Origin of the sequence: Paraglaciecola sp. (genome assembly GCF_039964565.1) — a bacterium.
Lineage (GTDB): Bacteria > Pseudomonadota > Gammaproteobacteria > Enterobacterales > Alteromonadaceae > Paraglaciecola.
The window spans coordinates 173,015-288,357 of sequence record NZ_JBDVXF010000044.1 but is presented as its reverse complement, the minus strand read 5'-3'; the positions used below and the strand labels follow the sequence as shown (position 1 = coordinate 288,357).

The window sequence follows — 115,343 nt, the reverse complement described above, 5'->3', positions numbered from 1 at the left end:
CTCTAGCAATCAAGAGTTGCCAAAAGTTAGTTGCAAGGCCACATGCCGCTGTAGCCAAACTCCAAAACGCGAGACATAGGCTCAGAATACTAATACGATTACCTTTATCAGCTAAACGGGCTAAAGGAATACCCATCAATGCGTAAAAAAGAGCAAAGCCGATGCCACCAACCATGCCGATTTCAGTATCAGTTAGTTGCAAATCCTCTTTGATGGAAACGGCAAGCACCGAAAATATGGCTCTATCAATAAAGTTGAATGCGCCGACCAAGCCCAACATGAATAGAACAAAATATTTATAGTTATGATGTTGACTAGAGCTTGTTATCTTTTGCATTTAATGAAATCTCTTAATGATGTGAAATCACGGTTGTGGGTTGTGTTTAACTTTACGTAATTCAATTTGCACTATTACTGAGTCCTATTCCGACTTTATATTCAGTCCAAAATAACGATTATAGTTTTTTAAAATTTTTTTCTTAAAAGTCGAAGATGAAGAAAAATTCAAGGCGCTAATGCTCAGAGTCAAATCATTCAAACTATCTTTTACTGGGGTCAAGTTTTTATTGCCATCAGGTGTCACCAAAACCGTATCGGAATGACGAAACCCTCCAATGTCCTTTATATAAATACCCGGTTCAATAGTAAAAAGCATGCCCGGTTGTATTTCACGATGAAAACCTCTGGCTAAGAACGGCCCTTCGTGTCCAGTTACACCGATGCTGTGACCTACTCGATGAGCGACATTTTCACCATAGCCATATTTTTTAAAGACTTCTTTAGCTTTGTAATCAACATCATGCATATCTGCGCCAGGAACACAGAGTTCGTAACATAGCGCTCGTACCTCCATCATCACTTCATAGGGTTTGATGGCCTTTTTAGGGACTTTACCTAAGAAAAAGGTTCTTTCGACTTCTGTGCCATAACCATTAATGGTGCCATTAATAATGGAAACATGGGGGCCTCCTGCGGTCATATCCATTTCCATTATATTTGTAAAATTATGCGGGTCGTATGAAACAGAAGGAGGTTGAACAACTGCCGCTACATTAGTCGCCAAGGGGTTAGATTTTGGGTTGTCAGCTAACATCTGCAATAACATTAATTTTGTTATTTTTGAATTTACGGAAAGCAGCGAAACACCTGGGGCCGCCATAGCAAGGAGTTTTTCAAGCCCTTTGCTTGCTATATTACTAGAATAAACAATGCGTCCAATTTCATAGTCAGACTTTATATAGCGAGCCATTTCAACCATTTCTGAACTAATGGTTTTAGTGGTAATTAGGTTAGCAACAAACTGAGGGGCCGTTTCTTCTAAGCCAACATTTGCATACTGACTAATTTCTGCAGTGAACAACAAATCCCAACTTCCCTTGCCGACGTAAGGGAACTCTTCATACATCAAATACTCAATTTGACCTATAACACGCGACTCCGCGTGCATTTTTTCCAACTTTGGGATAATAAAAGACAAACGCCCGCATTTAGAAAGAATGAGTATAAAAGGTCTTTCATGAACATAATTTGCAAAGTTTGTTAGCCAGAAGATATTATCTGGATCTGCTATTACGAAAGCATCCAACTTTGAATTATCCATGAGCTTAAGGAGTTTTTCTTTCCTTGACTTGAGTTCTTCTTCACTTGGGGAGGTGTAAATGGGTAAAATATTCATATAGATACTCTATTATTAATTTGGTTTACAGGGATTTGCCTTTAAAAAGTAACTTTTCCGAACCCCATAATAAAAAACTGCCACGCCATACAAATTAATTCCAATCGCAAAAAGGCAAGAAGAAAGTGAAGAGTATTGTGACAACCCGGAGATAGATACAATGTAGAAGTGTGAGACAACACCGCCTAAAAACAGCATAATTGTCTGAAAAGTACCAAAGTAAAAATACAATGTGTAATGTTTAACAATCCCAGATATGAGCAAAATTACAAACGGAGTTATCATCACCAATGTTTGCTCTGAATTACCATTTTTTAAAGGTGGATAGCCATTTCCAATGTTATATATGCTTATTAAGTTGTAACTAACCGCTAACATTAACCAGACAAATTGCATAGCCAAGCAATGCGTAAACGTTATCTCATTCCGAAAAAACACCTGCACGTCTCCTTAAATTTGGGATTTGATTAATTTTTCCAACGCAACTACAAACACTTCCTTGTTGACTCTTTTTGGAATTTAGTACTAGTAAATATTGGCCTAGGAGCGACACTCCATCGCTACAGTTCAGTAACTTCCCTTTAGAAGTTGTATGAGAACGAAATACCGTAGGTTCTGGGTGTATTTCTGACAGCGCCGGTAAATCCAAAATCAACCAAAATCCCAACAAAATTAGTCAGGTACGCTTCATCGGTAAGATTGTTTCCATATAAGGCAACTTCCCATGTATCGTCTTCACTGATTAACGAAAATTTTGCGTTCAATAGAGAATATGAACTTTGCTCTACCCCAGCGGCGAGCAAATGGTCACCTTTATATGCATAGGTAATAAAAGCTCTCGCGTCCCCAATACCATTAATTGATTTCACGTAGTCCACCGAGAGACTGGCGGATAGTTCAGGAGCGAAAAACAGCGATGTGCCGGATAGGTCTTCACCACTCACCACATAATCCTTAAACTCGGCCTCCATCCACGCTGCGTTGAACATTAGCGCCAGGTCACTGTTTATAGCGTAGCGTCCATCTAATTCTATCCCACTACTTTTTGCTTCACCGGCATTTTCTAATCTTGTTACCCCACCAACGACTTGAAATACTTGTAGATCTTGGTAATCCTGATAGTAGAAAGAACCATTAATGTCTAAATTTCTATTTAAAAGGCTAGATTTGAACCCAAGCTCGTAGTTAATCACCGTTTCGGGCGCTACTGTTTGTCTTGCCTCTGGCGAGACAATCAGTCCGTTAGTTGAATCTGGACTAGGGAAGCTATTAAAAGCACCCGATTTGTAGCCTTTAGTGACACTTGTGTAGAGCAAGTGTGACCCTAATTTGTAATCCAGCACAACCCTAGGAGAAAAATCGCTCCAACTATCTTCGACTTGCGTAGCAGTTGGATCATAAACTCCATTTTCGTCAACGAATTGAAAAGGCGTGGGGAATGATGTACCGAAACCACCCAGCGCGGCAGCTCCATCTTCGTGCAGGCCATTATTGTAACCAAAGTTTTTATCATCTCTTGAAAACCTGGCGCCAACTGTTAGATTCAATTTATCTAAAAGACTGATGGTAGCATCACCAAAGATCGCGTAACTATCGGTTTCAGACGCAGTAATACTGCGCTCGTAGTATGGCGCGCCGCCATTTAGCGCAAAGGTTAAATCTGCCGCACCTAAGGTAAAATCAAGATCGGCGTCTTCGTGATTGTAACTTGCACCTAAAACCCAAAACAAACCGTTAGAATCGTGGGATAGACGGAATTCTTGCCCATAAGATTCACTGGTTTCAATTGACTGGGTATTTTCAGCAAGGAAAAACTCTGTGCCGTCATACTCTCTGGCAGATGTGGCGGTGTACTTGCGGAACGTTGACAATGATGTAAGGGAAAGATCATCGCCCATGTCCCAAGTGACATTAAGCCAGTGTTCCCTGAGAACACGGTCATAAACGGGGATATTGGGAGCTTGGTCATTTGCAGTATTACCGAATGGATCCAATCCTCCCGTAACCGCTTTTTTATCATCCAGAACATCGCTAAGAGGATTTAGTGGGAAAGCCGAGGTAAAGACTTCTACATAGCTAGCGATGTCATTGTAACTGCTCCATGTATTTGAAAAGTTAACTTCTACTGTGTCACTAGGCATCCATGTAAGCTTAAAGCCCCCGTTTACTCTGTCTTCTTGGTAGCCATTAATGCCATTTAGTATATTTTCCTGCCAGCCGTCACTTTTTGTTATGGAACCATAAGTTCGAGCATACAACACATCATCTATTAGCGGAATATTGACTATTGCACTGGCTTTTTTGCTACCAAAATTACCAACACCTAATTTAAATTTACCTTCAAAAATGTCAGATGGTTTATTGGTTATAATGCTAATGGCACCACCAATAGAATTTCTTCCAAACAAAGTACCTTGCGGTCCTTTTAGTATTTCGACCCTCTCAACATCAAGCAACTCGGTTAGCGCCCCACCTAATCTCGCTGCGTAAACACCATCAATATAAACCCCAATGCTTGGATCTGCACCAATACTTGTATCGTTAGTTCCAATCCCTCTAATATAGGTAATAGGGAAAGCATCTGTACCTCCAACAATACTTAATCCAGGTACTACTGATGTCAGGTCTGAAAAATCTTGAGCCCCTATGTTGTCAAGAACCTCTTCTCCAAATGCAGACATAGAGATAGGAACATCTTGTATACTTTGAGCTCGTTTTTGAGCTGTTACTGAGATAACTTCATAACTCGAAGATTCGTCATCAGTTTGTTCTTGTGCGCACACATTTGAAGTGACAAGTAATGAGGCTACGATGCTCAAAGAAAACTTTATTTGATGGTGGTTCATGAACTTTTCCAGTACCTTAGTCTTTTGTTTTTCCAAGGTACTCTAAAGACCACTCTTACTTTGTGCAGTAACACCATAAAATTGTGCACAAAACATCATTATGTTATCAACGTCTTTAGATAAAGGTTATTTATGTGTAAATATTGGAATTCAATTTACGGAAATCATTAATGGAAATTCAAAAAAATCACGTTGAAATTGATCTGTATGACATCAAAAAACTCTTTACTTTACAGAATACTAACGTGGGCATCATTAATGTGCAGAGTCTGGCAACAGATGAATCTGGCTGGGCAGACGGTACTTTCCACATATTTAAATATAAAAACTGTGCCTATCTGGGCATTAAAGATCTGCATATAAGGGAGTCGTTCACGACGAACGCAAAACTTGAAAACATGATTTCGTTTGAATTTATGTTGCGTGGTGGGTCTGATATGCAACTCGGAGGCAAAAGTATATTTAACAATGATATGCCAAGACTATATGTAACTTCACATAGTAAAAATAGTCACCAGACCCGCTATCATCTAGCCAAAGAGAAGTATATTGGGGTAGGGATTTGGGTATCTCCAAAGGCATTAGATAGACTTTTTAAATTGGCCATGGTCGATTTTCCCCCTTCAGTACAGGAAGTATTGACGGCGTCAAAAAACAAAGTCGTTACCTACCCACTTACAGGTACGGTTAGACAGATTATCGAATGCATTTTAGTTAATAGTTTCAAGACAAGTTATTCCAATCAATACCTTGAAGCAAAAACTACAGAACTAATTTGCCATACTTTGGAATGCATGAAATCTCCTGAACTTGCATATAGTAATGACAATAATCTAACTACTGCCAAAACTACCGCAATGAAAAAACTCCTAGATAAGCTAGATAATAACATTGACGCTGAAATACGCTTAGATTCTTTATGTGCAGAATTGGCCATGAGTAAAGGACAGTTAGTGAGGACATTTAAATCGAGTTATGGGATGAACTTATCTGAGTATTTGACGCAAAAGAGAATGGAGCGCTCTCGAATATTAATCATGGAGGGCAGACTGTCTATCATGCATGTTGCCTTAGAAGTAGGCTACAAAAACCAATCAAGTTTTGGGAGGGCATTCAAAAAATATTTTGGATATTCACCGACAAATGACCGAGCACTTTAACCTTTCATCTTGGACTTATCCCCGATTTCACCAATAAAATATACTTTGAATATCTACATCGCCTAGGTCAGCAACGTCGAACCTGCTTACATTAAATGAAATGTCTTGAATGGCCGGTTTGGTGGCAAACGTGATCGTCAAAACCTTTTTTTTTCGAACCACAGCTATGACCGCTTGAACTCACAGCACAAAATTGTCAGATGAGTTCAAGTGCGATACGTAGACTTAGCTGTAACATTAATTCAGCTGACACTGCAATTAACCAGTTTCTCCAGCCGAAAAAAAGGGTCAATAACTATTGACCCTTTAGTATTTTTCAGTAGAAAGAAGCCGTATTTATTAACGCCTCAATCTATCTCAATTAAAACTTATAACGCACCCCAGCTTTTGCTGTTCTACCCCATTCGGCATAACTACCTGGTAAGTTAGTTTGGCCATTATAACCATGCCAGCCTTCATCTAATAAATTATCTAACTGAGCATAAACCTCTAAACCTTCAGCAATGTAAAAAGTGGCGGAAGCAGATGACCATGTAGAGGGGTCAGCCATGCCTTTATAAGTGTCGGTGACACTGCCATCTTCTTGAAAGACATTTAGTGGCGACCAATGGCTGGTGACAAATGCTTCAGTATGATACGCCGATAGGTTTAAGCTCATCTTGTCACTGTTGTACATTAAACTAAGTGAATAAGAGGTGTCGGGTATGTTTTCTAGAACCCCCACCGAAAAGCCACTGACAATTGATTCAGTATCAATGTAGGTATAGTTAGATACTATGCCAAAACCAGAATCAAAGAAGTGTTGCAAAGCAAATTCATAACCTAAGATTTTCGCTTGGTCTAAGTTTCTTGGTCCTGCAACGGTAAATGCTACCTCTTCATACATACCTGAAGGAGCCCAACGTATTGGGTTTTCTACTAAGTAAACGGGTTTGTCTTCAGGTGTATCTTGGTAAATATCAATACCCGATTGTACAAAACCACGGATGTCTTTTTGAAATATTGCCGCACTTACCGAAGAGCCTTCTTTGTAATACCACTCTATCGATAGGTCTGCTTGTTCAGCCGTTACTGGACTTAAGCCTGGATCACCAATTTTGGTAATATACCACTGGTTGTATGTCAGAGAGTCATGGTCGACTTGTGTTGATAACTGGTCGATACCCGGTCTTGACATCACTTCAGCATAAGACAAACGTACAACTAACTCTTCAGAAAACTCGAATTGTAGATTCATCGACGGTAATAACTTGTCGTAGTCATTTTCGATTTCAATCGCAACAGTCGGTCCATAATCAACTACCGATGCCCATATTGTTTGCGGGGCCTCAGACACACTTAAAATAGGTGAGTCATAACCTGACGATGTCACATCAGTTTGCACATACCTTAAGCCAATGTTACCTGAGACATTCACGCTATCTAGTTCCAGGCTAAAATTACTTTGAGCATACAAGGACACCGTTTCTTCCTCGACCGCACCCGACAAATTAGAGTTAAATACCGGAAATAACGCATCCGAATATCCTGCGACATAAGGTTCGCCCGTAAGAGGGTTGATTACATTGGGATTTCCGTCGGCAGACTTAATGGCTTCAAACGCTTTTGCCACATCAAAAACAGTAAATTCGCGAGGAAAATCTCCACTTACGCCATCTAAGAAATTATCAAACGGAAAGGCTTGTACAACATCAGCGTCGACATCATCCCAAGTAAAGGGGGCGCCACTATATAACGACATGTTGGCTCTGTTGTCATATTGTTCACGTTCTTTGGTGCGTTTATTGTAAACCGCTCCGTATTCAACGCTATCTATGATAGCCATATCCAAAAATATTTGGTGGCCTAATGAAGCGCCAATGACTTGATCATCAATATCGATACCTTCTAACCGAGTAAAGTGTGGTCCAAATTGGCCGTTTCCAACAATATCACTCACTTGAGTGATACCACCTTCGTTATCAGCAAAATCCAAAGTGATACTTGGCAATCCGCCATCGGTTAGTTCCATTCTTGCTGTTGTCTCACCAGCAACCACAGGTACAGATACAACAAACCTATCTTTACCACCCGCCTCACGCGTAGCAGTAGACATATAGATATCGCCAGTAAGAACTGAGTTATCACTGACGTTATAAGTAAAGTTTGCTCCCAAATTGACTGTATCGACTACACGATGTTCTTCAAGCGTCACCAACTGAGGCACTAAATTTTGTACCGTCAAACCTGTGACCATTGTACCTAGCGGGTTTAATTCAGTTTTGATGCCGCCATAGGTAGCGTCAGTACCACTGGCGATAACATCTGGGAAGAAATACGATTCTGTGTAACCTTTGCTCGGTGTATCCAATCGTGTCCACAAAGCATCAATGACAATATCAAGGTCACTATTGGGTCGATATTGGAAAGCCGCAGAAATCGCTGTACGCTCTTTGTTTTCTTCACGGGCTGTGTAAGCAATAGTGCCAGGGAAAATAAGCTCATCATCCGCTGGATCATTAGTGAGTCCGTCACCATTGCGGTCCCAAGACCAGTTGGTACTGGTAGAAGGTTCCCACCAGTTATCTGATAATTCGTCAGTTCGTGTTGGTGCTCTGCTATATAAAGCAGACACTAAAATCCCCATAGTATCGTCATTAAAGGTATGACTACCAACACTGGTTAACTTGTAGCCAAACTTGTCAGCCTGTTCACCATATATTCCTTCTGCGCCAAAAGAGCCGTGTGTGCCAGCATTATCGAAGGGGCGTGCGGTTTTAAGATTGATGGCGCCACCAATACTGCCTTCTAATTGAGAGGCGGTGACTGATTTATGTACCCAAGCTTCAGAGATGACTGACGAAGGCAACACATCAAAGGCAAAATCACGGCTTGAAGAGTCAGTTGCCATAATTCGGTTATTAATAGTAACGATACTAAATTCTGGCCCCAAACCACGAATACTCACGCCTTGACCTTCACCACCAGAGGTTCTATCAATTGTGACACCTGTGATGTGTGATAACGAATCAGCTACGTTAGCGTCGGGGAAAACACCGAGCTCAGAAGCCGTAATGCCGTCAACGATAGAATCACTTTGACGTTTAATGTCCAATGCCTTAATTAGACTGCGTTTAGTAGAAGAAACCGTTATCACTTCAAATTCGTCTTCTGAATCAACTTCTGGCTCGACTTGATCTGCCGCATAAATATTTGCCGAACAACAAAGCAAACTGATCGCTAATGTTAATTTTGTTTTATTAAATTTTTCGTTCATGTTCTCACCGCTGGCTTTATTTTATTTTTATGTTGGAACTTTTGTACCAAAAACAAACAATGAAATCAAATGAAATGCACAACTTATTTAAATTAAAGTGAAATAAAATGAAATCAACAAAATTGATTCTTTGTGTTTCTTTAATGTTATTTCGCACGTAAAACATACTTCAAATTTCATTTGAAGCATTAAAATAAAACCACAGAACTAGGCTTGAGTGACTGTCTATAGGCGCTTCAACGTCCTAAAGTGGTTGAGCATTTAAGCAAAATTTAGATGAGTAAGGCGGCGGATTGGTATTTTAAAGCTGATTGTGATCAACCAATAAAAAAGGCCGCAAAAAGCAGCCTTATTAAAAACACCAACGATAAATTGAAGAATTAAACCTCGAAAGGGTGTCGTAAAACAATTGTCTCGTTTCTTTCAGGGCCAGTTGAAATAATATCAATCGGCACTTCTAATAGTTCTTCAAGGCGTTTGATATAATTTTTAGCCGCTTGGGGTAACTCTTGGTATTCAGTCACACCAAATGAGTTTTCACTCCAACCAGGCATGCTTTCATAAACTGGCGTAATCAATTCATATCCATCAGCCGCCATTGGAGGCACATCACTGATATTGCCTTGAGCATCTTTATAACCGGTACAAATACTTAAACTTTCTAAGCCATCCAATACATCTAACTTCGTTAAGCAAAAACCTGTAATAGAATTAATTTGTACTGCTCGCTTCATCGCTACGGCATCAAACCAACCAGTGCGTCGCTTACGGCCTGTAGTGGCACCAAATTCATGTCCTTTTACCCCAAGATGCTGGCCGACTTCGCAGTCTAATTCAGTTGGGAAAGGGCCAGAACCCACGCGGGTGGTATAAGCTTTAACAATACCTAACACATAGTCCAAGTTAAGAGGACCAAATCCAGCACCGGTAGCCACACCACCTACTGTGGTATTAGAGGACGTTACATAAGGGTAAGTACCATGGTCAATATCTAATAGGGTACCTTGAGCACCTTCAAACATAATGGCGTCACCGCGTAAACGCGCTTTGTCTAATACATCAGTAACATCCACAACCATAGCTTTTAAAATATCTGCTACAGCTAGTGCATCAGCCAATACTTTCTCATAACTAACAGGCTCAACTTTGTAGTAGTTGGTAAGCATAAAGTTATGGTATTCAAGAATTTCTTTTAACTTGGCGGCAAAGTCTTGAGGATTAAATAAGTCACCTACGCGTAAACCGCGGCGCGAGACTTTATCTTCATAAGCCGGTCCAATACCGCGACCAGTAGTGCCAATGGCTTTTTTGCCACGGGCTTTTTCTCGCGCCACATCGAGTTCGACATGATAAGGAAGAATAAGTGGGCAAGCTTCGCTAATTCTTAGGCGATCTTTAACGGGAACACCACGAGCTTCTAGCATCGCGGTTTCTTCAAGTAACGCTTCAGGACTTAACACTACACCATTGCCAATTACGCATGTTACGTTTTCACGTAAGATCCCTGAAGGAATAAGGTGTAAGACGGTTTTTTCACCATCTATCACAAGTGTATGACCAGCATTGTGGCCACCTTGATAACGCACTACATAAGTTGCTTGATCTGTGAGTAAATCAACAACCTTACCTTTACCCTCATCACCCCACTGGGTGCCGAGTACAACAACATTTTTAGCCATGAATAAGACGGGAGTCATAAAATTAGGCGGGGATTCTAACAAAAAACAATCTGCATCTAAATAGCAAAATTGCGCAGCTTATAATCAATTTCAAAGCATCGCTAAAAGACGGGCCTAAAATCAAAGCAAATAAATTAAACTGACCACACCAATAGTCACCAACACCCCGCCCATAGTGCGCAATTGATTAACGGGTTGCTGTGAGATTTGCGATAAAAATCTTTGCCACTTATTAGCAAATAACATAGGGCCTAAACCTTCGATAATTAACACTAATGCAAATGCGATTAAAATTGTTTGAGTCATATGCTGATAATATTTTCCTAAAAGACGGCAACAATACTAACATCTGTGACATTATCCTTCACTCTTCATAAAGAGTCGGATTATACCTCTAGATTGACACTTGGCTTTACGGCAAAAATGAGACAGCTGCGTAGCTTTTTGGGGATGGGTAAAGTATCGTGATGATAAAAAATTTCCCGCAGATATTATGTTGCTACTTTTTCATAACTATCGATTAACTTACAAACGTTTGTTTATCAATATTGTATGCTTAGTTTTATACATTTGGCTAACACTCAGCGCTAGCGCTGAACCTGTAGCAGGTAATATCCTAAGCAAGACACATTCAGAATTCAATCTTGAAGCCCTAAACATTACTTCCCATAATCGAATAAGGTTATCTGGAAAGTGGTGTTTTAATTGGCTTGAATTTATTGCCCCTCAAAACCCTTGCCCCACAAACAGTCACCCCATAACGCTACCATCAAAATGGAATAACTTACCTTCGCCACAGCTCAGTTACCCAAGGCAAGGGTATGCCAGTTATAGTACCACCATTATTTTACCTAAAAACTCAGCACCCCTAGGTTTGTATGTCCCGGTTTTTTATCGGGCGGGAGAGTTTTTTATTAATGGGCAATCTATTCTAAAGGTGGGCCATGCGGCTCAGAATAAGGCTGCTGAAATACCACGGGACAAACGTTCAATTATTGCTTTACCTGAAAATGAACTGGTCCTTGATTTAGTGATCCATGTTTCGAGTTTTCATCATTTAGATGGAGGTTTGAACATTCCTCTTGAAATTGCACCACTTTCGCAATTACAAAATGAAGAACGTATTCGATCTTTTACTTCCATTTTCTTAGTAGGGTCATCTCTGAGCTTTGCCGCGTATTTCTTTTTTATCGGGTTAGGGCCTGCCAGCCGAAAAGATTTTGTTTATTTAGCGGGGGCGGCCGCTATCTTTACTTACACCTTACGTATCATCGGAATTGAACAAATTTGGTTGTTTATAGAGCCGACAATGCCAGCCCTTTGGACCTTAAAATTTGAATATTATGGCTTAGTACTTGCGATGCCGGCTTTTCTGTATTTTTTACATTTTTTGTTCCCCGACAACGTCAATAAAAATCTTTGTCGGGGATTGCTATTGCTGGGAATAATTTCCTTTATTTTAATTAGTATCTTACCTACGGAGATCTACGTTTGGTTACGGGACCCTTGGGTAGGTATATACACCTTAAGTATGGCGTATTGTTTGTATTGTATTGTTATGGCCATAAAACAAAAAAGGACCGATTCCTTTTTAGTAGGATTTATTGCAATAGCTGTTATCCTCACAACGTCCAATGACCTTTTTGTTTGGTTTAATATTTTTTCAGGTAGCGACTTAGTCAATCTGACCTACTTGGCATTATTGCTGGGTAACGCAACAATACTAACCACTCGAATGATTAAAAGCGCAAATCGAGAAGTGCTGCTATCCAACAAAATTCGGCAATTGAATATGGGACTGCAACAGACGGTAGAACAGCGTACAGAACAACTGGCGCAAAAAGTAAAAGAACTTGATAAACATAGACATATCGCCGAACAAGCCAACTCAGCTAAGTCAAAGTTTTTAGCCACTGCCAGTCATGATTTAAGGCAGCCACTGCACGCTCTGGGGCTGTTTATTGGTTCATTACGCTTTTCTCACTCAGACATTGAAAAAGTTGAGCTTCAGGATAAATTAGAAACCACTCACAGATCATTGACCGAGTTATTTGATGGCCTTTTAGATATTTCTAAAATTGATGCCGCTACAATCGAAACCGAGATCCAAGCTGTAGCTGTCAAACCGATGCTACAAAAAATATTGTTAGAGTTCGAAGTCAGTGCCGCACAAAAACACCTTCAATTAAGACTTTATGCTAGAAATCTTTATGTTTTGTCTGACCCATTATGGTTAGAAAGAATAATACGAAATCTGCTAAGTAATGCACTTCGATATACACAACAAGGGGGAGTTCTAATAGCTCTTCGGCAACGTAAAGATAAAGTTATTATCCAAGTATGGGACACCGGCATTGGGATCCCTAATACTCAGTTTAGACATATTTTTGAAGAGTTCACGCAACTTAAAAACCAGCACCCATCTGGGACCTTAGGGTTAGGTTTGGGCTTATCTATAGTCAAGAAATTAAGTGTTTTGTTAGGGCATCAAATAACGGTAAAATCAAAACTTGGACAAGGTTCTGTATTTACCCTTGAGGCTCCATTTGCTCAATCTATTCCCGTGCCTTTAGCAACATCACAACTCTTTTTAGACACGAATCCACTAGAAGGTAAATTGATATTTGTGGCCGACGACGATATTCACATTCTAAATGCCATGCGTCTCATGCTAGAAAAATGGGGATGTTTTGTTTTGTGTGCTAAATCATTATCAGAAGTGAAGTCTATTTTAGCGCACCCAGAAAAAATACCCGACCTGTTAATTACCGATTATCGCTTTGCTGACGCCCACAACGGACTAGATATTATTGATTATATAAGTCAAAAGGTTGCGAAAGGTATACCGTCATTAGTGGTCACCGGGGACACATCCCAAGAAAAGGTGAAAAAGTTCAAACATGCTGGAATAAAAGTATTACATAAACCGGTACAGCAAGCCAAAATCCGTCTAATGCTTAATCATATGCTGAAAGAGCAAACGTAATCTATTAATGACTTATTAATCCTCTATTTCTTGCCACTTCTACACATTCAGTTCGATTTGATACGCCCAAAATTTGAAATAATGCTGCGGTATGAGATTTGACCGTATGTTCTGTGCGATGAAGTTGCTTGGCAATGGTTTGATTTGAATAACCTTTCGCCATAAGTATTAACACTGCATATTGTTTAGCACTAATACCCGCATGTTGTGCGTGTGGAGGCAAGGGTATAGGTTTTACTGGTTCGGGCATGCCGCTTAACATTTGCGTAATTCTGTCTGGCAAAAATTGATTCCCTGCAAGTACCGATTGAAAAGCCGATAACATATCAGATGCATTAAGTGATTTTGGCACAAACCCCATCACGTTAGCCTGCAGCGCGCGCCGGATCAAACTCAGTTGCTCTTCAGCTGAGACTACAACAACAGGAATACAAAATTCAGCAGCAGAAAAGCGCTGTAAAAAAGAAAAACCATCCATTCCAGGTAAACTCAAGTCTAATAATATTAAATCAAAGTCACTTTTAGATTCGAGCAGAGTCAGCGCCTCTTCTATAGAATGGGCTTTAAACACCTCAACCTTATCCGCAAGTTGTTTTAATACCTGACTCACTCCGTCCATAAATAACGGGTGATCATCGATTATCAGTAAATTCAATATTAACTTCCTACATGGATGTACATCACTTTATGATAACAGTCGTTTTAAATTCAAGATTCATACTTTTGAGTGAATCTTTTTCATTCGAAATATCTACAATCAACTCTTAACTTGCTGAATTCTTGATGAGTAAAAGCTCGGAGAATTTGTGCATTAACAACATTATCCGGAGATGATTGACGTGATAACGCATAAAAAGTGGATGGAAGATACTTACTTAACCCTATCGCGTCGCAGTAATGAACTTAAAAAAGTAGATGACGCAATACAAAAATACAACACGTGTCCTGGTGACGATGACACCTTCTTTGCGTTATTACATGCTTTTGACGATTGGAAGGCAACAAAAACAGACTGGTCGAAAAGTAAACGTAATCACAAAGGTGCTGTAGTTCAATTGAATAGAGACTTGCAACTTCAGCCTATTTTTCAAATCCATCTAAGTCAAATGGCAGTCGATGAGAAAGGTGCATTAAAGAAACTACTTGCCAATAAGAAACTTATACATAAAACCTCTTATTTGAAGAAAGTCGAAAACGCCGCTAAATCAGCTTATAAAATCATCAAATTCGATAATGAAATCGGACTAATTGGTCAAGGGATTGCTAACCCTCATCAATCCGCTTCTCATATGCAAGGACCTTTGGCTAAACAGTTAATTCGTGCCGCTTTTGGAAATGAAGGCTCTGACGCCGAGATGATGCAAACGGTTACTGGCTCCCTTGGCAGTAATTTTATGAGTGGGTTTGTTCAAGATGTCATGCCGATTGTGGGAACACTTTATTCAGGCTATAAACTAGTCGACTACTGGAAAACTGCGGGTGAACGTGAGTGGAATAAATACCAGTTAGAATGTGGTCGAGGCAGTATTCGTGAAGGCAATGCATCTGCAGCATTGAACGCTGTGAAGGAGAAAATACGACGAGAGCAAAGCGAAAATGCCCGCAAAGCCGTCATGCAAACGGCAACATTTGCCTGTCAGATCGTCGCACCACCTGGCGTTGGCAATATAGCTGGTGCAGTTAACGGTATTGGCCAATTAGGCCAAACTATTTTTCTACTTGGTAGAGATTACCGCGAAAAAAATGCGGCTAATAAAGAATTAAGGGATAATATTGAGTTAGACGCTAAAATATTTAACGTTAATCCGATTATCGGTTGTTATTATTTGGTCAGTTGTACTCGCTCAAACATTCTTAACATACTCTTTACTGATAGTGTATTTGATGGGTGGCAAAGTGAAGTCGAACGAATGAATGAACAAGTTGCGCCTATTATTGCTAGTGCGCGCAACTGCATTAAAAATTCGCGCTACGTTATAGAGGGAATGCCGATGTTTGCAACCGAAGTCATACTTGTTGGAGAAAGTGAAGAAAAAAAACAACAATATTTACAGGCGCATATTAAAGGACGCGAAGCCTCTAAACGCCAGCAAAAATATTATAGTAAAGGCAGTTTATACCGACTGTTACACGACAAACCAAAAAGTTACATGGAAGAGGGGATAAGAAGCGAGCCGATTAAATAACCTCAAACAAAATAACTTACTTATTAAAGGTAGTCATTGCGTTGTAAAATCCATCCATAAATATGGCCAGCGGAAAACCGGCAGCATGAGATGGAACCCTTTAATCTAATTGATGATTACGTCAGATTTAAATGACTCCGCCATTTTGGCGTTCATCGGTTAAAATTCAACTCCCTGAGGGTTAAACTTATACCCCACCCCCCAAACTGTCTGCACAATTTGCGGTGAGGTGGCGTCTTGTTCGATCTTAGCGCGCAACCTATTAATATGAGAGTTTACAGTATGCTCATAACCACTATGATGATAGCCCCACACTGACTCTAGCAATTGGCTACGACTAAAAACTTGGTTGGGATGACTCGCTAAATGATGCAGTAATTCAAATTCTGTGGCGGTCAGTTCAAGTTCACTTTCTTGAAAAACAACTTGATGATTTCTTTGGTTTATATGTAATTCACCAATCACCAAAGCGTTATTGTCATCTGCTATATCGGGAGCATTGGCGGCTTCTAAGACATGCACTTTGCGTAATTGCGAGCGTACTCTGGCTTGTAATTCGCGGACGCTAAAAGGCTTAGTTACGTAGTCGTCTGCACCTAACTCTAGCCCTAAAACTCTGTCGGTTTCAGAATTTTTTGCTGTCAGCATAATGATTGCTTGAGAAGGTTTTTGCTCGCGCACTTGACGGCAAATATCTAGACCACTGACTTCAGGTAGCATCACATCTAAGATGAGTAGTGAATAATCATTCTCAAGGGCCATTTTTAATGCTTTGTTACCTTGATCTTGCACTATGGTTTCCACACCCAACTCAAGTAGATTAACACGAATAAGTTCGGCTATATCTTGATCATCTTCGACCAATAAAACACTATCAGGCATGTTATTTTCCTAGTGAGATTAAAAATAAAAACGCTCAATAAACAGTGTATTGAGCGTTTTAGTGAGCAAACTATGTCATTAAAAATTACTCTATACGTGTGACCATTATACGTACAGCTGGGTTGTCGAACTTATGTTGCACTGTTAACACTGAACTACTTAAACCATCATCACCAGTGACAACCCCAGGGTGCATTGCAACATAACCTGTATCTGTTCTGGTAGCATTGAACCCTTCACCACCATCAGCAGGACCAGGCATTGTGCCAGCGGCTTCAGAATTCACTTCTGTACCCGCATCATACACTCCAGCGGTAGTCGTCCAGCTGTCTCCCACCGCAAATGTACTTAAGTCTAATGCATCAAGACCGCTAAAAGCGTCATTTGTATTCACTAACATAGTAGTCACCGACAATTTTGCATCAGTCACATCTTGAATAGTGACACTAATGGTTTCACTACCACCGGGACCAATGGCTCCAGCCCCTGAAGCCGAAGCCATTCCGAGAGCCAATAAACCGCCATTCATCCCTCCCTCTGCCATTTGCTCTAATGCAACTGAAGGCACTTCACCTACCGAGAACAAATGTCCGTCAGCATGTAAAACAATAGCAGCCGGAGACAAAGGTTGTGAATTGGTCAGGTTAGTCACTGTCACTTCATAACTCACATCAACCGGAACAGGGTCTGGTGCAGGCACTTCAACTATCACTTCGACTTCTTTGATAACTTCAACTTCGTCGTCACTACAAGCACTTAATAGAACAGGTAACCCCACTAAAAAAGCAATGCGTTGCTTATTAAATTTTAAACGTGAAATCATGACAGTCTCCTTAGTTAACGGTCACTGTGACTTTGGCGACAGGGTTTAACCAGCGATGTATAGAGTTAGTTACGTCACTTGTGCCACCAGCTAAATCATCATCACCAATATTACCCGGATGAATATGTATATTTGTATTAGTGCTATCCGCTGTTACGCCACTGCCGCCAGTACCTAGTGTTAGGAAAGGTGGAGCAGGCATACCTGGTGTGCCTGGTGCACCGCCACCCACTAATTCATCATTGGCTTCGGTACCCGCATCGTAAGCATTGAGATAAACGGTGTAAGTACCTGCTTCTGTGGGAATACTCCAATTATCGAGTCCAATAAAGCCGTCATTTGAAGGTAAAATCATGGCAACAACAGACAGGACAGTATTGCCATCAGCGGTCATGAAAGAGCCTGATACTGATTCTGTTGGACCTAAAGGCCCCGCAGTAGGTTCAGCTAATACATCAGCACTGATTGATGTCGCAATGGTTGTGAGTCCGGCTAAACTGCCGCCCTCTGCCATTTCTTGTATCTCAGGGCTAGCCTCTTCACCGACTTCAAAAAGGCTAGCATCTGGCGTATGAGCTACGGCAGCGATAGGTGTGAAGTACAGACCTTGAGTAAGATTTTGAATTGAAATGGTGACGTCTGCTGCTAAAGTTTGACTAGAAGCAAAAACCAATGCGCTAGCAGCGCAAATTTTTGTAAGCTTGTTCATATTATTTCTCGCGATTAATTAAGTTTGTTGACGTTGCGAGATAGAGTTTGCAAGGAAAATATCGCGAAAGTATCACAAAAAGAATACGAATTTATAAAGGTCGATATTTATGCCTCAATTACCTTTTACCAATCCGTATTGATAGCTTATTTAACAGCCATAAAAAAGGGCATAACAGCTGTTATGCCCAAGACCTTACACACATGAAAATAGTCTTATTAGTAGCGCCTTAAATGAATAGTGGCTAGATACTGGTTTGTAAACATGAAGAGGCTAATTTTTGCAAAGCCTGACTTTGCATCCTATTACCTGACAAACTACAGGCATACAGAGCGGCGCCAATAACAGGAGTATAAACGGGTGCAGCAACCACATAGTTAGATGAATAATGCTGCAAAGCATCAATAAAGGGGTCGAGAATAAGTGCTTTTGAACGAAAAACCCCTCCTGAATAGGACACATTAACAGGCTCATCTTGGTTGAATTTTAAACTTTCCTTAGTACTATTAACGATTCTCGCCAACTCATAACCTGCTTCCTGCATAATCTCTTTAGCAAGCATGTCTCCTTGCTCGGCTGCTTTAGATACAAGCTTCGATAACGCCGCAATTTTGTTGCGCTCTCCTCGCCATTCAGTTAGGACTACTGCGCTAATATCCAAATCGACATCAATATTAAAATCTTGTTTTACAATCTTGTACAAAGGCCCTTTGGGTAAACGACCATCGGCCATTTGAGAAAACCTATTTAAACACTTTATTCCTATCCAATAGGCAGAACCTTCATCGCTAAACAACTCCCCCCAACCACCACATCGAGCACCTAGTTTTTGCCTTTCTCCGTATGCAATTGAGCCGGTACCCGCGACAATATTGATTCCGTCTCCACCGCCTGAAGCAGCAGCCCAGCCATTGACCATATCATTGTCACAACGATAAATATCTTTCGGTAAAATGCCAGCAGGGATCTGCTCTACAATTTTATCGACTTTGCTATCCTCACCAAAAGCGGGCAACCCCAAAAAAGCAAAAGTGAGATCTTCAACCTCTCTATTTGCTTGTTTCAGAGTACTAAGAATTCCTTCATGAAGCACTTTGTGCGCCCCATCAACACCTACCTGAATATGATAACAAGTCGACTCTTGATGTTCTGCGAGTATATTTCCATGTTGGTCGATGAGTACAAAAGCTGTTTTTGTACCACCACCATCAACCCCTAAGTACATGCCACTTACCTTTCAAAAGTTTGTCTTGCTTACAAAGCGTGAATTTTCACACCCTGAACCACACGGTTAATCGTACCTGAAGAACTAGGATTATCAGGTGTGTTACCTATAGCTAATGAGTGTTGTAACGCATACATTTGCGCACATACAATGAAAGGAAATAACAAAAAGGTGTCGCTCACATTAGCGACGCCATCCAACATGATACATTCCCCTTGTTTAAAAACAGGATCATCATTAGCAGTAATAGACAAAATTTGTCCTACCTCTTGGTCATTTTGTAACTCTGCCAACAACTCTAAGTCATACTGACGGGTATAAGGATCGTTTGATATAAAGATGACGACTAACGTGTCACTGTTTACTACCGCTTTAGGACCATGACGGAAACCAAGGGGAGAATCATAACTTGATAAGGCTTGACCATCTGTTAGTTCTAGCAATTTCAATGCACTTTCTTGGGCAAGTCCCTTAGATACGCCGCTCCCCAAATATACCACCCGAGTAAACTTCTTCATCGCCACACTTTTCAACATCAAATTGTAGCTTTTCAATAATGCTGACGTGGCATTAATAGACATAGCCAAATCTTGGCTAAAGCTATCTGATGGACAGAATACATTTAGAGCGGTTAACAACATGCAACTAAAGCTTGACGTCATGGCGAAGCTTTTGTCGTTTGTTTCTTCAGGCATCAACAACGCCAACTTGTTATTGCCTTCACAACACTTGTACAGTGCACCTTGGTCATTACATGTGATTGCAAGCTGCGAGCAGTCGTTGAGCAATTTTTCAGCACATTCAAATGCTGCGACACTTTCAGGGCTGTTGCCTGAACGCGCAAAAGACACTAATAATGTAGGCACATCTGCTTGAAAATACTCATGAGGATTAGAGACTAAATCAGTAGTCGGAATGGCTTCCACTCTCGCCCCTAAATGTTTCATGATTGCAGGAGCAATACTTGTGCCTACAAAAGCGGATGTTCCAGCACCCGTTAAAATTATGCGGATACCTTCTTTGGCTAATATAGGTTGTAGAAAAGCGTCAATTTGAGCCTTGTTTTCTAGCAACATCTGAAACGTTTTTGCCCAGGTTTCTGGTTGCTGCTGTATTTCCTTTGCAGTCCAATAAGCATCCGTTTCCCGTAGTGTTGATTCTGAATAATCTAAGTAGGTCATTATTTTTAATTTTCCTTCGAAATGCGTATTAGTTGCCGTAACAAGCAGCTGAATATTGTGTCAATACTTCAGAGATTTTATGAAAAATCAATTCTTTAGTATCCCTACCGATTTCACCGTTAACAATGGCACAGTATTGGTTAGGCATATATTGACTAATTAAAGTAAGTGGTGGTTGGCTATCGTCCAAGTTTTTAAGCAATTTCTCTAAAGTTGCCGTTACTTCTGGTTGCGGCCAATAATAACGAATGCGATCGCTCAAACTATATTGACAATCGAGTGCCTGAGCTTTGGCCTCTTTTGAATAGTACTTTTCCCAGTAAACAGGGTTTTCTCCCATGACTCGTAATAAAGTTTGCTTCAAATTCGCACGGTTATCTTTTTCAATCCACTCTTGCTCAATTAAGTCTAGCGCCCAACAGGCTTCACGCAAGGCGTAGGTTAGCCAAGGACCTACTTTCAAAATTGCAAAATGGCCTTTAACCAAGTCAGACAAATGTTGTGCAGTTTGATAATCGGTTGAATGAGCTTCGTACACCATCAAAGGATCATGTTCAATGTATTGACTCAATGGCATTGCAAGCTCAGGTTTGAATGCCATTACTTTATGGTGGTCAAACTCCACGCCAGGTTGAACAACTAAGCCAATGATTCTAGGCCAAGTATCTTCTAAACCAGCTTTCAAAAATTCACTTTTATGGATGAAAATAGTTTGTGTCGCCGCTTCAACAGAAGTAGGAGTCAATTCATCAAGTCCTTCATGGGCCCCACCGGGAACAGGTACTTCAGTTCCAATAATATAGACCGGGGCCTCTCCACCACTAGCTTTCCAAGCATTTTCAGCGACCTTACATAATCTTGCTGCACGTTGAGCAACAAGATCATCTCCTAAAGGTACAGGATCATCAGCACATGACATGGAGCAATCTAAATGAATTTTTCTGAATCCGGCTTTAACGTAATCAGCGATTAACACGTCTGATTTAGCCATGGCTTCTTCTGAAGTCAGATTTTGCCAACAATTAGGACCTAAATGATCACCGCCAAGAATAACTTGTTGGCGAGGTAATCCTACTTTATCTGCAATAGAGTAAACAAGGGCACAAAAATCTACGGGCAATAACCCTGTGTATCCACCAAATTGGTTTACTTGGTTAGAAGTTGCTTCTAACACCAAGCATTCTTTATTCTGTAACGAATGCAACATTGCGGCTTCAATTACCAGCGGGTGAGAGGAACATACCGAGTATACACCTGTGACATCTCCACTTTTATGTTGCTGAACCATATCTAACAACGCTTTCAAATGAATCCCCTTAAGTCTAAATCATAATTCGTAACGCTTGAGGGTATCGTAACGCAAATAAATACAAAACGAAACATAATTATCCTTAAAAAGACAACTTGAAACACAAAAAATCAATAAAAACCCTCCAAACAGCTACAAAAAGTAAAGCTTAAATCTATTTTACTTCATTTTATTATCCAACCACCTTGACAGTAGTTTCAGTTAGCTTCATTATCAATCGCAATACGGGACACAGCTTATTATTTATAACTCACAACAAAGCATAATAAATGAGAGGGTAATCGTTATGATTGGAAAACTAGAGAACAAGTTTAGAAAAACCGCCATTACAAGCGCTTTAATAGCAACTTTTAGCGCGACTATTACTGTTGCACAAGAAACTGACGAGTCAGAAGTCATTGTAATTACAGGGGTAAGAAGTAGCTTAGCTGAATCACTAGCCAATAAGAAAGATGCGAAATCTCTGGTTGATTCAATTGCCGCAGAAGAACTTGGACGCTTTCCCGACGATAACGTTGCCGATTCCCTGTCTCATATTGCAGGTATTACCGTCAGCAGAACCCGAGGAGGTGAGGCTCAATATGTAAACATTCGTGGCCTGGGGCCTGAGTTTAGTATTGTTACCCTCAATAATCGTATTTTAGCTACCGATGACGGCGGGCGTAACTTTGCCTTTGACGTTATTCCATCGGAAATGATCAGTGGCGCGGATGTGTGGAAAACTGTGCAAGCCAAAAATATCGAGGGAAGTATTGGTGGAGCAGTTAATCTCAAGTCGGCTCGCGCTTTTGATAACCCCGGAATGCAAGGCATAGTATCGGTGACCGGGGATTACAATGACTTGTCAGAAGAAGTAGGTAAAAAATTCAATGGCGTCTTTAGTAATACTTTTGCAGATGACACGGTAGGACTAATTATAGGTTTAAGCTCTTCTTCGGGTACCGAAAGAGCTGATGAAATGTTTGATAATTATGTGTTTGGCGTTGATGACGGAATTAACTATGACGTTAATAAAGACGGTGTAATTAGCTCAAACGAAGAAAATTTAGTGGTGCCTGGTTCCTACGCTTTAGGCTCTTATGCGACAGATTTTAGTCGTACTGGCCTTACCTCTTCTTTGCAGTGGCGTCCAAATAGCCGTCTAGAGATAACCGCAGATGTCATGCTAACTAAATTAGAAGCCGATGCTACCGGATTTACCCAATCCTTTTATATGGTGGATGAAAGCGAGTCACAAAATCGCTTATCTAATATAGTGTTAGACGGCAACGTCATCACACAAATGGACATTGCCGATGTCAGTATGGAGGTGGTCACACTTGACGATCATCGTACCGTAGATACCAGCATGTATGCAGTTACAGCAGAATATATGCTGACCGACGATTTAACTCTTAAAGGTGACATTTATCAGTCAAACTCAGAGCGAGATTCTGGTGGTAAAAATACTTACGTCGTAGCTGGCAACCCAGGAACTCATACAGGTACTTATAAGCTAAACGAGGGTGGATTACCCGATTATATTCCCAACTGGACGGAAGGGCGTTCGTCCGATGATTTTGGCAACGATGATTTTTCGCCACACTGGGCGGCCCGTGATGGCAGCGATATAAAGGATGAAGTCACGGGGTATACATTAGATGGCGATTGGCAATTTGATCACGAATTTTTAGTGAATGTGGATTTTGGGATCGCCTATACTAGCCGTAACAAAACCAATACCGCCTACGATAACTACACAGACGGTGCCTGTAATTATTGTGGTTATCCTTTCACTTTTGGCGAAGTGGGTGCTGAGGTTGTATTACCTTTCCCTTATGACAATTTATTTGATGGTGAATCTGGCAATATTCCCCGCTCATTTCCCATATTTAGTATCCCAGCCTATGCCTCTGGACTAGCAGCAGCTGATGGCTTAACCCTCACGGATTATAACGGCAATACTCGTACTTTTGGTGCCAATGAATCAGCGCTATGGGAACCCGTATATAATCCTGTCAATTCTTACGATATTACAGAAGACACCACTGCACTTTATTTTCAGGCTAATTTAGAAGGCGAAAATTGGTATGCCAATATGGGAGCTAGATGGATTGACACACAAGTGAGCGCTTCTTATTCATATAATAGTATTTTGTCTATAGAAATAGTCGACCCTAACTCCTCTAATCCATCATGGGATGTTGTTTACTCAGACAGTTCTGACCAAGCAGCAAAAGGTAGTTATAGCAAACTATTACCAGCTATTAATGCTGGTTACTATATAAAAGAAGACTTGTTACTGAGAGTCGCCGCCGCACAATCGTTATCTCGTCCAACACTTGACCAATTAGCACCTTTGACTACCGACAACGCACAATCTGGCTTATTTACTATGGATATCAGTGGTAATCCAGCCATTGAGCCTGTTTTTTCAGATCAATATGATTTGGCGCTAGAATGGTATTTTGCTGAAAACAGCTTAATTGGTGCGTCGATATTCCGAAAAGATTTAGAAGGTTTTATCACCTCGAATACCACCAATATCGAAATTGCAGGTGAAATCTTTACTGTTACACAACCTATAAATGGGGATTCTGCCGAAGTAACAGGTTTTGAGTTAGTACTACAAAAATTCTTTGAAAACGGATTTGGCGTTACGGCTAGTTATGCCTATACCGACTCAAGCACTATCGTAGATGGAGAGGATGCTGGTGCGTTAACAGGTGTCGCGGATAATTCGTACTCTTTATCACTTATCTATGAAAAAGACAAAATCAGCGCTCAGGTTGCGCTAGATTATACCGGCGAATTAGTATCTGACCCTTTTAGTCCTTTAGGTGATAGCTACCAGAGTACTATGGAAGAAGTATCTATGGTCAGTGCTTCAGTCAACTATAGCTTGACTGATAATGCACAGTTATTTATCGAAGGTAATAACTTATTGGGAGAGTCAAACCGTATCTTCCAAGGACGTAGCGATTTACCTGGAAATATCCAGATATATGGCAGAACCATTAAATTTGGTGCCCGTTACAACTTCTAGAAGTAGATTTATCAAGGAGCTCAACAGACACTGTTGGGCTCCTTACTTTTATGTCTAGACTTTGTTACGCGGCACAAAAAAGAGGTGGTCAGTTGCTTAACCAAAGTTGCTAACCAGAAGCAATTGATGACTTAGCTGTGCAACACTTACTAATAAGAACAAGAGAGAAACCGAATATGCAATCTAAAAAATGGCTAATTTTCGCAGTAGTAACTACCCTAGCTTGGGGGCTTTGGGGGGCACTCACCGGTATATTCGCTGACGAAAGTATTCCGTCAACCATGGTGTATGCCATTTGGGCACTAACGATGATCCCACCTTGTATTGTTGCCCTCAAATTAATTGGCTGGAAATTAGAACTTGATCGCCGTTCAATTTTACTGGGTTGTACTATTGGTCTATTAGGCTCTGGTGGCCAAATGTTACTATTCCAAGCGGTGAATGTTGGTCCCGCCTACTTAATTTTTCCCATTATTTCTCTATCCCCCATTATTACAATTGCCTTATCTTTTGGTCTTCTCAAAGAGCGCACGGGTAAGTTAGGAGCAATTGGCATAGTGCTGGCTCTTGTCGCCTTACCACTATTTGAGTATTCACCAAGCGATGGTCAACAAACTGAAGGGGTCTTGTGGTTTGTTTTGGCACTCATAGTCATGGCGGCTTGGGGCTTACAAGCTTACTTTATGAAGTTTTCAAACGAAACCATGAGCGCTGAAAGTATCTATTTCTATATGACAATAACCGCGATTGCGTTAATTCCTGTGGCATACGCCATGACCGATTTTCAACAAGACATAAACTTCAGCGCATCGGTTATATCTACAACCGCTGGGATTCAAGTCCTTAATTCTATTGGCGCCTTGTGTTTGGTTTACGCCTTTAGGTACGGCAAAGCCATAGTAGTATCGCCACTGACCAATGCAGGCGCTCCTCTTATATCTGCAGTTTTAGCGATTATTTTGATGGGAGTTATACCCACAGATGTCAAAATTATGGGGATCGCCTTAGCTATTATCGCCGCCATTATTTTAGCCATCGAACCTGAAGAAAAGACCACCGTAAATCAAAAAATCGATTGATCAGCAAACATGGTGCAGCTCGTTAAACGAAACAAAACGATACACGTAAGCCTTGGATTAGCAGCCATTATACTTTTGGCTGCTTGTTCTGACGCTCATTCGCCTAGTGCGCCCGAGCAACAATCCGACCATTACACTATGTTAGATTATGCCAAATTGGCAAAAATAGATGCTCATGTACATGCCAACTCCAGTGACCGCAGTTTTTTAGAACAAGCGAAATTAGATAATTTCACTTTATTGTCTATTAATGTTGATTACCCTGATTTTCCCAGTATTGCCGAGCAACGTAAGGTTGCACTGCAACTTAAGCAACTAGACGAGGAACAATTCCAATTTGCCTCCACATTTTCAATGGACAATTGGCAACACGAAAACTGGCAGGAAACAGTCATTGAGGATATTGATTTAGCGATTAAACAAGGAGCAAAAGCAGTTAAAGTCTGGAAAAATATTGGTATGAGTCACAGAGATGCTAAAGGTGACTTAGTCATGATTGACCACCCGAGCTTTGCTCCTATCTTCGAACATATGAAAAACAACAATTTGCCACTAGTAGGCCACCAAGGTGAACCTAAAAATTGTTGGTTACCTTTGGAAGAAATGACAGTTAACAATGACCGGCAGTACTTTGCTGCTCATCCCGAATACCATATGTATCTGCATCCAGAATTTCCAAGCTATGAAGATCAAATGCAAGCTCGAGACACTATGTTAGTCAAAAATCCACAGCTGCGCTTTATGGGCGCACATATGGCCAGTTTAGAATGGAGTGTTGATGAATTAGCTGAGTTTTTTGAGCGTAATCCTCTCGCTGTAGCTGATATGGCAGCACGCTCTGGTCAAATTCAATATCAATCAGTACTAGATCGCTACAAAGTACGTGAGTTTTTCATTAAATATCAAGACCGTATTTTATACGCGACTGATCTCACTCATAACCCTGGGCGTGATCCAGAAGCATTCAAGCAAGAAGTTAGGAATAAATGGCATCAAGATTGGAAATACCTGAGCACTTCAGAGGTGTTGCAAGTGCCAGAAGTTGACGGAGTGATTAAAGGATTGGCATTACCCAAATCAGTCATCAACAAAATCTATCGTAGAAATGCACAACGATTTTTTGATTTAACAACTCACTAACCCCTCTATTCATATATCAATTATTGTTTTTTATGGAGTTATAATGAAAATTACATTTCGAAACAAGCTAGTACTGGCTTTCTGTGCCGTTGGGCTAGTCATTAGTGTGGCTGGCTGTAGCCAAACTACGAACCCAGCCATAGTGCCAGATGCAGCACAATCTGAAGCAGTTTATTCGGTTAAGAATACACAAATAACGATTGAGTTCGATCACAACCTACATAGCCGGGTTGTCTCTAATCTAAATGCAGACTCTAAAACACTTGGCGCATTTCAAGCTAGTGAGTATGTTTTATTGCAAAGCGGTGAAACTGTGGCAGATTTTGCTTTTGTTAGTGCTAACGAAACTAAAATCGAAACCGATTTAGGTGCCGGCAGTCAATCTGTAATTGTTGGTCAATCAGACGCAGGCTTACAAAAAATCGCTTCGATTAGCCGATTTGACCGCTACCCATCAATGTTGTTCTTTAAAGTTAAATACAGCAATACAACTGAACAACCCATCAAAATCACTAAATGGATAAATAACCATTACACAATAAACAAAGGTCCAGCGGCCAACTCTCAACAAGCCGCATTTTGGTCTTATCAAGGCGCCTCTTTTGCAGACAGACGGGATTGGGTGATGCCTTTAGAACCTGGCTTTTATCAACAAAATTATATGGGTATGAATGCCTCAGACTACGGTAGTGGAACGGCCATCTCAGACGTGTGGACAACCACAGGAGGGATCGCTGTAGGTCACAGTGAAGTGGATCCTAAATTAGTGGCAATACCGGTGAGTTTTCCTGAAAACGAAGGTGCTGCGCAACTTCATATCGAACTGGAAAAAACACGGTCGTTAGAGCCTGGTGAATCAACTAGCACCTTAGAAACCTTTGTTAATGTGCATCAAGGCGATTACTACGCCACTCTTAAAAATTACCGCAATACTATGGCCGATAAAGGCCTAAAAATAGACGAAATCCCTGATTCGGCCTATGAATCAATCTGGTGTGCGTGGGGTTATGAACGTGATTTTAGTGTAGATGAAGTGCTTGCCACCTTGCCTAAAGCCAAGGAAATGGGACTGAAATGGGCAGTACTAGACGATGGTTGGCAAACCGCTGAAGGAGATTGGTATTTGCATCCAGACAAATTTCCAAACGGCGATGCCGATATGCAAGCCTTCGTAAAAGAAATCAACGATCAAGGTTTAAAAGCCAAACTTTGGTGGGCGCCTTTAGCGGTGGATCCGGGTACCGATTTATTACATGAGCACTCAGACATGTTATTACTCGATGAATGGGGCGCGGTGCATGATGTCACCTGGTGGAATAGTTTTTACTTATGTCCCGCTTATGAAGGCACCATCGAATACACCAAAGAATTAGTCAAAAAGATGATGGGCACTTGGGGTTACTCTGGATTAAAAATTGATGGCCAGCACTTGAATGGTGTCCCCCCGTGTTACAACCCTAAACATAATCACAAGTCCCCTCAAGAATCGGTAGAGAAACTCGCCGAGTTCTGGAAGATGGTCTACGACACTGCCCGTGAAATAGATAATGAAGCCGTTGTCGAAATATGCCCCTGTGGTACTTCCTATGCATTTCATAACTTACCCTATATGAACCAAACTGTAAGTTCAGATCCTCTGTCATCTTGGCAAGTACGTTTAAAAGGAAAAACCCTAAAAGGGTTGATGGGAGAATCCGCACCCTACTACGGTGACCACGTCGAACTCAGCGACAATGCCAGCGATTTCGCTTCATCTATGGGCATAGGAGCAGTAGTAGGCACTAAGTTCACTATTCCTTCTGAGAACAAAGCGGCAGAAGCCTTCTTATTAAATGCAGAACAAGAAAAAGAGTGGACTAAATGGATAGGCTTGTATAACAAGAAAATGTTGCCCAAAGGAGAATATTTAGGAGAGTTATACGACATTGGTTTTGATTTACCAGAAGCTCACGCTATCGCAAAAGAAGACCGTTTGTATTATGGCTTTTATGCCAAAGCGTGGAACAAAGACCTAGAACTAAGGGGCTTACAAGCAGGCCAATATCAGGTATTTGACTACATTAATAATAAAAATTTAGGCACGGTTACCGGTCCAATTGCCAAATTACCTGCCAAGTTTAACGACTATCTACTATTGGAGCTCATACCTATTGCAAACGCTGAATAAAATTATGAAGTCAGCAAAACAGCTAATTAGTTTACTCGTATTAGTCAGTTGTGGCCTGTGTGTTGAATACGCACAGGCAGTGGCTATTAATGAACCCGCGCCTCCATTTACAATTGAATCCTTACAAGACAAACAACCCATTACTTTGTCGCAGTTTGAAGGCAAAGTGGTGTATTTAGATTTTTGGGCTTCGTGGTGTGGTCCGTGTCGGCAGTCCTTCCCATTCCTCGCAGAATTAAAAAAAGAGTATCAGCAATATGGTTTTGAAGTACTGTCGGTTAATTTGGATGAAAATCCTCAACTAGCAACACACTTTCTTAAGCAGTTTCCGGTTAACTTCGTCCATTTGAAAGGTTTTAATTCTGACATAGCCGAAAAATACAAAATTGAGGCGATGCCCACCGCTTTTTTTATTGACGCCTTAGGACGAGTAAGGCTTATTCATAAAGGTTTCAATCCTGATCACAGAACTTTTTTAAGAGCGGTTTTAGAGAAATTGATTGCTGAAAATCAAGAGTAATAGACGACAAAGTGAAACCAATAGTTGTTTAAATGTTTCATTGTGACTATTATCTGCAGCAATCGACTCAGACTGAAAGTTAAGAAAAAGGATCACGAATGCGCGATACCAGCCAAAGACGAGTAGAAATTTCTCGAATGCTCAAAGAAAAAGGCAGTGTCCAAGTACCAAGTCTGTCTGAGATGTTCAAGGTTTCTACAGTTACAATCAGAAAGGACTTAAGGTTTCTAGAAAAACAAGGTCTTGTGGCACGTTAAGACGTAAAAGCCAGTCATTTTTCGGAAGTTTGGCAGAAAATACTTTGAAAGAACTTCATGTAGACAAACTATTTTTAGGTGTGGATGGTTTTCATATGGAGCGGGGTATTACTACCCATTTTGAAGCAGAAGCATTACTTAATAAGTTAATGTGCAAAGTGGCAAGTGAAGTCATAGTGGTGACGGATTCATCCAAATTTGGCCATGTTTGTTTACACAAAATATTGGAGCCAAGTGGAGTAAGAAAAATTGTCACCGATCAAAATATTCCCAAAGACTATCATGAAGGTCTGCAAAGATTGGGCATAGAAGTCATTATCGTTGAAATATAATATCAATCAGCGTAACCGCTACCTAAGGCTCTAAAAGGCAACTCTAACCCCAATTCAGGTACTTGTAATCCAACCCATTGCGGAAAAGTGTTGCTATTGGGGCCCGGAAACAAAGTGTATTCGTTGGCCCAAGGGTAGCGAGCAACGGCTTCAGATATCTCTGGGATCAACTGCTTGGCTTTATCACCTTGTAACGATAAGAGTTTTTGTGGCTTAGCTCCATACCAATAACGATCGGGCGTTGCGGTTTGATAAATACGCAACGCTGGCAATCCACTCTTTACGCGCCAACCAACGACTTCGTAGACAGTATACTCTGCTGCATCTTGCGGCTTAACTGCAATCCAAGTATGAACAGCAAACCAACCTCTCCAGCTGAACGCATCGGCTGCGTAGACTTCTATAACAGCGCGTTTTTCTTTAGTGGGATCAACAGCTATACCGGCAGGCTCTCGACTGGCGTCACGCCAATCAGTATTGCTACAGCTCACAAGTAACCCTATGAATAATATAAACACAATGCCTTTATTCAACATTCACCTCAACTGATTGCGTAAACTTATAGCCAATATCAGAGCCTCTTTCACACCATATGTTAAACCGTAATTGAGTCTTTCACCGCTACTTTTGACCATAAATGAGAGCAATTTTCGACAAAAGCCTGATGGATAGGGTGTGCTTGATATTCACTTTGGCCGGCTAAATCATCGAACATCATTAATTCTGATACCTGAAAACTGTTATCAACCACATCACGTTTTTCAGTGGTAGCGGGCAAACCTATATGTAACACTTTTACAGTTGGGACTTGTCTAAGGGTTTGCAGTCCGGCGATTAGTTGATCGCGGTCAGCTATAGAATCTGGGTTTTTCAACCAAAAATATGCGGTATGAATCAATTGTGTTTTTGTTTCCATTAATTGTTCTCCTTTTACCGAACCCGCAACAAGACTTGCTCCGGTTATAGCCATAAATTGTCTTCTAGTTATTTTACTCATTTTAACTGGTCTCTTTATTTTTACTCGAAAGTCATCATTATTGCTTTTCGTGTTTAGTAGTCAAACTTTTTGCAAACGTTTACAAATAAAAAAACTATTCACTATATTTTCGTATCACGGCAACTTTACCATCTTCAATTTCTAGGACTTCAACTGTGTCATAAGATAAAGTGATGACTTCCCCACTTTGTGGATGTGTGCCCCTTGATTGAGTGTGATACTTAATAATGACCACCTTGTATCCGGTGACCACGCTTTTGAGGGTAGCAGTGTACTGGTTATGAGTTCCTAAATAATAAAGCATTCCTTGCAACATTTTGTGTTTGCCGTCGGGCTCCCTAGTCGCATCAGGATCATAAGGTAAATGCTGATGTCCAACATCATCTTTAAGTAAACTGAGGTAGTCCTGAATGTCGCTTTCCACGGCATGTGGGGATTGTGTCGCTTTCCAAGCATCGAAATACTCTTGGGCGAATTGTTCTGCATCGAATTCACTAGAACTTGCTGTGGCGGCCCCCGTGAAAAGTAACCAAGCTATCAATACAACAACTTTTCTCATTCTAAGGTCCTTTATTCTAATTGGAAACAAGAAGTGCGCTCATTGTAGTTAGTCATCCACTTCAACTTTTATCCATTGCTGCTGATGCTTTATCACTTCAAATCTTGCCCATTGATGAAACTCTGAGCGTAAACAAATATTGGTTTCGTAGCTGCCATCACCAGCCAGCACTTTATATATCACTTTATCACGATACGACGGGCTGTTGTTTGGCGCAGCATCAACGACTTGCCGAATACTCCACAAACTGCCAATTTTACCATTGCTGTAAATGTGACCCGCGATAATTTCCGCCGGGTGTGTGATATTTTTCTCAGCATGTTGTTTGGCTAATTCTAACAAGTCAGCTAGACCTTCTGGGGTAATATCTACGTAGGAGTCTAACTCCTGCATCGCAGCGGCAAAATCTTCATGAGTCAATTCAAATTGCCTGTCCTTGGGTTTTGTAACTACGGCTTTTCTAAATATATGGGCTAAATGAGCAGGATATCTACGCCAAGTAAAGAATGCGTTGTAAGCAATTCCGAGCAATAAAATCACAACAAGGTTTATGCCAACTGGCACTAATAAGTAATGATATCCAAGGTCAGTGATGACTGAGCCACCCACCACCACGGTTAACGCGGTAGCGCCACCAGGGGGATGAATACAATGTAAATAATACATAGCCCCAATTGCTAGACCGACCGCCAACCCGGCGATAATAAAAGCATTGCCAAATAATTTAAAACAAGTCACGCCAATGACACCCGAAATAAGGTGCCCGCCAATAACAGCCCAAGGTTGCGATAAAGCGCCATGGGGTACAGCAAAAAGTAACACTGCACTGGCTCCCATAGAAGAAATGACCAGAATGCCACTGTTGGAATCTAAAGTACCTACTTCTATAAGGATGCTTGTTAACCAGATAATTCCAGATATGCTAATTAAACCGCCAAAGGCTGAAATAATTTTTTCTGTGTGGCTAGTAGAATTGGCTGTCAAACCAATCAGTAACGTCATCTCGTTGACTAAGTGTTTAAACGTCATTTTTGAATCATTTCGCACCAAATTGGTGCTGGATACTAAAAGGTAAATAGGGCTTTTTGCAAGCCATTTCCTATATAGATTGCACAAAATAAGTGCGATTTTTTATTTGAAAACACCTGTAATCTTGATATTTCAACATCCATTGTTAAGTAAGGTTCGGCCGGAACATATCTCCGGCGACCAATTAGAGCATCTTGTTGGCTAAGTTAATTGCATCCACAACCGTCTTTGAAAATTGTACCTCTTCGCGACTATTATTAATGCCAACCCGGTGTAATTTAGCAGCCATTCTTTGTTGCAAACCACTAATAATTAGACGTATGTGTTGTTTAGAGAGACTCTCCGTTATGGACTCCATTGCTACAATAGCACTCATATCAAGCATATTGACTTCAGTCATATCGAGTATCACAACACGAAGGTTGGGTGTGACTGTAGAAATGGCTTGCAGTGCCTTTTGCGCAGAGCCAAAGAACAACGAACCATTAATGTCATATATAGCAACGCTATCAGGCAAATCACCATAGTCTTCATGGTTTTTCTCAACCTTAGTTGTGCTGGTTATTGTAATACTTTTGCGAATAAACAACATAGATGCCAATCCTATGCCTACCGCGACAGCAATAGTCATATCGAATAAGACAGTGAGCAAGAAACATAAAATAAGAACAATTACATCATCTCTGGGGGCTATTTTGATCGTCCTGACGAAATGTTTGGGTTCGCTCATATTCCATGCAACCACTAACAATAGTGCCGCCATAGATGCCATAGGTATATAAGCTAGTAATGGCGTCAACGCCAATATCGCTCCAAGAATAAACAAACCGTGTATTACCGAAGCAAGTGGCGAACTACTGCCTGCTTTAATACTGGCGGCGGTTCTGGCAATCGCTGCCGTAGCGGGTATTCCACCAAATAGTGGAGCGACAATATTCCCCAACCCCTGTCCAATAAGTTCGTCATTAGAATTGTGTTTTTTACCCGTCATTCCATCCGCAACCACCGCACATAATAGTGATTCAAGCGCCCCTAATATTGCTATTGTGATGGCAGATGGCAATATCAATTTGATAAGCTCGAAACTTAAACCTATAGGTGTACCGTCAGCACCCGGTAAGTTCCATGGCCACTCGAAACTAGGCAATATTGCAGGAATGCCGTTACCTGTTATGCCATTTAATTCATAGTGAAACCGACTCCCAATTGTAGCTATTGAAAAGTCCTGGCTGAATTGGCTAAGTAACCATGCAGTCAATGAGCCTAAAAGGAGCGCAATCAAGTGGCCAGGGATTTTAGAGCGTATTCGTGGCCACAGTAGTAGTGTAGTGATTGTTAAGCCACCGATAAGTAGTTCTTGCCAGTCAACTGTTGGCAACGAATTCATTATCAACAAAAGTTTATCGAGATAGTCCCCATCCATTGATTCGATATCAAGACCTAAAAAATCCTTTATTTGAAAGGTGCCAATCACCACACCTATACCCGCAGTAAACCCGATAATGACTGGGTAGGGAACAATTTCAATAAGCTTGCCGAACTTACCTATGCCCATCAATATCAAAATCAAACCCGCCATAAACCCACTTACCAGTAATCCGCCTATTCCAAACTTCTGAACAATGGGCAATAGCACAACAACAAACGCGGCGGTAGGGCCTGAAATATTCACTTTTGAGCCACCACCAATGGCGATAACAATGCCAGCAATAATAGCTGTGTACAAACCATGTTGTGGAGGGACGCCACTTGCAATGGCGAGCGCCATAGAAAGAGGCAGTGCGATAACCCCAACAGTTAAACCAGCAAGAACGTTAGCTTGAATTTCCGAAATTTTCATTCCGCTAACTAAAGATTTCCTTAATGCTGAAAACAACTTGTACTCCTTTAATATGATCTACCAAAAAATTAAATTTGATTCCTTTTGTCTTGCCGTAAAATACTTGAGAATAACGGCACACATAGAAAACGTTTATGTATACAAGAACGAGTGAAAACAGTTATCAGTGTGATGTTGTCGATACTTTTAAAAAGTAGCGGTAGCAGATAAAGCCAGGTCGATTGAACATTAACGCCAAGTTTTCAATGAATACAAAACTATAAGGCGTAGTTAGTACCAACTAACTTTTTTATTCGAAGTCGATGGATCGACTCACATGTCTTCTAAACTGTAAAAACACATTCACTAGTTAGATATAAGTTACCATGCCGCCGGTTAAATTCTTAATACCCAATAGTTCTTTTATACTTTTAGCGACTCAATTTTGACCAAAAATAAAGAGCGGATGGTGAGCTGATTCACAATAGACTACCAGACGTTGTTGTAGATTATCTATCGAGGTAATGTTTCTATCGTTACATAGCGCATACACTGTGTTAACTGTAACAAAAAGTCCTAGAACAAGAGCCTTTGCCTATCACAACATTTGCTATGAGTCTTATCATCAAGCTTCATCCGAGTTTAGGACTGCGGCCTCTTTTTTAAGTTTTTTAGCGTTGATCCTATCGGTTTTTTCGATTCGCTTTTGCTTTTTGCGCTGGTTTTTATCCGCTATGATCTTGATGGCCTCTGGTTGCGACAAGTGAGGATGTTTGGCGAGTAACTCTGCAACCTTTCCATTAATTTTGGTCATGGTTTTACCTTGTGGTTAGTATGTTATAGATAATTATATGCTGTCGAACTCAAGAAACACATAGATCTTTACTTAACCTGAGCTCGGGTTACTTAGTACCAATCCGTAATGATAACTGCTCACTCAGCGAGATTCTAAAGTGCCTTAATCAAGGCGTTTGAAAAAGGCCTAGGGTGCTAAGTCGAGTTCGGACAACACAGACTAAGGTGCTTTAGAATTCGCCCAAAGGGAATGCGCTAGGCGAGCAGCGATAATCACTTCGATGCGTTTGCAAGCGCTAAGCCTCATCTTCACTCAATCAATGAAAGCCAGCTTTCGTCACGCTCTTAATCATCTTTTGGATACTTTTAGTTAAAACCCTACAGTTCGTTGATTTATGCCACAACCCGTAAATGTTAGTTTGATACATCGCTTGCAAAGAATAACCATCAAACAATGTAGCTAAATTTTCGAGGTGTATTGAGATTGTTTCGAAACTTTATTTAAATCTAGCCATGCATTCTAATTTTTTGGTAAATAGCGATGGGTTTCTTGTTATTGTTTACTCAATTATTAGAGAAATAAGCTTAGATGATAAGGAATGAAAGTATGAAAAAGTCTATGTTAGCTGGTTTGTGCTGCATATTATTAGGCACGGGGTGCGCTTCTACGCCACCACCATTAGGTGTTAAAAACGGGCAACTGACCCCATGTCCTGACAAACCCAATTGTGTGAATAGTTATACGTCAGATAAAGCGCAATATGTGGCACCCATTCAATTGACAGGAACCACACAATCAATAAAAAACAATATTTTAACCGCTCTTAAAGAAATGCCTAACTCAACCGTCACAGCAACTCAAGTCAACTATGTAAGGGTAGAATTTACCTCTAGTATTTTTAGATTTGTAGATGATGTAGAGTTTTATTTTCCTGACACCAATACGACCGAAACCACAGTCCACCTTCGTTCAGCATCTAGAGTTGGCTATTCAGATTTTGGTGTGAACCGAAAGCGCATTCAAAACATCCGCGACCAGTTTGTAACTCTTAGTGAATAAAAGTTCTGCTTAGGTTACTTAGCTTAAACAGGCCTTTTAAAGATACCAATAGTGATTTTCTAGTACTCAACTATTGGTATTTCCCAACGCCCCTATTTTCTTAGTGCTTCCCTTACTCACCATTTTCGCTTCATTTTTTTAACAATTTACTTACGTTTTTAGATTTTAAACACATTTGCAGCATTTGAATCAAAAATTGTCCCAGTTCATATCGTACACTGCTAACAATTAAATTTTATGTCCGTTGCTGATCAGCAAACGTAGTTCTAATTTTGGGAGAAAATGGTGATGAATTTGAAAAAAATGTGTTGTGCGCTAGGGCTACTCCCAGCATTGCTAATTGCACAGACTACAGTAACAGTTGATACCAACAATCCCGGAAGCCAAATTAATAAGAACATTTACGGCCAGTTTATGGAGCATCTAGGACGTGGAATTTACGAAGGTGTTTGGGTTGATGACGACAGCAACATTCCTAACACTAATGGTTATCGTAACGATGTAGTGCAAGCCTTACGAGAACTTAAGGTACCTTTGCTACGTTGGCCGGGAGGCTGTTTTGCTGATCAATACCATTGGCAAGATGGTATTGGTCCTCGTGATCAGCGACCTAAAGGAGTCAATACAACTTGGGGGGGGGTAATTGAACCCAATAGTTTTGGTACCCATGAGTTTCTAAATTTTGCGGAAATGCTGGATGCCGAGGTGTATGTTAACGGCAATTTAGGAACCGGCAGTCCAAAAGAAATGGCACAATGGTTGGAGTACATGACCTCCGAAAGTGACTCAACCTTAGCCAATATGCGCCGCCAAAATGGCAGAGATAAGCCTTGGCGTGTTCATTACTTCGCCATCGGTAACGAGTCTTGGGGCTGTGGCGGCAGTATGAGTCCAGAATATTATGGTAACTTATATAAACATTTTGCTACCTTCCTTAAAACCCCAGCGAATAATAGGCCAGTGTTGATTGCCAGTGGCGGGTATGATCATCACCTTGATTGGACCGAACATCTATCTTCTTTAGAGCAAAACTTTGCATATCGCTTAGAAGCTATTGGACATCATTACTACACCCTGCCGACTGGAGATTGGGACAAAAAAGGCAGTGCCACAGCGTTTCCAGAAAGGGAGTGGATTTCTACTCTTTCTCGCACCTTAGCTATGAAAGATATTCTCGAGCAAAACCTCGCCATATTGGAAAAGAATGATCCACAAAACAAAATTGGCTTCTATGTTGACGAATGGGGAACATGGTACGATGTAAGTCAAGGTGATCCAGGATTTTTGTATCAACAAAATAGTATTCGCGATGCTTTAGTTGCCGCATTAAACTTGAATTTATTTCATCAACATGCGGAGCGTGTGCAGATGAGCAATATTGCTCAAATGGTGAATGTGCTTCAGGCGATGATCCTTACCGACCAAGAAAAAATGCTGCTAACCCCCACCTATCATGTGTTCCGAATGCACAATGTCTTTCAAGATGCGACCTATTTACCGGTGTCTTTAACTGGCAATCCTGAGTATACATTAGAAGAATATTCGATACCCAAAGTCAGTGCTAGTGCCGCGAGAGATAACAGCGGCAAGGTATGGGTTACCGTAGTCAACACTCACCCTAGAGAATCTGAAACAGTTGAAATGGCAGGCAAATACAGCTCTTTAGTCGGTGAAGTACTTAGTGCCGATAAAATGGATGCGCACAATTCCTTTGGAGCACCAAACGCAGTTGCACCAGTGGAGTTTAAATCGACGGCCAGCGGTGGCAAATTACGTTTCAAATTACCTGCTAAATCAGTGCTTGTTGCAGAGTTAAAATAAATCTTTATAGCTATATTTGAGTGTTACTTACCTTAATAAGGTTTCTGGCGTTCAATTGGCTTTTCTATGAGTTGTTCGACCTATAAATTTACAACAGTCAATTTATAGGTCTTCGCTACTGCCAACTTTGCGTTTAACTGCGCGCTTTTTGCCATACTTTTTTCCATACTTTCTCTTTCTATTCCACCACAAATAGCCACCCGTAACGACCAGTACCAAAGGCGTCAGCCCAGCAATACACCATAATATTTTTGGAATAACGCCAGCAAAACTACCAAAATGTAAACGTCTGATACTATCGTCGAATTTGCGCAAAATGTTGCCCTGCCTGATGTCGTCAATGCTCAATAATTTGCCATTGTTTTTATCAAAGCCAACCCAACTATTGTAATCACTGTACAAGGGATTATGGGTAGTGACATGTCCAAACACAGTAAAATGACTGACCGCATCAAATGGAAAAAGTAGGTAAGTGGGGGTAAACCCCGGCAATTGCTTTTGGCTGTCATCTAATAGTTTATCTATCGAAATATCATCACTATATAAACGCTCGGTTAACACCCATGTCTCTTCTTCTGCGGTATGACTGATTTCATGGATAAACTCTTTGGCATTCCAATAGACACCTGTCAGTCCAATCACAAGTAAGATGGGCGATGCGAGCGTGCCAAACATTTTATGAATGTCGCTAAACAACACTAACTTTACGGCCTTGTAGCGCAGTGTAAACAGCCTTGCATAAAATTTTCGATAGATGATAAGCCCACTGATCCCTAAAAACACTAACACCAGGCCAAAAATAAACACGATAAAAATACCGCTACCATGCAACAAAAAGCTGTAATGTAACTCAACCAGCCAATCTGTTAGGTCTGAGCCTGTTCGCACCGGAGCACTCAATATTTGCTCGGTGTACGGATTTAAATAAACCTTGTACCAATCTTGGGTATGACGCTTTAGCAAGTAAACCGCATCGGCTCGGTACTGGTTATCAAATATTTCCCAGCTGCCAATTTCATAATCAGGTAACGCATTATTTATTTGCAGGGCGAGTTGGTCCATGCTGATACGCGTGTCGGCGCTCTCAATCAAAACCGTTTTATCCTTCATTAGCAACGCATCGATTTCTACTTTAAATACTAGCAGCCCACCGGTAACACAAATCACAAGCAAGGGAGCAAAGCAGGTAATTGCCAACCAAGAATGCAGTTTAAATAGCTTTTTACGCATACCTACTGTAACCCTTCAAAATATACAGCCACCTGAAAAATAGTAATAAATAGGCTTAAGTGTGATTGATAAACAATAACATTTAAGCCTTAATTAACAGTACCTAGTTAGATCACCAATAAACGCAGCTCGTTAATAACGCCAAGCAATAGTCGCTTGTACTTGACGAGGGGCCGCATAATAACTTTGAGTCCAGTACAAGCTAGTAAGATATTTTTTATCCAATAGATTCGAAACATTAAGAGCTAAATCAATGTTGCTGTTTAATTGGTAGCGAGCAAAAGCATCAACCGTTGAATAGGCTTTTTGATCAACCCGTACTGCACCGGCGGCGTTGTAAATATCATCTTGCCAACGATAACTGGCACCTACAGATAAAGCAGGTATGTAATCGAAATAATACGAGGTGGCCACCTTTACTGTTTTAAGTGGAATATAAGTACGAATAGCCGTGCCATTGTCGTCTTCTATATGAAAAAGATAGGTTGCGCCAGCACTAACATTTAAGTTGTTAGTGACTGCCCCTATTAGCTCTAGTTCAAGACCTTCAGTGTCGTATGTCACACCGTCGTATATGTTAACTCCATCAATCACTTCACCAAATTCGGCCAAGTTATCCAGTTCTGAGCGAAACATAGCAAAAGACGCGCTGGATAACTTATCATCAAACGCATATTTAACGCCCAGCTCAGTATTACTGCCTTGGGCTACACCAATAGATTTGTAATCTCTGCCTATGAAGTTTTGTGGGGTAAACACTTCACTATAGCTACCGTAGGCAGAAATATTGTCAGAAAAGTGATACACCAAACCAGCATATGGCACGGTTTCTTCGGTTTCACTTTCGTTGACCACACCATAATTGTAACCCTCTTGGGTGATCTTCATATGCCTTGCGCCAAACAAAATAGAAAAGTTATCTAACACATTTAAGCGAGTGGCAAAGTAAACAGAGTTGTGCTCTTGCTCATCTTTGTGACCGGTTGAAAACACATCGAAATCAGGAAATTCCATCGCCGCGCTAGAACCGTCAGCCCAGTTGGCACCTAACACTGGATAGCCGTCTGTGTAGTTATAAAGCGATAAACCAAACAAGTCTATTTGCGCATAGTTGTAACCCACTATTAGCTCATGCTTACGTCCAAATGCATCAATAGCACCACTTACGAAAACATCAGCAATGTCTTGTTTTTCGTCCATGTTATAGCCATAAGCATACCCTAACAGGCCAATCTCAGTGTCTTTATCTGGGAGCTCGTAGGTATAAAATAATTCTGACTCCATTGCTATTTTGTTGCGGCTATATTGGGCATTTAAGCTCCAATTTTTAGAAAGGCCTTGTTTAAGTTCTATAAACGTACTGTTTCTATCTGTATCTCTAAATGCCCAGTCGGTGGCTGTGTTAGTAGACACCGGGTAATCAGTCATAGAACCATCGGTGTAATGCAAAGGTAAGGCGCCAGACATACTGCCTTTAACGTTATTAGCGTTGTAACTATGACCAACAGTTAGTAAAGTGGAATCGCTCAAGTCTGCTTCAACTATGCCATAAAATACATTGTTATCATCAGAATAGCGGTCAAGATAACTGTCTCCTTGGTCTTTTACTGCCACCAATCGCCCTCTCACAGAATCGGTAATCTCACCAGATAAGTCACCCTCTAATCGACCTCTAGCGTTTTCACCTAAAGACAACGCCACACTCGCACTGGTGTCTTGGGTAGGTCGTTTACGAATATAATTCACCGTGGCAGAGGGGTTGGCTAACCCGGTAATTAACCCGGCCGCACCTTTCACCACTTCAACTTGTTCAAATATTGCCGAATCTTGATGACCATCGGCTAAACCCGACGAAAAAGGTACTCCAACCGAATCAAATTGAAAGTTAACAATATCGAATCCCCTAGCGGTGTAATACGTTCTGTCGGTTTCTATATTTTCAACGGTTACCCCTGGGGTAAAGGCTAAAACATCATTAATGCTAGTAAGTGAAAAATCCTCTATGTGAGGTCGAGACACCACTGTCACAGTTTGTGGTGTATCAGCCATAGATAAGCCCAACCTAGTAGCCGAGTTACTTAGCCCTTGTTCACCATAAACACGGATACGCTCTACTGAAGTTTCTTCATTATCAGTTTTGTTACTCGCTTCATCAGCGATAGCGCCGCTTAACGTTAAGGTAGCCAATACCCCTAAAGTTGTTTTACTAAATAAATACCGCAAGAGAGTCTCCACTTAATTTTTGTGTTGTTCTTAAAATTGCGGGGAGAATACCAGCGCCCAAATGGTAATGCAAACTATTATCATTTGGGGTAGATAAAGTTAAGTTTTCGTGCTTACCGGTCTAGGTTAAGTGCGACAACATCCAATTAAGATTTAATTTTTACAATAAAAAGCCGACTTTCGCCGGCTTCTTATTGAATACTTAAGGTGAGTAAGGACTAGTACAACAATCCGTATATTTTGCGCCTAAATGTTGACTTAAGCGGATCGCCATCCGGTAGGGCATTAATCATATCTAACGTTAACTTTTTGGCTTCGCCAAAGTTTAAGTCTTTATATAATACCGACATAATAAGCCCTAAGGCTTCTTCGGTTTGATTTGCTTGGTGTAATTGCACCGCTAGTTTTACTTTAACGTCTAAATCATCTGGCTTTGCCGCTAACTCAGCTTGCAAGGCTTTAATTTCCGGCGACTCCGCGGCTTGTTCGGCTAATTCAATTTTGCCTAAGATACTTTTATATAACGCATCTTGATCTACTAAACCAATAGTACTCAACAACTCTTTGGCCTGTTTAATTTGTCCAACTTCGACTTGGCAATCGGCTAACAACAACTTAATATCGGCTCGCTGTGCGTTCAAATCATGGGCTTGTTTTAACAAAGAATAAGCTTGTTGATAATCGCCTGCGCTGACAAGCTCAACGGCTTGTTCATATAGGGCATCCTCTGGCTTAGGCAGGTGTTTTTCAAAACTAGCAATAATTTCTGCTTCAGTCTGCACACCAGCAAAACCGTCTATGGGTTGACCTTCTTTTACCAAAATAACTGTAGGTAAGTTTTGCACACCAAATTGCGCGGCAATTTCTTGTTGTTGCTGGCAATCCACTCTTGCATGTAGCAAGTTACCACTAAACTTAGCCGCGACATTGGCAATAATGGGCGCTAATTGTTGACTAGGTTCGTAACCTTCAGCCCAAAACTCTACCATCACGACCTGAGTTTGCGAGTCTTGCAAAATGACTTGTTGGAAATTTTCTGGGGTAATATCAACCACGTTATTCATAATAGAGTCCGTAAACTTTTGTGTGAGCTTTGGATGGGGTCAAATCAATGAAACTCAAGGCGTTGTTCGATTTTCACGTGCACCAAGTTACCTGTCTTAAATGTCGCCTAGTAGACATTTACTCTTAAATCGCTATGCTAAATTTAGGATTCAATAGCAAATTAAAAGTAAATCGCCATGAGCCAAGAAACACCGCAGCAATTTAACACTTTTGCAGAATTTTATCCGTATTACCTATCTGAGCACCAAAATATGACTTGCCGACGTTTGCATTTTGTTGGTTCAACTTTGATTTTATTATTAATCGCTTATGTAGCCATGACAGAGCAATGGGTATTGTTGTGGTTGTTGCCGGTTTTAGGTTATGGCTTTGCCTGGGTAGGCCATTTCTTTTTTGAACACAACAAGCCGGCCACCTTCAAATACCCACTTTATAGCTTGCTAGGTGATTGGGTGATGTATAAAGATATGTTACTGGGCAATATCAAACGTTAGTGTTTTTCAGTTAGACAAATTTACATAAATCTAACGATTTCCCTACGATTTTCCCTTCACTACTGGTTAACCAGTTTCAAACTGCGACATTTTTGTAATGTCAATATGGTTTGCTTAAAAAAAGTACAAATTTGTTTGATTTATAGCCTTTCCAAGCCAACAAAAAACCCTTAAACTTGCGCCCCTTTTTAGAGCCCGGTCGATTTTTGCACAATTAAGTGTGGAGGATATTCATTCTATATTATGCAAATTGGTCCATATACTTTAGAAAACAATTTGATGCTAGCTCCCATGGCGGGAGTGACCGACCGACCTTTCAGACAATTATGTAAACGTCTCGGGGCTGGTTTAGTAGTGTCAGAAATGCTCTCGTCCAACCCTAGGGTGTGGAATTCAGATAAATCCAAACAACGGATGGATCATGAAGGTGAAGAGGGTGTGCGTTCTGTGCAAATTGCTGGGTCTGACCCTGAATTAATGGCACAAGCTGCACAGTTTAATGTAGGTAACGGCGCACAGATTGTTGATATCAATATGGGTTGCCCGGCTAAAAAAGTGAATAAAAAGTTAGCAGGCTCAGCATTGCTGCAAGACCCGGCACTGGTTGAAAAAATCATCCAAGCGGTAGTCAAAGCAGTCGATGTACCTGTTACCTTAAAAATACGCACAGGTTGGAATGTTGAAAATCGCAATGGTGTATCAATCGCCAAAATTGCACAAGACAACGGCATTCAGTCATTAGCGGTGCATGGTCGCACCAAAGCCTGTATGTACAAAGGCAATGCAGAATACGACACCATTAAGGCAATTAAACAAGCCGTGTCTATCCCTGTTGTTGCCAACGGTGATATAACCAGCGCGCAAAAAGCAAAGCACGTTTTGGAATATACCGAAGCAGATGCGCTAATGATCGGTCGCGGAGCTCAAGGTCACCCTTGGATATTCCGTGAGATCTTGCACTATCTGCAAACGGGTCAAATATTAGCTGCGCCTAGCATTGATGAAGTGAGTAGCGTTTTGCTTGAACACGTCGCCAATGTACACCAATTTTATGGTGATTTTATGGGATGCAGAATTGCCCGCAAACATGTGGGTTGGTATTTGGCCGAACACGACCAGCAAAGGCTGTTCCGTGCAAAGTTCAACATCATTGAAGATGCAAGGCAGCAACTTGATGCGTTAACTATGTACTTTGATAAATTGGCAGGCGAACCAGTACCTTCATCGGTGTCTGAAAACGTTTCACCTGCTGCTTAATATGACTAACTAAAGAGCTCGATTGTATATGTTCGAACAAAATGTAACTTCTCCATTTACCACTACGGTAACCACTCCTTCGCAAACACAGGCTCAAAAACCTCTTCGTGATTCTGTTAAACAAGCTGTAAACAAGTATTTAAAACAGCTTGATAATACCAACATCGAAAACTTATATGAGCTAGTCATGGCCGAAGTAGAAGCGCCAATGTTAGAAGAAATAATGACTTTCACACGTGGTAACCAAACAAAGGCTTCAACTATGTTAGGTATCAACCGCGGCACTTTGCGTAAAAAACTTAAACAATACGGCATGAACTAAGGTTTTATTGCCTAATTTTAAGAGCACCTTTAGGTGCTCTTTTTGTTTGTGACAAGCATGACCAAATAGTCAACAAACACCTCGATTAATCCGCCGAAACCTTTGTCTTTATAGTGGAACAAACATGCAACAAGACTCTCCAGCAACTCCTATTCGTCGCGCCCTGTTAAGCGTATCTGATAAAACCGGCTTACTAGAGTTTGCCCAATTCTTAGCCAGCCAAGGTGTCGAGCTATTATCAACGGGTGGCACCGCAAAATTACTTAGTGACAATGGCCTAACCGTCATAGAAGCATCTGATTACACAGGTCACCCAGAAATTATGGATGGCAGAGTGAAAACTTTGCACCCTAAAATTCATGGTGGCATTCTGGCACGTCGCGGACAAGACGAACAAGTCATGGCAGACAACAATATTCAGCCAATCGATCTTGTAGTAGTAAACTTGTATCCTTTCGCGGCAACGGTTGCCAACGACGATTGCAGCTTAGAAGACGCAATTGAAAATATCGATATTGGTGGACCGACTATGGTGCGCGCCGCAGCTAAAAATAACAAAGATGTGACTATAGTAGTGAACGCTAAAGACTACGCTAGAGTGACTAAAGAAATGCAAGCAAATAGCAATGCGGTAACCCAAGCAACACGTTTTGATTTAGCGATAGCTGCCTTTGAGCATACTGCTGAATACGATGGCATGATAGCTAACTACTTTGGCACCATGATAGAAGATAAAACATGTGAAACAGGCTGCTGCGAACTTGAGCAAAGTCAGTTTCCACGTACCTACAATATGCAATTCACTAAAAAACAAGATTTGCGTTACGGTGAAAACAGTCATCAAAGTGCCGCTTTTTATGTTGAAAATAACATTCAAGAAGCATCGGTTGCCACAGCCACTCAGTTGCAAGGTAAAGAGTTGTCTTTTAACAATATCGCCGATACTGACGCTGCCCTTGAATGTGTTAAAGAATTTGACGTACCGGCTTGTGTCATTGTTAAACACGCTAATCCATGTGGTGTAGCCCTAGGTGACGACATCTTAAGTGCCTACAACCGCGCTTATCAAACCGACCCAACATCAGCCTTTGGTGGCATTATCGCCTTTAACCGCGAACTTGATGCCGCTACAGCGCAAGCCATTGTTGATCGTCAATTTGTTGAAGTGATTATCGCTCCGACAATTAGTGATGAAGCCGTTAAAGTGGTGTCTGCCAAGAAAAACGTACGTTTGTTAGCTTGTGGCGATTGGCAAGGTCAGTTAACTGAAGGCCATGATTTCAAACGTGTTAATGGCGGTTTGTTAGTACAAGACCGTGATTTTGGCATGGTTGAAGAAGACGAACTTCAAGTGGTGACTAAAGTTAAACCTAGCGAACAACAATTAAAAGATTTGATGTTTACTTGGAAAGTCGCCAAATACGTTAAATCAAACGCTATTGTTTACTGCAATGACAGCATGACTATAGGCGTAGGTGCAGGTCAAATGAGCCGTGTTTACTCCGCTAAAATCGCGGGTATAAAAGCGGCTGATGAAGGCTTGCAAGTTGAAGGTTCGGTCATGGCATCTGATGCCTTCTTCCCATTCCGTGATGGTATCGACGCGGCTGCAGCTGCAGGTATCAGTGCTATTATTCAACCTGGTGGTTCGATGCGGGATCAAGAAGTAATTGATGCTGCAGATGAACATGGTATTGCCATGGTATTCACTGGTATGCGTCACTTTAAGCACTAAACGTTCGAACCAATAAACTGAGCCAATACATTTTGGCTCGGTTTTTTGTTACCTCTAGAGTATTTTGTCGATACAATCTATTTAATTCTAATCTGAATAAAAGAGAGAATATTATGTTTAAACATGTACTGAAAGTTGCAGTTTCTTTATCACTACTAAGCTCAGCGCCGGTATTTGCAGATGCCATTATTGATGCCGTCAGCAGCGAAAACCGCTCTGTTGAACAAAAACTTCGCGATGAATACCGTAATCCACAACAAACTCTGCGCTTCTTTGATGTTCAAGCAGATATGGCGGTAGCAGAAATTTCGCCAGGTGGCGGCTGGTACAGCAATATTCTCGCTCCTTTACTGAAAGATAAGGGGCAGTACTATGCAGCACATTTTTATCTTTATGAAGGTGCACCAGGTTACTACAAACGTCTCTTAGACGGATTCAAACAAAAAGTAGCGACTCAAGCAGATTACGCGAATACTAAAATTACCGCTTTTCATCATCTTAAGGCACAAGATTTTGCCCCAGCAGGCTCGTTAGATCGCGTTTTAACTTTTCGCAATGTACATAATTGGTATATGGACGCAGGGCAAGAGGGCATTGAACAAGCCTTTAAGAGCTTTGCTAAGGCCCTTAAAAAAGGCGGTATAGTGGGTGTAGTAGATCACAAACTTCCCGAATCCGCTTCAGATGATATGCAGAAAAAATCAGGTTATATGAAACAATCCGTAGTGGTAGCCGCAGCGCAAAAAGCAGGCTTAACCTTAGTTGCTGAAAGTGATATTAATCTTAATCCATTAGATTCATCTATCCATGACAGAGGTGTTTGGACACTTCCGCCAACCTTAGCTCTTGGTGAAAAAGACCAAGCCAAATATTTGGCCATTGGTGAAAGTACTCGAATGACGCTTAAATTTGTTAAGCCTTAATTTTTAAGACTCAAAGAAGAACAACACTCCCTATGAAAGTATTGATTATTGGCGGCGGTGGTCGCGAACATGCGTTAGCTTGGAAAACCGCCCAGTCGGAAAAAGTGTCTCACGTTTTTTTAGCACCAGGTAACGCTGGTACCGCGGCTGAAGACAAACTCAGCAACGTAGAAATAGGCGCCGAAGATGTGCCTGCTTTATTGGCGTTTGCGAAGCAAAATCAAATTGATTTAAGTATTGTGGGACCTGAAGTACCTCTAGTATTAGGCGTGGTAGATGCGTTTCAAGCCGAAGGTTTAAAAATATTTGGGCCATCTCAAGCAGCGGCGCAATTAGAGGGGTCAAAAGCCTTTACCAAAGACTTTTTGGAACGCCACAAAATCCCTACCGCTGACTATCAAAATTTTACCGAAATTGAACCCGCCATTGCCTATGTTCAAGAAAAGGGTGCGCCAATTGTAGTCAAAGCTGACGGTCTTGCTGCTGGTAAAGGTGTGATAGTCGCCATGACACTAGCCGAAGCAGAAGAGGCTATTCGTGATATGTTGGCCGGTAACGCTTTTGGAGAAGCCGGTAGCCGAGTCGTTATCGAAGAGTTTCTCGATGGTGAAGAGGCTAGCTTTATCGTTATGGTAGATGGCAAAAACGTTTTACCTTTTGCCACCAGCCAAGATCACAAACGTGTAGGTAATGGTGATACAGGTCCTAATACTGGAGGAATGGGAGCCTACTCACCAGCCCCCGTAGTCACACCTGATATCCACTTGCGTGTGATGGAAGAAGTGATTTACCCCACAGTAGAAGGTATGGCTGCTGAATGTAATACTTACGTGGGCTTTTTGTATGCGGGTTTAATGATTATGGCCGACGGTACGCCTAAAGTCATTGAGTATAACTGCCGTTTTGGCGATCCCGAAACCCAACCTATCATGATGCGTTTACAATCTGATTTAGTTGAATTAGTCGAAGCCGCTCTAGATGGAAAGCTCGACCAAATTCGAGCAGCCTTTGACGCCAGAGCCGCTGTTGGAGTAGTGCTTGCTGCAGGTGGTTACCCTGGAAGTTACAATAAAGGTGACGTCATTGAAGGGTTAGAGCTTGGCGATGCTAACAGTAAAATCTTTCATGCAGGCACCAAAAGTGTTGATGGTAACATCACCACCAATGGTGGCAGAGTACTGTGTGCAACTGCATTAGGCAATACCGTGACCGAAGCACAACAAAATGCTTATCAATTAGCCAAAACGATTAGCTGCAAAGACATGTTTTATCGTGATGATATAGCTTACCGTGCCATTGCTCGTGAGCAAAATAGTTAACGAGTTATTGCTATTTAATGAATAAAAAAAGCGCCTCGGCGCTTTTTTTGTTTACACAACAAAACCTATGCTTTGCTTCTAATACTCTTAAGTACTCACGGACTATTGACTTATAAATTCCGTTTTAAATCTGGTTTTGGAACTGATTGTAAAGGTTAAACCTAAAACCCTTACTCTTAGTGCTTAGGTTCGGGTTAACATACCCGTTTGTATCAATTTTTTTGTTCACCTTATTTATACGGAGAGTGTTATGACTCAAGCTGCCTACGAACAAGCTATTATTCTTATTGATAACGCCAATAGTAAGGATCCTAATATTGAGCAAGCTGAAGGTAAAGCGTGGCCCAAAGAGCAGTTATACAGTCAACGCATGTCCGACATGTTAGCGCGTTACAAACCTGATGCTGACTTTGTAGTCAAACTGGCTATTCATGGCCAGCATATTCAGCGCTGGCAATCTCCCCGTAGTGCTTACCCTATGGGTAAGCAGGGCTATCATAAGTGGCGTAGCGATCTTTATACCTTTCATGCTGATAAAATAGCCAAGATCATGGAGCAAGTGGGTTTTAGTGAGCAAGATATAAAACGGGCTAAAAATGCCGTAGCCAAAGTGGGGATTAAATCCAACCCTGATACTCAGCTGTTGGAAGACGTGGTCGGCTTGGTTTTTCTTGAAAATTACATGCTTGATTTTGCTACAAAACATCCTGAATACACTGAGCAAAAATGGCTAGATATCATCCGTAAAACCTGGAATAAAATGTCTGTTGATGCCCATAAATTTGTATTAGCGAACAAAATAACCCTACCAGAATCATTAACCCCAATCATTCTAAAGGCCGTGGGCTAGTTTCTTCAGGAAATAGTAAGATTAGGTTGCAGAATAGGTTTTCATTTAATGGTGGTCTTTCTAATTGCAGCCGTTAGATTTCAGGTGCGGTAAGCCAATGCATTTATAAATCGTTCTATTTTCAAAACAGAGAAACACAAGGTTCGCTTAACCTGATCGCTACCCGTGTCTTTTTTTGTTGTTAATATGCGGCTTGTTTGTTTTGTTTCATCATGCCAAATTATTTGGCTTGAAACAGTCACATGTAAAGCATGTCCACTGTGCCAATCACAAAACAGTAAACTCGCAATAGGGTTTGCTAACAGGTTACCTAGGGTATTAAAAAAGCCATTACCTAGATAGTCATCTACCATCAACTCCCCTGGTGAGTGAATAGACACAAAGCCAGCTGAGCCACCGCGGTGAGATATGTCTGCACCGCGATTATTAAATTGCTGGCCATCATCAAAGTGGCTAGCAATAAAAAATGCGTCAGCGCTAGATATTATGTCTTTATCACTTTGGTTGAGTTGCTGGCTAGTTGTTGTAGAAAATTCACCATAATCGCGGTTATGCCTAAATGTTTTAGGCTGGATGTATTTAGGGCAGTTGCCAAAGCTTTGTAATATTTTAAGTGTAATATTTTTTTGATTGATATCGGTGATGATGGCGTTAACACGGTTACGTCTTTTTGTATCAAACTCGATACCGAGCAATCCCACTCTATCACCAATTTTAATGTCATCAGTGACGAAGTCGCCTAGGGAATATTGGGTATTGATCACTAATTCGGTTTCAGTGGGCGATTGAATGAAATTGGGCGCACCAAATAACAAACTGGCACGGGTATGTGACTCATGGTCGCTATAACCGATAAAAATCATCGACAATGACTCAAAAAAGTCACGGTGTTGTTGCGGCATAAATTCACGAATAAACTTAGGCCCAATGGCTGCCATTTTTTCCTGAGTGCCAGCCATTTTTTGAATGCTTAATTCACCCTTATGCCACGCTGGTGCCGGATCATTGTTCATGGGTAAACCTTATGCAGTGATTAATTCAAGCCTAATTCCACCAGGAATAAAACACATCATATGATGAATTGGCAGATCGCCTAATGGTTCAGGCGCAAACTCAATTTCTACATCATCCAGCAAAACAAGTTGTTGATACAAACATTGCAGCTCTTGGATATTAGCCACCTTAAGAGCAAAGTGATGCAAGCCAATATTCTGTTTACGGTCAAAAGCCACCATGCTAGTCACATCGTTTACCTGCCACAGTGTCAACATAACCGTACCATCGGACACAAAAATTGCTGGGTAGTCTGGTTTTTCACCGACTTGTTTAAAATGTAAATGCTCAATAAAAAAAGCCGCTGTTTGTTTTATATCTGGCACGTTCAGGCCTAAATGATGAATGCCTAGAGTGTTAATTGCTGTTGTTTCAGCAATAGATTGCGTGGTTGTGCTGCACATAATAGGTAACCTTAATGTATATTTTTTGCGGGTAAACAGTTCTGTTCACCCACTATAGGTGAACAGAACTGTTTACGTCAAGGTAAAAGTGTTTATAATTTGGCTACTATTAGGAAGAAAAAATAAAACGACATGCAGCCAAGAAAACAACATTTAATCGATACAGCTTTAATATTATTTAATCAACATGGCTATCACGCCACCGGTATTGATTTGATTTTGGCGCAATCTAAGGTGTCAAAAGCCACCTTATATAAACATTTTCGTAGTAAAGATGAATTGATTTTAGCCGTACTACAACAGCGGCATACCCAGATATTAGTGATGATTAAGGCTAAGGTTGAAGAAGCGAAACAAGCGGGTTCATCAGCAGTATTGGCGATATTCGATGCTTTACATCAATGGTTTAATAGCGACGACTTTTATGGATGTAACTTCATTAATGCCAGTGCTGAATACGCTGATGCAAGCGCTCCCATTCATGCATTTGCAGCCCAGCACAAACAGGCTGTTATCGATTTAATTAAGACTCAATTATCTGCAGAAGATAAGACTAAAGCCGAACAAATCGGCTTATTAGTTGAAGGGGCGATAGTGATGGCACACACCAGAGGAGCAAAACGCTCGGCGCTTATGGCAAAAGAAATGGCTCAGCATTTAATTGCAATAAAGTGAGCGTACATATAGACAATAAACTCAAAGTACCAGAAAAGGTCGTTTATTTTTTAATGCTTAGGTGACTCTCACAGATTGAGTTTTACTTAAAAAGCACTACATATGATCTTATAGATTTTTTCGCTACTGTATTTCAACGGCTAGGCGTTTAGTATCTATATTGGAAACAGCAATTGACTCAATTGATGTTATCGCACGTTAAATTCACCACATGGCCACTACATATGATAACTGTTCAAAACACATTCCACTTGTTAAGCGAATCGAAATCAGAAGCAATTGATTTGATGAAGAACATGGTTCTGCTGTGTAGAAAAGAACAAGGCTGCATCAGCTATGAATATTTCGAAGGCATCACCGACTCTAATCAAATCATTTTGTTACAGGAATGGGAAAACGCCGAGAGCCTGCAAGGCCACTACCAGACCGAACACATGAATGATTTCATGAGCCAATTGATTCACCATTTAGAAAAGCCAATCATTACTCGCAGTTATTTTACCCAGAAAGAAGACGTTTCAGGCGCCACCAAAAAGAGTAGCGAAAAGCCCAACCCTCAACAAACCATTCACTAAGCCACTACTTTTTTAAAAAGTAGTGAGTGCTCTGTGGAGCAATTAAAGGTCAGAATCACTATAACTGAGTTACAAAAAAATCAGTTAGTGACGGCTAGAGCCTGACTAAAAGTGGCCAAATGCTATGGCCGTAATGTGCCAAAAGCGAATCAAGGTGAAGCTGCTTCCGAACGACCTCAATTAGCTGTGAGTTCAACCGGTGAAGATTTACAAGCTATTACACGTCATTCCCGCGCAGGCGGGAACCCCTAAATTGCCCCAGTAAGCTCAATCGATTCTCACCCAACCAAGTCAAAATATAAATCTTTCCAGCTAGGATTTAACGTATTGATGAGTCGATTTTTCCATTCTCTGTTCCATTTTTTGAGCCTTTTCTCTCGAAGTATTGCGCTATCCATATCTTCAAGTTGTTCAAAATAGACTAGTTTATTCAAGTTGTATTTGAAGCTAAAACCCTTCACTTGTTTGTTTTTATGTTGATAAATGCGCTGCACTAAATGACTAGTTACCCCGATGTATAGCGTACTGTTGTTATCATTTGTGAGAATGTATATGCAGGGCTGTTTCATAGTTGCACTCTTTTTCGCTGATTTAATAAATATATGCAGAAAATTCCATGTTGAAAAGGACGATTCTTTTAGATTAGCTAGTTGGTTTTGGAGGTTCCCGCCTTCGCGGGAATGACGGGGTATGTAAGGCAGGATGTCACTGTCAGCTTACTCGGTAAACTTGCCGTTGAAGGCGTCATTACTAACAGGCGGTTTTTCGCTCATAGGCGACCGTCAAAAACGCTCTCGCTTTTGTCAGGTTGCTTACTGGCTAATACAATTTACGCATTTTGTACCCGTGAGATTTGATTATCGACATCCACTAAATGCCCAGTTTTGAGCCACACTTTTGCTCCCTTGTTACCGGCTTTTGCGTTGATTTCACTGTTTATAGGAACCCGAAGCCAGCTGTGCTTTACTAACGTGTCGGTTTGCTCGTCTAAGCTACCTTCTAATACAAGCAGCTCTGCGCCGCCTTGCACATTGAGTGATATGTCTGCTTCGGGGTCAAAGTACAATAAACTGACCTCTTCGAACCCATCTTTATAAAGTGGCGTGACAGCCACTTTGTTAAAATCCGGATGGGCAATACTTGCCATAACAGCTGTTTGTAAACGTATTTGAGTTCTGTCTTGCATTTGAAACTGCCATAGTTTTACAAAGATCACGCAACCGGTTTTAGAGCTTGGTTGATGTTTAGATTGTGGTGGGTTTCTTATATAGGAGCCAGTCGGAAAATCGCCATGTTCATCTTGAAATACACCCTCGAGCACAATAAATTCTTCACCACCTGTATGTACATGGGGTGAAAATTCACTACCAGGGGCGTAGCGCACTATGCTTGTTGCACGTGCCACTTCACCACCGACTCTATCAAGAGGTTTTCTGTCTACACCGGGCATAGGTGAGGGGATCCACTCAAGTGATTCACTATGTACCACAACTCGTTGGCTAAAATCGGCTGCAATTTTCATATCAGGCTCCTACTAAAAGTCTATCATTTGTGTTTGATTGATTTAAATCTACCCAGCGACACTTGCACGACTAGCTACCTTTTCTTGCCACGCAATTAAATGAGTTAATTCACTAGGTATTGCTATTTGTGCAAACCCAGCAAAAACTAACCCAGCAAATAAAGTAATATCCGCAACACTGAATTTGGCTCCAGCAACAAACTGTGAGTGAGCTAATACCCCATTAAAATAAACAAGGCCTTGGCGTGCTTTTTCCCCTTGTTTGATACCCCATTCTTTATTTTGATAGGTTTCAAGTACAGGCCCTAGACCATCAGTTGCATGGTGAAAATACGTCGCTACCGCGTCGAGTACTGTAGACTCAGCACGTTTTTGCATCATGCTGATGACGGCTCGATCCTTAGCCGTTGTGCCTGTTAAAGAATCACCAGAAAATTCAGTATCGATATACTCAATAATTGCCGAACATTCAGATATAAATGTGCCGTCATCTAATTCAAGCACAGGTACGGCACCGGATGGGTTTTTAGCTAAAAAAGCATCTGAACGGTGTTCACCATTCATTAAATCTACCGCAATAAACTCAACATTCGAAGTGGCATTTTTTTCAGCTAATGCAATACGAACTCTAAGTGGGTTTGGAAAGTTTTCTACATCATAAATTTTCATGGGTTTATCTCTATTTAATAAGTTGTAAATGAATGACCAGTTAGTTATAGACTTATTTACCTACCTACTGATAGGTAGTTTATATTCTTTAATTTATACTAAGTCAACTTTTAAAATAAACAGTGGCGCTCAAACTAGGCAAAATGATCTGACAAGAGCATCTCAAAACAATGAAAATAGGCTCTTGCTTGTAAATAATAATCTGCCAGTTGATAATGCCGTCACGCAGCACGGAAATATGATAATGACCAAAAAAGAAGCGCTTTTGAAAGCAGCTGAAGATAAAGTACGCCAAGGTGGCTATAGTAATTTTAGCTTTAGAGAGCTTGCCGACCAAGTAGGCATTAAAAGTGCGAGTGTCCACTATCATTTTCCCACAAAAGCCGATTTAGGTGCCGAACTTGCACATCAATATACTAATTCGTTTTTAGCCGCATTGGGCGATCCTGCTAGTATTAAAGCAAGCAACATTAACCCTATCGATGTATACACTGGGCTTTTTAGAAGTGCACTCATCACCGATGACAAAATGTGTTTATGCGGATTGTTAGGTGCTCAAAGTGAAAGCCTACCAGACAAAGTACGCCTTGAAGTAAAACGTTTTTTTAATGAAAACTTAGCTTGGTTAACGGCTGCACATACTGCCAACGGCGAAGATAATCCGGCACAAGCAGCTATTACCACTATTAGTTTGCTTGAAGGCGCGATGATGATCAGTAAAGCCCTTAACGATCACAGTTACTTTGAAATTGTGACTCAGTAAGTTTGTTGTCAGGTAAATAACACTAGCGATAAACTGCACTAGCGCTTAATTCTCAGCTGATATTTCTAAGCTATCGTTTTGTGCCATTCATTTTTATGCAACTCGCTCTAAAAATAAAAATTTTTGAACAGAAATAAACAAGTCAAAGGTCTTCTCTTTGCTAAATCTATATTGAGATACTTATGAACTTACTAATACGGTTGTTTAAAACCCAACCTATAAAATCAAACTCCCCTTTAATTTCTAATCAAGTACTGCCTTATTTTTCCTTACACACAGCCTTAGCAATGCTTATTAGCCTAATATTTATTACCTTAGTTACACTGCCACCTAAGGTGAATGCTGCCAATGCGGCTTGGCCTTCAAAAACCGCTTACCGTTATGCGAGCATACAAGGAAAACAGCTTTTTTACCGAGAAGCCGGTGAACACCATAAACAAACTATAGTGTTGTTACATGGTTACCCGTCGTCGTCACATACTTATCGCGAACTTATTCCGCTGTTGTCTGGGCGTTATCATGTTATTGCACCTGATTATTTGGGCTCAGGTTATAGTGAACGCCCCGACCCAGCAGAGCAAAAATACAGCTTCGATTTATTGGCAGAATACGTTAATGGGTTACTTGAGCATCTTAAAGTAGAGCGATATAGCCTATATATTCAAGACTTTGGTGCACCGGTTGGTTTTAGAATGTTACTTAACAATCCTGATAAACTAGATAAGCTTATTGTACAAAATGGTAATGCCTATTTAGCTGGCTTGACGCTATCTCGACAGGCATTTTTTAAACAGGCGAATCAAGATAAATCACAAGCCCAACTGGATAAACTTTATTCTTTTACCGGTGAGCAAGCTATTATCAACAAACAGTATTTACGTGATGTACCTAACAACACAGCCATTATGAACCCAGATAGTTGGACTCACGATTTACATTTTTTACAAACAAAAAAAGACAGATTAATTCAAGTTCAATTACTGCAAGATTATTACAATAACCTGCTAGATTATCCAAAGTGGCAAGCCTACTTACGAAAGTACCAACCACCCACATTAATTGTGTGGGGTAAAAAAGATCCAGCCTTTATTGCAGCGGGTGCACAAGCCTACTTAAAAGATGTGCCACAGGCAGGATTACATTTATTAGATTCAGGACATTTTACAGTTGAAGAAAAACCTGTAGAAGTCGCAAAGTTTATTATTGATTTTATGGAAGGCAGCAGCTCCAATATCAATAAATAAACGACTAAATCGAATATTAAGCTTACAAAAGGTGCCGGTAGGCTTAATTAAACAATTTTTAAGGGCTTTCAGATTGACAGTTCCAGCAAAGCTTAAATGATTCTGTATTCTCTTCGCCACATTGTGTGCAAACCCAGTTTTTAGTCTCATCCTCCTCGTAAGAATTTAACAACTCTACAGCTTTATTATAGTCAGTATCATTGACCCACAATTCGAGCCAAATCTGGTGTCCCGGAATGGCACTACCTGATGTATGCTCATTTTTTATTTCTACAGCTATGCCAGCGTTCTCTAATACATTTTTGGAGTTCATTGCTAATAGGCGGTTTTCATTGGTGTATATTTGTTTCATAAGTTACCCCTGATGACCTTACTTGTTACCTAGCTAATTACTTTCTAATTCCCATCCAATGTTTTTGAACAGAAGTAAACCGTGAACGTTTCCTTTGCAACGTTGCACTCAACTATACTTTGCATCGATTTTTTTCAAGGATCGTAAAAACAATCCCAATCCACCCACGGCTAACACTAAAATCACTATCAATTCAAAAGTTGTCATGGTGCGCAGATTAAACCTAACGGATGAGATTACCCCAAAGATTAAGGCAGTGATTGACCCTAAAGTTAACAACCAACCGAGGATGTTTTTGGCGTTAAAAAACACTAAGCCTATGCCAAAAATAAAAGGGATCATGATCATGCCGCCGGTGACACCGAAGTTATTACCGAAACCAAATAGCCTTGAACTAAGGCCAAAGTTAGACGAAACAGTGATGGCATTAAGTAACATATAAAAACCACCACACATCATAATCACGCCTATAAAAAACTGACCAATACCACCAGAACTGCCGCCTGCACCATTCATGTCTATTACCTTTCTATGTTGTCTTCGCTACTGTGGCTAATTAAACGCTGATTTTCAAATTACTTTTTCTTTTTAAAATCGTCTTCTGTGGCACCTGACCATACTTTACTTAGCAGGTGCATAGCGGTAGCCACTCGGTTGATGGGCTTAATTAAATCAGTGGTATCCGACTGCTGCATATCGAGCTTTATGGCTTCCAGCGAGTTAGAAATGTGACCAAGTTGCTGTACCGCTTGAGTGGTAGGGTCACCTTCAATGTCTGCGCTTTTTTTACTGCTAAAAGCACTACAAATATGCTGCCAACGAGCCGTACTTTCTTGGTCCATCACACCACGCAACATAGCCAGTTTAAGTAAGTTTTCTTCGGCGCCCGATGTCAGGGTTTGTGCCTCACCTGTGTAGTGATCACCAATCAATTGCATCAGTTCGTCGTGATTCATTACAGCCGAGACTTTTTCAGCCATTTTGTTCATATTCCGATAACTACCCTGTAATTTAAAGGGCGGTTCTTCTCGGTAATCTTCGGCGGTGGCGGCTGAGCGAATATATTCAAGATTCACCTTCAGGATCACATCTTGAATAGTGGTTAAGTGTTTTAATACACTAGTGATCTCGTTCACTTCAGCGCCGCTGTATTGATGACTCAAATCACTACTGCTGTTATTGCCACTTTGTGCCATTGCCACCAATTTATAGACATCTTGCATATCTCGCAGGGCTAAAGGAGCTAACACTGGATTAGAAGTGAGAGCATTTTCAATATAACTCAGCGCAAACTGCTCTTCTTTGCCGCCTAACACATCACCTAGGTTATAAATGTCGGCCCTGTTGGCTAACATATCAGGTACTTTAAACACATCTCCCGATTCGGTATAAGGATTGCCCGCCATGACTACGCAGAATTTTTTACCACGCATGTCATAGGTTTTAGCTTGGCCTTTCCATACACCTTCGATTCGTCTGGTGCCGTCACATAAGGAGATAAACTTTTGTAAAAACTCAGGATGGGTATGTTGAATATCATCCAAATACAACATCACATTACTGCCCATTTCTAAACCTAAGTTGAGCTTTTCAAGTTCTTGGCGAGCGGTAGCATTGGGCGCATTTCCAGGGTCGATTGAGGTGACATCATGACCAAGTGACGGGCAATTTATCTTCATAAACACCAAACCGAGGCGGTCGGCTACATATTCCATTAAGGTGGTTTTGCCGTAACCTGGTGGTGAAATAAGTAATAACAGACCCATTAAATCGGTACGTTTATTATCGCCTACAGTACCCATTTGTTTGGCTAGGTTATCGCCAATAATAGGTAGATACACTTCATTAATTAAACGGTTACGCACAAATGAACTGAGGGGTTTGGCTTTGTAAGCGTCGAGTTGTAATTCTTGCTTACTTAGTAGCATTTGTTGCTGGCGCAATTCATGATATCGATGAAAATTTGCTACGTGTTGAAGATGGTACTGGTTAAGACGTTCGCTATATTCATCTAGGGCAATATGTAGTTGGCTATCTTTAATATTTGGATGGTCACTCAACAAGCCATCAATAGTGACATTTAGATCGACCTTACTAGGGCGAGTATTGAGTTTATCTTGGCAAATAATAAGCGCCGCAGCTTCTGGTAAATAATGGGCGAGTTGCGTCTTATCATTCTCTAACACAGTAGCTGCCAACCAGGCGTTAGTTAGCGACCATTGCTCTTCTAACCCCGATATATTATTGCTATTAACAGGTGCGTGTTCAATCAATTGATTGAACTGTGCCATTGCCCCTTGGAACTCGTGACTGTGGCCTAGGGAGTCTAACTGCTTAGCAAAATTCTCTGATAAATCTTTAGCCGGTTGACTAGTTATAAAGGCCAATTTGCTGTGTGCTAATTCTGCACTTAAATATTCAGTACTTTGCTGAATTTCGTTGGGACTAAAGGCTAAGCCAAATTGCGCACAGAATCCTTGTATTCTTTGTAGCAAACTTTGCTGAAGTTGCTCAAACCCCTTAAGGCTATTAAAAGAATTAGCTAAAAGCTGAGCACTAAAGGCATGGCTTTGCCATATTTTTTCTTGGTTTTTGTCTCGGGTTGAAAACGCCCAAAACATCATAGCTAAACCACGGGCCTTAGGGGCAAAACGCAATAAGTCTGCCTGTTGATGCACCGGCAAAATAGCTTGTAATACCTTGACGGTATCTGAGTCGTGTACGCCCTTTTCGTAGCCCTCTTGGTAGCGAGCCGACATATACTGGCGCACCAGTGTCAGTAAGCCTTTAGGATCATCCGCTAACTTGTATAGGGCACTAATTGACTGGCCATTTTGTTGCTGCTCAGCATCACGAATGATTAAGGAGGTTAAGTATTCAATACGGCTTACTTGCTGGTTTTCAGATACCAGGGCCTGCTGCCAATAAGGCTTAAGATCGTTTAACTCTTGATTGTCTAGTTGTTCAAAATAATCTGTACCGACTAAATGACGATACAGGCCATCTTCACGAGGTAACAAAGTTAGGTCTAGGTTTTGTGAATTCACACTAAACTTATGTTTGCCTAACTTGATGATTGCGCCGCCGTCTTCAAATATATCCTGTTTATCGCGTAAGCTGCGGATACCTTGTTCTTTCGCGGCTTTTAGCTGCGCTTCTAAATCATCGGCTTTAACTGGGTCATTCAATTCACGTAATTGCGCCACTAAATCTGCAATTTTCATCACCATAGGATCAGAAGCAAAATAAGTGTTTAACTGGTCTGCATCACCAAACGAATTAGCTCGTCTGCGCACGCCTTTTAGAATACGCTCAGCGGCACCAAATAAGTTTTGCGATCTACGTTGTTGGTCTTCCAATAAGCTTTGTTTGCGGCTTTCGAATACACTGTGTAATTCTTCACGCTTATCCATAATTTCAGATAAGAACTGATCGTACTCACTAAATTTAGATTCTAATTCTTCTAACTGAATCATTAACCGTGATAGCTGCTCGTCGGCTTTTTCTGGCGTGTCTACCATCGCAATGGCGCTATTAATACTTTGCGAAAACAACCTAAATTGTGCCGCGAACTCGGCAGATGACTCACCTGAGCCTAATTCTTTACGGCGTTTTTTACCTTGTGCTTTCACTTGGTTTAACTTGGCATAGATTTCAGAAATATCATCAAGAATTTTAGTTCTGACTGTGGCGTCGTCTACTTTTAAGCCATTTAATATCTCGGTTAATAAGTCTAGGCCCACAGAAAAACCATCTAGTTCATCGATTAGTGGCTTAATATCAACCACTAGTGTGACTTCAGCCACACTGTTTTCTAAGGTGATTATTTTATCGTGATAAGGCTGTAGGGCCTTATCTGCCGCTAAAAATTCAACGGTCGCACTACTGACAATTTCAAACTGTTCAGATACTTGGGTATCTAATTCAGCAATACGATCTTTGTTGATATAACGTTGATCTTTAAGGGTAATCAAATGACCACGTTGTTGCCGTAAAGCTGTTAAACAATCCACGTATTGTTCGGGAGATTGCCAATCACTAATCTTAACGGTAGCTAACACCTCAGTCTGCCTTTGCTCGGCTTGAGCAAGGGATTTGTCGGCCTGTAGGCGGATTTGCTCTACTTTAATGAACTCGTCTATGACCAGCTCAGCGGTAGCGGTAATGTTTTTAACGACTTCACCTAAGCCATCCACTTCAGGCTCGGTTAACCAATAATAATTGTCGAACATAGTACGGCAGGTTTTGATTAAGTCTTCGTATAAATTGCGACTAGGGTTGGGGTTTGCCACCGAGCGGTTGATGGCAATCAGGTCTGAAATACCGCGTACTAATTCTTTATTGCCAATACGGCTAAAAAAGCTATCGGTTGTGGGCTGTTTAGCGGCATGTTCTTGACTGAAATAAGGGGTTTCCCACACTTGCATGGGATGAACCCGAGTGGCTTCATCTTCGGCCACAAACACTACCATAGTACCGTTTTCAAACACACTATAGCCGTGAGCATAAATTGGGTTTTGCAGGGCTTTACGGATAAGGTTATAGGAATACAACCCCACTAAACCAGACTCTGGCTCGTAAAACACATACAACACATCTTCGCCATTGGGGGAGCGGATAGTACGCTTAAAACGCAGACCTTCTATCTCGTCAGGGAAAGACTTAGTCTCACCATTTTGTAAGTAATAGCCACCAGGGAAAATAATGCCGTGGTCTTCAGGTAACGATACACACGCCAAACCAATGGCATCGATTCGGTCCACTTGGTTGGTACGAGTGTTAAATACTAAAAAGCGATATTGTTTTTCGCGGTAAGGCTGAATTTTTAGCAATATCAAGCTGCCTATTTGCGCGTATTGAATATCGGCATCAGCTAAGCTTTGGGTTTGGTCATCTACCGGTTCGTTATAAATGCCCAAACCATCTTGGGTGTTATTCTCAACTTTGATGGTAAGTTGCCCGCTTATGGTTTCTACAAACACCGTATCGAGAATATTAACATGGGGATGCTGCCCGGTTTCGTGCTGCTCTCGGCCAGCTTTTAACCATTCAAAGTCATGTGAAGCAGGGGTTGTAATGGCTCTCTCGCCACGGTTATCAATATAACTCGCCGACCCATCCTGATTAACCCGCCATTGAAATACTCTGGTGTCTTCAATTTTTCTTCCAATTTGGAAGACAGCAAAAAGAGTTTGGTTTTGTATCTTGAGCTGAATTAACCTAGCTTCTTTGTAATAAACATATAACTCATTGAATTCTTTAATAAAGTTAACGTCTGCGAGAAAGCTATCAGATAACTCTTGGGCTTCTAGCTCAAACCCTGCTTGGTTCTGTTTCAGCTTAAACAAACCAAACACATCTTGTACTTTGGTTTCTTTTTTAAGGCCAATAAAAACGTTATAACCAAATAGGATGTTATCACCAACAGGCACTATGTCGCGGGCAACACAATTGTTTTCGGTCCTAACGCGTACTCGACTGAGTACATCAAGTTTGGCTTGTCCAAACTCATCAATACGAGCTTGGTTAAGGGCGTCAACTTTTTGCTTCAGGGTTGAGGCTTGTTCGGTTAAACGGGCACGAATCACTTCGTAAGCACCGCCTTCAGCAACTGCTTGGTCGACCTGTTGTTGACCACTCAGCGGTTGCTCTACTGTAGATTGATCAGATGTAGTTGATTTTGCCATAAAAGCTTCTCCCAGCTAATGAAAACGGGCAGTTAGCCACTGCCCATACACTGTGTTTTAGCTTGAAGTGCTGTCGTTCTTTTTATTGAGCGCTTTGGCAACTAAATCCATTACTTGTGGATTATCTCCACCCTCTTTAAGGAATTTTGCCACAAGAGCAGTAATCGCTGTGTCTTTAGCGTTACCACTTGCGCCACCAAAGCCTGCAATTAGCTCTTTGGCATCTTCTACAAAACTAGCATCACCGTTAAAATGATCTGAAAAAGCGGTTTGCAAGGTTTCACTCTTACCTATGGTACCGTCTATCGCTTTACCTACAGACAAAGACTTAACAAAGCTGTCTAAGTAACTGGTATCGCCACCTACAATATCGATATTGGCTTCTTTTAAGGCTTCAGATAACACTAAAGCTTGTTGTTTAGCAATTTCTACATTGGTAGTAATTGATTCCATGTTTTCTTCATGATGCTTGTCTAAACGCATTCGGAATTCTTCGTGTGAACGTTGGCTATCAGACATAGTTCCCATGGCCTCGAATTTCTTGGTCATGCCTTCGGCTTCAGCGGCAGCTTTTTTCGCCATGACCTCAGCTTCGGCTACGCCAGTTTTCTCAACCGCATCTGCCATCGCTTCTTGTACTCTTACTTCAGCCATACCTTCTTGCTCTGCTGCTATGGCTTTAGCTTCCATGACTTTAGCTTCTGCAAGGCCAGTAGCTGCTGCTAACGCTTCTTTACCTTCTGCTTCTTTACGCTGTGACAGAGCAAGCTTCTCTGCCACGTCTAGATCGGCCATTGCAATTACAGATTTTTCTTTAGCAATATATTCGGCAGATTTCTCGGCAGCTTCTGCGGCTTTTATGTCTTTTACTAAGGCCTCTTCAGCTTCAGCTTCGGCAGCGATTACTTTTGATTTTCTTAAACGTTCAGCCTCTGAAATTATCCTAACGTCGTTAATTTCTTCTTCTTTTTCAGCTACAGTTTTATCCACTTCAACTCGGCTACGGATTACGTCAGCAATCTCGCGCTTTTCATGCTCAAGTAATTTTTCGTTAGCAATGCGCTGTAACGATGCCTCTTTTTCACGGTCTATTTGCTCTAATTCACGCGCTTTCACTACTCGCTCTTCTTCAATGGCAACGGCACGTAATCGATTATTCTCAGCGACGTCAACTTCACGTTGTTTGTTTTGTTCTTGTACTTCAATTTCTTGTTCTGCTTGCACCCGAGCTTGTTCAGACTTAAGTTTTTCTTCGTGTTGCACTCGTTCGGTTTCGGCTGTTTCACGGGCAATGACGGTTTCAACTTCTCGCTTTTGTTTTGCTTCTGCATCAGCTTGCTGGCGCTCTAACTCTAAAATTGCTTCCCGGGTTTCAACATCTTTTCGCTTGATTTTCATCTCTTCATCACGTTCAAACACGTTGGTTTGAATATGTTGCTCAGCGGTCAATTGGGTGATTTTACGGATCCCCTGAGAGTCTAAAATATTGTTCGGATCAAGCTTTTCTAGTGGCGTTTGCTCAAGATAATCAATCGCAACATCTTCAAGCACATAACCGTTTAGGTCAGTGCCAATATTGTCAATAATCATGTCACGGAACTTATCACGCTTGGCGTACAATTCTTCAAATTCTAAAGACTTACCTACGGTTTTAAGAGCTTCTGAGAACTTGGCACTAAACAAATCTTCCAAGGTGGCAATATTAGAAGCACGTTCACAACCAATGGCCTGTGCGACTTTCATTACGTCATCGCGGTTTTTGTTCACCTTAACAAAAAAGCCAACTTTGATATCGGCGCGAATGTTGTCATTACAAATCAAACCATCGGAACCGCTTCTGTCTACTTCTATGGTTTTTAAAGAAATATCCATGATTTCCATTTTATGAAAAACAGGGATCACTACACCACCTGTAAAGGTGACTGTTGGCTCGTTCCCCATTTTGTTGATGATCATGGCGCGGCCTTGCTCAACCTTTTTATAAAGACGCGCTAACATCAAGATAATCCCCATCACTATTACAAAAATGCCAACGGCAAGAGAGATCCAGAAAATTACGTCACTTTCAGCATTCATTGGTGTTTACTCCGTTACTACTCATTAAAAAAAGGGGATTATAAATTGGTGGATGACATGGCCATCACTTCGGCTTCAGAAGCAACGATATAACTATCATGCTCTGTTGAATATTCTAATAGAACGATTCGGCTGCCTTTGCGAATATCATTAGGAGTATTCGCTCGTACTGTATATACCATGCCATCATCTGAAGCAGCTTGACCAAACGACTCAGTCACTGTTTGCGTAGTAACGGTGCAAATAACACCGCTTAAGTCACTCTTAGAGACAGCTTCATGAGTTTCAAAGACTTTACGTAGCGGTTTACAACTAAGGGCAGCAATAGGAATCGCCACAATCAATGCAAACATCGCAACAACAAAGCCGATAGCGGTTGCCGACAGTATGCCATCAAATAGAGGCGTCACATTTTTTCGAATTAAATAAGTCAAAGCAAAGGCATAAATATCAACTAAAGTGAGCGCAACAGTAAGTGGCACGCCATTAAGACCAAAAGTTTCGAGCCATCCCCCTACAGCAGAGTCACCTTGTGCATCGGCGTCAATATCAAACATTTCTATATCCACTAGACCTGCGAAGGCCATTAGCCAAAATAGCAATAAGACAATCAGTGGAATGGTGAACAATATAGTAGGGAAACTAAACACTTCGCTTAGAAAAAGATCCATTTTAATATGCTCCAGAACTAGGTTTTAGGGGGCAACCTTACTGCTAGGGTCAATCATCAAAATTACGTTGTGTATTGAAAATTGTCAAATGAATGTGTGTTAAAAAATAACTAAAGAGGTATAGCACTACAACGAATGGAATTGGGGTAGTTTAGGGGGCTTGCCTTTGAGTTAAAGGCAAGCAACTTATGAAGGTTAATTTAGGTTGCTGTTAATATCAGCTATTAATGCATTTAAACGTTGTGCATTTTTACCAATATCGCTTTTACCAATGCGTGACTTACTTCTTGCGTCAAGTAGGGTCATCTGGCCATCGCTTTGGATACGAATCACAACATCGTCAACGAAGCCGAAAAAAGTCGTGGTGTCAAAAGCTTCAATCAAACCACTAGTTTTGTCAGAGTTCACCAACTCTAATCCCATTGTATTCACTGCCGCTAACGCTGCATCAAATACCTGTTCTGATGTTTGCTGATACTTTTGAGTTTGCAATTCTGGGTAAGCTGCTCGCTGTTGTTTAGCAATTTCTTCACCTTGATACTCAGCTGGATTTGGGGCATCGGCACGAAGTGCTAGAATAGCAACAAATTTTGGCGGGTTAAGTAAGTCGGTTGTGATATCGTGAATGGCAGGCACTGATTTGGCTTTATTCATCATACTAAGAGGCACAACAATTGCGACGGCTGCACAAATTACCGCCACACCAGTTGCGGGCCAAGAGATATTTTTACGCATAAAGATAATCTGGATTAGGGCCAAAACAATTGCTAAAGCACCTACCATTAATGCAATTCGCATGGCTAAAAATGCGTTCATTAAACCAAGTATCTCTGCTTGATATAATGGACCAGAGAGTAATAACAACAATAAGGCCAATACACCTGCAATCAATGTAAGAATTTTCATAAAAATAATGTCCTGTTAATAAGTGACCTGTAATTTAATATCTCGATGATAATATCGAAGTTACAGATATATTCCTAATTGATTCACCTAAAGGGTAAACATCACTCACTATGATTAATGAAACTTGGATTAGACTTGGGGTTTTCTTTGTTGTGCTCGCGGTGATGATGCTCTGGGAATTCTTCAGACCCAATCGCCTTTCCCCCGTCAGCACAGGTAAACGTTGGTTCAGTAATTTCTCTTTAGTGTTACTTGGGTCGTTAGTCGCTAAATTAATGATTCCAACTGGTTTGGCGGCAATCGCCATTTACGCACAACACAATCAAATTGGATTGTGGAATCATCTATCAGTAAGCCTGTGGGTAAGTGTACCCGCTTCAGTATTATTATTTGACTGTTTAATTTATTGGCAACATCGACTTTTTCACCGCGTGCCAATGATCTGGCGTATTCATAGAGTTCACCATGCCGACCCTCACCTTGACGCCTCGACTGGTTTGCGTTTTCATCCTTTAGAAATTGCCTTAAGTTTAATAATTAAGATTGCAGCGGTATTCTTGATTGGAGCCCCTGTATTAGCCATTTTAACTTTCGAAGTACTACTCAATGCCATGGCTATTTTTAATCACAGTAATATCAAGCTGCCACTTAAGCTCGATAAGTTATTGCGAACATGTATCGTAACTCAGGCTATGCATCGTATACATCATAGCCAAGTTGTCCATGAAACTGACAGTAACTTTGGATTTAATCTGTCGATTTGGGACAGGCTATTTGGTAGTTATATTGAGGAAGCAGCAAATGGTGATGAGGGTATCAAATTGGGTTTGAAAGAGTATGCTGGCGCGCAAACCAATACCCAACTAAAAGCCTTGTTGTTGATGCCTTTTCGACAAAAACCAAATTAGCTCATAACTCATTGCGTAGTCTCGATAACGCAAGGCCCCAGAGAGCGGCATCATGCTACGTATTTGGCTTGGGTGTCGCAGTGCTATATCGCGAAGGCTCAAATGCATCATATCTAGGTAAGTCTGCATCTAAATTATCCCAATTTGCTTTTGATGATACGAAATTATGAGACAAAGGCGTTTCATTTATCTGTGAATCTATAATGCCAAGACGGATCCTGAGTTTACTTGGGTTATCTGCGTTTGAGCTGAAGATTGGAGAAGCGCACACAGTACAAAAATATCTGTTTTTTCCTGGCTTAAATTCATATGTACCAAGCTTTTTTTGTGGGTCTAATACCTTAAATTCACAGGCATTAATAAAGCCATTTGTGGCATAAGCTGTGCCGCTGTTTTTTCTGCAAAGTGAACAATGACAGTGAATAATATCTTCAATTGAACCCGACAACTCAACCTTTATGGCACCACATAAACAACAGCCAAGGTACATCTTTCGTTCCTTTTGGTTTTTAAATTAAAGATGTTGTCTGTGGCGTTAGATGGAATGTCAGACAATCATTTTCACTATCGTATTTACTCACTAAAAAGTGCTAGTGAGATACTGCCATTAATCTGCATAAAGCGGTTAGCGCTAACAATGACTATTGTAGAAATCATTCATACCACAACAGGTATTGCCGCACAGTCCCTTAATCATCTCTATCAAACGAGGGATCTGGTTGATGGCGTTTTTTTGATTCACTATTTTTAAGTCTTTTTTCACGCTGCTTTTTTTCAAGCTCAGCTCGAATTTTGGCAGCGCCTTTATTTTTTGATGAACCGATGATTTCTTCTTCATCAAAGTCGTCCAACTTAACGCGATTATCTTTTCCCATGATACTTAGCTACTTTAGATTAAAAAACACCCTATGAGAGAATTCGATTGTAATGCTAAAGTTTTAAAAAATCACCTATTGAAATCCATCTTATTAGCTGCCGAAAAATAACGTTTGAATTGAACGGTTAATTTACTGCAGCTACACTTTTCTTTACCGAAAAACCATGAAGCTAAGGGCAGCTTGCCGATTTCCACTCGCCAACAGTAATGATCTTATTTTTACCCATGCCCCCCATATCGCCTACGACTTGGCTTTCAACACGTTTGGAATTAATCATTTGGGTATTAATAGTCGTAGTGGTTTCTCCACCTGCACAGGAGAGTACACCGCTAAATTCCTGTGAAGTGCTTTTTTTCACTTGTAAGTCACAGTCATTACCCGCGGATTTAAACGACTCTTTCATTTGAGCTTCCATATCTTTAAGAGTTTCTTGGGTAATGCATTGTTTAACTACAGGTATTTTCATTTTTTTAGAAATCATTGCGCCAAGTGTCGCCCTTTGTGACTCAGGTATATTGGCTAACATTGCTTCTATGTCCATTTCAGATGTTGTTTCCCAGTAACCTAATTCCATATCTAATGGTACGAGTTCAACATCAGCTTTAACTTGGAGTGTGGTAATAGCTAACACCAATATAAATAATTTTTTCATAACAATTCCTTTTAATTGAGTTGATCGAGTAAACCAAATTTATTTACTTTAGCTTGTTGAGTGTTTGGTATCCGCTAAAGATCCGCACGGCTGCAGTAATAAAACAAGCTGCAGTATAGACCAATGCGATAAAAACAAAGTTCTCCGGAAATAAACAAAACAAACATAATACCACTATGGTTTCAAAACCTTCAGCCAAGCCCCCCATGTAATGCATACTTTTATTCGGGTATTGGGGGTTATCAATATTGTGTTTGCTGGCCATAATTGCAAAGGCTAAGAAGCAACTTCCGGTAGCAGTGAACGACAACATTAACAGGCTGCCTGCTAATGCATTTTGTTGTGGATGACTCACAATAAAAGCAAAAACTATGGCCGAGTAAAAAATAAAATCCAAAGAAATATCTAAAAACCCGCCAGCATCTGTGGTGTGTGTTTGCCTCGCTACCGCTCCATCTAACCCATCACTCAATCGGTTAAGTAAAATAAGTAGCAAAGCTAAATCAAAATATTCAGCAATGATGGCAGGCACTGCCAGCATTCCTATAACGAATCCAACAACAGTCACTTGATTTGCAGAGATCCCCAACCGAACTAAGGGCTGAGCCGCTAAAGCTAGTGATGGTCTAAATATTTTATTGAGTAAGGGATCAATCATTGGTTATTTGACTCTAAAACGTGGTAATAATCGGCTAAACATAATTGTTGAGCTGATACGGGAATGTCGTCTACATCATGAGATACCATAACACTGGGAATATTTTGCTGGGCGAGTTGCTGAAATCCCCATGCCCCCATTTGTTGTCTGGTAGTGGGATCTAGTGCGGCGAATGGCTCGTCTAGCAACATAACTTGGGGTTGATTGGCTAATGCTCTAATTAACCCAACTCTAGAACGTTCACCGCCACTGAGGTTTTGAGGATAACGAACGGCAAGGTGAGCTAAGTTTATTTGTTCAAGCAAATCCATAGCTGCAGCACGCCTTTGTTTTTTAGAAGATAACTGCGGATTTTTGGGCAGTGCAAAACAAATATTATCTTGAACATCAAGATGTGGAAACAGCAATACATCTTGCATTAATAACCCGACTTGCCTTAGCTCAATCGGCAAGTCAGTAATGTTGGCACCCGATAAAATAATCTGACCTTTAATAGTGACGTGCTGCGGATTATTTCCCAGCAACCAATGTAACAAAGTCGATTTTCCGATACCACTTGGTCCAGTGATGACTAACAATTCACCTTTGTGCACCTGAATATCTGGCAAGGTAATACACCAAGTTTTTGATTCAATTTGGCAATTAATGATCTCTAACATCTTTTCCTCCAACACTTCCTCTAAATCTTCGCGCTAACAATGCCGCAATAAAGAACGCCATAAAAGGTAAGATGGATTGTAATAATACGTAAAGTGCAATGAGATCTTGTTGACTTCCAGTGCCTATCACTACCGCTTCTGTGGTGATAGTTGTGACTCGCCCCGCTCCTATCATAATGGTGGGTATGTATTGAGCAATGCTGACCGAAAATGCGATAGCCAATCCTGTAAAAATAGCAGGGAGTAACAATCTAAATCTAACCAACCACCAGCTCTGCCACGGAGAATATCCAAAGCTAGCGGCCAATAATTCGTAACGCTCATCAATATTCTGAAACGGCCCTTTTAACACTAAATACCCGTAGGCAAAGGTAAAAGGTAAATGAGATATGACAATCCAAGCACTATGGTAACCACCCTGCACCCAAATATGTAAAATTTGCCAACCTAGTACCATGCTCAATTGCGGCAAAATGATAGCCAACAGCCAATAATAATCAGGCCAGTACTGACCTCTTTGACGCTGTAGTTCCAATGCTAACAATGCCAGTGCCACCCCTAATAAACCTGCTAAACTGGCAATTAACAGTGAATTTTGCAACGGTAACGCAAAAAACAACCACTCATCTTGCCACAATCCGGTACTTAACTGACTAAAACTTGGGCGACCACTGTGCCAGTCATAACCTAAAGACCACAACACAAACACCAATATCATTAGGGCGGTCAACCCACCTAATAGAGGTATCCAAGCTTTAAAAATAGGATTAATTCTTCCTAGTAGAAAACGACGACCTTGGGTGGCGAGAGATTTATATCCAGCAAAGGCAAGTTTTTCATGGGCATATAATAACAATACTGACACCACCAAAAGTAGTAACAGTAAAACATTAGACCAGAACCCCAACACCTGATCACCATCTGCAAAGCTCGTTTGCCAACGATATACTGATACAGCAAATAGCTCGGGGATGTTGGGTCCAACTAACAAACTCACATCTACCACAGACAAAGTATAAGCAGTCGCCGCTAACAAGGCTAAACGAGATTGTTTAAGTAACGGCGGAAACACTAAAAACCACCAACAACGATACGCTTGATAACCCAAAGCTTTACCTTGTAATAACCAGTGTTTTATCGGTAATTGACGCCCTAAGGCACTAAAAATCAATAGAAAAAACGGTACTTCTTTTATAACGATAGTCAGAATCAGAGTAGCCAACCCTTTCCTTGGAAGTCCTGAATCGGCAAAAAATAAGCTGCCGTCACTAAACAGAAACACTAGACCTAAAGCGATAGCAAGATGAGGCATAGATAAGAGCGGCGCTAGGTATTTTTCAAAGGACTGTAGCCGCTGATTTAGGTGGTACTGGCTATACACCATAAACGCTATGTATAAGGAAATTAAGGAACTAAATATAGCCGTGAGCAACGTCATTACAATTGAGGTTGTTAGACCTTGATAGCCTAAAAAAGACTCAAAACCGGCAAGTGTGAGCGGCTCTTGCGGCCACAATCCCACAACAATACCCAAAATTGGCAACATAGAAATGCCAGCAACCAACGACCATCCGCTGACTAATCCTAGCCGCCGTACTTTTGTTGCCATATGTCCTCAATAACGACATGCCACGAACTGTGCAGTTCTGGATGGGCAGGCATAGTGGCTTTTTCATCAAACAATGTAGTGATGACTGATGGGTCACCCCATACCCCCGAAAATTTTTCACGCTGAGCTTTTTCACTCAACATAAAGTTAATCACCACTTTCGCGGCTTCTGAATTTGGTGCATGTTTAGGAATAGCAAGGTTATGGCTATTGGTAATGGCACCATGAGTAAAGTAACGTCTCTCGCTCGACTCAGAAATCTGTTTAGCACTTTTTTCTTTTAACCACTGATTAGGATTAAAACTTACCGCCATGGAGAGCGTTTTTTGTTGATAAAGCAGAAATTGTTCCGCAGAAGAACTTGGAAAAGCTAAACCTTGTTGCCATAAATGCGGATGTAGCTTATCTAAGTATTGCCATAAGGCTGGTAATAATTCGTCCTTGGCCCGTTCTGATGCTAACTGATACAAACGGGGATCTCCATTGCTTATATCAATCAAAAGTTGCTTTAAAAAGGTTGTACCATGAAATTCCGGTGGTCTAGGGTAAGTAACTGTTTGTGGGTGCTTTTTGGCAACATCCAATAGCGAAGCGGCACTGAGTCGCAGTTGCGGATACAGGGTTTTCTCGGCAATGAGATTGAATTGCCCAATGCCCCACGGCACCTCAAAACCCTCCATGGGCTCCCCAAAATCCACCGTGATAGGGAGTTTATCTACCGCCAAATAAGCCGAGTTGGGGATAGTTGCCCATAAATTCCCCATTAAGAAACCTTGCTGCTTTAAATAAGCGAAATTTTCACCGTTGACCCAAATTAAATCGATAGCACTAGTGCGGCCATTTTCAGCTTTAAGTCGAGATACAGGCTCAGATGGATCTGTTACTTTTACGTGAATGAGCCTAATTCGATATTGTCGTGCAATTTCTCGTGTTGCCCATCGCAAGTAATCGTTAACCGCCTTTGAGCCGCCCCACGCATAAAAATACACTGACTGACCTTGAGCCGCTTTTAAGGTTTGTTGCCATTGTTTGCTGCTTTGTTGCGTCACTTCTTCAGTTGTTGATTCAGGTTGAGCTTGCACGGCCGTGGCAAAAACCCAAAATAAACATAGGATACATCGACGGCTTAAAACCTTAAAACGTAGAGATGTCATTTAACCGCCAATCGTAGTCTAAAAAGCCAATACTATAGTCTTGTTTTTGCAACCAAGTGAGTTGTTGCGGATAATTGGCCAAGTCTGCTTGATATTCTTTAATCAAGTCTTGGAGCCGGTTAAATCCTTGTTGTCCTTTTTCAAAATCTTCACGATACCATTTAAAAATAGACGAAAGGTACACAGTATTCTCACTGATTTTGATCGTGTTTCGTTGGTCATCTGATAAAAACTGCAGCATTTGATCATTCAGTTGCTGATTCAATTTATTAGCAACAAATGCTTCAGCCCTCAATGGTGGGCAACTTACTGCAGCGCAAACTAAGGCGGCATGAATGCGCGGCCGTGCAAACCATTGACGGATCATTTGGTGTTCAATATTGTCTAAATTACGCTTTTCCCCTAGCAGCGTAAAAAACGATTGTTTCCACGGATTAGAAAAAAAACTACCTAAATCTTTAATAGACTTTGCTTTACCAGTTTGAAACTTAGCGTAGTTGTGAACAATCAATTGTAAGGTGAAACCGTTATAAGCATTGATTAAGAAACTAAGCTGCTCGTCACTGCTCCATTGTTGGTATTCACTCTGTTTAACTGAAGACAGTTGCGCTAAATAGTGATTTAACTGTTCTGGCTTCTTATAAAGCTGCCCATAATCTACCCGCGTTTGTTTTTTATTCGGCGACAACTTAACGACTTCGCTCAACACTTCAGAGAAGCTTGGGTGCTGATGGTCAAACGCCTGCACTAGAGTTGAGATCATCATCAAAGCCGCTATAAAGAAATAATAGAGTATTTTACCCGTAGTCAATTTATTAGCCATTTAGGTGCGACGCCATTTATGAAAACGCTCAACAAATGCCAACAACTTTTCCGGTGTATGGGCTTTTTTCCAGTTCCCTGCGGCGTACTTACTCGCTTCAGCCATAGTGGGATAAATATGAATAGTACCGAGAAGTTTATTCATACCAAGATTGTGTTTCATTGCTAACACAAACTCTGCAATCAGCTCCCCTGCATGGGCCCCTACAATAGTCGCCCCAAGTATTTTATCTTTACCTGGAGGTGTCAGCACTTTTACGAATCCTTTTGCATGATCGTCCGCTAACGCTCGATCTAAGCCTCCTATATCATAACGGATCACTTCGTATTCTACATTTTGCTCTTTTGCAGCTTGTTCGTTTAAACCGACAGTGGCAATTTCAGGATCAGTAAAGGTTGCCCAAGGAATAACCCGGTAATCGACTTTAAAGGTTTTAAAGGGTCTAAACAACGCATTTACTGCTGCATACCAAGCCTGATGCGCAGCGGTATGGGTAAACTGGTAGGGACCCGCAACGTCGCCAGCGGCCAAAATGTTTGGATATTTGGTTTGCAACATCTCATTGGTCACCACCACTCTGTTGGTTTCAATGCCTAATTTTTCTAAACCAAAACCTTTTAAGTTAGCCATCCTACCCACAGCGATCAATATTTCGTCAAAGGGTAATTTTTCTTGTTTACCGTCTTTTTCTAAAACAATAAACTTACCTTCAGTAGTTTTTTCAATGGCGGTCGCGGTAGTATTCAAACGCACGTCTACGCCGTCTTTGATTAATTGATCATGCAGAAACTGGGCTGCGTCAGGATCTTCTTTAGCCAGTAATTGTGGCAACATTTCTACTTGAGTGACTTGGGTGCCTAAGCGACCAAAAGCTTGAGATAACTCACTCCCTATCGGGCCGCCACCTAACACCACTAAACGTTTAGGTTGTTCAGTTAATTCCCACAGGTTATCAGCCGTTAAGTAATCTATATCCTGCAGCCCTGGAATGGGTGGCACAAAAGCACTGGCTCCAGTAGCGATCACAATATTTTTAGTGGTGAGCGATTGCACCCCATCAGCAGTCTGAATATCAACTTGCCAAGGCGAAACTATCGTGGCACTGCCTGTCACGACTTTTACTCCAAGGGACTCATAACGCTCAATAGAATCATGAGGTTCTATGGTTTTGATCACATTATGAACTTGATTCATGACCGCTTTAAAGTCAACTTCTGGCGCTTGGTAATTGACCCCGGCATTGGCAGACACTTTATGGGTATGCGCTAATTTGCTGGCATGTAATAAACTTTTGGAAGGCACACAACCGGTATTTAAGCAGTCACCACCCATCTTGTGTTTTTCGACCAAGGTGACCGATGCCTTTACCGCTGCGGCGATATAAGCAGTCACTAATCCTGCCGAACCCGCACCTATCACCACCATATTGCGGTCAAAGGTTTTTGGTTTTTTCCAACCTTTATACACCCGTTTTTGTTTAATGAAATTGATAATCAGCTTGGCAATAATTGGGAAAATTCCTAACAACACAAAAGATAAAATCAAATCTCGAGAAACAATGTCAGATACGGCTTCAATCTCAGCTAGTTGAGTCCCAGCATTCACGTAAACGGCGGTTCCGATAAGCATACCAATTTGGCTAACAAAGTAATAAGTCACAGTTTTAATACTGGTGACGCCCATGACTAAATTGATAACAAAAAACGGAAAAATAGGCACCAATCGTAAGCTTAGTAAATAAAAAGGCCCATCTTTTTCAACCCCTTTATCTATTGCTTTAATACGCTCAGAAAAAGTAGCTTTAACCCAATCTCTAAGTAAAAATCGTGACACTAAAAATGCGAGTGTGGCACCGATAGTAGAAGCGAAAGAAGCCAGTAGTAATCCAAAACCGAGTCCAAACAATGCCCCGGCACCTAGGGTTAAAATAATCGCGCCGGGCAAACTAAGGGCTGTGGCTGCGACATAAATCACAAAATAAATAGCAAATGCCTGCAACCAGTTTGACTGAATGTATTCAGCTAAATCTTGTTGGTGCGCTTTTAAACTATCAAGAGTTAAATATTGCCCGATATCAAAAATAAAAAAAGCGGCGATCAACATCACAATAGTGACGAGAAGTAGCCCTCGTTTAAGATTCATTTAGTTTTGTCCTATGGTTGGAAGCTTCGCTAGCACTATTTACTCTGCATTGCGTTATTTGTAAGTAGTGCATTTGTTATTTGAATACACGATTGAACATGACATGACCCGAGCTTTTCCAGTTTTATTTCGTGATGATTATTGCAGAGGCTAATGAATAATACTTTTTGATTGCAATAGAGAAGCTGGCAACGCTCCTTTTTCGACCCATTGCTGCAGTGCAAGTGCGATACTGCGTACGTCGTAAAGGGCGTTATGACTGTGTCCATGCAGGTCTAACCCTAAATGTCTCGCCAACTCACCGCTGCATAAATGCGCCCCATCCAGTTTGGCGTTACGGGCGATGTGATGCAAATTATGAAATCCTCCATTAAAATCGGGCATCGCAACGCCACTTAATAAACAATTATCTAGTAACACCCTTTTGTCATTACCCCAAGAATAGCAAGGTAAAGATCCTTGAGAGCTGAAAGCATGAAATTGTGATAATGCAGCTTGAAAATCGATACCCATATCATCCAATACCTGTTGTTCTATACCAGTTAACTGCACTATATAGTCGCTTAAATTGGGATTAACAATAGGTTTGACTAAGGTATTAAAACTCGAAATGACTTGCACACAATTTGAATCTAGCGCCACTTTCACCGCGGCAATTTGAATAATTTCTCGGTGTTCCCAATCAAGAGACCAATTACGTTGCGCAGACCCTTCCCAAGCGGTGAATTCGGTATCGAAGATAATAATTTGCATAGCTCATTAATGCCGAATGATGGCTTAAAGTCAAACCTGAATTGATTTTTAGAGCTATTTTTCAGACGCTCAAAAATAACTAACACTTGACCGGTGTGCCAAGCTTGCTTATAAAAGACATCCATTAAGCAAGCAAAGTGCGTTGAATGTCTGTAAAACACCCTATAATCGCAATCACTGGTTCGTCTGGTGCTGGCACAACTATGACCACCAATGCCATTAGACATATTTTTCGAAATTTGTCAGTCAATGCGGCAGTGGTGGCAGGGGATAGCTTCCACCGGTTCACTCGTCCAGAAATGGAGGTAGAAATCCGTAAAGCGCAAGAACAAGGCAAACACATTAGTTATTTTGGTCCCAATGCCAATGACTTTGAAATGCTTGAAACACTGTTTACCGAATATGCAGAAACTGGCATGGGCAAGCATCGTCAGTATTTGCATACTTTTGACGAGGCGGTGCCCTTTAATCAGATGCCAGGAACCTTTACACCTTGGCAAGATTTGCCTGAAAACACAGACGTACTATTTTACGAGGGATTGCACGGTGGCGTGACAAACGACCAAGTAGATGTAGCTAAACACGTCGACTTGTTAGTGGGCATGGTACCAATCGTTAATTTGGAGTGGATCCAAAAAATAGTCAGAGATACCACCGACAGAGGGCATTCTCGTGAGGCGGTAATGAGCAGTATAGTACGTAGTCTCGATGATTATTTTAAATACATTACTCCCCAGTTTTCTCGCACTCATGTCAATTTTCAACGTGTTCCTACTGTGGATACCTCGAATCCTTTCAGCGCTAGAGAAATCCCCAGCCAAGACGAAAGTTTTGTTGTGGTACGTTTTCGACGAGAAATGAAAAATGTAGATTACCCCTACCTTCTAAAAATGATTGATGGCGCGTTTATGTCTCGTATCAATACCATTGTTGTTCCTGGTGGGAAAATGGGCCTTGCGATGGAACTCATTCTGATGCCTCTGCTTGAAGAATTGTTAGACAAAAAGCGTCGTGCGGGTTTTCAGATGGACTGGGTCAGTGAAAAATAACGCTACTTTCTATGAATACTGAACATAAATTATCTTTAAAGGTTCGCATATTGATTGGTATTTTTGCGTTACCTTCACTGATTTTGGCCGCAATGATTATTTCGATGCTAATTAACCAAACCCAAGGCGAGGTGAGTTTTTTTGAAGTGATTTATTCGTTGGTAGGTGTTTTTGCGATCTATGTTGCCCTTACTGGCAAAAAGTTCTTTTAACCTAAATTGCTAGTTAGTACTCACCATTAAATAATGCAATTGCCCATAAAAATTATGCATTCGGCGCTGATTTACAGCGCCTTTTGAAATAAATAACCTTAGCTTTGCCCCTTCATTAAAACCATGCTCTATCGCCTTTTTTGTAAGGTAACTCGCCATTATATTTACCTGGTACGGCTTCGTAACGTAAGACTTTTGTTGCTGCTTGTTGTGATGTAAAAAAGCTAAACAAAGTTAATTGTTTTATCAACGTAAAATAGTGGGGAAGCGGTTTATCATCACTGCTTTCTCTGTCATAAGGAGTAGACGAAAGGTAATAGATATTTTGTTGATGGTTGTATTCTTTGGCGGCAACATCCAATTGATTTATAAACTCAAATTTCTGTTTACTACTCAATAATATGTAAGGAGAGCCATAGTTTTTTTCAACCTCTTCATTGAGGGATTGTAGACCCTTCACTAACACCGCGCGTTCTCTTAAGGTGTAACAATCATTAGCCAATATAAGCGCCATTAGCCCAGCATTCACATCTTTGGCACCAGGCGTATTAGTGCGAGGTAAAATGATATCAGCAATTTCATTAAACAATAGAAGATCGTCTGATTTGAATATGGTGTCGGTTATTGGAACTTGGCTTTTCATTTCATAGCCAAAGGCATCGGATCCCACCATGGCCATACCTGTGGTTGCCATGATCATCTTTAACAAATCACGTCTTTGCATCATAGGTTCCTCTTGTTAAGTTCTTCAACCGCGTAATTCGCCGCTCTGGCGGTTAAGGCCATATAGGTTAAAGAAGGATTAACACACGAAGCCGAAGTCATACATGCGCCATCAGTCACAAAAACATTAGGGGCATCCCAAATTTGGTTATGTTGATTCAACACAGAAGTTTTGGGATCTCTACCCATTCTTGCAGTACCCATTTCATGGATCCCTTTACCTATGGGCGATGCTCCATCCCACCCATTTACATTTTTAGCACCCGCCGCCTCTAAAATTTCGACCGCATCTTGTTTCATGTCCTTGCGCATACGTAATTCGTTAGCTTGTAGCTCGGCATCCATTGATAAAACAGGTAACCCCCACTTATCTTTGACACTTTTATCCAATGTCACTTTATTTCGGTGGTCGGCCAAAATTTCACCAAACCCTCCCATGCCAATACTCCATGAACCAGGTTCTGCCAAAGCATTTTTAAAGTCAGCACCAATGCCTAACTCAGCTACATTTTGTTGCCAGTTTGAGCGAGATGCGGAGCCTTGATAACCAAAACCACGGATATAATCTCGTTTATCTTTACCCCAATTGCGAAATCTTGGAATATAAAATCCACAGGGACGTCTACCAGAATAGTACTTGTCCTCATAACCATCTATGCTGCCATACGCGCCAACAGCTAGGTGATGATCCATGACATTGTGGCCAAGCTCTCCCGAACTCGAGCCTAACCCTTTCTCCCACACATCTGTGGCAGAATTCATCATTATCCAAGTGGAATTTAAAGTGGAAGCATTTAAGAAAATAATCTTACTTTTAAATTCATAAGTTAAATTGGTTTCTGCATCCAACACCTCAACACCAGTGGCTTTTTTGGTGTTTTTGTCATACAACACTTGAGTCACAATAGAAAAGGGTCTAACAGTGAGGTTACCGGTTTTCATTGCTGCAGGTAAAGTAGAAGACTGGGTACTAAAATAACCACCAAAGGGACAACCCAGCCAACACTTGTTTCTGTATTGGCAACCAACTCGGTTTTGTTCGGGCATAGGCTGAGTGATATTGGCGGTACGGCTATGGATAAGGTGCCGCATACCTTTGTAAACGGCTTCGATACGTTTAGCGACATCTTTCTCAACAACATTTAACGGTACTGGAGGTAAAAATTGACCATCTGGCAGTACATCTAAGCCTTCTTGCGTGCCAGCTATACCCGCAAATTTTTCAACGTAGTCGTACCAAGGCGCTAAGTCTGCATAGCGAATTGGCCAATCGACCGCAATGCCGTCTTTTAAATTGGCGGTAAAATCCTCAGCATTCCAGCGATAACTTTGACGCCCCCAAAGTAACGAGCGTCCACCTAGATGATAACCTCTGAACCAGTCAAAACGTTTCACTTCAGTATAGGGGTGTTCTTTATCGTTAGCCCACATTCCACTGGTCATTTCATTTAATGTGTATTCACGAGCTAGCTTAGGATTATCTGCTTTCATTTGCTGGGTAGGCAATCCCCTGTGTGGATAATCCCAGGTTTCGTGCATTGCATTGGTATAATCTTTGATGTGTTCGATATTGCGACCACGTTCAAGCATTAATACTTTTAGGCCTTTTTCAGCTAATTCTTTCGCTGCCCAACCACCGCTGATGCCAGAACCCACTACTATTGCGTCGTATTCATTGGTCGCCATAAATTTTTCCCGTTTTCATAAACTAATTACTGTTGGTTACTAAACATCACATATTTGGATAGCTTGTCTTAACGATTCTGCTCGCCCTTCTGGCGTTTTGGGGGTTGGGATAAACTCTTGCGCTAAATACCCTTGATATCCAGTGTTTAGAATTGCTTTTACAATCGCTGGATAAAATAGCTCTTGTGTGTCGTCTATTTCATTTCGTCCGGGTACGCCAGCAGTATGATAATGTCCAAAATACTGATGGTTTTCGCCAATAGTTCGAATGATATCTCCCTCATTAATTTGCATGTGATAAATATCGTAGAGTAACTTAAAGTTAGGTGAATCGAGTTGTTTGCATAACTCAATACCCCAAGCTGAGTTATCTGCCATGTAATCAGGGTGGTCAATTTTACTGTTGAAAAGCTCCATTTGAATAATGACCCCTTGTTTTTCTGCAGCAGGGAGAATTCGCTTTAAACCTTTTACCGCATGACTTAATCCTTGCTTAGGATCCATTCCCCTAGCGTTACCACTAAAACATACTAAATTTTTAAATCCAGCTTGGGATACGAGGTCGATATGAGCAAGATAGCGACGCGTTAACTCATCATGAAACTCTGGATGGATCCAACCATCAACCAGATTTAGCTCTGCACCGTTACACATAGACGAATCAATATTATGCTTTTTGAGAGCAGGCCAGTCTTCAGGCCCGACTAAATCAATGGCGCTGAATCCTAGCGACTTAACCAATGCGCAAAGTTGTTCTATGTTTAAATCACCATAAGTCCAGCGACTTACCGAATGCTTAACGTTACCCTTGAGTCCATCATTACTGTGCTTCGAAACACTTGGCTCGGATGCAGCCACAACTTTGCCAGCAATGACTGCTGCGCTTGATAGCGCCATGCCCTGCAATAATTTACGCCGAGAATTACTCATACTTTCACCGTTTACTTAATTGAATGACTATAGTTGCACTGCCAGTTTAGCCAGCAACAATGCAATGGCATTAACAATTTCACAACACTTAATTTTCATAAAATAACGAGGTTTTAGTGATTAGTCGATAAATAAACTGACAAACTTTGTAACAATCCATCCCTCTTTGGCATAACGGCGACCTTTTGAATTAACTATCTTTCACATATAGTGTACTGAATTGGGTAATACACTTTGGATTTTGTCATGGGTCAAGAAACTACAAAAATTTTAGTCGTGGATGACGACATGCGTCTACGTAGCTTGTTAGAACGTTACTTAGTCGAACAGGGTTTTCAAGTTAGAGCTGCAGCCAATTCTGAACAAATGGATAGGTTTTTGGAGCGTGAAAATTTTCATCTTATGGTGCTTGATTTAATGTTACCAGGTGAAGATGGCTTGACTATTTGTCGCCGTTTGCGCCAAAAAGAGAACGAAATTCCTATCATAATGCTAACGGCTAAAGGTGATGAAGTTGACCGTATTATCGGTCTTGAAATGGGGGCTGACGACTATCTTCCAAAACCTTTTAATCCTAGAGAGTTACTTGCCAGAATCAAAGCCGTACTGCGCCGCAAAACCATCGAAGCCCCTGGAGCCCCATCTCTGGAAGAACAAATAATAGAGTTTGGTAAGTACTCGCTTAATCTAGGCACCAGAGAAATGAATGTTGATGGTCAAGCTATGACACTTACTAGTGGCGAATTTGCAGTGCTGAAATCCTTAGTGACGCATCCTAGAGAACCCTTGTCTCGGGATAAATTAATGAACTTAGCGAGGGGCCGAGATTATAGTGCTTTAGAACGTAGTATCGATGTGCAAGTCTCTCGATTGCGCCGAATGCTTGAAGAAGATCCTACCAATCCTCGTTATATACAAACAGTTTGGGGCCTAGGTTATGTATTTGTACCTGATGGTGAGAGTAGCCCAGCGTAAAATAAAGTGAGATTTTTACCCAAAAGTGCCTTTGGCCAAACAGTTCTATTGATAGGTATTTTGTTGTTTATCAACCAAGTCGTGTCTTTAGTTTCGGTGACCTTTTATTTTGTTAGTCCAAATGTACAGCAAATCAATAACTTACTTGCCACACAAATCAAGCTGGCTTTCGTGGATGGCATCGATAGTCATACCCCACAATTGGATCCCCACTTTTATCAAGCTGCCGGAATGCAAGTTTATAACTACTCTGATGCCGTTAAAAACGGCTTAGAACAAGCTACTCCGTACCAGTCTTGGTCTAGGCAAATGTCAGATAGTTTAGGTGGTGAAGCAAAAGTCAGAATCACCCATGGCGAACCTTATTTGTATTGGATCAATCCTCCGCAAAACCCAGATATTTGGATTACTATACCTATGGTAGGTTTGGGGCAAGGAGATGGCTCTCCACATTTGGTGTACCTATTAATGATTGGCATTCTGAGTGTAGGTGGCAGTCTGATTTTTGTGCGACGTTTAAACCGCCCTTTAAAAGCTCTACAAGATGCAGCCTTATTGGTAGGTCGCGGGGAAGTTCCCAAACCTTTGAAAGAAGAAGGTTCTACTGAATTAATAGCAGTAACCCATGCATTTAATCAAATGTCGAAAGGCATCAAACAACTGGAAGACGACCGGGCATTGTTGACCGCAGGGATCTCCCACGATTTGCGCACTCCTCTTACACGTATACGGTTGGCCTCGGAGATGCTGCCTGAGTCACAAGATTGGGTAAAAGAAGGAATTGTCCACGATATTGAGGATATGAATGAAATTATCGACCAATTTATAGATTATGTGCGTCAAGACCAGCAAGAATGCATGGAAGAAAGTAACTTAAATGATTTAATACGAGATGCCGCACAAGTCAGAAATATTGAAGAAAATCACAAAATCACCTTAGACCTCGCTCCCTTACCTAAAACCCTCATAAGGCGCGTCGCCTTAAAACGAGTATTAGACAATTTGATTGAAAACGCCTTTCGTTATGGCAGTGACAATATCGAAATCACCTCGCGACATATCAAAAAAGATAAACAATTATGTTTTGCTATTCGCGATTTTGGTCCAGGGATCCCAGATGAGCAAATCCAGAACCTTTTTGAACCATTTACTCAAGGTGACAAAGCTAGAGGAAGTTTGGGGTCAGGACTAGGTTTAGCGATCATAAAACGTATCGTTGAAATGCACTCAGGAAAAGTTACATTGCAAAATCATGCTCAAGGGGGCTTAATCGCGACTGTCACTATTGGTTATCAAATAACGGGTTAACTCACTCATTAACTACAGGACTTAGAGCATGAGCAAACTTCTTAAGCTAGTTGCAATCGCATTGGTATTCACCTACCTAACCTTATCAAGTTTTGCTATTGCAAAAAAAACCTACGAAAAACAAGAGCCACCTCGAGAGCTCACTCTAGAACAAGCCGCAACTGCAGCAGCTAATTATCAAAAATATTGTGTTTTGTGTCATGGAGAAAATCGCGAGGGACATAAAAATGATCACGCTCCATCGTTACGCGCCAAAAGTTTATTTGAATCCGGTGTCCCTCATTCCATTCTTCGACCTATTTCATATGGACGAGAAGGTACCGCCATGGGCGGTTACCTTGATGAAATGGGAGGGCCAATGACGCTTGATGAAGTTTGGGACTTAACCTATTGGTTATTCTGGCAGTCAGGTGCTGAACGTGTAAAGTTATCTGAAAATCCTGTAGATGGGGATATAGTTAGAGGTGAGCAGGTATATCAAGACAATTGCGCGTCGTGTCACGGTATAAATGGCGAAGGTGTCAATGCGCCGGCCTTAGGTAATCAATCAGCCTTAGCCCATAACAAAGATGAGTTTATTCGTTACGCCATTGAAAACGGTCGTCAAGATACGCCCATGTTGGCGTTTGACGATAAATTATCAGCAGCTGACATCGACAATGTCACCGCTTTTCTTCGTAGTAAAGCAAGCGGATGGAAAGCCGAAAAAGTGGTCTTAAGGGCATTACCTACCCCCGACCAATACATTCTTAATCCCGATAATGACGACCCTGATTTTAATTTAGATCAGGGAATGTACGTCTCCTCTAAAGATTTGTATCAAGCCTTATTAGATAAAAAGAAAATGGTCTTGCTCGATACACGTGTTGCCTCAGTTTGGCAAAGAGCCCATATTGAGGGTGCAATACCCTTTCCCTATTACACTGAGTTAGAAGGCCACCTAAAAGATTTACCCAAAGATGTGCAAATTGTAGGTTACTGCTCATGCCCAAGAGCCGCCACTGAGTATGTAATAAAACAACTTCGAGAACTGGGCTATAAAAAAACTGCGGTCTTGTATGAAGGAATCTTTGGTTGGATGAACTTTGGTTACCCAGTGATGCGAGCTGAAGGAATAGTTGATGACAAAGAAGAAGCATCTTTACATTAAGTCAATAACGAGACCTGAATTAGGCATATCTGTTAACGCGATTATGATCAGATTTATTTACTAATAAAGAAATGTGCAAAATTGTGTTGTAACTTTTCAAAGTATTGGCCCACATGCAAACCATCCACTAACGCATGATGTACCTCTACTGAAACGGGCATTAGGATTTCGTTTTGAGTATGTTTATATTTTCCCATTACTATTCTGGGTATCGAGTCATGCTTATCTTGTTTTTGCGCATGGGCAAAGCTCGTGAAATGCAACCAAGGTAACACCGAACAAAAAATCTTATTATGCTGTTGATTCGATGAAACCAAAGACTTTGAACCGTTTTTAACTCTATCAAGTTGCTGAACTGCATGTTGGTAAAACGAATCAAAATTAGTACACTCACCAAAATCACAAAAACTGAAGCTTTCATCATTATTAAGTACAGTACAACTTAGTGCTAGGTTGTTATGAATATCCACTTCGTCATTATTAATACGATACCTAAACGCCTCTATTTGATTGGCGGTATATCCCAGAAGAAACAACGAGCAAATAAAATAAGAAAGCTGATTTTGTTTGCAATAATGTAGAGTGTGAGTGACATCAACCGTCGCACACACATTAAAGAATGGTTGCTTAAATTCAGAATAAAATTCAAATTGCGCGCGTCTATTCCAACTACTAAGATCAATTTTTTTCATGAGTTTCAATGCTGCATTGGAATGTCACAGATAGTAACCCGTTTGCAGCTATAATATGAATAAGATGCTTAAAAAATTTTATATCGGCAGTTTGCGTTAGGGAGTATTAATCAGTTAATTGCACCTTTTCAACTCTCTATTACCCTGTTTCTACCCTCTTTTTTACCTTGGTACAAAGCTTTATCGGCTAAATCCACACAATGTTCGACCGAAGACAGTTGTTCCCCATTGAGAGTACAAACACCTATAGTGGCGGTTATCTTTAACTGGACATTATTGTTTAGACTAATAGTGGATTGTTCGATACTGGAGCGAATTTTGTTGGCAATATCTTTGGCTTTTTGAGCATTAATACTTTTTATCACTACTATAAACTCTTCGCCACCAAAGCGGCCGGCCAAGTCACTGGAATTACGTACGTTGTGTTTTATTAGTTGAGCAACCTGTTTTAAACAGATATCACCAACCAAATGGCCATGACTGTCGTTAATCGTTTTAAAGTGGTCGAGATCAATCATCATTACCGACAAAGCACTTTTTTCATCTTTAGCTTGGTCAATTGCTGACTGTAAAAAACTCATTACCGAGCGGCGATTATTGAGCCCAGTTAACAAATCAGTTTCTGCTTGTTTACTAATTTGGTTGCCCAAAGCACCATAAATTCGATTAAACTCAACCCCTAACTTGGTAGCCAATAATACTGCTAAAGACAACCATAAGGCTCTTGATGCGGTTTTGCTTTGAGGTACACTTTCATAAGTAAAATCAGGAAAAACGCCAATACTTACGAATAAACTGATCACTAATATTATGACCGTAAACCCGCTCAGCCAGGTATATTTCCCATTACTGACAAGAGCCATAAAAATCGGAATTAAAGGAAATAAAGAAGCAAACTGACTGTTAACACCACCAGATACAAAAGTAATCGGGGCTAAGATTAACAGGCCTACATAAACCAGCAACAATGGATACCAAGCTTTAGGTTTCGAATATTTGAAAAAAACAAATATACAACCCATGGTTACCGAATTGGCGATACCCAAGTAAGTAAATACATGATCCTGCTCAATCATCATGGGCCTAATGACCGTCGCCAATGACGTAATGAAAAAGATTAAGAACGCACTCTTTAAGGTGATTTCATGCCTAACTTTTTCAATAAACACCGAACCTTCCTTAACCTTATTGAGAAAAGCTAAACGTTAACATCAAATATTACTATACCGCTACCCCTGCCCAACCGGAATACTAAAAGTACCAGCATGAATGCTTTCAATATCGATCGCATCAAAGCTATAACAAGCATGGCAATATTGGCAGTTCATTTTTATATCACCGTCTTTAGCTACAATGTCCAACAATTCTTCTTTACTTAAGCCAGAAAGTGCATTGGCGCTGCGCTCTTTACTGCAATTACATTTAAAAACCACATCTGTCGCAGGATACAACTCTATGTCTTCCTGATGATACAAACGGTGTAAAATATCATCAGCAGACAATTCGAATAATTCTTCATTTTTGATTGTTTCGGTTAATGTACTGAGATGTTCAAACGCTGTATCTACTTTATCTGTAGCTTGACTGCTAGTAGGCAAGATTTGTAAAAACATACCGCAGGCTTTAGCGTGATTTTCAGTGAGCTGAGTGCGTAAAATCACCTTGGTGGCGAGTTGTTCGGATTGTTCAAAGTAACCTTCAATACATTCTGCTAAGCTCGGTTTATCTAATGCCACCATGCCTTGGTACCGCTCCCCTTGCTCTGGCGTAATAGTGATTACCAGCACCCCTTTTTGCACTAACTCGCTAAAGTCTGAAGGCAAGGTTATTAGCGCCTCATCCCAACGGGCCACCCCCCTTAATTGTTGATTGTGAGTACCATTAATTACCGCGTAACTAAGTGGTCCCTCTCCTTGAATTTGAATGGCAATATCTCCTTCAAATTTTAACGTGGCGGTTAATAAACTAGCGGCAGCCATTAATTCACCCAAAAGCTGCTGAATAACTGGCGGATATGGATAAGAATCTAAAATTGCTTGGTAACTTTTTTCAAGGCGTACCATTTCACCTCTAACATTACCTTGATTAAATAAATACCGATGAAGTTGATCAAATGCCATTTTATTTACCTTGCGAATTACTGTTGTTTAAATTGAATGATTTGGCGACGCTGTTTTTTATCTGGTCGGTGATCAGGTCGAGGGCTGTGAAAAATGCTTAGTTTACGTGCTTCTGCGTTTCTTGCACGCAAGGATTCGCTGGCTGAGGTTTCTTTGTACATTAATTGCGCTAAAGGCGCTCCCTGTCGCTGTTCTTGTAGCTGCATTACCACAACATCTTTTAAATCATAACCTTGGGGAACTTTTATGGTGGCCCCTAACTCTACTATTTTGCCGGGTTTACTGCGCTGCCCGTTATATTGCACTTTACCAGATTGCACCGCATCTCTGGCAACAGAACGCGTTTTATAAAATCGAGCTGCCCAAAGCCACTTGTCTAAGCGAACATTTTTGCTTTTATCAGGAGTTTTTTGCATAGGTTAGACTCTTTAAATTTGTAATTTTTTGTAACGATCGAAGATTAAGGTTGTCGCCTTTGTCCCTACTAGTTATCATTGCTGAGTTAAGCTTTAATTTTAAATATCCCACCGAGAGACAATGACAGTCGTTAATCATACCGCTAATCAATTATGGCTCCAACTAGTCAAAAACCAACAAAAAATAAATTTGTTGGTGGTAATGCTATTGGCGATTTTTTTACTTGCTTATGCCGCAGAACTGACATGGCGTTTATGGCCCCAACCTGCCAATAACAGTAGGTTAGATAATATGTCTATCGGCCAGCCTGTTAAACAGCAACGTTCTGACAACAATTTAAATTTGGCTGACATAAAACGACTCAATCTGTTTGGCAATTATAATGCGGCACCTGTAGTTGAGAAAGAAGTCACCGACGCACCAGTCACAAGGCTTAGTTTGACCCTAACAGGTGTAGTGGCAAGTACCTCAGAGGATGATGGAGCTGCGATCATTGAAAATCGTAAACTACAACAAACGTATGGGATTGGTGAAAAAATTGAAGGCACAAACGCGTCATTGCAAAAGGTTTATCCCGACCGCGTCATTATTAAAAATGGCGCAACCAGTGAAACCTTAATGTTGGACGGTGTGGATTATAAGAAAAATGTCTTGCAAGTAGTGAGTAAGGCGCCTGAAGAGAATACTCCAAAGAGTCACTCTGATACTGAACGCCACACATTATCCGATGCAGCCATTCAAGCCAGCAGAAATTTACAACAGCAACCGGCGAACTTTATTGATTACATCAGTGTATCGCCACACCGTCCTAATGGAGAGTTGACTGGATATCAGGTCAGTCCCGGTAAAAAGCCGGCTCTGTTTCAAGCGGCAGGATTAAAATCGGGTGACGTGATCACCGACATAAATGGCTTAGATTTAACCGATATGCAACAAGCGCTAGAAGCGATGAACATGCTCAAAGAGTTACAATCTTTGCAAATGACTGTGCAACGCGCAGATGAACTTATTACTATTTACCTTGATCTACCCCAAGGGGAAGAGGAACCTGAAACATGATCTTTAAGTCACGCAATCGTCTGATTGTTCGCAAACGCTCGAATTTATTCAAAGGATTACTCCTTGCTGTTGGTAGCGCGTTTTTTGCTGTTTCGAGCCTAGTAGCTGCAGCAGATTATTCCCCCAATTTTAAAGACACTGAAATTGGCGAGTTTATCAACATTGTGGGTAAAAACCTTAAAAGGACTATTATTGTTGATCCCAATGTAAGGGGAAAAATAACGGTTCGTAGTTATGACCTGTTAACTGAAGATCAGTATTACCAGTTTTTCCTAAACGTATTACAAGTCTATGGTTATTCTGCAATAGAAATGTCAAGTGGTGTAATCAAGGTCATCCGCTCTAAAGACGCAAAATCTTCGAACATTCCAGTGGTAGGCGAAAACTTACTTGATGGTGATGAAATGATCACTCGCGTTGTACCAGTGTATAACGTGCCAGTAAGAGAACTTGCTCCATTACTTCGCCAGCTTAATGATACAGCCGGTGGTGGTAACGTAGTGAGTCACGACCCGTCAAATGTAATGATGCTTACAGGCCGTGCAGCAGTGGTTAATCGTTTGGTAGAAATAATAGAACGAGTAGACCAAGCAGGTGATGAAGAAGTCGAAATTGTTGAGTTGAAGTACGCTTCTGCCACTGAATTAGTACGTATAATTGAAAGCATCAATAAATCTCAAGGCAAAACAAACGCGAGTGATAAATCAGCACCTAGAGTTGTGGCCGACGATCGAACCAATAGCATAATAGTCAGTGGTGATGTAAAAGCTCGAACTAGAATAGTTAATTTAATTCAGCGAATGGATTCGGAGCTAGAATCCAATGGCAACACCCGAGTTATATTCCTTAATTATGCTAAGTCAGAAGACCTAGTCAAAGTTTTGCAAGGCGTCAGCGCCAGCATTCAAGCTGATGGACAAACGAATACTAAAAATCGTCAATCTAGTGCTCGTGATGTCAGTATAGAGTCTCACCAAGAATCAAATGCATTAGTGATTACAGCTGAACCCGATATGATGCGCTCACTAGAAGAAGTGATACGCAAGTTAGATGTACGCCGTGCCCAAGTGCAAGTAGAAGCCATTATCGTCGAAGTATTTGAAGGTGATGGAACTACATTAGGGGTGCAATGGGCCAATGAAAAAGGCGGTGGCACTCAGTTTACTAATGGTGTGGTTGGCATTGGCTCGCTGGCGATTGGAGTAGAACAAGCAACAGATAGTACCACTACTACAACAGGCTTTGACGACGATGGCGATCCCTACTCCTATGACTCTACTGAAGAAGGTGACTTTACTACTCTAGCCTCGTTATTAGGTGGCGTAAATGGCTTCTTGTTAGGTGGAGTCACTAACGGCTGGGGAGCAGTTTTACAAGCAGTAAGTACAGATACCAATTCGAATATTCTAGCGACACCACACCTGACGACTATGGACAATGAAGAAGCGTTTTTCATTGTCGGTCAAGAAGTTCCGATTATTACCGGATCGACCACTGGTTCAAGCAATACCAACCCGTTCCAATCTGTTGATCGTCAAGAAGTAGGCATAAAATTAAAAGTCACGCCACAAATTAACGAAGGTGACGCGGTTCAATTATTAATTGAGCAAGAAGTGTCAAGTGTTAGTGGTGCCACATCTGTCGACGTCATCATCAACAAACGTGAAATTAAAACCTCAGTTATCGTAGACGATGGTGGCACTATAGTACTCGGCGGATTAATTGATGACGCGGTACAAGAAAGTGTTTCTAAAGTACCTTTATTAGGCGATATCCCACTATTAGGTCATTTGTTTAAGTCGACCTCTACGAGTGTAAGCAAACGTAATCTGATGGTATTTATTCGCCCAACCATAGTGCGTGATGGTGTGACTATGAACGAAATTAGTCAGAAAAAATATCAATATATACGTGCTGAACAACTGAAACGTCAGTCACAAGGTATTCCTTTAATGCCCTTTACTGATGGACCTTCTTTGCCAGAATGGGATGAAAAATTAAGTCTGCCACCTTCTTATGAAGACTACCTACTTAACAAAGATAAAACAGAGGATAAAGACTAGTTATGTCATCCGCACATTTAAGCGCAGCGGATGCTGAAGAGCAGGCCTTGCTGGAGTCGGGTGCCGATCTGGATAAACCGATCGATGAGCCCGAGCACAAACAATTGGCATTTAGTTTTGCAAAACGTCATCAAGTACTACTTGATACTGGCGAAAAACCCGCCATTTTATACCATACAGAAAATACTAAATTTCCTGTTTTTGCCGAAGTTAGACGTTTTTTAGGTGCAGAGTTTCGTCTTAAGGAAATCGAGCTCGATAAGTTCGAATCCATACTAACCAGTGCGTTTCAACGGGACTCTTCTGCAGCGAAACAGCTAATGGAAGACATAGGCAACGAGAGTGACTTATTTAGCCTAGCGGAAGAATTACCCGACACCGAAGATTTATTAGAAAGCGAAGATGACGCGCCCATTATCAAGCTCATTAATGCCATGTTAGGTGAAGCCATTAAGGAAGGTGCTTCTGATATTCATATTGAAACCTTTGAAACCCAGCTATTAGTGCGTTTTAGAGTTGATGGTGTATTGCGAGAAATTTTGCGGCCGAACCGCAAAATGGCCTCGATGTTGGTATCGCGTATTAAAGTTATGTCGAAAATGGATATTGCCGAAAAACGAGTTCCCCAAGATGGCCGTATCACATTGCGTATTGCTGGTCGTGCGGTAGATGTGCGGGTTTCTACTATGCCTTCTAGTCATGGCGAACGTGTAGTATTACGTTTACTCGATAAAAACAACGTACGTCTAAATCTGCAAGACTTAGGTATGACAAAGACCAATCGAGACGTCTTTGCTGACCTAGTACACAAACCGCACGGTATTATCCTAGTCACCGGCCCGACGGGCTCAGGTAAATCAACCACTTTGTATGCAGGTTTAAGTGAAATAAACTCCAAAGACCGCAATATTTTAACGGTTGAAGATCCGATTGAATTTGATTTGCAAGGTATTGGGCAAACTCAGGTTAACGCTAAAGTAGATATGACCTTTGCTCGCGGTTTAAGAGCAATATTACGTCAAGACCCTGATGTAGTCATGGTAGGTGAAATTCGAGATCTAGAAACAGCACAAATTAGTGTACAAGCCAGTTTAACCGGCCACTTGGTTATGTCAACGTTGCACACTAACACGGCTGCTGGTGCCATCACTCGATTGGAAGATATGGGTATCGAACCTTTCCTATTATCTTCAAGTTTATTGGCGGTATTATCGCAACGTCTAGTACGTACTTTGTGTCCAGATTGTAAAGTTCCACATATACCTAGTGAGCAAGAATGTCAGATTTTGGGACTAGAATCCGCAGATTCATCTGGTCATGCTATTCATTCACCTAAAGGTTGCGCTGCGTGTAATCAAACGGGTTACCGTGGCAGAACCGGTATTCACGAATTATTAGTAGTAGACGAAGGAATACGAGAGCTGGTGCATACGGGTCACGGTGAACAAGCCATAGAAAAATATATCCGCAAAAGTACACCCAGTATTCGTGATGATGGTTGTAATAAAGTGCTGCAAGGAATGACTTCGCTTGAAGAAGTTTTACGAGTGACAAGGGAAGATTAAATGGCAGCTTTTGCATATCAAGCCATGGACAAAGGTGGCAAAAATAAAAGTGGTGTATTAGAAGGCGACAACGCTAGGCAGATACGTCAACAATTGCGCGAAAAAGGGTTAATCCCTATGCAGGTTGACCAAGTTGCTGAAAAAGAACGCAAATCGCAGACTAGCTTTAAGTTATTTAAAAACACCATATCTGCCGCAGACTTGTCATTACTTACTCGCCAACTTTCAACATTAGTTGAAGCGTCCCTGCCTATAGAAGAGGCCTTATTAGCTGTAGCCGAACAATGTGAAAAGCCACGTCAAAAAAATATGATGATGGCGGTACGAAGTAAAGTGGTGGAGGGTCACACTTTAGCGGATGCTATGGCAGAGTTTCCTCACGTATTTGACGACTTGTTCCGTGCCATGGTGGCAGCAGGTGAAAAGTCTGGCCACCTAGACACAGTACTGAACCGATTAGCCGACTACACAGAAAAACGCCAACAAACAAAAAGCCAAATTACTCAGGCCATGGTTTACCCAAGCATTATGATGTTTTTTGCTTTTGCCATAGTCATATTGCTATTAACAGTAGTGGTGCCCAAAATTGTTGGTCAGTTTCAAAACATGGGGCAAGAATTGCCCACCATCACTCAGATAATGATTAATATAAGTGATTTTCTGCGGACTTATGGGTTAGCAGTGGCCGTTGTTGTCATGACAATTACAGTCATCATCAACAGCATGTTACAAAAACCAGTAATGAAGAAACGCTATCACAAATTTATCCTTGGCTTACCCCTAATAGGCAACCTTTCGAAAGGTTTAAACACCGCTAGATTTGCGCGTACACTAAGTATTTTGACTTCTAGTGCCGTGCCACTTTTGGAAAGTATGCGTATTGCCAGCGAGGTACTCGAAAATCTACATATAAGGGATGCTATTAACAATGCTGCAGGTTTCGTAAAAGAAGGCTCAAGCTTGAGAGCGTCACTAGAACAAACCAAAATTTTTCCACCAATGATGATGCATATGATTGCGTCAGGTGAACGAAGCGGCGAATTACAACAAATGTTAGGGCGCGCCGCAGACAATCAAGACAGACAATTTGAATCTTTGGTGGGTGTGTCACTCAAAATATTCGAACCTATACTAATTGTGACTATGGCAAGCGTAGTATTATTTATTGTACTGGCGATCCTGCAACCTATTTTAGCTTTAAACTCTATGGTGAACATCTAATGAAACAACATAACACTTTAAACAACAAACGTAAAAACACCGGCTTTTCTCTTATTGAGGTCATGGTGGTTTTACTAATTATCGGCATTATGGCGGGTATGATCGCGCCGCAAATATTGGGAAACCAAGAAGAAGCGCAGCTTAAATCTGCAGCCATTGATATCCAAAGTCTAGAAAATGCCCTCACTCAGTATAAGTTAAGTAACAATGTTTTCCCGACAACTGAACAAGGTTTAGAAGCCTTGGTGAGTGAACCTACCGTCGACCCAATTCCTCGCAACTATAGAAAAAACGGCTACATTACTCGCCTTCCTAATGATCCTTGGAATAACCCTTACCAATTGATTAGCCCTGGGGAACTTGGACAGATTGATATTTTTTCTAATGGTCCAGATGGTGAGCCAGGCACCGAAGATGACATCGGTAACTGGAATATTAGCGACTATTTAAACTAATTTATTTTATCGTTCACTAAAATGATCACTAAGCGTTCTCCCTTAGCAAAGCACCTAGGATTTAGCCTGATTGAAGTCATGGTGGTGTTGTTTATTATGGGTATCGCGACCAGTGCTGTGGTGTTAAGTTATTCAGGCGAAAGCGGTGAAGATTTACTTAAAAAGCAGACCCAGCGTTTGCAAGTCGTATTCAATATGGCGTCTGATTACGCCGTACTGAATCAAAAACAGCTAGGACTACGGGTCGAAGATAAAGACAACATTTATTATTTTATGTACTTAGATGATGAACAAGAGTGGCAAAAAATAGACTTTGATGAAACGTTTAATGAACATCAACTGCCTGAAATGTATAGCTTAGAGTTGTCGTTGACAGACTTACCTTGGGAAACCGAGGAAAGCCTTTTTAGTAGTGACGGATTTGATGAAGAACTCTCAGTATCTAACGAAGGTGTGGAGATAGGTGATGAGGAAGAAAAAAAACTAGACCCTCCACAGGTTTTTATTTTTTCAAGTGGTGAAATCACGCCTTTTTCCATCACATTAGCTTACGAACCAAGTTTTAGTAACGACCTACCAAGTTACTACCGCGTAGACGGTCAAGACAGCACACCTTTAACTGTAGAAGGGCCTTTAGATGAGCCCTAACACCTCGCTTGTGGTTAGGAAAAAACACAACACTGGATTGACCTTACTTGAAGTACTAGTCGCATTGTTTATTTTTGCACTCACTGGCACCGCCATCATGAAAGCAGCAAGTGACCATCTCACTGGAGTGGGGCAAATTGAAGATATTACCTTCGCTACTTGGGTCGCTAATAATCGCCTTAATCAAGTGCACATTGATAACACTTGGCCCATTAAAAATAATCAAAAAGGCGAACAAGAAATGGCTGGCAGAATATGGTACTGGCAACAACGCACCATTAAAACCAGTGACGATGACATGGTTCAAGTAGAAGTCACGGTTGGGTTAGACGAACAATATCAAGACTCAGTTACTTCAATCAGCACCTTTATTGCAAAGCAAATTTGAATATGAGCGCCTCTGCAACTCGACATCACTATGGCTTTACCTTAATAGAAATAATGGTCGCCATGGCAATATTTACCCTTATAGGGCTGGCGAGCACTGGTGTGCTCAATTCAGTCATCAATAGTGACCAACTCTCCTCAGAACGTTTTGCTAAATTGGAGACACTACAAAGAGCCATGCTAACCATGGAGCGCGATATACTGCAGATTGTGCCGCGCACTGTGCGTGTTAACAGCGAATTTGTAAGCGCCGTTTTAACTGGCGGTGAAGATGTATTAGAAAGCGATGCTGATGGCATTAGTTTTGTTCGAATTGGTTGGTATAACCCCCAAATGTTGCTACCTCGCAGTACCTTGCAAGCAGTAGGCTACCGCATTCAAGAAGAACAGTTGCAACGCTTATACGGTAATTATGTAGACAACGTTATTGGTTACGAACCTAAAATAAAAACCCTATTAACGGACATAGAAGATTTTAGAGTTAGCTTTTTAACTGATAGAGAGCATCTTGAAGAACCTGAGAAATGGCAAGAATCCTATTCGGAATCCGCTCTTCCGTTTGCCATTTCTATTACGATCGTCAGTAAAACTTTTGGTGAGATCCGCCGCGAATTTATGTTGGCAAATGGACAATGAGTCAATTTAAGAGCAAACAACAAGGCGTTGCCCTAATCATAGTGTTACTCATTGTCGCTATGGTAAGTGTGATGGCCACAGAAATGGGCAGTCGCTTGCAATTGCAAATCAAGCGCGCATCTAACATTAAAGAAAACACCCAAGCCTATTGGTATGCCATGGGAGCAGAACAATATGCGCGCAAGTCAATCAAACAACTCATGACTTTAGATGGTAATGTCATACACCTAGAGCAACAGTGGAACCAAGAGTTTGCCTACCCAATTGAAGGGGGTGGCATACAAGCACAACTGTTCGACATGCAAAGTTGCTTTAACCTCAATGCCTTAAAAGAGCCTAAAGTTGTCCCGGGCAATAGCGGCAGCAGTAGCGGCAACCCTTTATTGCCTGAACGTATGTTGGCGTTTGAACGTTTATTACAAAATATAGATCCTGCAATCCCAAGTTATAACGTAGATATGTTGCGAGACTCTTTGGTGGATTGGTTAGACGAAAACAACAGCCCAACCGGATTTGGTGTAGAAGACAGCGAATACGAAAGCTTACAATTTCCTTATGTTGCTGCCAATAACTACATGATCCACAAATCTGAATTACGCTTAGTCAATGGGGTAGAGGTTTCTTGGCTAAATGCCTTACTCAAACTAGTTTGTGTATTACCGAATGACAGTTTATTTTCTATCAACATCAATACCGTGAGTGAAGAAAACGCAGCAATAATCGCAGCAGCTACTGGGCTTAGTTTACCTGAAGCCGAATCTATACTTTCAAATCGTAGTTCAGGTGCGTTTCAAACCACACAAGATTTCTTAAATGACCCTAGCATAGTGGCATTAAAGCTTAAAAATGAACAAATCGACTGGTTTGATGTAAAAACATCGTATTTTATTTTACACACCAAAACAAAGTACAATGAATCAACTTTTGCGATGCAAACCTTATTTAAGGTTGACTCTAATAACAATGTGAATGCCATCAGGCGTGATTTTAGTGGATTTTGATGGTCTAGTTGTCAACGATGAGAATTTTTAATCCATAACAAACAGGGTATATAAACCTTATGGAACAGTTAGTAGTGCGCTTAGGCGCCGATCCAGATGAAGCTATTCATTGGATAGTATGGTCTAACCAACAAGACGAGATAATTGCGTCTGGTGTATTACCAGATGCCACTCAGTTGGCCACATTAACCGACAGAGCCGGAAGAAGACCAATTTGTGCGTTGGTGCCTACCAGTGATATTTTGCTTAAATGGGTGGAGTTACCCGCAAAAGCCGGAAGAAAGGCCATTGCCGCCATTCCTTATATTTTGGAAGAAGAGATCAGTGGCGATATTTCCGAGCAGTTTTTTGCACTTGGTCCCAAAAAGGCCAACAAACAAGCTGTCGCCATTGTTAGCAAGGAAAAACTGCAAAGCTGGTTGAATATTATCGAAGCAGCAGGACTATCCTGCGACCAACTCGTGCCGGACGTTTTGGCGTTGCCATTGGCAGATACTGACGCTTGGTCAATATTGGAGTTGGGCGAACAGCTATTGGTTCGCAAGGATGATTGGGCAGGCTTACAAGGAGAGAGAGATTGGCTTATTCAAGCTATCAATCACCTAGCTCGTCAATACGCAAATGAGAATGAACGGGCACTTTTAGTTAACGATTATTCTGGCTCGGATTTGGCTAATATCGATAATCTAGAAGTCACAGTAATGCCCCTTGATATGCCGATGAAAGTTCTAGCTAAAGGCTCTGAATCCGCGACATTTAACCTATTACAAGGTGAATTCAAGGTTAAGAAAAAAGTTGGCGGTGACTGGAAGAAATGGCGTTTAGCTGCCGTGTTGGCAGTTATTGCTCTGTTCACTAGTTTAATTGATAAAAATATTGAAAACGGCCAACTCGAACAACGCCTAGCTCAGGTAAAATCGCAAGTGAGCAGCGAATACAAGCGAGCATTTCCAAACGCAGGCGCTTATCGTGACCTTAGAAGTACTATGGAGCGCCAAATGAAAGCCTTAGAGCAAGGTGGCGGAAATGGGGCATCAGTATTAATTATGCTGAGCCAACTCAAACCTGCTTTTGAAGAGTCCAATATTAAGCCTCAAACATTGCGCTTTGACAGCAATCGTGCTGAGTTACGCATTCAAGCAGTGGCTAGTAACTTTGGCGCATTAGACAAGTTCAAGCGTCAAGCAGAAGCGCAAGGCTTTACGGTAGAACAAGGCTCTATTAACCAAAAAGACAACCAAGTAATCGGCACTATGTCGATTAGGAGTTAATGTGGACAAGCTCAAAAGTATGTACCTAAAACTCAATGAGCGTGAACAACGTTTAGTGATTGTTTCCGCAATAATGATAGTCATCGCTATTTTTTATTGGGGCATATGGTCGCCACTGAATACGTCCCTTGAACGTAATAAAGTTGCAGTTAAGAATCAAACAGAATTACTTGATTGGGTTCAAAAGAATGCCAATAAGGCAATTCAACTGCGCAGAAGTGCAGGCAAAAGCGCATCATTTTCTGGTTCTTTGCCTCAAGCGGTAAACCAATCAGCAACACGTATGAATATCGCTATTTCGCGGATGCAACCTCAAGGTGAGGAATTACAGGTGTGGATAGATCAAGCACCTTTTAATGACTTACTAAGTTGGCTACAGTCACTTGAACAAACCGGTATAAACATATTGGACATCGATATTGCAGAGTCTGATTTGCCAGGGCAAGTTAAAATTCGTCGTTTAAAGTTAGGGAAGTCATGAAGTCAGCATTGAAATGGGGCAGTTTATGTCTCGTGGTTTATTTTGTTTTTTTAATAATTAAATTGCCAGCTGTGCATGTTTTTGCGCAAATTCAGTTACCCAAAGAGGTGCGTCTAAGCGGCATTACTGGCACCATTTGGAATGGCCATGCACAACGTGCGCAAATAAACGGCTTACCCATTTCTAACCTAGAGTGGAACGTGTCTTTTTTGCCCCTATTATTGGGGCAAGTAAGCGCCGATGTTACGGCTGGAAATTTACGAGATAAAAACCAAATTTCGCTAAATGCCCATGTCAGTGCCACAACAAATCATATTGAAGCTAAAAATTTGTTGGCTTACGTACCCACTGACCTCGTAATTAGTTTGTTACCTTTGCCTGTTCCGGTGCAAGCTGACGGGCGTTTTAAGGTGCAATTAGACGAAGTGTATTACCAACAAGGATGTCAACAATTCACTGGAAAAGGTCAATGGCTCAACGCTAACTTTACCGGTAACGCTGGGGTAATAGACCTAGGTAACTTTAATGCGGATTTAAGCTGTGAAAACGGTGCCATTGTGGTCGATGTTAAACAACCCAATAGTTTTGGCTTAACAGCAAAAGCTTCGATTCCTGCGAATATGAAGTTTAAAGTTTCAGGGCGTTTTAAACCCGACGCAAACTTGCCTGCAGAAGTGCATCAAGCCGCTCAATTCTTTGGGAAACCTGACGCCGAGGGATATTATCCTATCAGGTTTTAGCCGCTTTAAGACTTTAATATTTTTGACCTAGCTCAGACGATAACTGGGCTGTCCTCAATATCAGCTAATAAATAGCGATAATCTTGGATTGATGGGTAGTCAAAAATATCTCTCACTGCTTGTTTGCTGTCTGGGTTACTAACAGCTAACAAGTGTTTAATTCCAAAGTCTTGAGCCGCCTTTAAGATACCCAAACTGTCATCAACAAATAACGTATGTTGTGGATTAAACCCAAGCTTATTGTGAAGTTGTCGCCATAATTCTTGGGACTCCTTAGTCACAGAAAATTCGTGGGTCGAAATCAACTGGTCGATATGTTGATCTAACTGGGTATGTTCTACTTTAAGGGATAGACTATCGGGGTGCGCGTTGGTCACTAAGATAACTTTTCGCCCCGTCGCTTTTAAGGCATCAATAAAAGGTAAACTATCATCGCGCATACTGATTAGATGTTGTATTTCGCGCTTGGCTTCGACAATATCAATGTCGAGTTTTTCTGTCCAAAAATCCAAACAATACCAACTTAACGTCCCCACCACCTGTTCATATTCAGAGCTCATTAGGTCTTTAGCTTGTTGCAAAGAAATATCCCGTTTTATGGCTAATTTTTTAGGTAAATGCTCTAACCAAAAATGATTGTCAAAGTGAAGATCGAGTAATGTTCCGTCCATATCAAGCAACACAGTGTGAATATCTTTCCAAGCAAGCTTTGACAAGTGGCATGTCCTCAATTTAACAGGTATATTTAAATTCATCGATTTATAGTTTATTCAATCTTTGAACTCCCAAAAACGACAGTTATATTAACGTGAAACATTCATGAGCAACACAGACAATAAGAAATCACTTCCACAAATCCATTCTCGTAAAGTGGTTGCCAATAGCGGACTATTTAGAATAGAACAACTCGATTTAGAATTTTCTAACGGTGAAACCCGCATTTTTGAACGCATGGCGGGTAGCGGCCGAGGTGCAGTCATGGTGGTGCCTTTTATCAATGACCATGAGTTTTTATTAGTAAGAGAATATGCGGCTGGTACACATACCTACGAACTAGGCTTTCCTAAAGGGCTCATTGATCCTGGCGAATCACCTGAAGTAGCGGCAAATAGAGAGCTAAAAGAAGAAGTGGGCTTTGGCGCGAAAATATTGCATCTACTTCAAAGCGTGAATATGGCGCCTGCATTTTTTGACGCTAAAATGACCATTTTTATAGCTGAAGATTTGTACCCTAAAGTATTACCCGGTGATGAGCCAGAACCTTTAGAAGTGATTAAATGGTCAATTAACGATATTGACAGCTTACTAGCCAAAGAAGATTTTATTGAAGCAAGGTGTATAGCCGCATTATTACTTGCTGAAAAATGGAAGAGAGCGCCCTAATGCCGACACAGAACATTCAACAGTTACTGGATATCGCTAAAAAAACCGCTGTTAAAGCAGGTAAAGTGGTTTTAGAAATATACGACAGCGGTGATTTTACCAGTTATCAAAAAGACGACGATTCTCCGGTGACTACCGCTGACTACAAGGCCAATGAGGTCATAATGGAAATGCTCGAAAAAGCAACGCCTAACATTCCCATTATGTCCGAAGAAACCGAGCTAAGAGATCTAGCGTTACGTAAAACTTGGACCCGATATTGGCTAATCGACCCTATTGATGGCACACAAGAATTCATTGCTCGCAGTGGCGATTTTGCGGTAAATATTGCGTTAATAGAAAACAATGTCCCTATTATGGGAGTGATTTACTGGCCAACAGGAGAAACATTGTATTCCGCGTTGAAGGGTCATGGTGCGCATAAGGAATGTCCTGTAGAAAGTAAACAAATTTTTGTACGCAGCTTAGACGCCCCTGATAATGACCCAGTTATAATTGCAATCAGTCGCAGACAGGCTCGTGAAAGAGTGATGTCTAGCCTCAGCGAAGATCGTGTATATCAAACGTTACCTGCGGGCAGCTGTTCTCTTAAAGCCTGTTTTATTGCTGAAGGAAAAGCGGATGTATTTTTACGCTTTGGGGTAACAGGTGAATGGGATACTGGCGCGTCTCAATGTATAGTGGTCGAAGCGGGTGGTAAAATATTGGCACATGATTTTGCGCCTTTAAGTTACAATTTACGTGAAAGTGTTATTAACCCAGACTTTTTTATTATGGGCGATCAAAATGTCGATTGGCAAAGCATAGTTAAATGTGAATTTGGCAATGACAACCAACTTGTTTAACAACATCATTAATACCTAACTGAGTTTATTATGAAATCTTTATTCACCAGCATTATGTCAGTCGTTTTATTTTTATTTAGTTTTTCTGCCAACGCCAATTGGACTTTAGTCAATGACCTATCAAGTCTAAATTTTGTCTCAACTAAAAATCAACATGTTAGTGAAATTCATCACTTCAAAACGCTAAAAGGTGAATTGAGCCCTACAGGAAAGTTACTCATTGAAATTGACTTAACAAGCATTGATTCAGGTATTGAAATCCGTGACACTCGTATGCGCGAAAAACTTTTTGTAGTTGATAAATTCCCGACTGCTAACTTATCTGCTCAATTATCGAGTAACTTGTTATCCCTTGAAGAAGGCGAGTCGATATTAGCCACACTTCCCGCTAAATTAGACCTTATGGGTATATCCAAAACAATTAAGGTATCAGTACAAGTCACCGGCACGGCTAACAATGGCATAATTGCTACCAGCACCCAGCCAATATTAATATCGGCTGCTGACTTTGGTTTAGCCTCTGGGATTGAAGTTTTACAAAAACTTGCAGGACTAAGTGGCATAGGACTAACTGTTCCAGTGAGTTTTAATTTGTTATTTAACGCAGACTAAATTGACAAGCTACTGCTGGAGAGTTTCCGATAATTCAAACTCTCCAAGCTGTTGTTTAGGTATGATATTCACCGTTTCATGTAATTCAGAGTAGACTAATAGCACCTCACCAGAGTTTAGCTGTTTCAGAACTTGTTGTACTTTTTGCTGCATTGACACATCTGCCTCTCCGTATTCAGTACCTTCGCGTAAGACAAAACCTTCAATAATGTTCAGTAACGTCTCTTCATTCAAATCGGCAAGAGGGATAATCATATTGGATCACCAGAAAATACTTCTGTATCTGCAATGAAAGGCTTGAAGAAAGAGTTGGCTCTTTGCTGCATCCAAATTTTAGGTCGCCATGGCGTACCTTGCATAAAACCTACATGGCCGCCGTTTTCACTCACTTCTAGGCATACACTAGGTGATAGCGTATTGGATGCCGGCACTATGCTTTTGTGCATAAAAGGATCGTCTTTGGCATGCACAACCAAAGTAGGTGTGGCAATGCCATTGAGAAAGTTTACCGCACTACATTTTTGATAATAATCGTCTGCGCCTGCAAATCCATGTAGTGGTGCAGTGATATTTTCATCAAAGTCTCGAAAACTTCTAAACTGTTTAATCTGTGATTCTGTAACATTGAGCAACTTTCCATAGTCGATACTACGCATCTTAATCAGCAAGTTGTTAACCATGCTTTTTAATAAATAGGTCTGATAAACTTTTGAAAAACCTTGATTAATACTACTTGCACATAGCGCTAAATTAAATGGAGTAGACACAGCCATTGCAGCTCTTATGATTTTTTGCCTAGGCTGTTCACTGAGTAGTTTTAGCAGCATATTTGCACCTAGTGAAAAACCCATGGCCGCTTTACGTGTTTCGGGAAATTTTTGCTCAAGCCAATTCAAAAAATACCAAGCGTCTCCGGTTTCACCAGAATGATAAGCTTTGGGAGTGATATTCTGCTCTCCACCGCAGCCACGAAAATGCATTAGCACCACGGAATAACCTTGTTTGACAAAATTCGCCATCATATCGTTAGTATAGTGAGAACGAATCGAGCCTTCTAAACCATGAAACATAGCGATTAAGCCTGAAGACTTTTGAACATCTCCCGCCCAAATTAAATTGACGAAGTCCCCATCAGGCAGTGCTAATTTTTCCTTTCGATAATTTAGCTTAGCGCGTCTTTGTATAAAACGCGGGAAAATGGTTTGTACATGTCTATTTTTAGCCCACCAAGGTGGTACAAAGTCACTTTCGACAATTTCACCATAACGGACATTTTGATTGGTTTGAGACTTGGAGAACATCAATTATTAAAGTTACATAGTTATTAGAGTAAGGTACATCAATTGAACTAAAACATAAAAATCTTTTTTAGTTCATCGCGATACAGAAACCGTTAAAAATAAGAATAATAAAATAGCTGACATTGTTCGACTAAAGTTAGAAGGTACTACCGAAAAAGTTATCTATACCATTGACGATACAACTCTAAACAAAATCCTCACTATATCATCCACATATCATTATCCAAACATCACTAGAAACTATCTCTAGGCGCGTCCATATCACATTTTTTGCATGTCAGTTTATGACCAAGCATGGATTTTCGACCATCTTCACTGGTAACCCAAGGGCGACTTACCCATGGAGGGTTATGACGGACATGTTGAAAATGGCCGCAAGCCAATTCAGCCACCCAGTCATTATCTTCATCCAAGTGATAACCTGTAATCGGGCTTTGCATGCTTATAGATGTCGTAATCTAATTTTATCAAGTGCCATTTTGTAGCTCAAATTCCTGCTGTTTAATTTCTAACTGCTCTTGGGTGTCGAGCCACTGCATCTCTGTTTCTTCCAGATTGGATTTTAACTGTGCTTGGTCAGCCAATACTTTTTTAAGTTGTGGCTTGTTTTCGGCACTGTAGATTTCGGTATCGCTAAGTTGCTCTTCCAACAACTGTAATTTTTTATGAGCATCAGCCATGCTTTTTTCATACTGTTCAATGGCTTTTCTCATTGGTTTAGTTGCTTGTCTAAATTCTGCTTCTAAACGTTTAGTATTTTTGCGGTCGGGTTTCGCTGAATTTTTTTCATTGGTAGCGTTTAAATTTTTATCTGTGCCTTTATCCCCTTTTAGGATCCAGTCTTTGTAATCATCTAAGTCACCATCAAAAGCTTGCACTTGTTTTGAATCCACTAAATAGAAGTCATCACAAACTGATGCCAGTAGAAACCTATCATGTGAGACCAGCACCATGGCACCTTCAAAACCTTGTAATGCCATATTGAGTGCGTGGCGCATATCTAAGTCTAAGTGGTTGGTTGGTTCATCTAGCAACAGCAGGTTAGGCTTTTGATAAACGGTTAATGCCAAAACCAAACGGGCCTTTTCGCCGCCAGACATAGGAGCGACTTTGCTCAAAGCACTGTCACCACGAAACCCAAAACCACCTAAATAATCTCTCAAGCTTTGTTCGGTAGCTTTTTTATCTAATCGTTGCATATGGGCCAATGCCGAATCATCACCACGTAAAAACTCTAATTGATGCTGGGCGAAATAACCTATTCGTAAACCGGCAGAGGTTTCATAAATGCCCTCTATAGGAGTCTTTTCACCAGCTAACAATTTGATTAATGTCGATTTTCCCGCTCCGTTTTTCCCTAACAGACCAATTCGACTACCTGGCACCAAATTCAAGTGAAGCTTCTCTAAAATAACAGTGTCGCCATAACCTACTTTAACTTGCTCCATTTTTATTAATGGATTCGGTAACTTAGGAGGAGTGAAAAACTCAAAACTAAATTCAGAAGCGGCCATCACGGGCAATAAGGTTTCCATTTTCGCCAGCTGTTTAACGCGGCTTTGTGCCTGCTTAGCTTTACTTGCTTTGGCACCAAAGCGATAGATGAAGGATTCGAGATGGGCAATTTGATCCTGTTGTTTCGCGTATTGCAAGCTTTGTAAACGCAAACGTTCGGCACGTTGCTTTTCATAGGCATCGTAGTTGCCGGTGTAACTGATCAGTTGTTGTTGTTCAACACTAATAATTTCATTTACCGTACTGTCTAGAAAGGACTTATCGTGAGAAATCAACATCAAAGTACCGGCGTAACGCTGCAACCATTTTTCTAACCAAATTACCGCGTCTAAATCGAGATGGTTAGTTGGCTCATCTAACAGCAATAAATCAGAATGGCATAACAATGCTTGTGCCAAATTCAAACGCATCCGCCAACCACCCGAAAAGTCAGACACTGGATTTTTCATTGCGTCATTGGCAAAACCAAGACCAGCTAAAATAGTGGCTGCACGGGCATCAATATCATATGCACCGACATGCTCTAACAAGCCATGTAAATGAGCTATTTGTTCCCCGTTGTGAGTTTCTTCTGCTGAAATAAGTTGAGTTTGTAGTTTTCTGTATTGTTTATCACCGTCAATGACATAATCCAGTGCAGAGCGATCTACAGCTGGCGTTTCTTGGGCAACGGAGACAATTTGCCAATTTTTAGGGATATTAAAATCCCCTTGTTCGGTATGTAGCTCTCCCTTTATCAAAGCAAACAAACTCGACTTACCGCAACCATTGGCTCCGATTAAACCTGCTTTGTGACCGGGATACACAGTAGCGTTGGCATCTTGTAGCAGTACTTTACTACCACGCATTAAAGAAACATCTGAAAATTGGATCATGAAAACCTGTTAAAAACTTTTAGTTAACCCAAGGATTGAGTCTGTATTTTTTGGTACTGACACCAATACGGGATAACACTCAAAATTGAATAGGAGTATCATACCAAGATGAGCAACCGAAAAAATCTCTTAAACCATGGTTAACAAAATAAAAAAACGATTTGTTGCAGGTGCAACTTGCCCCAAATGCCGCGCACTTGACACAATCATGCTGTATTTTGAAAATAATGTAGAAAAATTGCAGTGCGTTAAATGTAATTACTCCGAATCACAGGCAGATAAAAAAGTGGCAAAGGCCACCCGAACTAGCGAGAGTGTAATTGGGGTGTTTAAGCCGGAATAGCTTTTGATCTTAGTAACGCAGTCGTTAGGCTTGTTGATTGAACTGTTCACGAACAATTGGCTTTTTATACTTCTGCAGAATATTTACCTACTACCTTTTTAGGTTTAAGACTATTAGTAATGTGGCGGTGGCATTTCCTCTTTTTCTGAGGCCATATTACTCGGTTCGATGGCACTGATTTTAGAGGCCATTTGTTTGAGCTGATATTGCAAATCATCGATTTGTTTTTGTTGTTCAATAAGAGCTTGGTTTAGGCTTTCAATTGTGTCTTCTTGAAAAGCTATTTTCATTTGTAATTGTTCAATATCTGTTTGTACTGTCTTCATTAATTTCCGATCTTCCACTTTTCTAATAGACCACTGCTACTTTCTGAAATAATTTCGCTTTCATTCAGAAACCCGACTGAATGCAAAACTGCCGATGCGGGTTTACTGCCTTCGCGGGCTGCTACGCGCCATTCATTTAACTCTTTACCCGAATTCACATCCCAACGGTTGATTCTTCTTGCTGGGGAACCTGTTAGTAGAAACTTGCCATCATCAGAAAAAACCGCGACTGTGAAAATTCTTTGTCTTGCCATATATTGTAAATTGCTGACTTCTTTGCCGGTAACTAAATCCCAAATCCTTGCGTCGCGCTTACTGTCAGCAGTAAATGCATAACGCCCATAATCATCTAACGACACCTTAGTGACTCGACTGGTATGTTCGAACTTGTGAATAACTTGACCCGTTCGGGTATCCCACAAATACGCTAAGTAATCGTTACCACCTGTTAATGCAAAAAAACCGTTTGGCGATATATCCACACTATTAATTTTTTCTTGATGACCTAAAAACTCTAATCGCCTGCCGGTAAAAGGTTCAAAAAACATGGCTTTGCCACTGCCACGGCCAACCAGAATTCCTCGGCCTTGGTTTGCAACGGCAATATCCCGAATACTGGACTCATCGATACGCCAAAACCCTTCAGGCTCTCCTATATTCAAATTCCACAGCGCAAATGCTTCTCTATCCGAAGTCACTACGTATGAATTATCAAAAGCAATATGAATATTCGTTACTGAGTTATTACCATCATCCTGATGCTGCCATACGAATCGCCGCTCATTGGTTACCAAATCCCAAACAGTAATACCATTCTCTATACTCGAAACAACGGCAATAGTATTATCTGCAGAAATTTTTGACGCATGTGATCCGCCCTCAGCAAGGCGAAACGAACTCACAGGCTTGTCACTTGCCCCACCACAACTTAAGAGTGTTGTAACACAGAGTAAGATTGCGAAATAAAAGTTTGTAGAGTGTGTGCCCAATGTATTTCTCTTTTGCTATATGCTGTTTAGTATATGTGTTTTATGTGGCAATCACATACTGCTAGTTGGAGATTTATAATGAAAATGGCCTCAATCATTGTATTGATTGTTTCAATGTTAACCTTAAGTGCCTGTCAGCCACTTGTTGATCCTATGAAAGTGGAAAAGGTCGACCTTGATACTGAATTACAAAAACGCTCGTATACTATGGGCGCTAGCATCGGCCAAATAGTTAAAGAGAAGCTCACTAATCACAAAGCAATTGGAGTTGAATACGATAAAAATATGATTCTAAAAGGTTTCATAGCTGCCTTACAAAATCAATCTCAACTAAATAACGAAGACATCCAGTCCATCACTCAGCAAGCAGAAACCTTGGTATCAGAAAAACAAATCGAACTAAAAATTCAAAAAGGTAAGGAAAACAAAATCAAGGGTTTAGCATTTTTAACCGAAAACGCTAAACGAGAAAATGTCATAGTGCTCGATTCTGGCCTGCAGTATGAGGTGCTTAAAAATGCCAAAGGGCGTAAACCTGCAGCTTCAGATACAGTGACTGTCCACTACTTGGGTACACTTATAGATGGGACGGAGTTTGATTCGTCATTTGCTCGAAATAAACCCACCACTTTTCCTTTAAACCGTGTGATTAAAGGTTGGACAGAGGGGCTACAACTAATGAGTGTGGGAGCAAAATACAAATTTTATGTGCCTTCTAACCTAGCCTATGGTGCCCGGTCGACGGGTGAAATTAGCAGTCATTCAACCTTAATATTTGAGGTCGAATTATTAGACGTCATCGAATCAAATAAACCTGCAACAAAGTAAATTCAATTAGAGGTAATCATAATCACCCAATAAAAAAGCCGGACACTATACAGTGGCCGGCTCGACTTTATCATTTTGATAATCAGCTATTCTCCTTGCTGAACCTTATTCCCTCACTTTGTTGCCCTTCGAAAGGGCTATTTATCCCGATTTAACCGGGTAATTTAAGAACTGTTAAATTTTGTCTTTCGACTTAAATACTTTCAACTTAAATTTCTAATATTGTTTTTACCTCAAAGCAATTGTTGCCAAGTTTAAAGGTAGTATGACTTTCTCTCTCAATTTCAGTTGACTTTATAATTAACAAAAAAAGGGCAACGCTTTTTCCGCTAGGTTCATCAAAGTATTTATTGAGTATGGGGTTGAGTTAATTTTTGATTAAAACTCACTGCACTTTGATTAGTGTTAAGCATAGTCGATAACGGCACTTTGATAAGGCAAACTTAGACATTTTTTTGGAATAAATTGCACTAATAAAAGTGTTTTTATTACCACTTAATGTTGCAACTTTTTCTTCATCGTCTACTGCCTTTAGCAAAGTTTGAATCTATTCGAGAATAGGCCCTTTGGTAAAAGCCCAAGAAAACCTATAATTGACATATTCCAACTATATTTTGAGCTAAATTCAAAATTGAAGACCAAGTTAATCACACCTGAAGGTTACAAGAAACTCTACGATGAACACGAACATTTATGGAAGGTAAAGCGCCCTGAAATCACAAAAATTGTAAGCTGGGCGGCGAGCCTTGGAGACCGCTCAGAAAATGCTGACTATCAATACAATAAGCGATTGTTACGCCAGATAGATAGGCGTGTTAGATTTCTACGAAAGCTACTCCCAGAACTTCAGGTTGTGCACCATAGTCCAGCACAAAATGGTAAAGTGTTTTTTGGTGCTTGGGTAGAGATTGAAAATGAAGCAGGCGAAGTTAAAAACTTTCGTATCGTCGGTCCGGAAGAAATTTATGGTGAAGATAAGGACTTCATATCTATCGACTCCCCAATGGCTAGAGCCCTTATCAAAAAGTCTGTAGATGACACTTGTATTGTTAACACTCCCAGCGGCACCAAAGAATGGTTTATTAATTCAATTCGCTACAAAGATGCATTTAAATAGGAATTGATATTATTGTCACTTTTATTGATCAAATGCTGGTAATTTCGGGCTTGCACCCTTATATAAGGGCTTAATTAAAAAATGAATGACATACAGGGTCTTCGATGATGATAGTGGAAAAAATTGCGCAAGAGTTACAAGTTCAAGCGCAACAGGTACAAGCAGCAGTAAAATTACTTGATGAAGGGTCTACAGTACCTTTTATAGCTCGCTATAGAAAAGAAGCCACCAACGGCCTTGACGACATAGCATTGAGAAAATTAGAGCAGCGCTTGACCTATTTACGCGATTTAGAAGACCGTCGAAAAGTCATTATAAAATCAATCGAAGAACAAGAGAAAATGTCTTCTGAATTGATGACTAGCTTATTAAACGCTGAAAATAAAACTGAGTTAGAAGACATATATCTTCCCTTTAAACCCAAGCGTCGTACTAAAGGTCAAATTGCCATTGAACAAGGGCTTGAACCACTAGCTAACTTATTACTTAACAATCCTGAATTAACACCGGAATCCGAAGCCCAAGCATTTGTGAACGAAACCAGTGATATAACAGACATTAAGTCAGCCTTAGACGGAGCCAAGTACATTTTAATGGAGCGATTTGCAGAAGACGCTCAATTACTACAAAAAATTCGTCAGTATTTAAACAAACACGCTCATATTAAAAGCCAAGTAATCGCTGGCAAAGAAACTGAAGGTAGTAAATACAAAGACTATTTTTCACATACTGAATTGTTGAGAAAAGTCCCTTCCCACAGATCTTTGGCCATGTTTAGAGGGCGCAACGAAAAATTTCTGCAAGTCAGTTTAGATGCTGATCCCGAAAAGGACGAAAATGATAAAAGCTCCTACTGCGAACAAATTATAGCCGAGCACTTCAATATTAAATTTTCTAACAGACCAGCAGACTCATGGTTGGCGTCAGTGGTGCAATGGACTTGGCGAGTTAAAACACTATTACATATGGAAAACGAATTATTTGGCACGGTGCGTGAACAAGCTGAGCAAGATGCGATTAATGTATTTGCCAAAAACCTAAACGATTTATTAATGGCTGCTCCTGCTGGTCCAAAGGTGACAATGGGCCTAGATCCGGGGTTAAGAACCGGTGTAAAACTAGCGATTGTAGACACCACTGGCAAAGTTTTGGCGACCTCGACTATTTTTCCTCATGTTCCACAAAATCAGTGGGACAAATCGCTACGAACCCTTGCGACCTTATGTAAACAACATAAAGTGCAACTTATCAGTATCGGTAATGGTACGGGCTCAAGAGAAACCGATAAACTAGTGGCAGAAATGATCAAGGCAAATCCTGACTTAGCCGTAAGTAAAATTATCGTCAGTGAGGCAGGAGCCTCGGTTTACTCTGCTTCTGAACTAGCTTCGAACGAACTACCGGATATGGATGTTTCTTTGCGTGGCGCGGTTTCAATAGCAAGGCGCCTACAAGACCCTCTTGCTGAATTAGTCAAGATTGAACCTAAAGCTATAGGTGTTGGACAATATCAACACGATGTGAGCCAAAGTAATTTAGGTCAATCTCTCCAAACGGTGATTGAGGACTGTGTAAACGCTGTTGGGGTTGACATCAACACAGCATCTGGTGCTTTGCTTAGTCATGTATCAGGTTTAAATCGAACCTTAGCCAATAATATTGTCAGCTACCGCGATCAACACGGGGCGTTTAAACTCCGTAAAACGCTACTTGAAGTCGAAAGGCTAGGGCCAAAAGCCTATGAGCAGGCGGCAGGTTTTTTGCGAATTATGGGAGGAGATGATCCTCTTGACGCATCCGCAGTGCATCCAGAAGCTTATCCAGTAGTAAACTCTATCGTGCAGCACGCTGGTATAGCAATGAACGATATTGTGGGTAATACCGATGTTCTAAAAAGACTCAAACCTGAAGAGTTTGTAACCGATTCTTTCGGCCTCCCAACTGTAACTGACATAATCAGCGAACTTGACAAACCTGGCCGCGATCCTCGCCCAGAATTTAAAACAGCCAACTTTAAAGATGACGTGCAATCCTTGAAAGATTTAAAAGTTGGTATGATTTTAGAAGGCGTTGTGAGTAACGTGGCCAACTTTGGGGCATTTATAGACGTAGGTGTACATCAAGATGGACTAGTGCATATCAGCGCCATGACAGATAAATTTATTTCTGATCCCAGAGATATTGTTAAAACCGGAGATATCGTCAAAGTTAAAGTAATGGAAGTGGATGTGGACAGAAAACGTGTTTCATTTACTATGCGAATGGGTGATACACCTAATCAACCAGCGAAGCAGTCGCCACGTAAACACACGTCCGATAAAAAGCCTCACAACCGTCCAGCTAAAAGTAATCAACAGCAATCACAACCTAAGCAATCCAATCAAATGATGGGCAATGCATTTGCTGACGCTTTTGCCAAAGCGAAAAACAAGTAAGATTAACAGGCTTAAAAGCAACAAACCCTCGTTCGAGGGCTTGTTTTATTGTTAATAACCGTAAGTTTTACGAATACTGTTGTAAGCCTTCGGCGCGAGGATTAGCTACTTGTTTGTAGAAATGTTCAATCACTGACACCCTACGGGTAATATCTGAATCTCTATTTTTGAGAAACTCACTGACATCATGTAAATCAAAATCTAGCCCAGTGGCGTTTTTCTCTTCGGCTTCTGACTCATTAGAGTCCAATGAACGAGTCGGAATATCAATCTCTATTTCTTCAACGATATCCTCAAGTGAAGGCGGGCTATCGATACCAGAATCTTGTTGCGTTTTTTCATTATTCTGAAGGTCTGGTACAGCTTGATTATAGGCTTCGAGCGCTTCTTGGGCTTTTTCACTCGCTATTTCAGTACGTGCTTCAAGGGCTATTTGAGTGGCTTCGGTTGCAACACGTAAATCTTGTACACTTGGCTCTGCGGGAGCCAAGGCTGCGGCTTTAACTTGCGTCGCTTTACGAAGCGTTTCCTCTGGAGTTGACTCTTTTGATATATCAATAGAAACTTCACCCGCTATTGCATATCTTCTACCATCAGGGCCTGTTTCATATTCATACTGGGGGGAGCTCGCGTATTGCCCTCCCAAGGAAGCATGAGCCTGTTCATGAGTCCTAACTTCAGCATCACGCCGTTTTAACTCAGTGATTTGCTGTTGTTCAGCTTGTTGCTGCTGCCTATCTTCTGCATTTTCTTTTCCTGCACTGGCATCTTGCCCGTTATCTTGTAGCGTGTCGCTTTGTGTATCGAGTTGCTGGCCGGTTTGCGGAACGGGTTTTTCATAGGTTAGAGGTTGAGACGATTTACCTGGTGTTTTCGCCTTGTCAGCTTCGGAGCCTACACCGGTTTCAGCTGCAGACTTTTCTCCGGACGTTAACTGCGGTACCGCTTCTCGAAGAGTATTGTCTTTTCGCACTGACTCAGTATTAACGGTGCCAACGTTAAATACTGTAGGAGTGGGGACGGGAGGGACAATATTCATAAGGCGTCGGCCGAAACTAAGCCAAAATATCCAAAATAGTGCCGACAGTACTGCTTGCGGTATCAACTACTTTTGCAGAAGCTTGTGCATTATTCAGATTGACTGACAAACCAACTATGTCGTAGGTAATGCCATCACTAGTTTGCGGAAGAGTTTGTTTAATTGCATCGAGTTGGTTTAACGTAGCATTTGCCAAAAACTCTTGGGGGTCATTAGACGGCGCAGTAACGGCTGATAGATTCGCTAGGTTAGAAGCATTTTGTGTAATTCCATCAGAAGCTTTTTGCAAACCAATAGTACCGCTTACAATCGCAACATTTACGTTGTTACTGATGTTCATTACCTGTACCTCTATACCTTAACCTCTCATGTATAATTATTAACCACTTTTAGATTTTTTCATAGCATTACCGCGCTTTATTCGTTAATCAATTGCCTTTAATAGGTGTTTTGCGAAATTCTCAGTGTTTGAAATAAACGGAGCATGGGCCGCATCGGAAATAAAATCGATGGATACCCTAGCATTCAATTGTTTAATTAGAGGTGCGACTTCTTTAGGCACTAAGGTATCGAAACGACCTAAGAATATCTGACAAGGAACCAATAATGTGCTGAATTGTTCTCGCAAATCAATATTTTGTAATAACTGCAAGCCTTCAGCTAATGCCACTGATGATGGCACGGGGTATTTTTGCACTGCAAGTTTGATAGTTTTTGCTTCTAGTCTGGCATTCACGCTTCCCATAGCTTGCACTGCCAAAAAGCGTGCTAGCGTTTTAGTTGGGTCTTGGTGCAACTGCTGAGTAAATAAATCCAAAATTTTAGGATCAATTCCAGGCCACGATATAGTTTTGGAAAACCTAGGACTAGAACAAATTAGAATCAATTTTTTGAGTTTTTGTGGATAACGATACCCTACTTGCTGGGCAACTAACCCACCTAAAGACCAACCAATAAGAATGCAGTTCTCTGGAAGCTGGTCTGCCACCATAGTCGCAACAGTTTCCAAGTTATATGGAGTAGGCGATTGTTGATAATTTAATCCGTATCCAGGTAAATCAATAGTAGTGATACAAAACTCACCTTTGAGTATTTCTATAAGTGGCTGCCAAACGCCACTATTCACGCCCCAGCCATGTAAAAAGACCAAATTTTTGCCACTGCCTTGAGTCGTTATTTTTAAAACCTTCAACATTTCTTCTACACTAAACCTCAGGGGTATTAATAGTTACAGTTCACGCAGGGACGACAACCAAGGTGATTTTCACTGATATTCAAAATTGTTTGCTGTGTAAACAATCTAGCGACACTTCGATTTGTCAATATTGCTTTGATGATCTTACCTTATTTGATATTGACCGGTACCAACATAACTTGATGCTATCTCCGAAAGTGAGCTTTGGATTGGCAAAGGTGGAATTTCCCGTTGTTTTGGCTCTTGCCGATTATCAGTGGCCATTGTCTAAGTTACTAACAGGATTAAAATTCTCGAAACAGATCCCAAATGCTCACGCTTTGGCAGCTCTTTTTGTCAAACATTGCTTATCTTCTATGCCTAATTTACCGCAGTTAATTGTACCTATGCCTTTGCATAAAAATCGATATCTATACAGAAAATTCAACCAAAGCATAGTGTTAGCGGCGCAAATTTGTAAGCTCTGCCAGTTAAAAATGGATCCGTCGATCATTAGCAGGAAAAAATCCACTATGGCTCAGACCAACTTATCAGCGGCACAAAGGCGCAAAAATTTGCGTAACGCCTTTGTAGTAGATGAAAAGTCACAACGACGCTTGCAAGATTACCAACACATCGTTTTATTCGACGACGTTATTACCACGGGCAGCACGATGAACTGTGCTTATCAAAGTTTGCGTAAACACAATCCTCAATTAAGAATAGATATCTGGAGTATTTGCCTTACCCTTGTGCGTTAATCAATCCAGCCATAAAAATTGCATTGCTCATCAAACGACTGGTGCCATACCAAACGCCCCGAAAATTTACATTCGTAGCAAAAGCTATAACCTTGCCTTTTCCAAAACTATGGGAAACAACTGCGGCACTGCCTGAAATATGCCTTTGTAACTCTTCTGCGGTATAGCCGGCCATGAGCGGCGATTTCACGTAGCTTGCTACTGTGACAAAGGCTCTGTCGGGTTGACGCATCACTAAAGCGC

110 protein-coding genes (2 of these 110 running past the window's edge) are annotated in these 115,343 nt (G+C 41.0%); 49 read left to right on the top strand and 61 right to left on the bottom strand.

The features are described 5' to 3' along the window. The 3 genes from ABJK37_RS21045 to ABJK37_RS21035 form a co-directional block, all read right to left on the bottom strand. A protein-coding gene (locus tag ABJK37_RS21045; RefSeq protein WP_348357941.1) for an MFS transporter crosses the window boundary here: on the bottom strand, window positions 1–337 show its start. 953 nt of this gene lie to the left of the window's left edge; the window shows 337 of its 1,290 coding nt (coding positions 1–337); the start codon lies at window positions 335–337; its stop codon lies beyond the left edge, outside the window. Between the two features lie 84 nt (window positions 338–421). Further along, on the bottom strand, window positions 422–1,675 hold the full coding sequence (locus tag ABJK37_RS21040) for a Xaa-Pro peptidase family protein (protein WP_348357939.1): 1,254 nt from the start codon (window positions 1,673–1,675) through the stop codon (window positions 422–424). A gap of 581 nt (window positions 1,676–2,256) precedes the next feature. After that, window positions 2,257–4,521 (bottom strand): TonB-dependent receptor, encoded by a 2,265-nt coding sequence (locus ABJK37_RS21035; RefSeq protein WP_348357937.1) that lies wholly within the window; start codon window positions 4,519–4,521, stop codon window positions 2,257–2,259. Window positions 4,522–4,691: 170 nt separating this feature from the next. Between ABJK37_RS21035 and ABJK37_RS21030 the strand changes: the two genes are divergently transcribed. Next, complete coding sequence (locus tag ABJK37_RS21030; protein ID WP_348357935.1) at window positions 4,692–5,681, top strand: AraC family transcriptional regulator; 990 nt, start codon at window positions 4,692–4,694, stop codon at window positions 5,679–5,681. A 361-nt stretch (window positions 5,682–6,042) separates the two neighbouring features. Here the strand turns inward: ABJK37_RS21030 and ABJK37_RS21025 are convergent, their stop codons facing one another. The 3 genes from ABJK37_RS21025 to ABJK37_RS21015 form a co-directional block, all read right to left on the bottom strand. Continuing rightward, the gene (locus ABJK37_RS21025) at window positions 6,043–8,937 is read right to left on the bottom strand and encodes a TonB-dependent receptor (RefSeq protein WP_348357933.1); all 2,895 of its coding nucleotides are present in this window, start codon (window positions 8,935–8,937) and stop codon (window positions 6,043–6,045) included. Window positions 8,938–9,317: 380 nt separating this feature from the next. Further along, complete coding sequence (locus ABJK37_RS21020; protein WP_348357931.1) at window positions 9,318–10,616, bottom strand: adenylosuccinate synthase; 1,299 nt, start codon at window positions 10,614–10,616, stop codon at window positions 9,318–9,320. A 120-nt stretch (window positions 10,617–10,736) separates the two neighbouring features. Then, window positions 10,737–10,922, bottom strand: coding sequence for a DUF2065 domain-containing protein (locus ABJK37_RS21015; protein ID WP_348357929.1), 186 nt, complete (start codon window positions 10,920–10,922; stop codon window positions 10,737–10,739). A gap of 187 nt (window positions 10,923–11,109) precedes the next feature. Here ABJK37_RS21015 and ABJK37_RS21010 point away from each other — a divergent pair, with 187 nt between their 5' ends. Continuing rightward, a complete protein-coding gene (locus ABJK37_RS21010; protein ID WP_348357927.1) occupies window positions 11,110–13,602 on the top strand; it encodes an ATP-binding protein in 2,493 nt (830 codons plus the stop codon). A 4-nt stretch (window positions 13,603–13,606) separates the two neighbouring features. Here ABJK37_RS21010 and ABJK37_RS21005 read toward each other — a convergent pair whose 3' ends face one another. Further along, window positions 13,607–14,257 carry a response regulator transcription factor gene (locus ABJK37_RS21005; protein WP_348357925.1) on the bottom strand — a complete coding sequence of 217 codons (651 nt, stop codon included), beginning with the start codon at window positions 14,255–14,257 and terminating at the stop codon, window positions 13,607–13,609. Between the two features lie 184 nt (window positions 14,258–14,441). On the opposite strand from ABJK37_RS21005, the gene ABJK37_RS21000 reads away from it, so the two are divergent. Next, window positions 14,442–15,788 (top strand): hypothetical protein, encoded by a 1,347-nt coding sequence (locus tag ABJK37_RS21000; RefSeq protein ID WP_348357923.1) that lies wholly within the window; start codon window positions 14,442–14,444, stop codon window positions 15,786–15,788. 159 nt (window positions 15,789–15,947) lie between these two features. Here the strand turns inward: ABJK37_RS21000 and ABJK37_RS20995 are convergent, their stop codons facing one another. From ABJK37_RS20995 to ABJK37_RS20970, 6 genes are all read right to left on the bottom strand, one after another. After that, window positions 15,948–16,670 (bottom strand): response regulator transcription factor, encoded by a 723-nt coding sequence (locus ABJK37_RS20995; protein WP_348357921.1) that lies wholly within the window; start codon window positions 16,668–16,670, stop codon window positions 15,948–15,950. Between the two features lie 85 nt (window positions 16,671–16,755). Then, a complete protein-coding gene (locus tag ABJK37_RS20990) occupies window positions 16,756–17,493 on the bottom strand; it encodes a spondin domain-containing protein (RefSeq protein WP_348357919.1) in 738 nt (245 codons plus the stop codon). 10 nt (window positions 17,494–17,503) lie between these two features. Then, entirely contained in the window at window positions 17,504–18,202 is a 699-nt protein-coding gene (locus tag ABJK37_RS20985; RefSeq protein WP_348357918.1) for a spondin domain-containing protein, read from the bottom strand. A gap of 244 nt (window positions 18,203–18,446) precedes the next feature. Further along, window positions 18,447–19,427: a BadF/BadG/BcrA/BcrD ATPase family protein gene (locus ABJK37_RS20980; protein WP_348357916.1), complete on the bottom strand. Its 981-nt coding sequence runs from the start codon at window positions 19,425–19,427 to the stop codon at window positions 18,447–18,449. A 29-nt stretch (window positions 19,428–19,456) separates the two neighbouring features. Beyond that, window positions 19,457–20,608 (bottom strand): SIS domain-containing protein, encoded by a 1,152-nt coding sequence (locus tag ABJK37_RS20975; protein WP_348357914.1) that lies wholly within the window; start codon window positions 20,606–20,608, stop codon window positions 19,457–19,459. A 28-nt stretch (window positions 20,609–20,636) separates the two neighbouring features. Then, complete coding sequence (locus ABJK37_RS20970; protein WP_348357912.1) at window positions 20,637–21,914, bottom strand: D-tagatose-bisphosphate aldolase, class II, non-catalytic subunit; 1,278 nt, start codon at window positions 21,912–21,914, stop codon at window positions 20,637–20,639. 289 nt (window positions 21,915–22,203) lie between these two features. On the opposite strand from ABJK37_RS20970, the gene ABJK37_RS20965 reads away from it, so the two are divergent. The 7 genes from ABJK37_RS20965 to ABJK37_RS20935 all read left to right on the top strand — a co-directional run bounded on the left by ABJK37_RS20965 (window position 22,204) and on the right by ABJK37_RS20935 (window position 30,437). Continuing rightward, the gene (locus tag ABJK37_RS20965; RefSeq protein WP_348357910.1) at window positions 22,204–24,942 is read left to right on the top strand and encodes a TonB-dependent receptor; all 2,739 of its coding nucleotides are present in this window, start codon (window positions 22,204–22,206) and stop codon (window positions 24,940–24,942) included. Between the two features lie 176 nt (window positions 24,943–25,118). After that, window positions 25,119–26,021: a DMT family transporter gene (locus ABJK37_RS20960; RefSeq protein WP_348357908.1), complete on the top strand. Its 903-nt coding sequence runs from the start codon at window positions 25,119–25,121 to the stop codon at window positions 26,019–26,021. 9 nt (window positions 26,022–26,030) lie between these two features. Beyond that, a complete protein-coding gene (locus ABJK37_RS20955) occupies window positions 26,031–27,161 on the top strand; it encodes an amidohydrolase family protein (RefSeq protein WP_348357907.1) in 1,131 nt (376 codons plus the stop codon). Window positions 27,162–27,204: 43 nt separating this feature from the next. Beyond that, the gene (locus tag ABJK37_RS20950; protein WP_348357906.1) at window positions 27,205–29,328 is read left to right on the top strand and encodes a glycoside hydrolase family 36 protein; all 2,124 of its coding nucleotides are present in this window, start codon (window positions 27,205–27,207) and stop codon (window positions 29,326–29,328) included. A gap of 4 nt (window positions 29,329–29,332) precedes the next feature. Continuing rightward, window positions 29,333–29,848, top strand: a complete 516-nt coding sequence (locus ABJK37_RS20945) for a TlpA disulfide reductase family protein (protein ID WP_348357904.1) — start codon at window positions 29,333–29,335, stop codon at window positions 29,846–29,848. Between the two features lie 98 nt (window positions 29,849–29,946). Continuing rightward, window positions 29,947–30,105 carry a DeoR family transcriptional regulator gene (locus ABJK37_RS20940; protein WP_348357903.1) on the top strand — a complete coding sequence of 53 codons (159 nt, stop codon included), beginning with the start codon at window positions 29,947–29,949 and terminating at the stop codon, window positions 30,103–30,105. Window positions 30,106–30,149: 44 nt separating this feature from the next. Continuing rightward, entirely contained in the window at window positions 30,150–30,437 is a 288-nt protein-coding gene (locus ABJK37_RS20935) for a hypothetical protein (RefSeq protein ID WP_348357901.1), read from the top strand. A gap of 2 nt (window positions 30,438–30,439) precedes the next feature. Here ABJK37_RS20935 and ABJK37_RS20930 read toward each other — a convergent pair whose 3' ends face one another. The 6 genes from ABJK37_RS20930 to ABJK37_RS20905 all read right to left on the bottom strand — a co-directional run bounded on the left by ABJK37_RS20930 (window position 30,440) and on the right by ABJK37_RS20905 (window position 35,655). Continuing rightward, window positions 30,440–30,973: a DUF3750 domain-containing protein gene (locus ABJK37_RS20930; protein ID WP_348357899.1), complete on the bottom strand. Its 534-nt coding sequence runs from the start codon at window positions 30,971–30,973 to the stop codon at window positions 30,440–30,442. A 59-nt stretch (window positions 30,974–31,032) separates the two neighbouring features. Next, complete coding sequence (locus ABJK37_RS20925) at window positions 31,033–31,434, bottom strand: Dabb family protein (protein ID WP_348357897.1); 402 nt, start codon at window positions 31,432–31,434, stop codon at window positions 31,033–31,035. A gap of 94 nt (window positions 31,435–31,528) precedes the next feature. Next, window positions 31,529–31,993, bottom strand: coding sequence for a nuclear transport factor 2 family protein (locus tag ABJK37_RS20920; protein ID WP_348357895.1), 465 nt, complete (start codon window positions 31,991–31,993; stop codon window positions 31,529–31,531). Window positions 31,994–32,041: 48 nt separating this feature from the next. After that, window positions 32,042–33,022, bottom strand: coding sequence for an HPP family protein (locus ABJK37_RS20915; protein WP_348357893.1), 981 nt, complete (start codon window positions 33,020–33,022; stop codon window positions 32,042–32,044). Window positions 33,023–33,206: 184 nt separating this feature from the next. Further along, window positions 33,207–34,898 (bottom strand): C4-dicarboxylic acid transporter DauA, encoded by a 1,692-nt coding sequence (dauA, locus tag ABJK37_RS20910; protein WP_348357891.1) that lies wholly within the window; start codon window positions 34,896–34,898, stop codon window positions 33,207–33,209. A 568-nt stretch (window positions 34,899–35,466) separates the two neighbouring features. After that, on the bottom strand, window positions 35,467–35,655 hold the full coding sequence (locus ABJK37_RS20905; protein WP_348357889.1) for a hypothetical protein: 189 nt from the start codon (window positions 35,653–35,655) through the stop codon (window positions 35,467–35,469). Window positions 35,656–36,243: 588 nt separating this feature from the next. Between ABJK37_RS20905 and ABJK37_RS20900 the strand changes: the two genes are divergently transcribed. Beyond that, entirely contained in the window at window positions 36,244–36,696 is a 453-nt protein-coding gene (locus tag ABJK37_RS20900) for a DUF1499 domain-containing protein (protein WP_348357887.1), read from the top strand. Window positions 36,697–36,984: 288 nt separating this feature from the next. After that, on the top strand, window positions 36,985–38,517 hold the full coding sequence (locus tag ABJK37_RS20895) for an alpha-L-arabinofuranosidase C-terminal domain-containing protein (protein ID WP_348357885.1): 1,533 nt from the start codon (window positions 36,985–36,987) through the stop codon (window positions 38,515–38,517). 102 nt (window positions 38,518–38,619) lie between these two features. Here the strand turns inward: ABJK37_RS20895 and ABJK37_RS20890 are convergent, their stop codons facing one another. The 3 genes from ABJK37_RS20890 to ABJK37_RS20880 all read right to left on the bottom strand — a co-directional run bounded on the left by ABJK37_RS20890 (window position 38,620) and on the right by ABJK37_RS20880 (window position 43,034). Continuing rightward, the gene (locus ABJK37_RS20890; RefSeq protein ID WP_348357883.1) at window positions 38,620–39,747 is read right to left on the bottom strand and encodes a PepSY-associated TM helix domain-containing protein; all 1,128 of its coding nucleotides are present in this window, start codon (window positions 39,745–39,747) and stop codon (window positions 38,620–38,622) included. Window positions 39,748–39,879: 132 nt separating this feature from the next. Continuing rightward, window positions 39,880–41,970 carry a TonB-dependent siderophore receptor gene (locus tag ABJK37_RS20885; protein ID WP_348357881.1) on the bottom strand — a complete coding sequence of 697 codons (2,091 nt, stop codon included), beginning with the start codon at window positions 41,968–41,970 and terminating at the stop codon, window positions 39,880–39,882. A 218-nt stretch (window positions 41,971–42,188) separates the two neighbouring features. Beyond that, complete coding sequence (locus tag ABJK37_RS20880; RefSeq protein WP_348357879.1) at window positions 42,189–43,034, bottom strand: tetratricopeptide repeat protein; 846 nt, start codon at window positions 43,032–43,034, stop codon at window positions 42,189–42,191. A gap of 177 nt (window positions 43,035–43,211) precedes the next feature. Between ABJK37_RS20880 and ABJK37_RS20875 the strand changes: the two genes are divergently transcribed. The 7 genes from ABJK37_RS20875 (at window position 43,212) to ABJK37_RS20845 (ending at window position 49,935) form a co-directional block, all read left to right on the top strand. After that, window positions 43,212–43,529 (top strand): DUF962 domain-containing protein, encoded by a 318-nt coding sequence (locus tag ABJK37_RS20875; protein ID WP_348357877.1) that lies wholly within the window; start codon window positions 43,212–43,214, stop codon window positions 43,527–43,529. 243 nt (window positions 43,530–43,772) lie between these two features. Continuing rightward, window positions 43,773–44,786 carry a tRNA dihydrouridine synthase DusB gene (dusB, locus tag ABJK37_RS20870; protein ID WP_348357875.1) on the top strand — a complete coding sequence of 338 codons (1,014 nt, stop codon included), beginning with the start codon at window positions 43,773–43,775 and terminating at the stop codon, window positions 44,784–44,786. Window positions 44,787–44,814: 28 nt separating this feature from the next. After that, entirely contained in the window at window positions 44,815–45,108 is a 294-nt protein-coding gene (fis, locus tag ABJK37_RS20865; RefSeq protein ID WP_007619851.1) for a DNA-binding transcriptional regulator Fis, read from the top strand. A gap of 124 nt (window positions 45,109–45,232) precedes the next feature. Continuing rightward, the gene (purH, locus tag ABJK37_RS20860) at window positions 45,233–46,843 is read left to right on the top strand and encodes a bifunctional phosphoribosylaminoimidazolecarboxamide formyltransferase/IMP cyclohydrolase (protein WP_348357872.1); all 1,611 of its coding nucleotides are present in this window, start codon (window positions 45,233–45,235) and stop codon (window positions 46,841–46,843) included. Between the two features lie 113 nt (window positions 46,844–46,956). Continuing rightward, the gene (locus ABJK37_RS20855) at window positions 46,957–47,766 is read left to right on the top strand and encodes a methyltransferase (protein WP_348357871.1); all 810 of its coding nucleotides are present in this window, start codon (window positions 46,957–46,959) and stop codon (window positions 47,764–47,766) included. 32 nt (window positions 47,767–47,798) lie between these two features. After that, window positions 47,799–49,085: a phosphoribosylamine--glycine ligase gene (gene purD, locus ABJK37_RS20850; RefSeq protein ID WP_348357869.1), complete on the top strand. Its 1,287-nt coding sequence runs from the start codon at window positions 47,799–47,801 to the stop codon at window positions 49,083–49,085. A gap of 250 nt (window positions 49,086–49,335) precedes the next feature. Then, window positions 49,336–49,935, top strand: coding sequence for a DUF4202 domain-containing protein (locus tag ABJK37_RS20845; RefSeq protein ID WP_348357867.1), 600 nt, complete (start codon window positions 49,336–49,338; stop codon window positions 49,933–49,935). 80 nt (window positions 49,936–50,015) lie between these two features. Here the strand turns inward: ABJK37_RS20845 and ABJK37_RS20840 are convergent, their stop codons facing one another. Both ABJK37_RS20840 and ABJK37_RS20835 read right to left on the bottom strand, forming a co-directional pair. Continuing rightward, on the bottom strand, window positions 50,016–50,948 hold the full coding sequence (locus ABJK37_RS20840) for a pyridoxamine 5'-phosphate oxidase family protein (protein ID WP_348357865.1): 933 nt from the start codon (window positions 50,946–50,948) through the stop codon (window positions 50,016–50,018). A gap of 9 nt (window positions 50,949–50,957) precedes the next feature. Then, entirely contained in the window at window positions 50,958–51,392 is a 435-nt protein-coding gene (locus ABJK37_RS20835; protein WP_348357863.1) for a VOC family protein, read from the bottom strand. Window positions 51,393–51,524: 132 nt separating this feature from the next. Here ABJK37_RS20835 and ABJK37_RS20830 point away from each other — a divergent pair, with 132 nt between their 5' ends. Then, complete coding sequence (locus tag ABJK37_RS20830; protein ID WP_348357861.1) at window positions 51,525–52,067, top strand: helix-turn-helix domain-containing protein; 543 nt, start codon at window positions 51,525–51,527, stop codon at window positions 52,065–52,067. 224 nt (window positions 52,068–52,291) lie between these two features. After that, entirely contained in the window at window positions 52,292–52,642 is a 351-nt protein-coding gene (locus tag ABJK37_RS20825; protein WP_348357859.1) for a putative quinol monooxygenase, read from the top strand. A 278-nt stretch (window positions 52,643–52,920) separates the two neighbouring features. On the opposite strand, the gene ABJK37_RS20820 is transcribed toward ABJK37_RS20825, so the two are convergent. The 3 genes from ABJK37_RS20820 to ABJK37_RS20810 all read right to left on the bottom strand — a co-directional run bounded on the left by ABJK37_RS20820 (window position 52,921) and on the right by ABJK37_RS20810 (window position 54,833). After that, the gene (locus ABJK37_RS20820) at window positions 52,921–53,211 is read right to left on the bottom strand and encodes a GIY-YIG nuclease family protein (protein ID WP_348357857.1); all 291 of its coding nucleotides are present in this window, start codon (window positions 53,209–53,211) and stop codon (window positions 52,921–52,923) included. A gap of 260 nt (window positions 53,212–53,471) precedes the next feature. Next, window positions 53,472–54,164 carry a cupin domain-containing protein gene (locus tag ABJK37_RS20815; protein WP_348357855.1) on the bottom strand — a complete coding sequence of 231 codons (693 nt, stop codon included), beginning with the start codon at window positions 54,162–54,164 and terminating at the stop codon, window positions 53,472–53,474. A 48-nt stretch (window positions 54,165–54,212) separates the two neighbouring features. Further along, a complete protein-coding gene (locus ABJK37_RS20810) occupies window positions 54,213–54,833 on the bottom strand; it encodes a glutathione S-transferase (protein WP_348357853.1) in 621 nt (206 codons plus the stop codon). 244 nt (window positions 54,834–55,077) lie between these two features. On the opposite strand from ABJK37_RS20810, the gene ABJK37_RS20805 reads away from it, so the two are divergent. Together ABJK37_RS20805 and ABJK37_RS20800 are read left to right on the top strand one after the other, a co-directional pair. After that, the gene (locus ABJK37_RS20805; RefSeq protein ID WP_348357851.1) at window positions 55,078–55,596 is read left to right on the top strand and encodes a TetR/AcrR family transcriptional regulator; all 519 of its coding nucleotides are present in this window, start codon (window positions 55,078–55,080) and stop codon (window positions 55,594–55,596) included. A gap of 182 nt (window positions 55,597–55,778) precedes the next feature. Continuing rightward, window positions 55,779–56,840 carry an alpha/beta hydrolase gene (locus ABJK37_RS20800; RefSeq protein WP_348357850.1) on the top strand — a complete coding sequence of 354 codons (1,062 nt, stop codon included), beginning with the start codon at window positions 55,779–55,781 and terminating at the stop codon, window positions 56,838–56,840. 58 nt (window positions 56,841–56,898) lie between these two features. Here ABJK37_RS20800 and ABJK37_RS20795 read toward each other — a convergent pair whose 3' ends face one another. The 6 genes from ABJK37_RS20795 to ABJK37_RS20770 form a co-directional block, all read right to left on the bottom strand. Continuing rightward, window positions 56,899–57,192, bottom strand: a complete 294-nt coding sequence (locus ABJK37_RS20795) for a DUF2007 domain-containing protein (protein WP_348357848.1) — start codon at window positions 57,190–57,192, stop codon at window positions 56,899–56,901. 108 nt (window positions 57,193–57,300) lie between these two features. Then, a complete protein-coding gene (locus ABJK37_RS20790) occupies window positions 57,301–57,708 on the bottom strand; it encodes a hypothetical protein (RefSeq protein ID WP_348357846.1) in 408 nt (135 codons plus the stop codon). Between the two features lie 59 nt (window positions 57,709–57,767). Continuing rightward, a complete protein-coding gene (locus tag ABJK37_RS20785; RefSeq protein WP_348357844.1) occupies window positions 57,768–62,879 on the bottom strand; it encodes a DNA repair ATPase in 5,112 nt (1,703 codons plus the stop codon). Between the two features lie 57 nt (window positions 62,880–62,936). Further along, window positions 62,937–64,955: a hypothetical protein gene (locus ABJK37_RS20780; protein ID WP_348357843.1), complete on the bottom strand. Its 2,019-nt coding sequence runs from the start codon at window positions 64,953–64,955 to the stop codon at window positions 62,937–62,939. A 38-nt stretch (window positions 64,956–64,993) separates the two neighbouring features. Continuing rightward, the gene (locus tag ABJK37_RS20775) at window positions 64,994–65,626 is read right to left on the bottom strand and encodes a hypothetical protein (RefSeq protein ID WP_348357841.1); all 633 of its coding nucleotides are present in this window, start codon (window positions 65,624–65,626) and stop codon (window positions 64,994–64,996) included. Window positions 65,627–65,821: 195 nt separating this feature from the next. Beyond that, window positions 65,822–66,532, bottom strand: a complete 711-nt coding sequence (locus tag ABJK37_RS20770) for a DUF1499 domain-containing protein (protein WP_348357839.1) — start codon at window positions 66,530–66,532, stop codon at window positions 65,822–65,824. 110 nt (window positions 66,533–66,642) lie between these two features. Between ABJK37_RS20770 and ABJK37_RS20765 the strand changes: the two genes are divergently transcribed. Beyond that, entirely contained in the window at window positions 66,643–67,440 is a 798-nt protein-coding gene (locus tag ABJK37_RS20765; RefSeq protein ID WP_348357837.1) for a sterol desaturase family protein, read from the top strand. A 55-nt stretch (window positions 67,441–67,495) separates the two neighbouring features. Here ABJK37_RS20765 and ABJK37_RS20760 read toward each other — a convergent pair whose 3' ends face one another. The 10 genes from ABJK37_RS20760 to ABJK37_RS20715 form a co-directional block, all read right to left on the bottom strand. Continuing rightward, window positions 67,496–67,930 (bottom strand): GFA family protein, encoded by a 435-nt coding sequence (locus ABJK37_RS20760; RefSeq protein ID WP_348357835.1) that lies wholly within the window; start codon window positions 67,928–67,930, stop codon window positions 67,496–67,498. Between the two features lie 199 nt (window positions 67,931–68,129). Next, the gene (locus ABJK37_RS20755) at window positions 68,130–68,315 is read right to left on the bottom strand and encodes a hypothetical protein (protein WP_348357833.1); all 186 of its coding nucleotides are present in this window, start codon (window positions 68,313–68,315) and stop codon (window positions 68,130–68,132) included. 172 nt (window positions 68,316–68,487) lie between these two features. After that, on the bottom strand, window positions 68,488–68,970 hold the full coding sequence (locus tag ABJK37_RS20750) for a DUF3617 family protein (RefSeq protein ID WP_348357831.1): 483 nt from the start codon (window positions 68,968–68,970) through the stop codon (window positions 68,488–68,490). Window positions 68,971–69,013: 43 nt separating this feature from the next. Continuing rightward, window positions 69,014–69,628 carry a CDP-alcohol phosphatidyltransferase family protein gene (locus tag ABJK37_RS20745; protein ID WP_348357829.1) on the bottom strand — a complete coding sequence of 205 codons (615 nt, stop codon included), beginning with the start codon at window positions 69,626–69,628 and terminating at the stop codon, window positions 69,014–69,016. After that, window positions 69,625–70,287, bottom strand: a complete 663-nt coding sequence (locus tag ABJK37_RS20740; protein WP_348357827.1) for an ATP-binding cassette domain-containing protein — start codon at window positions 70,285–70,287, stop codon at window positions 69,625–69,627. Before ABJK37_RS20740 ends, ABJK37_RS20745 begins: the two co-directional genes overlap by 4 nt. Further along, complete coding sequence (locus ABJK37_RS20735) at window positions 70,271–71,896, bottom strand: ABC transporter permease subunit (protein WP_348357825.1); 1,626 nt, start codon at window positions 71,894–71,896, stop codon at window positions 70,271–70,273. Before ABJK37_RS20735 ends, ABJK37_RS20740 begins: the two co-directional genes overlap by 17 nt. Further along, on the bottom strand, window positions 71,872–73,050 hold the full coding sequence (locus ABJK37_RS20730) for an ABC transporter substrate-binding protein (RefSeq protein ID WP_348357823.1): 1,179 nt from the start codon (window positions 73,048–73,050) through the stop codon (window positions 71,872–71,874). The genes ABJK37_RS20735 and ABJK37_RS20730 overlap by 25 nt, the downstream gene beginning before the upstream one ends. Next, a complete protein-coding gene (locus tag ABJK37_RS20725) occupies window positions 73,031–73,873 on the bottom strand; it encodes a DUF547 domain-containing protein (protein WP_348357821.1) in 843 nt (280 codons plus the stop codon). The genes ABJK37_RS20730 and ABJK37_RS20725 overlap by 20 nt, the downstream gene beginning before the upstream one ends. After that, the gene (locus tag ABJK37_RS20720; protein WP_348357819.1) at window positions 73,874–76,015 is read right to left on the bottom strand and encodes an FAD-dependent oxidoreductase; all 2,142 of its coding nucleotides are present in this window, start codon (window positions 76,013–76,015) and stop codon (window positions 73,874–73,876) included. Window positions 76,016–76,165: 150 nt separating this feature from the next. Further along, on the bottom strand, window positions 76,166–76,768 hold the full coding sequence (locus ABJK37_RS20715) for a 3'-5' exonuclease (RefSeq protein ID WP_348357817.1): 603 nt from the start codon (window positions 76,766–76,768) through the stop codon (window positions 76,166–76,168). 146 nt (window positions 76,769–76,914) lie between these two features. Between ABJK37_RS20715 and ABJK37_RS20710 the strand changes: the two genes are divergently transcribed. Then, window positions 76,915–77,817, top strand: coding sequence for a phosphoribulokinase (locus ABJK37_RS20710; RefSeq protein WP_348357815.1), 903 nt, complete (start codon window positions 76,915–76,917; stop codon window positions 77,815–77,817). An 11-nt stretch (window positions 77,818–77,828) separates the two neighbouring features. After that, entirely contained in the window at window positions 77,829–78,029 is a 201-nt protein-coding gene (locus ABJK37_RS20705; RefSeq protein ID WP_348357813.1) for a hypothetical protein, read from the top strand. A 115-nt stretch (window positions 78,030–78,144) separates the two neighbouring features. Here ABJK37_RS20705 and ABJK37_RS20700 read toward each other — a convergent pair whose 3' ends face one another. From ABJK37_RS20700 to ABJK37_RS20690, 3 genes are read right to left on the bottom strand one after another with little or no spacing between them, the layout of a single operon-like run. Further along, window positions 78,145–78,756 (bottom strand): gluconate 2-dehydrogenase subunit 3 family protein, encoded by a 612-nt coding sequence (locus ABJK37_RS20700; protein ID WP_348357811.1) that lies wholly within the window; start codon window positions 78,754–78,756, stop codon window positions 78,145–78,147. Next, window positions 78,753–80,438: a GMC family oxidoreductase gene (locus ABJK37_RS20695; RefSeq protein WP_348357809.1), complete on the bottom strand. Its 1,686-nt coding sequence runs from the start codon at window positions 80,436–80,438 to the stop codon at window positions 78,753–78,755. Before ABJK37_RS20695 ends, ABJK37_RS20700 begins: the two co-directional genes overlap by 4 nt. A 39-nt stretch (window positions 80,439–80,477) precedes the next feature. Beyond that, complete coding sequence (locus ABJK37_RS20690; protein WP_348357807.1) at window positions 80,478–81,368, bottom strand: TIM barrel protein; 891 nt, start codon at window positions 81,366–81,368, stop codon at window positions 80,478–80,480. Between the two features lie 246 nt (window positions 81,369–81,614). Here ABJK37_RS20690 and ompR point away from each other — a divergent pair, with 246 nt between their 5' ends. The 3 genes from ompR to ABJK37_RS20675 are packed head-to-tail and all read left to right on the top strand — an operon-like array spanning window position 81,615 to window position 84,801. Next, entirely contained in the window at window positions 81,615–82,343 is a 729-nt protein-coding gene (gene ompR, locus ABJK37_RS20685; RefSeq protein WP_348357805.1) for a two-component system response regulator OmpR, read from the top strand. A gap of 6 nt (window positions 82,344–82,349) precedes the next feature. Then, entirely contained in the window at window positions 82,350–83,651 is a 1,302-nt protein-coding gene (envZ, locus tag ABJK37_RS20680; protein ID WP_348357803.1) for a two-component system sensor histidine kinase EnvZ, read from the top strand. Between the two features lie 28 nt (window positions 83,652–83,679). Continuing rightward, complete coding sequence (locus tag ABJK37_RS20675) at window positions 83,680–84,801, top strand: c-type cytochrome (RefSeq protein WP_348357801.1); 1,122 nt, start codon at window positions 83,680–83,682, stop codon at window positions 84,799–84,801. A gap of 53 nt (window positions 84,802–84,854) precedes the next feature. On the opposite strand, the gene ABJK37_RS20670 is transcribed toward ABJK37_RS20675, so the two are convergent. From ABJK37_RS20670 to hslR, 4 genes are all read right to left on the bottom strand, one after another. Further along, window positions 84,855–85,493: a chloramphenicol acetyltransferase gene (locus ABJK37_RS20670; RefSeq protein ID WP_348357799.1), complete on the bottom strand. Its 639-nt coding sequence runs from the start codon at window positions 85,491–85,493 to the stop codon at window positions 84,855–84,857. Between the two features lie 128 nt (window positions 85,494–85,621). Next, complete coding sequence (locus tag ABJK37_RS20665) at window positions 85,622–86,662, bottom strand: GGDEF domain-containing protein (protein ID WP_348357797.1); 1,041 nt, start codon at window positions 86,660–86,662, stop codon at window positions 85,622–85,624. A 60-nt stretch (window positions 86,663–86,722) separates the two neighbouring features. Further along, a complete protein-coding gene (gene hslO, locus ABJK37_RS20660) occupies window positions 86,723–87,613 on the bottom strand; it encodes an Hsp33 family molecular chaperone HslO (RefSeq protein WP_348357795.1) in 891 nt (296 codons plus the stop codon). A gap of 17 nt (window positions 87,614–87,630) precedes the next feature. Further along, the gene (gene hslR, locus ABJK37_RS20655; protein ID WP_348357793.1) at window positions 87,631–88,029 is read right to left on the bottom strand and encodes a ribosome-associated heat shock protein Hsp15; all 399 of its coding nucleotides are present in this window, start codon (window positions 88,027–88,029) and stop codon (window positions 87,631–87,633) included. Between the two features lie 121 nt (window positions 88,030–88,150). On the opposite strand from hslR, the gene gspC reads away from it, so the two are divergent. Genes gspC through ABJK37_RS20595 form a run of 12 tightly spaced genes read left to right on the top strand, consistent with a single transcriptional unit; the run spans window position 88,151 to window position 99,557 of the window. After that, entirely contained in the window at window positions 88,151–89,089 is a 939-nt protein-coding gene (gspC, locus tag ABJK37_RS20650) for a type II secretion system protein GspC (protein ID WP_348357791.1), read from the top strand. Further along, complete coding sequence (gene gspD / locus ABJK37_RS20645) at window positions 89,086–91,152, top strand: type II secretion system secretin GspD (protein WP_348357790.1); 2,067 nt, start codon at window positions 89,086–89,088, stop codon at window positions 91,150–91,152. The genes gspC and gspD overlap by 4 nt, the downstream gene beginning before the upstream one ends. A gap of 2 nt (window positions 91,153–91,154) precedes the next feature. Then, on the top strand, window positions 91,155–92,717 hold the full coding sequence (gspE, locus tag ABJK37_RS20640) for a type II secretion system ATPase GspE (RefSeq protein WP_348357788.1): 1,563 nt from the start codon (window positions 91,155–91,157) through the stop codon (window positions 92,715–92,717). Next, complete coding sequence (gspF, locus tag ABJK37_RS20635) at window positions 92,718–93,938, top strand: type II secretion system inner membrane protein GspF (protein WP_348357786.1); 1,221 nt, start codon at window positions 92,718–92,720, stop codon at window positions 93,936–93,938. Beyond that, window positions 93,938–94,393, top strand: a complete 456-nt coding sequence (gene gspG, locus ABJK37_RS20630; protein ID WP_348357784.1) for a type II secretion system major pseudopilin GspG — start codon at window positions 93,938–93,940, stop codon at window positions 94,391–94,393. The genes gspF and gspG overlap by 1 nt, the downstream gene beginning before the upstream one ends. A gap of 21 nt (window positions 94,394–94,414) precedes the next feature. Further along, window positions 94,415–95,041: a type II secretion system minor pseudopilin GspH gene (gene gspH, locus ABJK37_RS20625; protein ID WP_348357782.1), complete on the top strand. Its 627-nt coding sequence runs from the start codon at window positions 94,415–94,417 to the stop codon at window positions 95,039–95,041. After that, window positions 95,031–95,429, top strand: coding sequence for a type II secretion system minor pseudopilin GspI (gene gspI, locus ABJK37_RS20620; RefSeq protein WP_348357780.1), 399 nt, complete (start codon window positions 95,031–95,033; stop codon window positions 95,427–95,429). The genes gspH and gspI overlap by 11 nt, the downstream gene beginning before the upstream one ends. A 2-nt stretch (window positions 95,430–95,431) precedes the next feature. After that, window positions 95,432–96,064 (top strand): type II secretion system minor pseudopilin GspJ, encoded by a 633-nt coding sequence (gene gspJ, locus ABJK37_RS20615; RefSeq protein ID WP_348357778.1) that lies wholly within the window; start codon window positions 95,432–95,434, stop codon window positions 96,062–96,064. Continuing rightward, window positions 96,061–97,065: a type II secretion system minor pseudopilin GspK gene (gene gspK, locus ABJK37_RS20610; RefSeq protein WP_348357776.1), complete on the top strand. Its 1,005-nt coding sequence runs from the start codon at window positions 96,061–96,063 to the stop codon at window positions 97,063–97,065. The genes gspJ and gspK overlap by 4 nt, the downstream gene beginning before the upstream one ends. A 59-nt stretch (window positions 97,066–97,124) precedes the next feature. Continuing rightward, window positions 97,125–98,336 (top strand): type II secretion system protein GspL, encoded by a 1,212-nt coding sequence (gene gspL / locus ABJK37_RS20605; protein ID WP_348357774.1) that lies wholly within the window; start codon window positions 97,125–97,127, stop codon window positions 98,334–98,336. Window position 98,337: 1 nt separating this feature from the next. Next, window positions 98,338–98,817, top strand: a complete 480-nt coding sequence (locus tag ABJK37_RS20600; protein ID WP_348357772.1) for a type II secretion system protein M — start codon at window positions 98,338–98,340, stop codon at window positions 98,815–98,817. Continuing rightward, the gene (locus ABJK37_RS20595; RefSeq protein ID WP_348357770.1) at window positions 98,814–99,557 is read left to right on the top strand and encodes a type II secretion system protein N; all 744 of its coding nucleotides are present in this window, start codon (window positions 98,814–98,816) and stop codon (window positions 99,555–99,557) included. The genes ABJK37_RS20600 and ABJK37_RS20595 overlap by 4 nt, the downstream gene beginning before the upstream one ends. Before the next feature lie 32 nt (window positions 99,558–99,589). Here ABJK37_RS20595 and yrfG read toward each other — a convergent pair whose 3' ends face one another. Further along, window positions 99,590–100,273, bottom strand: coding sequence for a GMP/IMP nucleotidase (gene yrfG, locus ABJK37_RS20590; protein ID WP_348357768.1), 684 nt, complete (start codon window positions 100,271–100,273; stop codon window positions 99,590–99,592). Window positions 100,274–100,376: 103 nt separating this feature from the next. Here yrfG and nudE point away from each other — a divergent pair, with 103 nt between their 5' ends. Genes nudE through ABJK37_RS20575 form a run of 3 tightly spaced genes read left to right on the top strand, consistent with a single transcriptional unit; the run spans window position 100,377 to window position 102,397 of the window. Then, window positions 100,377–100,940 (top strand): ADP compounds hydrolase NudE, encoded by a 564-nt coding sequence (gene nudE / locus ABJK37_RS20585; RefSeq protein ID WP_348357766.1) that lies wholly within the window; start codon window positions 100,377–100,379, stop codon window positions 100,938–100,940. After that, window positions 100,940–101,785: a 3'(2'),5'-bisphosphate nucleotidase CysQ gene (gene cysQ / locus ABJK37_RS20580; protein ID WP_348357764.1), complete on the top strand. Its 846-nt coding sequence runs from the start codon at window positions 100,940–100,942 to the stop codon at window positions 101,783–101,785. The genes nudE and cysQ overlap by 1 nt, the downstream gene beginning before the upstream one ends. 30 nt (window positions 101,786–101,815) lie before the next feature. Next, window positions 101,816–102,397, top strand: coding sequence for a YceI family protein (locus tag ABJK37_RS20575; protein ID WP_348357762.1), 582 nt, complete (start codon window positions 101,816–101,818; stop codon window positions 102,395–102,397). Between the two features lie 9 nt (window positions 102,398–102,406). On the opposite strand, the gene ABJK37_RS20570 is transcribed toward ABJK37_RS20575, so the two are convergent. The 4 genes from ABJK37_RS20570 to ABJK37_RS20555 all read right to left on the bottom strand — a co-directional run bounded on the left by ABJK37_RS20570 (window position 102,407) and on the right by ABJK37_RS20555 (window position 106,088). After that, complete coding sequence (locus ABJK37_RS20570) at window positions 102,407–102,652, bottom strand: YheU family protein (RefSeq protein ID WP_348357760.1); 246 nt, start codon at window positions 102,650–102,652, stop codon at window positions 102,407–102,409. Continuing rightward, complete coding sequence (locus ABJK37_RS20565; RefSeq protein ID WP_348357758.1) at window positions 102,649–103,698, bottom strand: hydrolase; 1,050 nt, start codon at window positions 103,696–103,698, stop codon at window positions 102,649–102,651. Before ABJK37_RS20565 ends, ABJK37_RS20570 begins: the two co-directional genes overlap by 4 nt. A gap of 233 nt (window positions 103,699–103,931) precedes the next feature. Further along, window positions 103,932–104,138, bottom strand: coding sequence for a DUF3565 domain-containing protein (locus ABJK37_RS20560; RefSeq protein WP_348357756.1), 207 nt, complete (start codon window positions 104,136–104,138; stop codon window positions 103,932–103,934). Window positions 104,139–104,165: 27 nt separating this feature from the next. Beyond that, the gene (locus tag ABJK37_RS20555) at window positions 104,166–106,088 is read right to left on the bottom strand and encodes an ATP-binding cassette domain-containing protein (protein ID WP_348357754.1); all 1,923 of its coding nucleotides are present in this window, start codon (window positions 106,086–106,088) and stop codon (window positions 104,166–104,168) included. A 136-nt stretch (window positions 106,089–106,224) separates the two neighbouring features. Between ABJK37_RS20555 and ABJK37_RS20550 the strand changes: the two genes are divergently transcribed. After that, entirely contained in the window at window positions 106,225–106,431 is a 207-nt protein-coding gene (locus ABJK37_RS20550; RefSeq protein ID WP_215932980.1) for a YheV family putative zinc ribbon protein, read from the top strand. A 113-nt stretch (window positions 106,432–106,544) separates the two neighbouring features. Here ABJK37_RS20550 and ABJK37_RS20545 read toward each other — a convergent pair whose 3' ends face one another. Next, window positions 106,545–106,757 carry a SlyX family protein gene (locus ABJK37_RS20545; protein WP_348357751.1) on the bottom strand — a complete coding sequence of 71 codons (213 nt, stop codon included), beginning with the start codon at window positions 106,755–106,757 and terminating at the stop codon, window positions 106,545–106,547. Further along, on the bottom strand, window positions 106,757–107,713 hold the full coding sequence (locus ABJK37_RS20540; RefSeq protein ID WP_348358240.1) for a hypothetical protein: 957 nt from the start codon (window positions 107,711–107,713) through the stop codon (window positions 106,757–106,759). The genes ABJK37_RS20545 and ABJK37_RS20540 overlap by 1 nt, the downstream gene beginning before the upstream one ends. A gap of 111 nt (window positions 107,714–107,824) precedes the next feature. On the opposite strand from ABJK37_RS20540, the gene ABJK37_RS20535 reads away from it, so the two are divergent. From ABJK37_RS20535 to ABJK37_RS20525, 3 genes are all read left to right on the top strand, one after another. After that, window positions 107,825–108,574 carry an FKBP-type peptidyl-prolyl cis-trans isomerase gene (locus ABJK37_RS20535; RefSeq protein WP_348357749.1) on the top strand — a complete coding sequence of 250 codons (750 nt, stop codon included), beginning with the start codon at window positions 107,825–107,827 and terminating at the stop codon, window positions 108,572–108,574. A gap of 631 nt (window positions 108,575–109,205) precedes the next feature. Further along, a complete protein-coding gene (gene greB, locus ABJK37_RS20530; RefSeq protein WP_348357747.1) occupies window positions 109,206–109,691 on the top strand; it encodes a transcription elongation factor GreB in 486 nt (161 codons plus the stop codon). A 107-nt stretch (window positions 109,692–109,798) separates the two neighbouring features. Next, complete coding sequence (locus tag ABJK37_RS20525; RefSeq protein WP_348358238.1) at window positions 109,799–112,126, top strand: Tex family protein; 2,328 nt, start codon at window positions 109,799–109,801, stop codon at window positions 112,124–112,126. A gap of 67 nt (window positions 112,127–112,193) precedes the next feature. On the opposite strand, the gene ABJK37_RS20520 is transcribed toward ABJK37_RS20525, so the two are convergent. The 3 genes from ABJK37_RS20520 to bioH all read right to left on the bottom strand — a co-directional run bounded on the left by ABJK37_RS20520 (window position 112,194) and on the right by bioH (window position 114,360). Next, complete coding sequence (locus ABJK37_RS20520) at window positions 112,194–113,165, bottom strand: putative metalloprotease CJM1_0395 family protein (RefSeq protein ID WP_348357745.1); 972 nt, start codon at window positions 113,163–113,165, stop codon at window positions 112,194–112,196. A gap of 16 nt (window positions 113,166–113,181) precedes the next feature. Beyond that, window positions 113,182–113,505 carry a hypothetical protein gene (locus ABJK37_RS20515; protein WP_348357743.1) on the bottom strand — a complete coding sequence of 108 codons (324 nt, stop codon included), beginning with the start codon at window positions 113,503–113,505 and terminating at the stop codon, window positions 113,182–113,184. Between the two features lie 84 nt (window positions 113,506–113,589). Next, a complete protein-coding gene (gene bioH / locus ABJK37_RS20510; RefSeq protein ID WP_348357741.1) occupies window positions 113,590–114,360 on the bottom strand; it encodes a pimeloyl-ACP methyl ester esterase BioH in 771 nt (256 codons plus the stop codon). Between the two features lie 62 nt (window positions 114,361–114,422). Between bioH and ABJK37_RS20505 the strand changes: the two genes are divergently transcribed. Then, entirely contained in the window at window positions 114,423–115,100 is a 678-nt protein-coding gene (locus ABJK37_RS20505; protein WP_348357739.1) for a ComF family protein, read from the top strand. Here ABJK37_RS20505 and ABJK37_RS20500 read toward each other — a convergent pair. After that, a protein-coding gene (locus ABJK37_RS20500) for a M14 metallopeptidase family protein (RefSeq protein WP_348357737.1) crosses the window boundary here: on the bottom strand, window positions 115,084–115,343 show its 3' portion. It continues 2,287 nt past the right edge of the window; the window shows 260 of its 2,547 coding nt (coding positions 2,288–2,547); its start codon lies beyond the right edge, outside the window; the stop codon is at window positions 115,084–115,086. The genes ABJK37_RS20505 and ABJK37_RS20500 overlap by 17 nt on opposite strands.

Bases quoted from the DNA above. Each gene is read 5' to 3' on its own strand.
- ABJK37_RS21040 (WP_348357939.1), bottom strand. From the start codon at position 1,675: ATGAATATTTTACCCATTTACACCTCCCCAAGTGAAGAAGAACTCAAG.
- ABJK37_RS21035 (WP_348357937.1), bottom strand. From the start codon at position 4,521: ATGAACCACCATCAAATAAAGTTTTCTTTGAGCATCGTAGCCTCATTA.
- ABJK37_RS21030 (WP_348357935.1), top strand. From the start codon at position 4,692: ATGGAAATTCAAAAAAATCACGTTGAAATTGATCTGTATGACATCAAA.
- ABJK37_RS21025 (WP_348357933.1), bottom strand. From the start codon at position 8,937: ATGAACGAAAAATTTAATAAAACAAAATTAACATTAGCGATCAGTTTG.
- ABJK37_RS21020 (WP_348357931.1), bottom strand. From the start codon at position 10,616: ATGGCTAAAAATGTTGTTGTACTCGGCACCCAGTGGGGTGATGAGGGT.
- ABJK37_RS21015 (WP_348357929.1), bottom strand. From the start codon at position 10,922: ATGACTCAAACAATTTTAATCGCATTTGCATTAGTGTTAATTATCGAA.
- ABJK37_RS21010 (WP_348357927.1), top strand. From the start codon at position 11,110: ATGTTGCTACTTTTTCATAACTATCGATTAACTTACAAACGTTTGTTT.
- ABJK37_RS20995 (WP_348357921.1), bottom strand. From the start codon at position 16,670: ATGCCTGATAGTGTTTTATTGGTCGAAGATGATCAAGATATAGCCGAA.
- ABJK37_RS20990 (WP_348357919.1), bottom strand. From the start codon at position 17,493: ATGATTTCACGTTTAAAATTTAATAAGCAACGCATTGCTTTTTTAGTG.
- ABJK37_RS20985 (WP_348357918.1), bottom strand. From the start codon at position 18,202: ATGAACAAGCTTACAAAAATTTGCGCTGCTAGCGCATTGGTTTTTGCT.
- ABJK37_RS20980 (WP_348357916.1), bottom strand. From the start codon at position 19,427: ATGTACTTAGGGGTTGATGGTGGTGGTACAAAAACAGCTTTTGTACTC.
- ABJK37_RS20975 (WP_348357914.1), bottom strand. From the start codon at position 20,608: ATGACCTACTTAGATTATTCAGAATCAACACTACGGGAAACGGATGCT.
- ABJK37_RS20965 (WP_348357910.1), top strand. From the start codon at position 22,204: ATGATTGGAAAACTAGAGAACAAGTTTAGAAAAACCGCCATTACAAGC.
- ABJK37_RS20960 (WP_348357908.1), top strand. From the start codon at position 25,119: ATGCAATCTAAAAAATGGCTAATTTTCGCAGTAGTAACTACCCTAGCT.
- ABJK37_RS20955 (WP_348357907.1), top strand. From the start codon at position 26,031: ATGGTGCAGCTCGTTAAACGAAACAAAACGATACACGTAAGCCTTGGA.
- ABJK37_RS20950 (WP_348357906.1), top strand. From the start codon at position 27,205: ATGAAAATTACATTTCGAAACAAGCTAGTACTGGCTTTCTGTGCCGTT.
- ABJK37_RS20945 (WP_348357904.1), top strand. From the start codon at position 29,333: ATGAAGTCAGCAAAACAGCTAATTAGTTTACTCGTATTAGTCAGTTGT.
- ABJK37_RS20940 (WP_348357903.1), top strand. From the start codon at position 29,947: ATGCGCGATACCAGCCAAAGACGAGTAGAAATTTCTCGAATGCTCAAA.
- ABJK37_RS20930 (WP_348357899.1), bottom strand. From the start codon at position 30,973: ATGTTGAATAAAGGCATTGTGTTTATATTATTCATAGGGTTACTTGTG.
- ABJK37_RS20925 (WP_348357897.1), bottom strand. From the start codon at position 31,434: ATGAGTAAAATAACTAGAAGACAATTTATGGCTATAACCGGAGCAAGT.
- ABJK37_RS20920 (WP_348357895.1), bottom strand. From the start codon at position 31,993: ATGAGAAAAGTTGTTGTATTGATAGCTTGGTTACTTTTCACGGGGGCC.
- ABJK37_RS20915 (WP_348357893.1), bottom strand. From the start codon at position 33,022: ATGACGTTTAAACACTTAGTCAACGAGATGACGTTACTGATTGGTTTG.
- ABJK37_RS20905 (WP_348357889.1), bottom strand. From the start codon at position 35,655: ATGACCAAAATTAATGGAAAGGTTGCAGAGTTACTCGCCAAACATCCT.
- ABJK37_RS20900 (WP_348357887.1), top strand. From the start codon at position 36,244: ATGAAAAAGTCTATGTTAGCTGGTTTGTGCTGCATATTATTAGGCACG.
- ABJK37_RS20895 (WP_348357885.1), top strand. From the start codon at position 36,985: ATGAATTTGAAAAAAATGTGTTGTGCGCTAGGGCTACTCCCAGCATTG.
- ABJK37_RS20890 (WP_348357883.1), bottom strand. From the start codon at position 39,747: ATGCGTAAAAAGCTATTTAAACTGCATTCTTGGTTGGCAATTACCTGC.
- ABJK37_RS20880 (WP_348357879.1), bottom strand. From the start codon at position 43,034: ATGAATAACGTGGTTGATATTACCCCAGAAAATTTCCAACAAGTCATT.
- ABJK37_RS20875 (WP_348357877.1), top strand. From the start codon at position 43,212: ATGAGCCAAGAAACACCGCAGCAATTTAACACTTTTGCAGAATTTTAT.
- dusB (WP_348357875.1), top strand. From the start codon at position 43,773: ATGCAAATTGGTCCATATACTTTAGAAAACAATTTGATGCTAGCTCCC.
- fis (WP_007619851.1), top strand. From the start codon at position 44,815: ATGTTCGAACAAAATGTAACTTCTCCATTTACCACTACGGTAACCACT.
- purH (WP_348357872.1), top strand. From the start codon at position 45,233: ATGCAACAAGACTCTCCAGCAACTCCTATTCGTCGCGCCCTGTTAAGC.
- ABJK37_RS20855 (WP_348357871.1), top strand. From the start codon at position 46,957: ATGTTTAAACATGTACTGAAAGTTGCAGTTTCTTTATCACTACTAAGC.
- purD (WP_348357869.1), top strand. From the start codon at position 47,799: ATGAAAGTATTGATTATTGGCGGCGGTGGTCGCGAACATGCGTTAGCT.
- ABJK37_RS20845 (WP_348357867.1), top strand. From the start codon at position 49,336: ATGACTCAAGCTGCCTACGAACAAGCTATTATTCTTATTGATAACGCC.
- ABJK37_RS20840 (WP_348357865.1), bottom strand. From the start codon at position 50,948: ATGAACAATGATCCGGCACCAGCGTGGCATAAGGGTGAATTAAGCATT.
- ABJK37_RS20835 (WP_348357863.1), bottom strand. From the start codon at position 51,392: ATGTGCAGCACAACCACGCAATCTATTGCTGAAACAACAGCAATTAAC.
- ABJK37_RS20830 (WP_348357861.1), top strand. From the start codon at position 51,525: ATGCAGCCAAGAAAACAACATTTAATCGATACAGCTTTAATATTATTT.
- ABJK37_RS20825 (WP_348357859.1), top strand. From the start codon at position 52,292: ATGATAACTGTTCAAAACACATTCCACTTGTTAAGCGAATCGAAATCA.
- ABJK37_RS20820 (WP_348357857.1), bottom strand. From the start codon at position 53,211: ATGAAACAGCCCTGCATATACATTCTCACAAATGATAACAACAGTACG.
- ABJK37_RS20815 (WP_348357855.1), bottom strand. From the start codon at position 54,164: ATGAAAATTGCAGCCGATTTTAGCCAACGAGTTGTGGTACATAGTGAA.
- ABJK37_RS20810 (WP_348357853.1), bottom strand. From the start codon at position 54,833: ATGAAAATTTATGATGTAGAAAACTTTCCAAACCCACTTAGAGTTCGT.
- ABJK37_RS20805 (WP_348357851.1), top strand. From the start codon at position 55,078: ATGACCAAAAAAGAAGCGCTTTTGAAAGCAGCTGAAGATAAAGTACGC.
- ABJK37_RS20800 (WP_348357850.1), top strand. From the start codon at position 55,779: ATGAACTTACTAATACGGTTGTTTAAAACCCAACCTATAAAATCAAAC.
- ABJK37_RS20795 (WP_348357848.1), bottom strand. From the start codon at position 57,192: ATGAAACAAATATACACCAATGAAAACCGCCTATTAGCAATGAACTCC.
- ABJK37_RS20790 (WP_348357846.1), bottom strand. From the start codon at position 57,708: ATGAATGGTGCAGGCGGCAGTTCTGGTGGTATTGGTCAGTTTTTTATA.
- ABJK37_RS20785 (WP_348357844.1), bottom strand. From the start codon at position 62,879: ATGGCAAAATCAACTACATCTGATCAATCTACAGTAGAGCAACCGCTG.
- ABJK37_RS20780 (WP_348357843.1), bottom strand. From the start codon at position 64,955: ATGAATGCTGAAAGTGACGTAATTTTCTGGATCTCTCTTGCCGTTGGC.
- ABJK37_RS20775 (WP_348357841.1), bottom strand. From the start codon at position 65,626: ATGGATCTTTTTCTAAGCGAAGTGTTTAGTTTCCCTACTATATTGTTC.
- ABJK37_RS20770 (WP_348357839.1), bottom strand. From the start codon at position 66,532: ATGAAAATTCTTACATTGATTGCAGGTGTATTGGCCTTATTGTTGTTA.
- ABJK37_RS20765 (WP_348357837.1), top strand. From the start codon at position 66,643: ATGATTAATGAAACTTGGATTAGACTTGGGGTTTTCTTTGTTGTGCTC.
- ABJK37_RS20760 (WP_348357835.1), bottom strand. From the start codon at position 67,930: ATGTACCTTGGCTGTTGTTTATGTGGTGCCATAAAGGTTGAGTTGTCG.
- ABJK37_RS20755 (WP_348357833.1), bottom strand. From the start codon at position 68,315: ATGGGAAAAGATAATCGCGTTAAGTTGGACGACTTTGATGAAGAAGAA.
- ABJK37_RS20750 (WP_348357831.1), bottom strand. From the start codon at position 68,970: ATGAAAAAATTATTTATATTGGTGTTAGCTATTACCACACTCCAAGTT.
- ABJK37_RS20745 (WP_348357829.1), bottom strand. From the start codon at position 69,628: ATGATTGATCCCTTACTCAATAAAATATTTAGACCATCACTAGCTTTA.
- ABJK37_RS20740 (WP_348357827.1), bottom strand. From the start codon at position 70,287: ATGTTAGAGATCATTAATTGCCAAATTGAATCAAAAACTTGGTGTATT.
- ABJK37_RS20735 (WP_348357825.1), bottom strand. From the start codon at position 71,896: ATGGCAACAAAAGTACGGCGGCTAGGATTAGTCAGCGGATGGTCGTTG.
- ABJK37_RS20730 (WP_348357823.1), bottom strand. From the start codon at position 73,050: ATGACATCTCTACGTTTTAAGGTTTTAAGCCGTCGATGTATCCTATGT.
- ABJK37_RS20725 (WP_348357821.1), bottom strand. From the start codon at position 73,873: ATGGCTAATAAATTGACTACGGGTAAAATACTCTATTATTTCTTTATA.
- ABJK37_RS20720 (WP_348357819.1), bottom strand. From the start codon at position 76,015: ATGAATCTTAAACGAGGGCTACTTCTCGTCACTATTGTGATGTTGATC.
- ABJK37_RS20715 (WP_348357817.1), bottom strand. From the start codon at position 76,768: ATGCAAATTATTATCTTCGATACCGAATTCACCGCTTGGGAAGGGTCT.
- ABJK37_RS20710 (WP_348357815.1), top strand. From the start codon at position 76,915: ATGTCTGTAAAACACCCTATAATCGCAATCACTGGTTCGTCTGGTGCT.
- ABJK37_RS20705 (WP_348357813.1), top strand. From the start codon at position 77,829: ATGAATACTGAACATAAATTATCTTTAAAGGTTCGCATATTGATTGGT.
- ABJK37_RS20700 (WP_348357811.1), bottom strand. From the start codon at position 78,756: ATGATGCAAAGACGTGATTTGTTAAAGATGATCATGGCAACCACAGGT.
- ABJK37_RS20695 (WP_348357809.1), bottom strand. From the start codon at position 80,438: ATGGCGACCAATGAATACGACGCAATAGTAGTGGGTTCTGGCATCAGC.
- ABJK37_RS20690 (WP_348357807.1), bottom strand. From the start codon at position 81,368: ATGAGTAATTCTCGGCGTAAATTATTGCAGGGCATGGCGCTATCAAGC.
- ompR (WP_348357805.1), top strand. From the start codon at position 81,615: ATGGGTCAAGAAACTACAAAAATTTTAGTCGTGGATGACGACATGCGT.
- ABJK37_RS20675 (WP_348357801.1), top strand. From the start codon at position 83,680: ATGAGCAAACTTCTTAAGCTAGTTGCAATCGCATTGGTATTCACCTAC.
- ABJK37_RS20670 (WP_348357799.1), bottom strand. From the start codon at position 85,493: ATGAAAAAAATTGATCTTAGTAGTTGGAATAGACGCGCGCAATTTGAA.
- hslO (WP_348357795.1), bottom strand. From the start codon at position 87,613: ATGGCATTTGATCAACTTCATCGGTATTTATTTAATCAAGGTAATGTT.
- hslR (WP_348357793.1), bottom strand. From the start codon at position 88,029: ATGCAAAAAACTCCTGATAAAAGCAAAAATGTTCGCTTAGACAAGTGG.
- gspC (WP_348357791.1), top strand. From the start codon at position 88,151: ATGACAGTCGTTAATCATACCGCTAATCAATTATGGCTCCAACTAGTC.
- gspD (WP_348357790.1), top strand. From the start codon at position 89,086: ATGATCTTTAAGTCACGCAATCGTCTGATTGTTCGCAAACGCTCGAAT.
- gspE (WP_348357788.1), top strand. From the start codon at position 91,155: ATGTCATCCGCACATTTAAGCGCAGCGGATGCTGAAGAGCAGGCCTTG.
- gspF (WP_348357786.1), top strand. From the start codon at position 92,718: ATGGCAGCTTTTGCATATCAAGCCATGGACAAAGGTGGCAAAAATAAA.
- gspG (WP_348357784.1), top strand. From the start codon at position 93,938: ATGAAACAACATAACACTTTAAACAACAAACGTAAAAACACCGGCTTT.
- gspH (WP_348357782.1), top strand. From the start codon at position 94,415: ATGATCACTAAGCGTTCTCCCTTAGCAAAGCACCTAGGATTTAGCCTG.
- gspI (WP_348357780.1), top strand. From the start codon at position 95,031: ATGAGCCCTAACACCTCGCTTGTGGTTAGGAAAAAACACAACACTGGA.
- gspJ (WP_348357778.1), top strand. From the start codon at position 95,432: ATGAGCGCCTCTGCAACTCGACATCACTATGGCTTTACCTTAATAGAA.
- gspK (WP_348357776.1), top strand. From the start codon at position 96,061: ATGAGTCAATTTAAGAGCAAACAACAAGGCGTTGCCCTAATCATAGTG.
- gspL (WP_348357774.1), top strand. From the start codon at position 97,125: ATGGAACAGTTAGTAGTGCGCTTAGGCGCCGATCCAGATGAAGCTATT.
- ABJK37_RS20595 (WP_348357770.1), top strand. From the start codon at position 98,814: ATGAAGTCAGCATTGAAATGGGGCAGTTTATGTCTCGTGGTTTATTTT.
- nudE (WP_348357766.1), top strand. From the start codon at position 100,377: ATGAGCAACACAGACAATAAGAAATCACTTCCACAAATCCATTCTCGT.
- cysQ (WP_348357764.1), top strand. From the start codon at position 100,940: ATGCCGACACAGAACATTCAACAGTTACTGGATATCGCTAAAAAAACC.
- ABJK37_RS20575 (WP_348357762.1), top strand. From the start codon at position 101,816: ATGAAATCTTTATTCACCAGCATTATGTCAGTCGTTTTATTTTTATTT.
- ABJK37_RS20570 (WP_348357760.1), bottom strand. From the start codon at position 102,652: ATGATTATCCCTCTTGCCGATTTGAATGAAGAGACGTTACTGAACATT.
- ABJK37_RS20565 (WP_348357758.1), bottom strand. From the start codon at position 103,698: ATGTTCTCCAAGTCTCAAACCAATCAAAATGTCCGTTATGGTGAAATT.
- ABJK37_RS20560 (WP_348357756.1), bottom strand. From the start codon at position 104,138: ATGCAAAGCCCGATTACAGGTTATCACTTGGATGAAGATAATGACTGG.
- ABJK37_RS20555 (WP_348357754.1), bottom strand. From the start codon at position 106,088: ATGATCCAATTTTCAGATGTTTCTTTAATGCGTGGTAGTAAAGTACTG.
- ABJK37_RS20550 (WP_215932980.1), top strand. From the start codon at position 106,225: ATGGTTAACAAAATAAAAAAACGATTTGTTGCAGGTGCAACTTGCCCC.
- ABJK37_RS20545 (WP_348357751.1), bottom strand. From the start codon at position 106,757: ATGAAGACAGTACAAACAGATATTGAACAATTACAAATGAAAATAGCT.
- ABJK37_RS20535 (WP_348357749.1), top strand. From the start codon at position 107,825: ATGAAAATGGCCTCAATCATTGTATTGATTGTTTCAATGTTAACCTTA.
- ABJK37_RS20525 (WP_348358238.1), top strand. From the start codon at position 109,799: ATGATAGTGGAAAAAATTGCGCAAGAGTTACAAGTTCAAGCGCAACAG.
- ABJK37_RS20520 (WP_348357745.1), bottom strand. From the start codon at position 113,165: ATGAATATTGTCCCTCCCGTCCCCACTCCTACAGTATTTAACGTTGGC.
- ABJK37_RS20515 (WP_348357743.1), bottom strand. From the start codon at position 113,505: ATGAACATCAGTAACAACGTAAATGTTGCGATTGTAAGCGGTACTATT.
- bioH (WP_348357741.1), bottom strand. From the start codon at position 114,360: ATGTTGAAGGTTTTAAAAATAACGACTCAAGGCAGTGGCAAAAATTTG.